At 72.4% G+C, this 114,431-nt stretch carries 103 protein-coding genes (1 of these 103 running past the window's edge); 57 read left to right on the top strand and 46 right to left on the bottom strand.

From position 1 onward, the window contains the following. Both pknB and FB453_RS29570 read left to right on the top strand, forming a co-directional pair. Positions 1-286, top strand: partial view of a Stk1 family PASTA domain-containing Ser/Thr kinase gene (pknB, locus tag FB453_RS29575; RefSeq protein WP_145795489.1) — the 3' end only. The gene continues 1,703 nt to the left of window position 1, outside the view; 286 of the gene's 1,989 nt are visible here — the last part of the coding sequence; its start codon lies beyond the left edge, outside the window; it ends in the stop codon at positions 284-286. Then, a complete protein-coding gene (locus FB453_RS29570; RefSeq protein WP_112582777.1) occupies positions 286-1,155 on the top strand; it encodes a deoxyribonuclease IV in 870 nt (289 codons plus the stop codon). Before pknB ends, FB453_RS29570 begins: the two co-directional genes overlap by 1 nt. Before the next feature lie 106 nt (positions 1,156-1,261). On the opposite strand, the gene FB453_RS29565 is transcribed toward FB453_RS29570, so the two are convergent. From FB453_RS29565 to FB453_RS29550, 4 genes are all read right to left on the bottom strand, one after another. Then, positions 1,262-2,302, bottom strand: coding sequence for a threonine aldolase family protein (locus tag FB453_RS29565; RefSeq protein ID WP_486480522.1), 1,041 nt, complete (start codon positions 2,300-2,302; stop codon positions 1,262-1,264). Between the two features lie 87 nt (positions 2,303-2,389). After that, positions 2,390-3,796: a class II 3-deoxy-7-phosphoheptulonate synthase gene (locus FB453_RS29560; RefSeq protein WP_091407607.1), complete on the bottom strand. Its 1,407-nt coding sequence runs from the start codon at positions 3,794-3,796 to the stop codon at positions 2,390-2,392. A gap of 87 nt (positions 3,797-3,883) precedes the next feature. Next, positions 3,884-4,390: a nuclear transport factor 2 family protein gene (locus FB453_RS29555; protein WP_145795484.1), complete on the bottom strand. Its 507-nt coding sequence runs from the start codon at positions 4,388-4,390 to the stop codon at positions 3,884-3,886. A gap of 181 nt (positions 4,391-4,571) precedes the next feature. After that, positions 4,572-6,197 (bottom strand): glycosyl hydrolase family 18 protein, encoded by a 1,626-nt coding sequence (locus tag FB453_RS29550; protein ID WP_112601186.1) that lies wholly within the window; start codon positions 6,195-6,197, stop codon positions 4,572-4,574. A gap of 167 nt (positions 6,198-6,364) precedes the next feature. Between FB453_RS29550 and FB453_RS29545 the strand changes: the two genes are divergently transcribed. Both FB453_RS29545 and FB453_RS29540 read left to right on the top strand, forming a co-directional pair. Then, positions 6,365-6,856, top strand: coding sequence for a glutathione peroxidase (locus FB453_RS29545; RefSeq protein ID WP_112725191.1), 492 nt, complete (start codon positions 6,365-6,367; stop codon positions 6,854-6,856). 353 nt (positions 6,857-7,209) lie between these two features. After that, the gene (locus FB453_RS29540) at positions 7,210-7,884 is read left to right on the top strand and encodes an NADPH-dependent F420 reductase (RefSeq protein ID WP_145795482.1); all 675 of its coding nucleotides are present in this window, start codon (positions 7,210-7,212) and stop codon (positions 7,882-7,884) included. A 33-nt stretch (positions 7,885-7,917) separates the two neighbouring features. Here the strand turns inward: FB453_RS29540 and FB453_RS29535 are convergent, their stop codons facing one another. Continuing rightward, on the bottom strand, positions 7,918-9,519 hold the full coding sequence (locus FB453_RS29535) for a glycosyltransferase 87 family protein (protein WP_145795480.1): 1,602 nt from the start codon (positions 9,517-9,519) through the stop codon (positions 7,918-7,920). Positions 9,520-9,760: 241 nt separating this feature from the next. On the opposite strand from FB453_RS29535, the gene FB453_RS29530 reads away from it, so the two are divergent. The 3 genes from FB453_RS29530 to FB453_RS29520 all read left to right on the top strand — a co-directional run bounded on the left by FB453_RS29530 (position 9,761) and on the right by FB453_RS29520 (position 12,084). Beyond that, positions 9,761-10,432: a methyltransferase domain-containing protein gene (locus FB453_RS29530; protein WP_145795478.1), complete on the top strand. Its 672-nt coding sequence runs from the start codon at positions 9,761-9,763 to the stop codon at positions 10,430-10,432. Between the two features lie 108 nt (positions 10,433-10,540). Beyond that, on the top strand, positions 10,541-11,410 hold the full coding sequence (locus FB453_RS29525) for a DUF4397 domain-containing protein (protein WP_145795475.1): 870 nt from the start codon (positions 10,541-10,543) through the stop codon (positions 11,408-11,410). Further along, entirely contained in the window at positions 11,407-12,084 is a 678-nt protein-coding gene (locus FB453_RS29520) for a class F sortase (RefSeq protein ID WP_486480521.1), read from the top strand. Before FB453_RS29525 ends, FB453_RS29520 begins: the two co-directional genes overlap by 4 nt. 177 nt (positions 12,085-12,261) lie before the next feature. On the opposite strand, the gene FB453_RS29515 is transcribed toward FB453_RS29520, so the two are convergent. From FB453_RS29515 to FB453_RS29495, 5 genes are all read right to left on the bottom strand, one after another. Further along, on the bottom strand, positions 12,262-12,612 hold the full coding sequence (locus FB453_RS29515; RefSeq protein ID WP_145795473.1) for a DUF2203 domain-containing protein: 351 nt from the start codon (positions 12,610-12,612) through the stop codon (positions 12,262-12,264). 46 nt (positions 12,613-12,658) lie between these two features. Beyond that, positions 12,659-13,477, bottom strand: coding sequence for a pyrroline-5-carboxylate reductase (proC, locus tag FB453_RS29510; RefSeq protein WP_145795471.1), 819 nt, complete (start codon positions 13,475-13,477; stop codon positions 12,659-12,661). A 71-nt stretch (positions 13,478-13,548) separates the two neighbouring features. Continuing rightward, on the bottom strand, positions 13,549-14,577 hold the full coding sequence (locus tag FB453_RS29505) for a 6-phosphofructokinase (protein ID WP_091408060.1): 1,029 nt from the start codon (positions 14,575-14,577) through the stop codon (positions 13,549-13,551). Positions 14,578-14,739: 162 nt separating this feature from the next. Beyond that, positions 14,740-15,243: a pyridoxamine 5'-phosphate oxidase family protein gene (locus FB453_RS29500; protein ID WP_145795469.1), complete on the bottom strand. Its 504-nt coding sequence runs from the start codon at positions 15,241-15,243 to the stop codon at positions 14,740-14,742. A gap of 78 nt (positions 15,244-15,321) precedes the next feature. After that, the gene (locus tag FB453_RS29495; RefSeq protein ID WP_091407578.1) at positions 15,322-15,819 is read right to left on the bottom strand and encodes a polyadenylate-specific 3'-exoribonuclease AS; all 498 of its coding nucleotides are present in this window, start codon (positions 15,817-15,819) and stop codon (positions 15,322-15,324) included. 269 nt (positions 15,820-16,088) lie between these two features. Here FB453_RS29495 and FB453_RS29490 point away from each other — a divergent pair, with 269 nt between their 5' ends. Continuing rightward, positions 16,089-16,781 carry a Crp/Fnr family transcriptional regulator gene (locus tag FB453_RS29490; protein WP_091407574.1) on the top strand — a complete coding sequence of 231 codons (693 nt, stop codon included), beginning with the start codon at positions 16,089-16,091 and terminating at the stop codon, positions 16,779-16,781. Positions 16,782-16,932: 151 nt separating this feature from the next. Here FB453_RS29490 and FB453_RS34485 read toward each other — a convergent pair whose 3' ends face one another. Then, the gene (locus tag FB453_RS34485; RefSeq protein WP_186718629.1) at positions 16,933-17,082 is read right to left on the bottom strand and encodes a hypothetical protein; all 150 of its coding nucleotides are present in this window, start codon (positions 17,080-17,082) and stop codon (positions 16,933-16,935) included. Positions 17,083-17,294: 212 nt separating this feature from the next. Here FB453_RS34485 and FB453_RS29480 point away from each other — a divergent pair, with 212 nt between their 5' ends. Continuing rightward, positions 17,295-18,515, top strand: a complete 1,221-nt coding sequence (locus tag FB453_RS29480; RefSeq protein WP_145795465.1) for an MFS transporter — start codon at positions 17,295-17,297, stop codon at positions 18,513-18,515. Between the two features lie 57 nt (positions 18,516-18,572). Here the strand turns inward: FB453_RS29480 and FB453_RS29475 are convergent, their stop codons facing one another. Next, positions 18,573-18,830 (bottom strand): hypothetical protein, encoded by a 258-nt coding sequence (locus FB453_RS29475; RefSeq protein ID WP_084597913.1) that lies wholly within the window; start codon positions 18,828-18,830, stop codon positions 18,573-18,575. A 118-nt stretch (positions 18,831-18,948) separates the two neighbouring features. Between FB453_RS29475 and FB453_RS29470 the strand changes: the two genes are divergently transcribed. Continuing rightward, positions 18,949-22,458: an adenylate/guanylate cyclase domain-containing protein gene (locus FB453_RS29470; protein WP_486480520.1), complete on the top strand. Its 3,510-nt coding sequence runs from the start codon at positions 18,949-18,951 to the stop codon at positions 22,456-22,458. Between the two features lie 28 nt (positions 22,459-22,486). Here the strand turns inward: FB453_RS29470 and FB453_RS29465 are convergent, their stop codons facing one another. After that, entirely contained in the window at positions 22,487-23,179 is a 693-nt protein-coding gene (locus FB453_RS29465; protein ID WP_145795462.1) for a lysophospholipid acyltransferase family protein, read from the bottom strand. Between the two features lie 322 nt (positions 23,180-23,501). Between FB453_RS29465 and FB453_RS29460 the strand changes: the two genes are divergently transcribed. After that, positions 23,502-24,353: a DUF308 domain-containing protein gene (locus FB453_RS29460; RefSeq protein WP_145795460.1), complete on the top strand. Its 852-nt coding sequence runs from the start codon at positions 23,502-23,504 to the stop codon at positions 24,351-24,353. Positions 24,354-24,512: 159 nt separating this feature from the next. Continuing rightward, a complete protein-coding gene (locus FB453_RS29455) occupies positions 24,513-26,009 on the top strand; it encodes a trehalose-6-phosphate synthase (protein WP_486480519.1) in 1,497 nt (498 codons plus the stop codon). A 19-nt stretch (positions 26,010-26,028) separates the two neighbouring features. Here the strand turns inward: FB453_RS29455 and FB453_RS29450 are convergent, their stop codons facing one another. The 6 genes from FB453_RS29450 to FB453_RS29425 form a co-directional block, all read right to left on the bottom strand. Next, a complete protein-coding gene (locus tag FB453_RS29450) occupies positions 26,029-26,823 on the bottom strand; it encodes an alpha/beta hydrolase (RefSeq protein WP_091408054.1) in 795 nt (264 codons plus the stop codon). A gap of 79 nt (positions 26,824-26,902) precedes the next feature. Beyond that, on the bottom strand, positions 26,903-28,309 hold the full coding sequence (locus FB453_RS29445) for an NAD(P)-binding domain-containing protein (protein ID WP_145795456.1): 1,407 nt from the start codon (positions 28,307-28,309) through the stop codon (positions 26,903-26,905). A gap of 116 nt (positions 28,310-28,425) precedes the next feature. Further along, positions 28,426-29,118 carry an endonuclease/exonuclease/phosphatase family protein gene (locus tag FB453_RS29440; protein ID WP_145795454.1) on the bottom strand — a complete coding sequence of 231 codons (693 nt, stop codon included), beginning with the start codon at positions 29,116-29,118 and terminating at the stop codon, positions 28,426-28,428. A gap of 11 nt (positions 29,119-29,129) precedes the next feature. After that, positions 29,130-30,077 (bottom strand): ROK family glucokinase, encoded by a 948-nt coding sequence (locus tag FB453_RS29435; protein ID WP_145795452.1) that lies wholly within the window; start codon positions 30,075-30,077, stop codon positions 29,130-29,132. Positions 30,078-30,153: 76 nt separating this feature from the next. After that, positions 30,154-30,858, bottom strand: a complete 705-nt coding sequence (locus tag FB453_RS29430; protein ID WP_145795450.1) for a hypothetical protein — start codon at positions 30,856-30,858, stop codon at positions 30,154-30,156. Between the two features lie 31 nt (positions 30,859-30,889). Further along, complete coding sequence (locus tag FB453_RS29425) at positions 30,890-31,345, bottom strand: SRPBCC family protein (RefSeq protein WP_091407559.1); 456 nt, start codon at positions 31,343-31,345, stop codon at positions 30,890-30,892. 118 nt (positions 31,346-31,463) lie between these two features. Here FB453_RS29425 and FB453_RS29420 point away from each other — a divergent pair, with 118 nt between their 5' ends. The 7 genes from FB453_RS29420 to FB453_RS29390 all read left to right on the top strand — a co-directional run bounded on the left by FB453_RS29420 (position 31,464) and on the right by FB453_RS29390 (position 39,852). Beyond that, complete coding sequence (locus FB453_RS29420; protein ID WP_145795448.1) at positions 31,464-33,278, top strand: long-chain fatty acid--CoA ligase; 1,815 nt, start codon at positions 31,464-31,466, stop codon at positions 33,276-33,278. Positions 33,279-33,292: 14 nt separating this feature from the next. After that, positions 33,293-34,984: a sensor histidine kinase gene (locus FB453_RS29415; protein WP_112582795.1), complete on the top strand. Its 1,692-nt coding sequence runs from the start codon at positions 33,293-33,295 to the stop codon at positions 34,982-34,984. A 7-nt stretch (positions 34,985-34,991) separates the two neighbouring features. After that, the gene (locus tag FB453_RS29410; RefSeq protein ID WP_030337723.1) at positions 34,992-35,660 is read left to right on the top strand and encodes a response regulator transcription factor; all 669 of its coding nucleotides are present in this window, start codon (positions 34,992-34,994) and stop codon (positions 35,658-35,660) included. A 188-nt stretch (positions 35,661-35,848) separates the two neighbouring features. Further along, positions 35,849-36,658 (top strand): SAM-dependent methyltransferase, encoded by an 810-nt coding sequence (locus tag FB453_RS29405; RefSeq protein ID WP_112582796.1) that lies wholly within the window; start codon positions 35,849-35,851, stop codon positions 36,656-36,658. 79 nt (positions 36,659-36,737) lie between these two features. After that, a complete protein-coding gene (locus FB453_RS29400; protein ID WP_225855314.1) occupies positions 36,738-38,396 on the top strand; it encodes a putative bifunctional diguanylate cyclase/phosphodiesterase in 1,659 nt (552 codons plus the stop codon). A 189-nt stretch (positions 38,397-38,585) separates the two neighbouring features. Further along, positions 38,586-39,170: a TetR/AcrR family transcriptional regulator gene (locus tag FB453_RS29395; RefSeq protein ID WP_091407547.1), complete on the top strand. Its 585-nt coding sequence runs from the start codon at positions 38,586-38,588 to the stop codon at positions 39,168-39,170. Positions 39,171-39,189: 19 nt separating this feature from the next. Then, complete coding sequence (locus tag FB453_RS29390) at positions 39,190-39,852, top strand: lysophospholipid acyltransferase family protein (RefSeq protein ID WP_145795446.1); 663 nt, start codon at positions 39,190-39,192, stop codon at positions 39,850-39,852. Between the two features lie 13 nt (positions 39,853-39,865). Here FB453_RS29390 and FB453_RS29385 read toward each other — a convergent pair whose 3' ends face one another. From FB453_RS29385 to FB453_RS29365, 5 genes are all read right to left on the bottom strand, one after another. Beyond that, positions 39,866-40,990 carry a glycosyltransferase family 4 protein gene (locus tag FB453_RS29385; protein WP_145795444.1) on the bottom strand — a complete coding sequence of 375 codons (1,125 nt, stop codon included), beginning with the start codon at positions 40,988-40,990 and terminating at the stop codon, positions 39,866-39,868. Continuing rightward, positions 40,987-42,246, bottom strand: coding sequence for a M48 family metallopeptidase (locus tag FB453_RS29380; RefSeq protein ID WP_145795441.1), 1,260 nt, complete (start codon positions 42,244-42,246; stop codon positions 40,987-40,989). Before FB453_RS29380 ends, FB453_RS29385 begins: the two co-directional genes overlap by 4 nt. 99 nt (positions 42,247-42,345) lie before the next feature. Further along, positions 42,346-42,564 carry a hypothetical protein gene (locus FB453_RS29375; RefSeq protein ID WP_091407537.1) on the bottom strand — a complete coding sequence of 73 codons (219 nt, stop codon included), beginning with the start codon at positions 42,562-42,564 and terminating at the stop codon, positions 42,346-42,348. Between the two features lie 625 nt (positions 42,565-43,189). Further along, positions 43,190-43,909 (bottom strand): DinB family protein, encoded by a 720-nt coding sequence (locus FB453_RS29370; RefSeq protein WP_145795439.1) that lies wholly within the window; start codon positions 43,907-43,909, stop codon positions 43,190-43,192. Positions 43,910-44,050: 141 nt separating this feature from the next. Next, positions 44,051-45,505, bottom strand: coding sequence for an NYN domain-containing protein (locus FB453_RS29365; RefSeq protein ID WP_145795437.1), 1,455 nt, complete (start codon positions 45,503-45,505; stop codon positions 44,051-44,053). 127 nt (positions 45,506-45,632) lie between these two features. On the opposite strand from FB453_RS29365, the gene FB453_RS29360 reads away from it, so the two are divergent. From FB453_RS29360 to FB453_RS29340, 5 genes are all read left to right on the top strand, one after another. Then, positions 45,633-47,387 (top strand): DEDD exonuclease domain-containing protein, encoded by a 1,755-nt coding sequence (locus FB453_RS29360; protein ID WP_112582803.1) that lies wholly within the window; start codon positions 45,633-45,635, stop codon positions 47,385-47,387. A 126-nt stretch (positions 47,388-47,513) separates the two neighbouring features. Continuing rightward, the gene (locus tag FB453_RS29355; protein WP_112582834.1) at positions 47,514-49,307 is read left to right on the top strand and encodes a RelA/SpoT family protein; all 1,794 of its coding nucleotides are present in this window, start codon (positions 47,514-47,516) and stop codon (positions 49,305-49,307) included. Positions 49,308-49,359: 52 nt separating this feature from the next. Further along, on the top strand, positions 49,360-49,902 hold the full coding sequence (locus FB453_RS29350; RefSeq protein ID WP_145795435.1) for an NUDIX domain-containing protein: 543 nt from the start codon (positions 49,360-49,362) through the stop codon (positions 49,900-49,902). Further along, positions 49,899-50,768 carry an NTP transferase domain-containing protein gene (locus FB453_RS29345; RefSeq protein ID WP_145795433.1) on the top strand — a complete coding sequence of 290 codons (870 nt, stop codon included), beginning with the start codon at positions 49,899-49,901 and terminating at the stop codon, positions 50,766-50,768. Before FB453_RS29350 ends, FB453_RS29345 begins: the two co-directional genes overlap by 4 nt. Before the next feature lie 79 nt (positions 50,769-50,847). Continuing rightward, positions 50,848-51,135 carry an Lrp/AsnC family transcriptional regulator gene (locus FB453_RS29340; RefSeq protein WP_074313163.1) on the top strand — a complete coding sequence of 96 codons (288 nt, stop codon included), beginning with the start codon at positions 50,848-50,850 and terminating at the stop codon, positions 51,133-51,135. 104 nt (positions 51,136-51,239) lie between these two features. Here FB453_RS29340 and FB453_RS29335 read toward each other — a convergent pair whose 3' ends face one another. From FB453_RS29335 to ctaE, 5 genes are all read right to left on the bottom strand, one after another. Further along, on the bottom strand, positions 51,240-51,932 hold the full coding sequence (locus FB453_RS29335; protein WP_112601744.1) for a DUF4142 domain-containing protein: 693 nt from the start codon (positions 51,930-51,932) through the stop codon (positions 51,240-51,242). 193 nt (positions 51,933-52,125) lie between these two features. Further along, on the bottom strand, positions 52,126-53,757 hold the full coding sequence (gene qcrB, locus FB453_RS29330; RefSeq protein WP_112582807.1) for a cytochrome bc1 complex cytochrome b subunit: 1,632 nt from the start codon (positions 53,755-53,757) through the stop codon (positions 52,126-52,128). Further along, a complete protein-coding gene (gene qcrA, locus FB453_RS29325; protein WP_112582808.1) occupies positions 53,754-54,842 on the bottom strand; it encodes a cytochrome bc1 complex Rieske iron-sulfur subunit in 1,089 nt (362 codons plus the stop codon). The genes qcrB and qcrA overlap by 4 nt, the downstream gene beginning before the upstream one ends. A 64-nt stretch (positions 54,843-54,906) precedes the next feature. Further along, a complete protein-coding gene (qcrC, locus tag FB453_RS29320; protein ID WP_112731729.1) occupies positions 54,907-55,743 on the bottom strand; it encodes a cytochrome bc1 complex diheme cytochrome c subunit in 837 nt (278 codons plus the stop codon). 70 nt (positions 55,744-55,813) lie between these two features. After that, the gene (gene ctaE / locus FB453_RS29315; protein WP_112582810.1) at positions 55,814-56,413 is read right to left on the bottom strand and encodes an aa3-type cytochrome oxidase subunit III; all 600 of its coding nucleotides are present in this window, start codon (positions 56,411-56,413) and stop codon (positions 55,814-55,816) included. A 108-nt stretch (positions 56,414-56,521) separates the two neighbouring features. Between ctaE and FB453_RS29310 the strand changes: the two genes are divergently transcribed. The 4 genes from FB453_RS29310 to FB453_RS29295 all read left to right on the top strand — a co-directional run bounded on the left by FB453_RS29310 (position 56,522) and on the right by FB453_RS29295 (position 59,450). Beyond that, entirely contained in the window at positions 56,522-57,442 is a 921-nt protein-coding gene (locus FB453_RS29310; RefSeq protein ID WP_372494870.1) for a cytochrome c oxidase assembly protein, read from the top strand. Positions 57,443-57,545: 103 nt separating this feature from the next. Then, a complete protein-coding gene (locus tag FB453_RS29305) occupies positions 57,546-57,941 on the top strand; it encodes a helix-turn-helix domain-containing protein (protein WP_091407513.1) in 396 nt (131 codons plus the stop codon). Between the two features lie 91 nt (positions 57,942-58,032). Beyond that, positions 58,033-59,076: an anthranilate phosphoribosyltransferase gene (gene trpD / locus FB453_RS29300; RefSeq protein WP_112582811.1), complete on the top strand. Its 1,044-nt coding sequence runs from the start codon at positions 58,033-58,035 to the stop codon at positions 59,074-59,076. A 170-nt stretch (positions 59,077-59,246) separates the two neighbouring features. Then, a complete protein-coding gene (locus FB453_RS29295) occupies positions 59,247-59,450 on the top strand; it encodes a hypothetical protein (RefSeq protein ID WP_145795430.1) in 204 nt (67 codons plus the stop codon). A gap of 114 nt (positions 59,451-59,564) precedes the next feature. Here FB453_RS29295 and FB453_RS29290 read toward each other — a convergent pair whose 3' ends face one another. Further along, positions 59,565-59,990: a cytochrome c oxidase subunit 4 gene (locus tag FB453_RS29290; protein ID WP_112582813.1), complete on the bottom strand. Its 426-nt coding sequence runs from the start codon at positions 59,988-59,990 to the stop codon at positions 59,565-59,567. A gap of 9 nt (positions 59,991-59,999) precedes the next feature. Further along, a complete protein-coding gene (gene ctaC / locus FB453_RS29285) occupies positions 60,000-60,971 on the bottom strand; it encodes an aa3-type cytochrome oxidase subunit II (protein WP_112582814.1) in 972 nt (323 codons plus the stop codon). 230 nt (positions 60,972-61,201) lie between these two features. On the opposite strand from ctaC, the gene FB453_RS29280 reads away from it, so the two are divergent. After that, on the top strand, positions 61,202-62,353 hold the full coding sequence (locus FB453_RS29280; RefSeq protein ID WP_145795428.1) for an aminotransferase class V-fold PLP-dependent enzyme: 1,152 nt from the start codon (positions 61,202-61,204) through the stop codon (positions 62,351-62,353). Further along, positions 62,350-62,583, top strand: coding sequence for a sulfurtransferase TusA family protein (locus FB453_RS29275; RefSeq protein WP_091407500.1), 234 nt, complete (start codon positions 62,350-62,352; stop codon positions 62,581-62,583). Before FB453_RS29280 ends, FB453_RS29275 begins: the two co-directional genes overlap by 4 nt. 112 nt (positions 62,584-62,695) lie before the next feature. Here FB453_RS29275 and FB453_RS29270 read toward each other — a convergent pair whose 3' ends face one another. The 3 genes from FB453_RS29270 to FB453_RS29260 all read right to left on the bottom strand — a co-directional run bounded on the left by FB453_RS29270 (position 62,696) and on the right by FB453_RS29260 (position 65,564). Then, entirely contained in the window at positions 62,696-63,676 is a 981-nt protein-coding gene (locus tag FB453_RS29270) for a carbohydrate kinase family protein (protein ID WP_145795426.1), read from the bottom strand. A gap of 198 nt (positions 63,677-63,874) precedes the next feature. Then, positions 63,875-64,243, bottom strand: coding sequence for an iron-sulfur cluster insertion protein ErpA (erpA, locus tag FB453_RS29265; RefSeq protein ID WP_091407494.1), 369 nt, complete (start codon positions 64,241-64,243; stop codon positions 63,875-63,877). A 181-nt stretch (positions 64,244-64,424) separates the two neighbouring features. Continuing rightward, the gene (locus FB453_RS29260) at positions 64,425-65,564 is read right to left on the bottom strand and encodes a glycerate kinase family protein (RefSeq protein ID WP_145795525.1); all 1,140 of its coding nucleotides are present in this window, start codon (positions 65,562-65,564) and stop codon (positions 64,425-64,427) included. A 68-nt stretch (positions 65,565-65,632) separates the two neighbouring features. Between FB453_RS29260 and nadA the strand changes: the two genes are divergently transcribed. The 6 genes from nadA to FB453_RS29230 all read left to right on the top strand — a co-directional run bounded on the left by nadA (position 65,633) and on the right by FB453_RS29230 (position 76,064). After that, positions 65,633-66,832, top strand: a complete 1,200-nt coding sequence (gene nadA, locus FB453_RS29255; RefSeq protein WP_145795424.1) for a quinolinate synthase NadA — start codon at positions 65,633-65,635, stop codon at positions 66,830-66,832. Between the two features lie 212 nt (positions 66,833-67,044). Next, a complete protein-coding gene (murA, locus tag FB453_RS29250) occupies positions 67,045-68,400 on the top strand; it encodes a UDP-N-acetylglucosamine 1-carboxyvinyltransferase (protein WP_030337972.1) in 1,356 nt (451 codons plus the stop codon). A 114-nt stretch (positions 68,401-68,514) separates the two neighbouring features. Further along, positions 68,515-69,108: a DUF3043 domain-containing protein gene (locus FB453_RS29245; protein ID WP_112582817.1), complete on the top strand. Its 594-nt coding sequence runs from the start codon at positions 68,515-68,517 to the stop codon at positions 69,106-69,108. Positions 69,109-69,301: 193 nt separating this feature from the next. Beyond that, positions 69,302-69,862 (top strand): XRE family transcriptional regulator, encoded by a 561-nt coding sequence (locus FB453_RS29240; RefSeq protein WP_145795422.1) that lies wholly within the window; start codon positions 69,302-69,304, stop codon positions 69,860-69,862. A gap of 383 nt (positions 69,863-70,245) precedes the next feature. After that, positions 70,246-75,021 (top strand): WG repeat-containing protein, encoded by a 4,776-nt coding sequence (locus tag FB453_RS35170; RefSeq protein ID WP_486480518.1) that lies wholly within the window; start codon positions 70,246-70,248, stop codon positions 75,019-75,021. 44 nt (positions 75,022-75,065) lie between these two features. Continuing rightward, positions 75,066-76,064 (top strand): aldo/keto reductase family protein, encoded by a 999-nt coding sequence (locus tag FB453_RS29230; protein ID WP_112589150.1) that lies wholly within the window; start codon positions 75,066-75,068, stop codon positions 76,062-76,064. A 75-nt stretch (positions 76,065-76,139) separates the two neighbouring features. Here the strand turns inward: FB453_RS29230 and FB453_RS29225 are convergent, their stop codons facing one another. Both FB453_RS29225 and FB453_RS29220 read right to left on the bottom strand, forming a co-directional pair. Further along, positions 76,140-76,934, bottom strand: a complete 795-nt coding sequence (locus tag FB453_RS29225; RefSeq protein WP_145795420.1) for a site-2 protease family protein — start codon at positions 76,932-76,934, stop codon at positions 76,140-76,142. Then, complete coding sequence (locus FB453_RS29220) at positions 76,934-77,134, bottom strand: hypothetical protein (RefSeq protein WP_091407482.1); 201 nt, start codon at positions 77,132-77,134, stop codon at positions 76,934-76,936. The genes FB453_RS29225 and FB453_RS29220 overlap by 1 nt, the downstream gene beginning before the upstream one ends. Before the next feature lie 144 nt (positions 77,135-77,278). Here FB453_RS29220 and FB453_RS29215 point away from each other — a divergent pair, with 144 nt between their 5' ends. From FB453_RS29215 to FB453_RS29200, 4 genes are all read left to right on the top strand, one after another. Then, positions 77,279-79,042 (top strand): serine/threonine protein kinase, encoded by a 1,764-nt coding sequence (locus FB453_RS29215; RefSeq protein ID WP_145795418.1) that lies wholly within the window; start codon positions 77,279-77,281, stop codon positions 79,040-79,042. 49 nt (positions 79,043-79,091) lie between these two features. Then, positions 79,092-81,005: a bifunctional adenosylcobinamide kinase/adenosylcobinamide-phosphate guanylyltransferase gene (locus FB453_RS29210; RefSeq protein ID WP_145795416.1), complete on the top strand. Its 1,914-nt coding sequence runs from the start codon at positions 79,092-79,094 to the stop codon at positions 81,003-81,005. After that, positions 80,995-81,768 (top strand): adenosylcobinamide-GDP ribazoletransferase, encoded by a 774-nt coding sequence (locus tag FB453_RS29205; protein WP_145795413.1) that lies wholly within the window; start codon positions 80,995-80,997, stop codon positions 81,766-81,768. Before FB453_RS29210 ends, FB453_RS29205 begins: the two co-directional genes overlap by 11 nt. A 67-nt stretch (positions 81,769-81,835) precedes the next feature. Then, the gene (locus tag FB453_RS29200) at positions 81,836-83,131 is read left to right on the top strand and encodes a DUF2314 domain-containing protein (RefSeq protein WP_112605085.1); all 1,296 of its coding nucleotides are present in this window, start codon (positions 81,836-81,838) and stop codon (positions 83,129-83,131) included. 95 nt (positions 83,132-83,226) lie between these two features. Here the strand turns inward: FB453_RS29200 and gcvT are convergent, their stop codons facing one another. Next, on the bottom strand, positions 83,227-84,357 hold the full coding sequence (gene gcvT / locus FB453_RS29195) for a glycine cleavage system aminomethyltransferase GcvT (RefSeq protein WP_112700256.1): 1,131 nt from the start codon (positions 84,355-84,357) through the stop codon (positions 83,227-83,229). A gap of 162 nt (positions 84,358-84,519) precedes the next feature. Between gcvT and FB453_RS29190 the strand changes: the two genes are divergently transcribed. Continuing rightward, on the top strand, positions 84,520-86,094 hold the full coding sequence (locus tag FB453_RS29190) for a leucyl aminopeptidase (protein ID WP_145795411.1): 1,575 nt from the start codon (positions 84,520-84,522) through the stop codon (positions 86,092-86,094). Positions 86,095-86,144: 50 nt separating this feature from the next. Here FB453_RS29190 and FB453_RS29185 read toward each other — a convergent pair whose 3' ends face one another. After that, positions 86,145-86,474 carry a hypothetical protein gene (locus tag FB453_RS29185; RefSeq protein WP_145795409.1) on the bottom strand — a complete coding sequence of 110 codons (330 nt, stop codon included), beginning with the start codon at positions 86,472-86,474 and terminating at the stop codon, positions 86,145-86,147. A 178-nt stretch (positions 86,475-86,652) separates the two neighbouring features. On the opposite strand from FB453_RS29185, the gene lpdA reads away from it, so the two are divergent. Further along, entirely contained in the window at positions 86,653-88,044 is a 1,392-nt protein-coding gene (lpdA, locus tag FB453_RS29180) for a dihydrolipoyl dehydrogenase (RefSeq protein ID WP_145795407.1), read from the top strand. A gap of 66 nt (positions 88,045-88,110) precedes the next feature. Then, the gene (sucB, locus tag FB453_RS29175) at positions 88,111-89,949 is read left to right on the top strand and encodes a 2-oxoglutarate dehydrogenase, E2 component, dihydrolipoamide succinyltransferase (protein ID WP_145795405.1); all 1,839 of its coding nucleotides are present in this window, start codon (positions 88,111-88,113) and stop codon (positions 89,947-89,949) included. A gap of 63 nt (positions 89,950-90,012) precedes the next feature. Here sucB and FB453_RS29170 read toward each other — a convergent pair whose 3' ends face one another. Beyond that, the gene (locus tag FB453_RS29170) at positions 90,013-90,948 is read right to left on the bottom strand and encodes an SDR family NAD(P)-dependent oxidoreductase (RefSeq protein ID WP_145795403.1); all 936 of its coding nucleotides are present in this window, start codon (positions 90,946-90,948) and stop codon (positions 90,013-90,015) included. A gap of 152 nt (positions 90,949-91,100) precedes the next feature. Between FB453_RS29170 and FB453_RS29165 the strand changes: the two genes are divergently transcribed. Both FB453_RS29165 and FB453_RS29160 read left to right on the top strand, forming a co-directional pair. Then, positions 91,101-92,438 (top strand): low temperature requirement protein A, encoded by a 1,338-nt coding sequence (locus FB453_RS29165; RefSeq protein ID WP_145795399.1) that lies wholly within the window; start codon positions 91,101-91,103, stop codon positions 92,436-92,438. Positions 92,439-92,540: 102 nt separating this feature from the next. Further along, entirely contained in the window at positions 92,541-93,077 is a 537-nt protein-coding gene (locus tag FB453_RS29160; protein WP_145795397.1) for a hemerythrin domain-containing protein, read from the top strand. Here the strand turns inward: FB453_RS29160 and FB453_RS29155 are convergent. Next, on the bottom strand, positions 93,032-93,418 hold the full coding sequence (locus tag FB453_RS29155) for a MerR family transcriptional regulator (protein ID WP_145795395.1): 387 nt from the start codon (positions 93,416-93,418) through the stop codon (positions 93,032-93,034). The two genes, FB453_RS29160 and FB453_RS29155, sit on opposite strands and share 46 nt — an antisense overlap. A gap of 56 nt (positions 93,419-93,474) precedes the next feature. Here FB453_RS29155 and FB453_RS29150 point away from each other — a divergent pair, with 56 nt between their 5' ends. After that, the gene (locus FB453_RS29150; RefSeq protein ID WP_145795393.1) at positions 93,475-94,473 is read left to right on the top strand and encodes an aldo/keto reductase; all 999 of its coding nucleotides are present in this window, start codon (positions 93,475-93,477) and stop codon (positions 94,471-94,473) included. Between the two features lie 30 nt (positions 94,474-94,503). On the opposite strand, the gene FB453_RS29145 is transcribed toward FB453_RS29150, so the two are convergent. Beyond that, positions 94,504-95,355: an NmrA family NAD(P)-binding protein gene (locus tag FB453_RS29145; RefSeq protein ID WP_145795390.1), complete on the bottom strand. Its 852-nt coding sequence runs from the start codon at positions 95,353-95,355 to the stop codon at positions 94,504-94,506. Between the two features lie 310 nt (positions 95,356-95,665). Here FB453_RS29145 and FB453_RS29140 point away from each other — a divergent pair, with 310 nt between their 5' ends. Both FB453_RS29140 and FB453_RS29135 read left to right on the top strand, forming a co-directional pair. Beyond that, positions 95,666-96,565: a TIGR01777 family oxidoreductase gene (locus FB453_RS29140; protein ID WP_145795388.1), complete on the top strand. Its 900-nt coding sequence runs from the start codon at positions 95,666-95,668 to the stop codon at positions 96,563-96,565. Between the two features lie 83 nt (positions 96,566-96,648). Continuing rightward, complete coding sequence (locus FB453_RS29135; protein WP_145795386.1) at positions 96,649-97,563, top strand: LLM class flavin-dependent oxidoreductase; 915 nt, start codon at positions 96,649-96,651, stop codon at positions 97,561-97,563. A 126-nt stretch (positions 97,564-97,689) separates the two neighbouring features. Here the strand turns inward: FB453_RS29135 and FB453_RS29130 are convergent, their stop codons facing one another. Then, positions 97,690-98,895, bottom strand: a complete 1,206-nt coding sequence (locus FB453_RS29130; RefSeq protein ID WP_145795384.1) for an extracellular catalytic domain type 1 short-chain-length polyhydroxyalkanoate depolymerase — start codon at positions 98,893-98,895, stop codon at positions 97,690-97,692. 218 nt (positions 98,896-99,113) lie between these two features. On the opposite strand from FB453_RS29130, the gene FB453_RS29125 reads away from it, so the two are divergent. The 5 genes from FB453_RS29125 to FB453_RS29105 all read left to right on the top strand — a co-directional run bounded on the left by FB453_RS29125 (position 99,114) and on the right by FB453_RS29105 (position 104,822). Then, positions 99,114-100,946 (top strand): DUF6311 domain-containing protein, encoded by a 1,833-nt coding sequence (locus FB453_RS29125; protein WP_145795380.1) that lies wholly within the window; start codon positions 99,114-99,116, stop codon positions 100,944-100,946. Between the two features lie 57 nt (positions 100,947-101,003). After that, complete coding sequence (locus tag FB453_RS29120) at positions 101,004-102,290, top strand: tolB family protein (RefSeq protein ID WP_145795378.1); 1,287 nt, start codon at positions 101,004-101,006, stop codon at positions 102,288-102,290. Between the two features lie 97 nt (positions 102,291-102,387). Beyond that, positions 102,388-103,029 (top strand): lipoyl(octanoyl) transferase LipB, encoded by a 642-nt coding sequence (gene lipB / locus FB453_RS29115; RefSeq protein WP_145795376.1) that lies wholly within the window; start codon positions 102,388-102,390, stop codon positions 103,027-103,029. Positions 103,030-103,189: 160 nt separating this feature from the next. Further along, positions 103,190-103,534, top strand: a complete 345-nt coding sequence (locus FB453_RS29110; protein ID WP_145795374.1) for a YciI family protein — start codon at positions 103,190-103,192, stop codon at positions 103,532-103,534. Between the two features lie 4 nt (positions 103,535-103,538). Then, positions 103,539-104,822, top strand: coding sequence for a sigma-70 family RNA polymerase sigma factor (locus tag FB453_RS29105; protein ID WP_145795372.1), 1,284 nt, complete (start codon positions 103,539-103,541; stop codon positions 104,820-104,822). On the opposite strand, the gene aspS is transcribed toward FB453_RS29105, so the two are convergent. Beyond that, positions 104,812-106,098, bottom strand: coding sequence for an aspartate--tRNA(Asn) ligase (gene aspS / locus FB453_RS29100; protein ID WP_145795370.1), 1,287 nt, complete (start codon positions 106,096-106,098; stop codon positions 104,812-104,814). The two genes, FB453_RS29105 and aspS, sit on opposite strands and share 11 nt — an antisense overlap. Before the next feature lie 451 nt (positions 106,099-106,549). Between aspS and lipA the strand changes: the two genes are divergently transcribed. Both lipA and FB453_RS29090 read left to right on the top strand, forming a co-directional pair. Next, entirely contained in the window at positions 106,550-107,545 is a 996-nt protein-coding gene (gene lipA, locus FB453_RS29095) for a lipoyl synthase (protein ID WP_091407425.1), read from the top strand. Between the two features lie 53 nt (positions 107,546-107,598). Continuing rightward, the gene (locus tag FB453_RS29090) at positions 107,599-109,317 is read left to right on the top strand and encodes a hypothetical protein (protein WP_145795368.1); all 1,719 of its coding nucleotides are present in this window, start codon (positions 107,599-107,601) and stop codon (positions 109,315-109,317) included. A 12-nt stretch (positions 109,318-109,329) separates the two neighbouring features. On the opposite strand, the gene FB453_RS29085 is transcribed toward FB453_RS29090, so the two are convergent. Together FB453_RS29085 and FB453_RS34480 are read right to left on the bottom strand one after the other, a co-directional pair. After that, positions 109,330-112,377, bottom strand: coding sequence for a helix-turn-helix transcriptional regulator (locus FB453_RS29085; protein WP_486480517.1), 3,048 nt, complete (start codon positions 112,375-112,377; stop codon positions 109,330-109,332). Further along, complete coding sequence (locus tag FB453_RS34480; protein WP_186718626.1) at positions 112,374-112,544, bottom strand: hypothetical protein; 171 nt, start codon at positions 112,542-112,544, stop codon at positions 112,374-112,376. The genes FB453_RS29085 and FB453_RS34480 overlap by 4 nt, the downstream gene beginning before the upstream one ends. Positions 112,545-112,754: 210 nt before the next feature. Here FB453_RS34480 and FB453_RS29080 point away from each other — a divergent pair, with 210 nt between their 5' ends. Continuing rightward, positions 112,755-113,441 carry a DUF4191 domain-containing protein gene (locus FB453_RS29080; RefSeq protein WP_091407420.1) on the top strand — a complete coding sequence of 229 codons (687 nt, stop codon included), beginning with the start codon at positions 112,755-112,757 and terminating at the stop codon, positions 113,439-113,441. A gap of 220 nt (positions 113,442-113,661) precedes the next feature. Here the strand turns inward: FB453_RS29080 and FB453_RS29075 are convergent, their stop codons facing one another. Further along, positions 113,662-114,060: an RDD family protein gene (locus FB453_RS29075; RefSeq protein ID WP_222431429.1), complete on the bottom strand. Its 399-nt coding sequence runs from the start codon at positions 114,058-114,060 to the stop codon at positions 113,662-113,664. A gap of 263 nt (positions 114,061-114,323) precedes the next feature. On the opposite strand from FB453_RS29075, the gene FB453_RS34695 reads away from it, so the two are divergent. Then, positions 114,324-114,431: glutamine synthetase (locus FB453_RS34695; RefSeq protein WP_222431430.1), on the top strand; the 108-nt coding region annotated here is incomplete at its 3' end.

The raw sequence follows: 114,431 nt of genomic DNA, 5'->3' as shown, positions 1-114,431 counted from the left end.
CAAGGACTCCGACAAGCCGAGGGACGAGATCCTCGGCCAGAGCCCGGCCGATGGCGCCGGCGTGGAGAAGGGCACCGAGGTCAAGCTGGACGTGAGCAAGGGGCCACCGCTGGTCGCCATGCCGCGGGTGATCGACCTGCCGTGCCAGCAGGCCAAGCAGGCGTTGGAGGGTCAGGGCTTCCCGGTGACGATGGCGATCAACCCGAACGCCGTGGTCCGGATCCAGCTCCCGGGCGAAAATTCGCAGGTGGCGCCCGGCACACCGGTCACACTGACGTGCTTCTGATGCCGACGATCTCTGCGCGGCCGGTGGGCACGCACACTCCGACCTCGGGTGGGCTGGCGAAGGCTGCCCTGCCGTACGCGGACGTGACCGGTGCGCAGGTGGTGCAGGTCTACGTCTCCAACTCGCGAGGCTGGGCACTGCCCAACGGCGACCCGGTGCAGGACGCCCTGTTCCGCGACGGTTGCGCCGAGCGGGGCATTCCCGCGTTCATCCACGCCGCGCTGCTGGTCAACCTCGGGTCGCCCACCCCGGCCACTGTCGAGAAGTCGGGCGAGACGCTGGCGCACGCGCTGCGTCGGGGCGTGGCGATCGGCGCGCGAGGGGTGGTGTTCCACGCGGGCAGTTCGGTGGACGAGGGGCACGCCGAGGCGGCGATGCGACAGGTCCGCGAGGTGTTGCTGCCGCTGCTCGACTGGGCTGCCGCCGCTGGCGGGCCGATGTTGCTGGTCGAGCCGAGCGCCGGCGGTGGCCGCTCACTGGCCTCCCGGGTGGAGCAGCTCGGGCCCTACCTGGACGCGGTGGACGGGCACCCCATGCTCGGGGTCTGCTTCGACACCTGCCACGCCTGGGCGGCCGGCCACGACCTGGCGGCCGAGGGCGGCATGACGGCGACCCTGGACACCCTGGTGGCCACTGTCGGCGCGGACCGGCTGCGGCTGGTCCACGCCAACGACTCGAAGGATCTGTGCGGCTCCACCCGGGATCGGCACGAGAACATCGGCAAGGGCAGCATCGGCGAGCCCGCCTTCGCCGAGCTGATGGCGCACCCGGCGACCGCCGGCGTCCCGATCGTCGTCGAAACGCCCACCGAGAAGCACGTGGGCCATGCCGCCGACATCGCCACCCTCACCCGCCTGTCCCACCCCTGACCCAACCTCGTTGATCAAGAGGTTTGCGTCACCCGGCGACCGGAATCTGACGCGAACCTCTTGATCACCGAGGTGAAGCGGAGGGTGAGGCGGGCGGGGTGGGGTTTTAGGCTGCGGCGAGGATGCGGGGTAGGGCTGCCAGGGCGCGGTCGATGTCCGCGTCGCTGAGGCCCAGGTGGGTGACCAGGCGGGCGGTACGGGGGCCGAGCACCGAGATCAGTACGCCCTCGGCCCGCGCCGCGGCGGCCAGGGCCCGCGCGTCCAGGGTGTGCTTGGTGAGGTCCAGCGCGACCAGGTTGGTACGGACCGTGGTGGCCAGCACACCGAACGGCGCGACCGCCTCGGCGAGCCGGGCCGCCTTCGCGTGGTCGTCGGCCAACCGGTCGATGTGCTGAGCGAGCGCGTACCGGCCGGCGGCGGCGAGAATGCCGGCCTGGCGCATGCCCCCGCCCATCCGCTTGCGGATCAACCGGGCACGTTCGATCTTGTCCGCGCTGCCCACCACCAGCGAACCGACCGGCGCGCCGAGGCCCTTGGAGAGGCACACCGACAGCGTGTCGAAGAGCCGGCCGTACTCGATCAGCGGCACCTGGTCGGCGACGTGCGCGTGCCAGATCCGGGCCCCGTCACAGTGCAGCGCGACGCCCGCCTCGTCAGCGACCCCGCGCAGATCCCGCAGGGTCGCCAGCGGAATCACCCCGCCGCCGCCGCGATTGTGGGTCTGCTCGACGGCGATCGCGCGGGTGGGGACGGCGAAGTAACCGTCCGGCCGGATCATCCCGGCCACCACCTCCGGGTCGATGTCCGCGCCCACCGCGGGCCAGGTCCGCGAGGAGATCCCGCCGTACGCGGCCGCGGCGCCGATCTCGTACGTGACCACGTGCGCGTCGGCGTCGCAGAGCAACTCCTCGGCGGGCGACACCAGCAGTTGCAGGGCGATCTGGTTCGCCATCGAACCACTCGGGGCGAACAGCGCCGCCTCGTGCCCGAACAACGCGGCGACCTCGGCCTCCAGCGCGTTGACGCTCGGGTCCTCGCCGTAGACGTCGTCACCGACCTCAGCGGCGGCCATCGCCTCCCGCATCCCGGCGGTGGGTCGGGTCACCGTGTCGGACCGCAGGTCCACGAACAGATCAGGCACTGTCATCCTTTCAACTGCCGACTGCGGGCTCGCAAGCTCACCCTCGCGTCAGCCATGGTCATCCTCTGACTTGCCGACTGCGGGCTCGCAAGCTCAGCCACGCAGCATTTCCGCTACGAGGAAGGCCAACTCCAACGACTGCTGAGTGTTCAGTCGCGGGTCACAGGCGGTCTCGTACCGGTCGGGCAGGTCGAGATCCTCGATCCCCTGGGCGCCGCCGAGGCACTCGGTGACGTCCTCGCCGGTCAACTCGACGTGCAGGCCGCCGGGGTGGGTGTCCAGCCCCCGGTGCACCTCGAAGTAGCCGAGCACCTCGTCGACGATGCGGTCGAAGTGCCGGGTCTTGTAGCCGTTGGACGACTCGTGCGTGTTGCCGTGCATCGGGTCGCACTGCCAGACCACCTTGGCCCCGGCGGCGGTGACCTTGGCGACGATCGGCGGCAGCGCGTCGCGTACCCGGTGGTTGCCCATCCGGCTGATCAGGGTGAGCCGACCGGGGATGTTGTCCGGGTTGAGCTTCTCGCACAACTCGATCGCCTCGTCCGGGGAGGTGGTCGGGCCGAGCTTGACCCCGATCGGGTTGGCGATCCGGGAGATGAAGTCGATGTGCGCCCCGCTGATCTGCCGGGTGCGCTCGCCGATCCAGAGGAAGTGCCCGGAGAGCCCGTACGCCCGACGGTCGGAGACCCGGGTGAGCGCCCGGTCGTACTCCAAGGCCAGGGCCTCGTGGGAGCAGTAGAGCGTGACGGTACGCAGCGCCTCGTCGTCGGTCATGCCGCAGGCCCGGATGAAGGCCAGCGCCCGGTCGATCTCCCGGGCGATCGCCTCGTAACGCTCCCCCGCCGGGGAGTTCTTCACGAAGCCCTTGTTCCAGTCGTGCACGGCGTGCAGGTCGGCGAGCCCGCCGGCGAGGTACGCCCGGAGCATGTTCATCGCCGCCGCCGAGTTCGCGTACGCGCGGATCATGCGCTGCGGGTCGGCGACCCGGGCGGCCGGGTCGGCCTCCAGCGAATTGATCATGTCGCCGCGGTACGCGGGCAGGCCGCGGGCGTCGGTCGGCAGCGAGCGGGGCTTCGTGTACTGCCCGGCGACCCGGGCGACCTTGACCACCGGCAGCGACGCGCCGTAGGTGAGCACGATCGCCATCTGGAGCAGGGTGCGGGCGTTGGCCAGCAGGTGGCTCTCGGTGTTGTCCACGAACGTCTCGGCGCAGTCACCACCCTGCAGCAGGAACGCCTTGCCCTCGCAGACCAGGGCGAGCTTCTGCCGGAGCTGGTCCACCTCGTAGGGCGCGACGACCGACGGCACGGTGTCGAGGACCTTGCAGACCGCGGCCACGGCAGCCGGGTCGGACCACGGCGGGACCTGCTCACGGGGCAGCTCCCGCCATCGGTCCAGACCGAGCGCGGCGTCCTCGGCGGAGTCGATGGTCGGTCGGCTGGTCTGCAGGCCCGGGCTGCCCACCGCGGGATGGCTCAGCTGATGCCACTCATGGCGCATGACAGAAAGCGTACGGCGATGGTCGGGGTGGCCGGGCGGCGAGGGTGACGGTTCCGGCAGATGGGAGATCAATCTGCCGGGCGCTGGTCAGGACGCGGGGGTGGGGGCGACGCCGGTCGGCGTCGGGGCGGCCGGCCCACCCGGCGCCTCGCCGGCGATGCACCAGTCGCTTCCGTCCCGGGTGACGGTGAAGACCAACGGCCGAACGACGGTGCGCTTGCCCGCGGTGACCGAGACCGAGACGCTGACCTCCTGCCCGCGCGGACCGGGCCGGATGCCCGTAATGGCGGCCTCCGGCACCTGGAAGTGGTCGGCGAAGTCACCGTTGGGGCCGGTGGCGCCCAGGTCGAAGCCGTCGTGCAGCAGAGCGCAGAGCTGGCTGCGGCCGGCGGCGACGTCCTTGGCCGCCATCGCGTCGAGGTACGCCTGCACGCGCTCCCGGGAGCGGGTGGCGGCCTCCTCGGCGGGGGCTCGGGCCGGCTTGGCGGCGGACTTCTCCTCGTCCTCGCCGCCGATCCCGCAACCGACCAGGGCAACCGGCAGCAGCATCAGCCCGGCAGCGGTCGCCGCCAGCCTGCGGTGGGTCGGGCGCATGATCACCTCCGTCGGCGGTGAGATCGAGACGTGCCGAGCCGCGAGTCTGCCACATTCGGCCGACCGAACCCAACGGCGGCGGCCCGGCCGACGCTGGGCGTCGACCGGGCCGCTGTGTCACGGGCGGGAAGGGACGGTGCGGGCCCCTTCCCGCCGTGTGGGTGGTGCGTCGGCCCTCGGCTCAGCCGAGACCGCCCTTGATGGCGCCGATGAGCTCGCCGTTGCTCGTGTCACCGGAGAGCTCCCAGAAGAACGCGCCACCGAGGCCCTGGTTGTTCGCGTACGTCATCTTGCCGTTGATGGTCGACGGGGTGTCGTAGCTCCACCAGTTGCTGCCGCACTTGGCGTACGCGGTACCGGCGATCGTGCCGGTGGCCGGGCAGGTGTTCTTGAGGACCTTGTAGTCCTCGATGCCAGCCTCGTAGGTGCCCGGCGCCGCGCCGGTGGCGCTGCCACCCGGAGCGGCCTGGGTGACACCGGTCCAGCCCCGACCGTAGAAGCCGATGCCGAGCAGCAGCTTGTTGGCCGGGACGCCCTTGCTCTTGAGCTTCTGGATCGCCGCGTCGGAGTTGAAGCCCTGCTGCGGGATGCCGGTGTACGAGGTGAGCGGGGAGTGCGGTGCCGTCGGACCCTGGGCGGCGAACGCCCCGAAGTAGTCGTAGGTCATCGGCATCAGCCAGTTGAGGTTGCCGATGGCGCCGGCGTAGTCGGTGGCGTCGATCTTGCCGCCGTTGCTGCCGTCCGCGGTGATGGCGGCGGTGACCAGTGCGCTGGACCCGAACTTCGACCGCAGCGCGCTGATCACGTTCTTGAACGCGTTCGGGCCGCTGGTGTCACAGGTCAGACCGCAGGCGTTCGGGTACTCCCAGTCGACGTCGATGCCGTCGAAGACGTCCGCCCAGCGCGGGTCCTCGACCAGGTTGTAGCAGCTCTCGGCGAACGCGGCCGGGTTCTGTGCGGCCTGGGTGAAGCCGCCGGACCAGGTCCAGCCGCCGAACGACCAGATCACCTTGAGGTGGGGGTTCATCTGCTTGAGCTTGCGCAGCTGGTTGAAGCTGCCGCGCAGCGGCTGGTCCCAGGTGTCGGCGACTCCGTCCACGCTGTCCGCCGCGGTGTACGCCTTCTCGTAGTCGGCGTAGCTGTCACCGATGGAACAGCGGCCACCGGTGGTGTTGCCGAAGGCGTACAGGATGTGGGTCAGCTTGGCGGCCGAGCCGCTCGTCTGGATGTTCTTGACGTGGTAGTTGCGTCCGTAGACGCCCCACTCGGCGAAGTAGCCGACAACCTTCTTGCCACCGGGGTTCGGCGGGTTGGTGGTCGGCGGCGGCGTGGTGGGCGGAGGCGTGGTGGGTGGCGTCGTCGTCGGTGGGGTGGTGGTCGGCGGAGTGGTGGTCGGCGGGGTCGTCCCGCCGCCGCACGCGGCACCGTTGATGGTGCAGTTCAGCGGTGCCTTGTAGGCGCCGCTGCCGTTGTAGCCCCAGCTGAACGAGGCGCCGGGGGCAATGCCGCCGGCCCAGCTCTTCTTGACCGCGACGTAGTGGTTGCCGCTGCTGGTGACGTCGGCGTCCCACGCGCTGCTGATGGTGGTGCCCGACGGCAGGTCGAACTCGATGCGCCAGGTGGTGACAGTGGCGCTGGAGCCGTTGGTGACGGTCACCCTCGTCTCGTGACCAGTCCCCCAGTCCTGCGCCTTGGTGAAGGTGGTGGTGACCGTGCCGGCGCCGAACGCGGTGGTGACCGGCACCGCTGCGACGGTCACGGCGACCACGGCACCGGCCCAGAGGGCCCGGCGGAGCGATCTTTTCATGAGGCGTCTCCCGAACTGTTAGGAAACTTTCCAAAAGAGATGGTGAGACGGTACTCACGGCGTCATCAGTTCGTCAAGATGTGCATGTTTCGATTTCTTCTGGTGCACGGAGTGCATACGCTCCGCCCACCCCGGGTCGACACCCGGCCGGCGCGTAGCCTCGGCCCATGACCGTCTTCGACATCCCGATCGACGCCCTCAACGGCGGCCCCGCCGACCTGGCCCGCCACCGCGGCAAGGCGTTGCTGGTCGTCAACGTGGCCTCCCGCTGCGGCCTCACCCCGCAGTACGCGGGCCTCCAGGCGCTCGCCGACTCCTACGCCGACCAGGGCCTCGTGGTGCTCGGCGTGCCGTGCAACCAGTTCGCCGGGCAGGAACCGGGCAGTGCCGCCGAGATCAGCGACTTCTGCCAGGTCAACTACGGGGTCACCTTCCCGCTGACCGAGAAGGTCGACGTCAACGGCCCCGACCGGCACCCGCTCTACGCCGCGCTCGTGAACACCCCGGACGCCGACGGGCACACCGGTGACGTGCGTTGGAACTTCGAGAAGTTCCTGGTGGCCCCGGACGGCTCGGTCGCCGCCCGCTTCGCCCCCACTGTCGAGCCCGGCTCCGACGACCTGCGCGCAGCCATCGAAAAGACCCTCCCCACCCCCTGACACCCCGGCGGCACTCCACGTCACCGCCTTGATCGCGCTCGAGCGTGCATGTAGTGGCCTCCCAGCCTTCGCATGCCACCACATCCCGGATCGAGCGCGATCTTGCCGGGCCGGCACTGCGGGGCAGCCGGGCGGTCCACGCGTCCACCCCGGAGAGTGGCACGTCCCCGGAGAGCCGGTCGGCGACCAGCATGGGCAGTACGTTGTGCAGGACGGGCTCGCGGCGCCAGCCAGGCACCCGCCGGGACGGCGGAGGTCGCGAGCAGCCGGATCAGCCGCCCGGCGACGGACAACCGAATAACCCACCAGCCTGGTCGGGAATGCGTCGCGGGTGGACGGAGTTGGGAACGAGCATGACAACTGTGGGACTGATCGGCAGTGGCAACATCGGCGGCACCGTGGCCCGGCTGGCGGTTGACGCCGGCTACGACGTGGTGCTGAGCAACTCGCGGGGCCCGGAGACCCTCACCGACCTGGTGGAGACCCTGGGCGAGCACGCCAGCGCCGGCACCACGCAGGACGCGGCGCAGGTCGGTGACCTGGTGGTGGTCAGTGTGCCGCTGAAGGCGTACCGCGCGGTGCCCGTGGAACCGCTGGCCGGCAAGGTCGTCATCGACACCAACAACTACTACCCGCAGCGCGACGGCACCTTCCCGGAGCTGGACTCCGGCGAGACCACCAGCAGCGAGTTGCTCCAGCGACACCTGCCGGACTCGCGCGTGGTCAAGGTCTTCAACAACATCTACTTCAAGGGCCTGGCCGCGCTCCCCCGGCCGTCCGGCGCGGCCGACCGCAGCGCCCTCGCGATCGCCGGTGACGACGCCGCCGCGAAGGCCGAGGTGACCGCCCTCCTGGACCGGATCGGCTACGACGCGGTGGACGTCGGCCCGCTGGCCGAGGGGTGGCGCTACCAGCCGGACACCCCGGCGTACGGCACGCTCTACTCCGCCAGCCCGACGGACTGGGAGCACCCGGCCCCAGGCGACGCCGCGAAGCTGCGCGCCGCCCTGGCCGCCGCCACCCGCTGAGCAACGCCAGCCCGCCGCCCTCCCCGCGACCGCCTACCGGGTGGTCGTGCGGAGGGCGGCGGCGAGTTCGTCGTCGTAGCTGGCGATCGGCTGCCCGTCCGCGGCGTACGCGACGAGCCGACCGTGGGCCATCGTCGCCGACCGGAACGAGAAGGTACGCGAACCCGGGTACGGGGCGAGCAGCGGAATGGCCCGGGGTGCCCCACCCGGGGCTGAGTAGTACTCCAGGCGGGTCACCTGCGGGGAGACCACGCCGTTGACCCGGACCTTGGTCTTCTCGGCGCGGGTGCCGAAGGTGACCGGCGCGTCGGTGGCGTACTCGGCGCATTCGGCCGGGCCACGGCAGACGAAGAAGTATCGCGGGTTGACCACGTCGTCGAGCGTGTACGCCTTGAAGGTGGGGTCGGCTCCGGCCGGCAGCGGCTGCACGGCGAAGAACGCGAGCGCCACCGAGGCCGTGACGCCCACCCGCAGCCAGGCACGGCCGGCGGCCGGTCGTCTGCTCGTGCGCTGGGCGGCGACGGCGACACCGCCGAAGCCGACGAGGCACAGGAGGCACACCCCGACGGCACGGGCGTTCTCGAAGAGGAACTGCACCCCCGGCCGCGTCGAGACCGGGCTGAGCACCGCGCCCAACGAGACGACCATGGCGGCGAGCAGCGCCGCGCCGGCGGCCCGCTGGGTGACGCCGGACGCGCCGATCAGCAGCATCGCGGCGAGCACCGGCCACACCTGGTGGTGGGTCCAGGACACCGGGGACGCTGCCACTGTGGCGCAGCCGACGAGCACGGCGGCGTGCCCAGCGCGGCCCTGCCGCGTCAGCTGCCGGGCCCGGAGCAGTGCCGCCGCGCAGATCAGTGCCACCATGCCGGCCCAGAGCACTGGCAGCGCCGTCTCGTCGACGCCGACGCGCAGCAACATTCCGTGCACTGACTGGTTGCCCAACGAGGACAGATTGCCGATGCGGGAGGTCTGTCGCACGGTCTCGGTCCAGTAGGCCCAGCTCTCCCGGGGCAGCACGACCGCGGCGAGGCCCGCACAGGCCACGAAGGTGGCCGCCGACCGGCCGGCGTCCCGGTAACGCCCGACGGCGAGGAAGTAGACAACGAACAGCAGCGGGGTGAGCTTGATGGCCGCGGCCACCCCGACCAACGTCCCGCGCACTCGGGGTGGGACGACGCCCAGCCCGTCGAGCAGGGCCATCAGCACGATGAAGATGCTGACCTGCCCGAAGCGTAGGTTGCTCTGCACCGGCGCGGAGAGCATCAGCACGGTGGCCGCCAGCGCCACGACGAGCGGGCGCCGGGACTGTCGGGTGGTCAGCGCGACACCCACCGACCCGGCGATGGCGACGACCGCCGCGCACGTCGCGACCAGCCAGATCCCCTGGAGCACGCCCTCGCCGACGGCGGTGATCGGCCACAGCGCAAGAGCGGCGAACGGCGGATAGGTGAACGGACCGCCGTTCTCCGCCACATACCCGTACAGCGGCTTGCCGGCGCGCAGATCGGACAGCGCACCGTAGTAGATGTGCAGGTCGGAGAGGCGATCCGGGCGGCGCAGAACGAGCACACAGGACACCAGCGCGACGACGACGAAGGCCGCCCACGCCAGCGCCACCCGGCGATCCCGCATCGCCCGAGAATAGGCGACCGTCTTGGTCCGTGTGAGCCCCGTAACGGCAGACCCGGGGCTTCGGCCGGCTCAGATCAGCACACGCGTGACCGCCGGAACTGGATCTCCCCTGCATCGACCTCCGCCACCCTTGCTGCCCAGTTGCCACTCGTGAGCGAACGCAAACGCCGCAGGCCAGCTCCATGTCTGCCCTCGGAAGAACGGGCGTCGCGGGACGGGTGGCGATTCGTAGCCTCAACGAATGGGGACGGCGGGCAGACCGGCGTACGACGCCTACGCGGACTGGTACGAGGGCTTCATCTCCGGCGGCGGCGACTATCTGCGGCGGGTACACGCGACGGTGGTGGACCTGCTCGGCGCGGGCGAGGGTCCCTGCCTCGACATCTGCTGCGGCACCGGCGCGCACGCCTCGGTGCCGGCGGGTCTGGGGTGGACGCCGGTGGGCGTGGACCTGTCCGGCGGGCAGTTGCGGCACGCGCGGGGGCGGTTGCCGGTGGCCAGGGGTGACGCTGTCGCCCTGCCGGTCGCCGACGCGTCGCTGCCGGCCGCGATGTGCGTGCTGGCCAGCACCGACCTGCCCGACTACCCGGCCGTGCTGCGCGAGGTCGCCCGGGTGCTGCGCCCCGGCGGGCGTTTCGTGCACGTGGGTGTGCACCCGTGTTTCGTGGGCGCGTTCGCCGACTGGGGACGGCATCCGCGTGTCGTCGTCGACGCACGGTACGCCGACCGGTCCCGCAGCTTCGACAGTTGGAACACCACCGGCGTGCGGGTACGGGTGGGTGCCTGGCACCTTCCCCTCGCCAACCTGGTCAACGCGACGGTGGCGGTCGGCCTTCGGCTGGTCCGGGTCGTCGAGGCGGGCCCAGGCGGGGTCCCCGACCTGTTCGGCCTTCTCGCCCTCCGCGACCGGTAACGACAGCCGACAAAAACATCGCTGTGGCAACTTGCGCCGCAGTCCTGTTCACGGGACCCTGTTTCTCTGGGTTGCCGCCCGCTCACCGAACGTGCCTCCGGAGGCGACATGCACACGCTCCGTACCGTGCCCCGCCGGCTGTTGGCCGGCTCCGGCGCGCTCCTGCTCGGCACCGCCCTCGCCACCGCCGCCATTCCTGTTCCGGCGAACGCCGCGACCGGCGCGGACACCGTCGGTTACGTCCGGCTCGCGCACCTCTCCCCGGACACCCCGGCGGTGGACGTCTACCTTGCCGCGCCGGGCGCGGCGAAGCCGCAGGTCTTCCCCGGGGTCGGTTACGGCGTGATCTCCGACTACCTCGAACTCGCGCCGGGCCGGTACGCGGTGGCCATGCGCGAGGCCGGCGCCCCCGCCAGCGACCCCCCGGTGCTCACCACCGAGGTCGCGGTGACCAGCGGCGACGCCTTCACGGTGGCCGGTGTCGGCCGGCACGCCGACCTCGGCCTGCGGGTGCTCAACGACGATCTCAGCGCCCCCACCGACGGCCGCGCCAAGGTGCGGGTCATCCAGGCGTCGGTGCGGACCCCGGTGCTCGACGTGGCCGCCGCCGACGGCCCGATGATCGCCGACGGGGTGCAGTTCGCCACCACGACCGACTACCAGCAGGTCGAGCCGGGCAGTTGGCGGCTGAAGCTGACGGGTGCCGGCGGGCCCAGCACCGACGCCGAGGTGCGGCTCACCGGTGGCGCGGTCTACTCGCTGCTGGTGCTCGACGCGAAGCAGGGCGGTCTCACCGCCGAACTGCGCCGCGACGCCGAGGGTGGCACCGTCGTCCCGGCCGGCGGGGTGGACACCGGCGCCGGTGGCACCGCCGGGGCCGGGCTCGACGCGTACCCCCTGGTGGCCGGCGGTCTGGCCGCGGCGGCCGGCGCGGCGGCCCTGCTGCTCTGGCGTCGGCGGCGGCGCACCACCTGGTGAGCGCCGGGCCGGACCCGTCGATCCGGCGGCACCGTGACCGCCGGATACCGCTGGCCGCGCTGGTCGCGGCCGGCGCGGCGGTCTGCCTGGCCGCCGGCACCGGCGTCGGCCTGGCCACCACCGGCCCGCCACCGCCAGCGGCGAGCTGGCACCCCGGCTGCGGCGACGACTGCCAGTCGGTGGCCGCCGCGCCCACGCCACACGGTCCACCCACGCGGGTACGCGTACCGCGCATCGACGTCGACTCACCGCTCACCGTGCTGGGTCTGGACCGCGCCGGCGTGCTGATTCCGCCGACCGACTTTCACACCGCTGGCTGGTACGGCGGCGGCCCGGCCCCGGGCGACACCGGCCCGGCCGTACTCGCCGGGCACCTGGACTCACGACGCGGCCCGGCGGTCTTCGCCCGGCTCGGCGAGCTACGGCCCGGCGACCTGGTGGAGGTGTGGCGCGGCGGGCAGCGGGTGCCGTTCCGGGTGACCGGGTCGCTGCGTACCCGCAAGGACCAGTTTCCGACCGCCGTGGTCTACGGCCCGACGCCCGGGGCGGAGCTGCGCCTGGTCACCTGCGGGGGCGACTTCGACCGGCGGCGGGGCCACTACGTCGACAACGTGGTGGTGTTCGCGGTGACCGAGGTCCCCGACCCGGTCCTGCCGACGTCCGCGGCAGGCTGAGTCGCGCGCTCTTGATCCACTCGGGTTCGCGGAAGTCGGGGCATCCGCCGCGCTCGGATACCGCGATTTCCATGAACCCGAGTGGATCAAGCGGGTGGGGGCGCAAGAAGGCGCGGGGCCCGGGCTGCACGGGCGGAGAGGCGCGGGGCGCGAGGCGCGGGCGCGGAGCGCGGGGGGTCAGAGGCGGCGGCGGCCGGCGAAGCCGCACTCTGCCCGGTGGTACCAGCGCACGTCGGAGTCGCCCTCCAGCCAGCACCAGAGCACGGCGCGGCCGGCCCGCTCGCCGGGGAAGTCGAGCAGCACCGGGGCGATGCCCTTGACCTGGATGTCGTGCTGGTGCAGCTCGTCGACGACGGCGTGCAGCCGGGCCTCGAGCGCCTTGACCTCGGCCAGCCCGCCGAGCGCGCTCACGCCGTGGTCGGCCAGGTCGGCGCGCAACTCGGCCAGGTCGGCCCGGACCCGGATCAACTCGTCGACGCGCGGTTGCAGGGTGGCCACCAGGTGCCGGGCCTGGGCAAGTGTGAACACCGGGCCAGTATGCGGCACGCACGGCCCCGCGACGCGCCCCGACCGCTCAGTCGGCCTGTGCCGCCAGCTCGCGGGCGCGATCCCGGGCGGCCTCCAGCGCGGCGAGCAGCGCCGCGCGTACGCCGTGCTTCTCCAGCTCACGAATCGCGGAGATGGTGGTGCCGGCTGGCGAGGTGACCGCCTCGCGCAGCTTGACCGGGTGCTCGCCGGAGTCGCGCAGCATCACCGCCGACCCGATCGCGGTCTGCACGATCAACTCGTGCGCCACCTGACGGGGCAGCCCGAGCAGGATCCCCGCGTCGATCATGGCTTCGACCAGAAGGTAGAAGTAGGCCGGGCCGGAGCCGGAGAGCGCGGTGACCGCGTCCTGCTGCGACTCGGGCACCCGGATCGTCTGGCCGAGCGGCTTGAACATCTCCTCGGCCAGCGTGAGGTGCGCCCCGGTGGCGTGCTCGCCCGCGGAGATCGCGGTCATCGCCTCGTCGACCAGCGCCGGGGTGTTGGTCATCACCCGCACCACCGGGGTGCCCTCGGGCAACCGGCGGCTGAAGAAGCTGGTGGGCAGACCGGCGCAGAGCGAGATGACGAGCTTGTCGGCCGGCACCTTGGGGCCGATCTCGTCGAGGAGCGCGGCGGCGTCCTGCGGCTTGACCGAGACCGCGAGCACCGCGGCCTCGTCCACCGCGGTCAGGTTGTCGACCATCCGTACGCCGTACCGGGCGGTCAACTCCTCGGCGCGAGCGGGTCGGCGGGCGGTGGCCAGCAGCCGGTCCGCCGGCCACCCCGAGCGCAGCAGCCCGGAGAGCATCAGCTCACCGATCTTGCCCGCGCCGATCACCGCGACCGTGTGCACTCCGGCGGACATGTCGGCCCGTACCCCCTCGAATTGGTCGCGGCGCGGCGGACCCGCAGGCCCGCCGCGCCGCCGACGATCGATCAGCTGCCGAAGAAGACCTCGGCCTCGGCGTACCGCTCCAGCGGCACGGTCTTCAGCTCGCGGGTGGCCTCAGCCAGGGGCACCCGGACGATGTCCGTGCTCTGCATCGCGACCATCTTGCCCCAGTCGCCGTCGTTGACGGCGTCGATGGCCTGCAGGCCCAGGCGGGTGGCGAGCACCCGGTCGAAGGCGGTCGGGGTGCCACCGCGCTGGATGTGGCCCAGCACCACGGTGCGGGCCTCCTTGCCGGTCTTGGCCTCCAGTTGCTCGGCGAGCCACTGGCCGATGCCACCGAGGCGGACGTGGCCGAACGAGTCGAGCTCCTGGTTGGCGAGGACCATCTGGCCGTCGAGCGGCTGGGCGCCCTCGGCGACCACGACGATCGGGGCGTACTGGTGCTGGAAGCGCTTCTCGACGTAGCCGGCCACCTGGTCGACGTCGAACTGACGCTCGGGCAGCAGGATCACGTTGGCGCCGCCGGCCAGACCGGCGTGCAGGGCGATCCAGCCGGCGTGCCGGCCCATCACCTCGACGACCAGGGTGCGGTGGTGGCTCTCCGCGGTGGTGTGCAGCCGGTCGATGGCCTCCATCGCGATGTTGACCGCGGTGTCGAAGCCGAAGGTGTAGTCGGTGGCACCGAGGTCGTTGTCGATCGTCTTCGGCACGCCGACGACGTGCACGCCCAGCTCGTAGAGCTTGGTGGCCACGCCGAGGGTGTCCTCGCCGCCGATCGCGATCAGCGCGTCCACGCCCTGGGCGGCAAGGTTGTCCTTGATCCGCTCGACGCCGTTCTCGATCTTGAACGGGTTGGTACGGGACGAGCCGAGGATGGTGCCGCCGCGGGGCAGGATGCCGCGAACGTCGGCGATGTCCAGCGGGCGGGACAGACCCTCAAGCGGGCCCTTCCAGCCGTCCCGGAAGCCCACGAACTCGTGACCGTAAGTGGCGACGCCCTTGCGGACCACCGCCCGGATGACCGCGTTGAGACCGGGGCAGTCGCCGCCGCCGGTGAGCACGCCGATACGCATGATCCGCTCATCCTCCTGGAGCATCAGGTAAAGCCCGATATGCCCCAGGGTATGTGTCAGGTCAGACCATCGGCGCCGTTGCCGGCCCGGGGCGGGCCGTCACTGCGAACTGTAGTCGGCCCGCCGGTACGACGACAGCGCGCCCCGGGCACCCACCCCCGGTCAGTAGGTCACCTCGTGGTTCTCGCCGGCCGTCGGTGGCCGGCCGGTGACCGCGGCCCTCGCGTAGTCGAGCAGGTTCACCACAGTGCTGTTCGGCGAGTCCCAGTACTCGGCCGAGCTGGCGTGCACCTTGATCAGCGTGAGACCGGAGGTGTCCAGCCCGTCGGGGAACCACGCCTTGAGCAGCGGGTTCCACAACTGCTCGGCCCGGGCCCGGTCGAACCCCTCGGTGGCGGTGCCGGAGATCGACACCCACGCGTTGTGCTTCTGATCGGAGAAGGCGACATTGACCTCCGGGTTCACCCGGATCTGGCGGATCTTGGCCGAGTCGGCGTAGGCGAAGAACCACAGCTCGCCGTCGAACTCGGCCTCCTGGAGCCCCATCGGTCGACTCACCTGCCGACCGTCCAGGGCAGTCGTGGTGAGCATGCAGATCCGCGCGGCCCGGGCCAGGCCGGTGACCCGGGCGCGTGCCTCCGCGGCGCTGCTCGGCTGGTCGCTCATGGCAATCTCCCTCGGCTCGGCTGGTCGAACCGTTGCCCGGGACAGAACCGGTCAAACCTACGGCGGCGCGGCCACCACTCAGCGGGCGGTCATCGCCCGCCAGCGGGCCAGATTGTGCCGGGCATCGACCAGAGCGTCGTGCCGGGCCGCGTCCGCGTCGGGCAGGGGCGGCCGGCCCCGGTCGTCCCAGAGCTGCCGCAGCTCCTTGGTGTAGCGGGGAATCTCCCGGGGCAGCGCCGGCATCGCACCCCAGAGCTGGGCGAGCACCACGTGGTCGTACGCGGCGAACCAGGCCCACAATTCCAACTGCTCCCCCGGCCGGTCCCGAATCGGCTCCATCAGGAAGTCGTACAGGTCGTCGCGGATGCGCTCACGCGAGCGCCAGGCCCGGTCCGCCGGGGAGGGGAGCTTGTCCAGCACGTTGCGTCGGACCCAGGGCACGGCGCGGGAGTCGTCGAACTCGGTGGAGACCGCGTAGAACTCGCGGCCGTACTCGTCGACGACACCGATCGAGACGAGGTCGACGGTCGTGCCGTCCTCGATGAACTCGCAGTCGTAGAAGTAGCGGTAGACCATTCCGGGCATCCTCGCCCACCGCCGTAGGGCCGCGCCCGGCGGGGCCCGTCCGGAGGCCCGTCGAGCCACGGCGACACCTCGTGAACGACGCGTCGCAGCTCGTGACGGTCACGGAAGTGCTTCGAGGGGTGTACAGCAAGCGACCGGACCGTCATGATCTGATGTGTACCGCTACCGGACGCCGAATCGGTGTCAGTTCACCTTGTCGGGGCCCATCAGGTTCGCCCGGTGAGCGAGTTGTGGTCCATGACCGGGGGAGGGGTTGGGCCGTGGAGGTTCGCCTGCCGGAGCCGGGTGACGCGCTCACGGGTGTCGAGATGTTCGCCGGGCTGGAGCCCGAGGTGCGGCAGCGTGTCATCGCCGCCGCCGTTCCGCGCACCTATCGCAAGGGCCAACTGCTCTTCGTGGAGAACGACCCCGGCGAGTCCCTGATCGTGCTGCGCCGCGGCGCGGTGGCGGTCTTTCGCACCGCACCCACCGGCGAGCGGGCCGTGCTGTCGGTTATCCGTCCACCGGACGTGCTCGGTGAGGTCTCCCTGCTCGACGCGTCCACCAGGTCCGCCTCGGCGGAGGCCATCGAGGACTGCGCGGCGCTCGCGCTCTCTCGGGGCGCGTTCATGGAGTTGGTGCACTCCAACCCCCGCATCCTGGACGCGGTGATGCGCTCACTGGGCGGGCTGATCCGCCGACTCACCGAGCAGAACGCCGACCACGTCTTCCTCGACCTGCCCGGTCGGGTGGCCAAGACGCTGGTGCGGTTGGCCGGCGAGAGCCAGGCACCGATGATCACGATCGAGCTCAACCAGAGCCAACTGGCCGAGATGGCCGGTGGTTCCCGGCAGAGCGTCAACCAGGCGATCGGCTCGTTCGCCAGCCGTGGCTGGCTGCGCACCGAGGGCCGCCGCATCGTGGTGACCGACGTGGCCGCGCTGCGCCGCCGCGCCGGCATGGCCGACCGCTGACCGACCGGCCCGCCCCGGTTTCGTCGGCGGCCGAGCGTTCGATCTGGACGGCCGTCACCCGTCGCCGACCAACTCCCCCACCCGTACGCACGGCTGCGCCGGCTGCCAGTGGCAGCCGGCGTCACCGTGCACGCGGTTCAGCGCGCGGGGCTCAGCGGGTCGCGCCCGGCCAACGGGCCGCGGTCGACTGGTAGCCCGGTCCGGCCCAGAAACCCGGTCCGGCCCAGAAACCCGGTCCGGCCCAGATGCCCGGTCCGGCCCAGCCGCTCGCGGTGGTGGTGGTCGTCGTCGTGGTCGCCATGTCGTCCCCCTGGTCGATTGTGTGGTGCCTGTCGTGCCTGTCTTGCCGAGGACGCTACGGCGTAGAGCGGTGGGACGAAATAGGACAAATCGACATGAATCACTGGCTGAAGAGCGGTTGTTGGCCTCCACACCGCGCTGACAAGGTTGCCGCGCCCGCCCCTGTTCCAGGGCCCGTGCCGACATACCCGCAGCAGTGAGGAGCCACCGGTCATGTCATTACTCCGCGGCAATGTCGCATTTCGTCGGTACTGGTCGGCGCGCCTGGTGTCGTACACCGGTGATCAGCTGGCCCGGACGGCGCTGCTGATCGCTGTCTACGACCGGCACGGCGGCGGCGCGGTCGCCCTGCTGCTGCTGGCATCGACGGTGCCCCGGCTGCTCGGACCGTTGCTCGGTGCCCTGGCCGACCGGTTCGACCAGCGCCGGCTGATGATCGGTTGCGACACCGCCCAGGCGTTGACGTACCTCGCCGTCGCGCTGCTCGCGCCGCCCCTGCCCGTCCTGTTGGCGCTGATCACCGCGGCTACTACGGCCGCCACCGCGTTCACTCCCGCCGGACGCAGCCTGCTCCCCCGCCTGGTCGATCGCGAGCAACTGCCGGCGGCGAACGCGCAACTCGCGACGGGCGTCAACATCGGGCTCGCTGCCGGGCCGGCCGTCGGCGGCCTCCTGCTGGCGACCCTCGGGCTGACCGTCACGCTGCTCGTGGACGCGGCGACCTTCGTTCTCTCCGCGTTGCTGATCGGCGGAGTCCGGACGCTCTCGACGACCGTCGCGACCCGCCGGTCCGAGCCACTGCACACGGTGCTGCGCGAAGGGCTGGGGGTGGTCCGAGGGCACAGCGTCGTCCGTGCGGTCTCGGTCGGGTTCCTGGTGATGGTGATGTTCGCCGCGCTGGACAACCTCGCCATCGTCCCTCTCGGACGCGCCGAACTGGGCGCCACCGAGGTCACTATCGGTTTGCTGGGCACCGCCTACGGCGTCGGCATGGTGCTCGGTCCCATGTGCCTGGCGAGAACCGGCGTACGCATCCGGATGGACCTGGTCCTTTACGGCGCGTTGCTCGCGCTCGGCGCCGGAACGCTGGTCACCGGCCTCAGCCCGGTGATCGCGCTCGCCATAGCCGGTCAGGCGGTGGCCGGTGTCGGCGCGGGCTGGCACAACGTCGCCGTCGACACCCTCATCCAGCAGAACGTGCCGGTCGAACGGCTCGGCGTGGTGTTCGGCACCGTCTACATGTTCCCGTACGCGGCGGAGGCACTGGCCTACGCCGTCGGCGCACCGTTGTTGGCGGTGGTCGGGCCACGATGGGTGCTGGTCGTCTCGGGGTTGGGTGTGCTGGCCACCCTGGGGCTGATCGCTCCCCTGCTCACCCGGGCCCTGGGGCTACGTCTGCCGACGCCGGGCAGGTTCGCAGCGGCCAACGGGTGAGACCGGACAGACGGGTGCGGCCGGTGGACCGATGGCCCGCCGACCGCACCCGGACGATCAGTTCTCCGTGCTGTCGGCCGGCGGCGCACCCGGCCCCGGCCCGATCTTCTTCGGATCGGTCGGCTTACCAGCCGTGGACGTGCTCGACGAGGTGGTCGTGGTCTCCCCCGACCCGCCCGACTGACCCTCAGGCTCTTCCACCATGCCCTGCTCCTCCAGTTCGGCGAGAGTGACCGCATCGACGTCGATCGTGTCGCCCGGCGCCCACAGCGTGCCACCCGGATCGGTCCACGAGGCGGACAGTCGTACCTGCACGGCACTCTCCCTGACATGAAACTTCCTGGTACGGAACACTAACCCCGACCGATCGATGCCGTTGCCCGTCCGCACGTCGGGTAGCCGACTGGCCGACCGGCCGCGATACTGACCTCTCTTGCCCACGGAGCTGAACATCGACCTCAAGTGTGGACACTGCGCACGCGCGGCCGGGCCGGACGACCGCTTCTGCGGCGGGTGTGGCCAGCCGCTCGGGGTCAACTGTGCGCACTGCGGGCATGCCAACAGCACCGAGGTCAACTTCTGCACCAGCTGCGGTCAACCGCTGCGGGACCACGCCGTCGCGGTGCAGGAGGACCGGCGTCAGGTCAGCGTGCTCTTCGTCGACATCGTGGACTTCACCAGCTACGCGGAGCGGGCCGACCCGGAGCAGGCCCACGGTCTGCAGCAGACCTACTTCGCCACGGTGCGCCGGATCGTGCACCAGTACGGCGGGGTGGTCGAGAAGTACATCGGCGACGCGGCGATGGCGCTGTTCGGCGCGCCGGTGGCCACCGACAACGACGCGTTGCGGTGTGTCCGCGCCGGCCTGGAGCTGCAACGGAACCTGGCTCGCCAGCCCGCCGGTCCGCAGCCGCCGCTGAGCTTCCGGGTCGGCATCGCGACCGGCGAGGCCCTGGTCGACCTCTCCGCCACCCGCGACGGTGGGCAGGCCTTCGTGACCGGAGATGTGGTCAACACGGCCTCCCGCCTACAGGGGTTCGCCCCTCCGGGCGGTGTCGTCGTCGACGAGAGCACCTGGTCGGCCACCCGACACGAGATGGAGTACGCCGACCAGCCACCGGTCACCCTGCGCGGCCGGTCCGCGGTGAGCCGGATCTGGCTGGCCGTCCAGGTGCGACCACACCGGGACCCGCGCGGCGCCGAACTGACCCCGATGGTGGACCGGGAACACGAGCGCGGCCTGCTGGTCAACGCGCTGCACAGGATGGTGACCGAGCGGACCTCCCAGTTGGTGACGGTGTTCGGCCCGGCCGGTGTGGGCAAGAGCCGGCTGCTGCGCGAACTGGCCCGGCACGCCGGCAGCATGCCCGGCCCGCCGATCACCTGGCTCGTCGGGCAGTGCCCGCCGTTCGGTGAGAACGTCACCTGGGCCGCGCTGTCGGACATCGTGAAGACCTGGGTGGGCGTGCCGGAGGTCGACGACCCACTTGCGCTGCGCGAACGGCTGCGGGCCCGGCTGGGGCAGCTCGCCGACCCGCACGCGACCCGGTTGGCCGAGGCGCTCGGGCCGCTGATCGGCGTACCCGGTGAACGGCTCACCCCCGGCGAGACCGAGGCCGCCTGGCGGCGGTTCCTGCTCGCCCTGGCGGCCACCGGCCCGACCGTGCTGGTCTTCGAGGACATGCACTGGGCGGACCAGGCGATGCTCGCCTTCGTCGAGCAGTTGGGCGCGTCAGCACGCGGCGTACCGCTGCTGGTCGTCGCGACCGCCCGGCCGGAGCTGCGGGAACGGAACCCGGCCTGGACCGGCACGATCAGCGGCGCGATGTCCATCTCGGTGCCGCCGATGCACGACACCGACATCGACACGCTGTACTCGCTGCTCCTTGGCCAGGCGACGCTGCCGTCCAGCTCGCGTACCCCGCTGATCGAGTTCGCCGACGGCAACCCGCTCTACGCCCAGGAGTACGCCCGGATGCTGCTGGACGGCGGCCTGCTCGACGCGGTCGGTCCGACACCCCGCCTCGACCTCGACGGCGGCGCGGAGATGCCCCGCACCGTGCAGGCGGTCATCGCCAACCGGCTCGACCTGCTGGACCCGGCCGACCGGGCGGTGCTCCAGGCCGCCGCCGTGGTCGGCGTGGTGTTCTGGGCCGCGCCGGTGGCGATGGCGCTGGGGCGTCCGGTGGAGTGGGTGGAGCGCGCGCTGGACCGCCTGCAACGTCGCGACCTGGTGTACGAGCAGAGCACGTCGACGATGCCCGGCCAGCCCGAGTACCGGTTCCGGCACATCCTGGTGCGCGACGTCTGCTACCAGCGGCTGCCCAGGGCCGAGCGGGTGCTGCGCCACCAACGCACCGCCGACTGGATGGCGCAGCTCACCGACGGCCGGCAGTACGACCTGGCCGAGGTGCTGGCCAACCATCGCTGGGCGGCACACGAGATCGCCAGGACCGTCGGGTTGGACACCGCCCCCTACGCCCCGCCGGCGCGGGCCGCGCTGCACCGGGCGGCCCGCCGGGCGTACGAGCTGCACGCGCTGGACACCGCCGCCGCGCTGGTCGGCCGGGCGCTGGCCCTGGACGTCGGGCCGGACCCGGCGCTGGAGCTGTTCGACGCCGAGCTGGCGTTCTATCGGGACGGGGACGCCTTCCTGGTGGCGGGGGGCACGGACACCCTGACCCGGCTGGCCGAGCGGCTCACCACCAGCGGCGACCGGACGGGGGCGGCCCGCGCCTGGACGCTGCTCGCCACCGCCGCGTGGAGTCGCGCCGACCGCTCGACGACCCTGCACTTCCTGGACCAGGCGATCGGCATCTACAGCGACCTACCGGACAGTCAGGAGAAGGCGAGCGCCCTGCTGGAGTTGGCCCGGGTGCACATGCTGAACGCGGAGACCGAACCGGCGTGCACCGCGGCGCGGGCGGCGGAGTCCCTCGCCGAGCGGCTCCAGCTGCGCGAGGTCCAGGCCAACGCGCGGATCACCCTGGCCGTGGCGCGCTACCTGGCCGGCTCCGCCGAGGCGTTCCCGGAGCTGGCGGAGGTGACCGAGCACTGCCGGGTGGAGCGACTCACCAGTCGGCGCCGGGCGGTGCAGAACCTCGCCTGGGCGTTGCAGGAGGAGGGCGACCTGGCCGGCTCGGCCCGGTTGGTCGACGAGCAGCTCACCCTCGACCTGGGCGGCGAGCACAGCCTGGCCACCAGCTTCGCCGACCAGTGGGCGCGGTCGTACTACGCGGGTGACTGGACGGCGGCGCTGGCGATGGCGGCGGAGTCGACCCGACGGCCGACCGCCGAGTGGGACCTGCACATCGTGGCGGTCTCGGGTTGGATGCGCGGGCTGGCCGGAGCCGAGCTGGTCGGACCCGACGGGCCCGACGAAACTGCGGGGCCGGCCGCAACGGGTGGGGATCTGGTCGAGCAGGCGCTAGTCGCGGCGCGGCGCACCGGTTTCCACCGGGTGCTGCGCTCCACCCTGGCGCACGCCGCCCTCTGCCGGGCGGTGCAGGGCCGCCGCGACGAGGCGATGGCGCTGCTCACCGAGCTGGACGACGACTGGCAACGGACCCGGATGATTCCGTTCGCGGAGTGGGTGCCGGCCGTCGGGCACGTCGCCGGGGTGCTCGGCGCGGACGCGGCCCGGCTGGTCCGGCAACTGCTCGACCGGGCGCCCCGGATGACTCCGTGGGCTCACGCGGCCGGTCAGGTCGCCGACGCCACGTTGGCCCGGCACGCCGGGGACGCCTCGACCGCGGCGAACCTGCTGCGCTCGGCGGCGGCGAGCTACGCCCGGATGACCGACGTGACCGACGAGATCATCACGCTGGCGCTGGCCATCGGCCCGCTGGCCGAGACCGACCCACCCGCCGCTGCGGCGACCCGCGCCCGCCTGCACGACTTCGCCACCCGTCACCGCGCGCCCGCCCTGCTCCACCTGCCCTGACCGCCGACCGGGCCGGCCCGGCGGTGGCTCAGGCGGCCAGCGGCGTCGGGACGGGCTGCTTGAGCTTCTGGGCGTAGACGTCCACGTACTCCCGACCGGAGAGCTCCATCAACTCGTACATGATCTCGTCGGTGACCGCGCGCTCGACGAACCGGTCGCCGGCCAGCCCGGCGTAGCGGGAGAAGTCCAGCGGCGTCCCGAACCGGATCCTCACCCGGTCGATCTTGGGGATGAGCTTGCCCGGCGGCTGGATCTCGTCGGCGTTGAGCATGGCCACGGGCACCACCACCGCGCCGCTCTCCAGGGCGAGCCGGGCCACCCCGGTCTTGCCCCGATAGAGCCGCCCGTCCGGGGAGCGGGTGCCCTCGGGGTAGATGCCGGCCACTCCCCCGGCCCGCAGCACCTGCAACTGGGTGTCCAGGGCGGCGCGCGCGGCCCGGCCACCGGAGCGGTCCACCGGAATCGTGCCGGTGCCGACGAAGAACATCTTGGTCAGCCAGCCCTTGATCCCCTTGCCGGTGAAGTACTCGGCCTTGGCGACGAAGGTGACCTTCCGGGCGGTGATCAACGGTGTGAAGATCGAGTCGGAGAAGGAAAGGTGGTTGCTCGCCAGGATCACCGGGCCGGTCGCCGGCACGTTGCGCAGGCCCTCCACCTGCGGGCGGAAGATCAGTTTGAGCAGCGGACCGAGGATGACGTACTTCAGCAGCCAGTAGAGCACCGGCGTCCTTTCCCGTGGTGTGCCCGCGACAGCGCCAGCCGTCGTCGCCGACGAGCCTACGAAGCGAGCGCTCTCACCACAACGGACGACGTTCGGGGGCCGAGGTATCGCCGGCCGCGATCACCGAGATCGCACTTGTCGCGCAAGAACGGACAAAGGAGCCGCGCCGCGACCTGCGGGAGCAGCCGTGACTTTGGAAGACGCGACACAACGCACTCCCGGAACCATGCCCTGACGTGTCACGATTCAGAGCACGGCGTGCGGACGGGCGCCGAAGGGCAGCGGTGGCCGCGCCGGAAGGCGCGTTAAGGGGGATGTCCGGGTGTCAGCGGGTGGGGCCCGCCGGGGACGGCGGGACAACGGGCTCGACGCGAACGAGTATGCCGTCGTCGGCGACGTCGATCCGCGCGTCGGTGAACACCTGCTCGACGTGCTGGCCGCCGGCGGGATTGCCGCCTACCTCCAGCCCTCCGCCGACCTCAACCCGGTCACCCGCACCACCACCGTGCCGGCCCGGCCGGTCGACCGGCTCTACGTCGACCGCTCGCACCTGACCACCGCCCGGGACTACCTGACCCAGCTCGCCGACGAGACCGCTCCGGAGCAGCCACCGGCTCGCGACGAGCCGGACATCGACGCCGAGTGGGCGCGGATCGTGGCGGGCTTCCACACCACCTCCACGCCCGGTGACCACCCGTGGCCAGCCTCGGAGGACGTGGACGAGCGGGACAACCGGGACGAGTCGACCTCCGGGCCGCTGACCCGCTCCGGCACCGACGAGCCCGGTCCGACCGCCACCGACGTTCGCCGGCTGCCGTCCGCGACGGACATCTCCGGGATCTCAGTGGGGCGCGGCACCCGACCGGACGAGCCGTCGCTGCTGGACGGGTTGGACACCTTCGGCGCCGACCTGCCCGACGACGAGGACGACGAGGGTTACCATCCGCCGCCACCACCACCGCTGCCGCGGGTCAGCAAGTACGCGGTGATCGGCGTGCTCGGGGTGGTCGTCGGGTTCGTGCTGTTCCTCTTCCCGTGGCTGCTCCCGATCGACCGCTCCGCGGTGACGCTGTTCGGGTTCACCGGCATCCTGGCCGGTTTCGTCACGCTGATCTGGCGGCTGCGCCCCGGCGACGATGACGAGGACGACCCGGACAACGGCGCCGTCGTCTGAGGGTCGGCCCGCATCCCGGGACAGCAGCGCCCCGCCATGGGCGTAACAGTGGTGTAACTTACTGTCAGTAGGAATACCGCTGTACGTCACTTCCCCCGCTGACTGACCGGTTTTTCCTTGCTCGCGGCGGTCAGTCCTCTGCTGATCGGAATGCCCGAGATGCGACAGAGTTCTCTCGTGGTGGTGGCCAACCGCCTCCCCATCGACGACAATCAGGCCCCCGACGGGGCCTGCGAGTGGCGGCGCAGCCCGGGCGGGTTGGTCAGCGCACTGCACCCGCTCCTACGGCACACACCGGCGACCTGGGTCGGCTGGGCCGGTGGCATCGGTCCGGCCCCCGCCCTGCCGGACGTGGACGGCGTGCGGATGCACACCGTCGCGCTCAGCCCGGAAGACCTGCGCGACCACTACGAGGGGTTCGCCAACGCCACCCTCTGGCCGCTCTACCACGACTCCGTGGAGCAGCCGCAACACCACCGCCGCTGGTGGGAGGCGTACCAGCGGGTCAACCAGCGCTTCGCCGAGGCGACCGCGGAGGTGGCCGAGCCGGGCGGGGTGGTCTGGGTACAGGATTACCACCTGCAACTGGTCCCCGGCCTGCTGCGCGCGCTCCGCCCGGACCTGCGCATCGGGTTCTTCCTGCATGTGCCGTTCCCGCCGCCGGAGCTGTTCATGCAACTGCCCCGCCGGGCCGAGTTGTTGCGCGGCATGCTCGGCGCCGACCTGGTCGGCTTCCAGCGGGTGCAGGCGGCGCACAACTTCGCCCAGTTGGTGACCCGGGTGCTGGAGCTGCCGGCCACCGACCGGCGGATCGGCATCGACGACCGGGTCGTCCGCATCGGCGCCTTCCCGGTCTCCATCGACACCGCCGAGATGGCCGCGCTCGCCGACCGTCCGGACGTGGCCGCCCGGGCCCACCGGCTCCGTCAGGACCTCGGCGATCCCCGGCAGGTCGTCCTCAGCGTGGACCGGATGGACTACACCAAGGGGATCGAGCAGCGCCTCAAGGCGTACAGCGAGTTGCTCGCCAGCGGCGACGTCAAGGTCCGCGACACGGTGCTGGTGCAGGTCGCCATGCCGAGCCGGGAACGCGTCGGCCAGTACCAGATCCTGCGCGAGCGCATCGAACGCGAAGTCGGCCGGATCAACGGCGAGTTCGGCCGGGTCGGTGAGCCAGCGATCCACTACCTCACCCAGCCCTTCGACCGGGCCGAACTGGCAGCGCTCTACCGGGTCGCCGACGTGATGGCGGTGACCCCGTTGCGCGACGGAATGAACCTGGTCGCCAAGGAGTACGTGGCTGCGCGGGTCGACGACACGGGCGCACTGCTGCTCAGCGAGTTCGCCGGCACCGCCGCCGAGCTGTCCCAGGCGTACCTGGTCAACCCGCACGACCTGGAAGGGCTCAAGCAGGGCCTGCGTGAGGCGCTGCGGGCCGACCCGGCCGACACCACCCAGCGGATGCGGGCCATGCGCGCCCACCTGCACCAGCACGACATCCGGGCCTGGGCCCGCTCCTATCTGCGCGCCCTGGACGACGGCGGCGGCCTGATCAGTCGCCTGACCAGCACCGACACCGTCTCCGACGGCGCCGCTCGGGTGCCCCGGCCGGCCACCCCGGCCGGCAGCCCGGCCGTCCACCAGGCCGGCGGCTGACCGCCGGCGGCCTGGCCGCTCAGTGCGCCACCGGCTCCTTCTCCAGCCAGTCCAGGATCGCGTCGATCGGCTCCGCCCACCGCGCGTCCAGCATCAGGTCGTGGCCCATCCCGGGAAAGAGCAGCGGGGCCGACCCGTACCGGCGGGCGACCCGGGTCAACGTCGACGCCGGCACCACCCGGTCGTCCGGGCTGCCCAGCACCAACACCGGGGGCGCGCCCACGGCCGGCTCGGCCTCCGGCTCACCCAGCAGCGCCCACTGCGCCCGCCGACCCGCCCGTCCGAGGCGTCCGACATACCGCCGGGCCTCCTCGTCGGGCAACTCGCGGCTGAACAACTGCCCCCGGTTGAGCCGCAACGGCCCGCCGAACACCGCCGGCAACGTGCCCGCGGGGTTGCGGCGCAACGCCGCGCCCAGCACTCCCCAGCCGCCGAAGACCGGCGCCACCAGCACCGCGCCCCGCGCCGGGTAGCGGGCCAACGCGTGTGCCACCACCAGGGCCCCGGCGCCGTGCCCCACCAGCACCGCCTGCCGCGGCAGGCTCGCGGCCACCTGGACCACGTCGTGGGCGTACGCCCGCAGCGTCGCCTCCGGCGCCGGCTCGCTGCCACCGTGCCCACGCAGGCTCACCGCGTACGCCGGGAACCCCCGCGACGCCACGTGACCCAACCAGTGCTCGGCGAACGCCCACGCGCCGTGCCCGAACCCGGGTACGAACAGCAGCGGCGGACGCCCCTCCTCCAGCTCGGGGACCGCGCTGAGCACCTCCCGCCGGGCCGGCCGGACCGGCCGGGACCACTCCCGACCCCGCATGATCCGCAGCTCACTACTCGCGCTCACCGTGCCAGCCTTTCGTTCGCGACTGCGGGGCTCGCAAGCTCACTCCTCGCGCTCACTTGCCCTCCAGCTCGACCAGGGCGCGTTGGATGGCGCGCAGATAGTCGGCGTGCCCGACCTCGAACCAGTGCCGGCTGCTGTCCTTGACCGGCCCGGAGTACCGCTCCCCCGCCCGGTCCCGCACGCGCTGCGCGAACGCCGTGGCCCGTTCCGGCCGGTCCCGACGGGCCTGGAGCAGCCGGGCGAAGAGCACAGTCTGCCAGTGCGACAGGGTGAACAGCCCGGAGTCCGGTTGCAGCAGGCCGGCGACGGCCAGGGTCGGATGCCCCGGGGTGAACGCGTTGAGCCACAGCGTGGGCCGGCCGGCGCCCGCGCTGTCGCCGAACACCGACGCGTCGAGGAACTCGAAGCGCGGCAGGTAACCGGTGGCGAAGACGACCACCTCGGGGTCGATCTCGCGGCCGTCGGCCAACTCCACGGCGTACGGGTGGAACCGGGCGACGTCCGGCACCGGGCCGATCGCCCCGTGGCCCACGTAGTAGACGAGCTGACTGTTCGCGATCGGGTGCGTCTCGTACACCCGGTGGTCGGGCTTGGGCAGCCCGAAGCGGGTCAGGTCGCCGACGGTCAGCCGCAGCGTCCAGTGGTAGAGCCACTGCCGCACCCGTAGCGGCACCCGCAGCGCCAACAGGCTGTCGTTGACCTGGTCGGCGGGGCGGCCGAGCACGTACTTCGGCGCGTACCAGTAGCCCCGGCGGGTGGAGTGCCAGCAGCGCGACGCCTGCTGGGCGGCCTCGACGGCGATGTCGCAGCCGGTGTTGCCGGCACCGACCACCAGCACCCGCTTGCCGCGCAGCTGCGCCGGGTCCTTGTAGGACGAGGCGTGCATGATCTCGCCGCGGAACTGCTCAAGGCCCTCGTAGCGGGGCAGCTTCGGCGACCAGTTGTGGCCGTTGGCGATCACCACGGCGGCGTACCGGGCGGTGCGTTCGGGGCCGTACCCGCCGGTGGAGCGGGTGGTCACGTCCCACCGGTCCCCCTCGACGGGCTCGACCCGGATCACCTCGGTGCCGAACCAGATGTGCGAACGCAGGTCGAAGTGGTCGGCGTACCGCTCGAAGTAGGACAGCAGCTGACCGTGGTGCGGGTAGTCCGGCCAGGAGTCCGGCATCGGGAAGTCGGGGAACTGGGTGAACGGCTTCGACGAGATCAGGTGGGTGCTGGCGTACACCGGGCTGCGGTCGTGCCGCCAGTTCCAGGCGCCGCCGACGCCCGTCTCCCGCTCGTAGCAGTCCACGCCGAACCCGTGCTCACGCAGGTTCTTGATGGCCGTCAGGCCGCTGGCCCCGGCCCCGATGACGCAGACGGTGTCGCCCCGGTCGGAGACCGGGCGGCCGTCGCTGTTCGCCGTGGGCGAGGTCGCCTCCGGGTCGGGCCGGCCGTGGTCGGTGGAGGTGGACACCGGGGACATCTCCTTTGGTACGGCAGGCGTGCCGGTCGCCGCGAAATCCTCTCTACAACCGGGCCGGATGTCCAGTCCTGGACCGGATGCGCCGACGGTCGTGCCGGGGTCGGGGGTCAGTCGGTGGCGGGCAGCAGCAGGTCGACCAGGACCGGGAAGTGGTCGCTGGCCCGGCGGGTCTGCGGGGTGTCCACCACGTCGTAGTCGACCACTGTGATCCGCGAGTCGACGAAGAGCGCGTCGATGCGTCGGCGCGGGTCGGCGCAGGAGTAGGTGAGCCGCTCGGCCCGGTCGGCCGCCACCGCCGCGTCGGTCAACCCCCGCGACACTGTGGCCCAGGCAGGGCCGTCCGGACCCTCGTTGAGGTCCGCCCCGGCCAGCACCGGGCTGGTCGCCGCGTCCAGGCCACGTTTGAACTCGGTGGCCTGGGAGGGCCGCTCGGCCGGGTCGGTGGACAGGTGCGAGCCGGCGAGGGTGAACCGGGCGTCACCGACCCGGCAGTCGGCGTACGCGGCGCCGCGCAGGTGCCGGCCGGGGGTCAGCGGAAAGCGCTGGCAGCGGGTGCCGAGCACCTGGACCCGCAGGCTGGTCAGGAGCAGGTTGCCCAGGGCGGGCAGCCCACCGGCGGCCACCACCAGACCGAACGACTCGGCCAACGTGGCGGACTTCTGCCGCCACCGGAACCGGCGCGGCCCCTCCTGCACGATCACCACGTCCGGCGTCGCGGCACGAACCACCGCCGCCAGCGCGGCGGTGTCGTCGCGCTGGCTGTGGATGTTGTACGACACCACGCGCAGCGGCACACCCATCCCGGACCGCCTCAGATCCGCCGGGCCAGGTCAGCGGCGCCGATCACCCCGGCGCTGTTGCCCAGCTCCGCTGGGAGCACCTCGGCCACCGGCAGGCGACCGCGCTGGGCGAGCGCGTCGAGGTACGAGCGGCGGGTGGGACCGAGCAGCAGGTCACCGGCGTCGATCACGCCGCCGCCGACCACCAGGGTCTGCGGGTCGAGGATCTGCGCCATGTCGGCGAGGCTGGTGCCCAGCCACCGACCGATCTGGGCGAACGCCTCGGCGGAGACCGGGTCGCCACCCTGCGCGGCGGCGGTCACCATCGGGCCGGTGATCGCCTCGGCCTCACCGCCGGCCAGCTTCAGCAGGGCGGTGGCCCGGTTGGGCTCCTGCCGGGCGCCGGCCCGGGCGAACCGGACCAGGGCGCTGCCGCTGGCGTACTGCTCGATGCAGCCCAGCCGGCCGCAGCCGCACTGGTGCCCGTCCGGCACGGCCAGCATGTGGCCCAGCTCCGCGGCGATGCCGTGCGCGCCGCGCATCAGGTCGCCACCGAGGACGATGCCGCCGCCCACACCGGTGCCGATGGTGAACATGATCATCGAGTCGTCGGCGTCGCGGGCCGCGCCGTAGCGGAACTCGGCCCACGCGGCGACGTTCCCGTCGTTCTCCACGATCACCGGCAGCCCGACTGCCTCGCTGACGTACTCGCGCAGCGGTTCGTCACGCCAGGCCAGGTTGGGAGCGAAGAGCACAGTCGAACGGCCGGCGTCGATCCACCCGGCCGCGCCGATGCCGACGGCCTCGATGGTCCGCCCGGTAGCCAGCTCGCCGACCAACTCGATGATGACGTCGCGGGTCTTGGCCACGTCATCGGCGGGAGTGTCCCGTCGGGTCTGCACGAGGACCGTGCCGGTGTCGTCCACGACACCGCCGGCCACCTTCGTGCCACCGACGTCGACTCCGATGGTCAGCGTCACCGCTACCGCCCCCCTCTGCTGTGCTGTCCGGCCCAGGTTCCGGCCCAGTGCCGGTCCGGGTCGGAAGGTCCCGCGCTCAGGCGCCGTCGCCCGATGCTTCCGCGTCGGCGTCATCGGGCACCCGCGAGGCGGGCACCACGGAACGGGTGGTCGGTGCCGGTACGGTCGCCGTCCCGGCCTCGTCGACGGGTGGTACGGCGGCCGGGGCGAGTGGGTCCGCCGTCCGGGTGGCGACCGACCAGACATCCCGCTCCGGCGCCGGCTGAGAATCATGCCCGGTACGGGTGGCATCGCGCCACACGTGGTCGTCGACGGTCGCGGTGGGCGGGGCGCTCGGGGGTGGCTCGGGGGGCACGTCGTCGGTGCTCGCGGCGGGTGCCGGCGCGGGCGGGGTGGTCGGCTCGGCGGCCGGCGCGGTGGGGCTCGGCGTGGACGGTTCCGGCGGGGAGAACGCGCGGAGCAGGCTGGCGACGCCCGCGGCGAGGTCACCGGCGCCGGTCGCGAGCCGTTCGGCGAATTCCGGACTCGGATCCCGCAACGCGGCGATGCCCCGACAGACCGGGCAGACGCAGCATTCGGCCGAACCGGTGGCGAAAGCACCACCGGCGCCGGAGCGGGCGTCCGGGCCCGCGCTGTGACCGAGGACACCGGACAGCATCCCGCCCAACGAGCCGAACGCGCCGCCCGCCGAGCCGGCGGAGGCCAGTCGCGCCCCTGCCAGCAGGGTGGCGACCAGCCGCTCCGCCTCTTCCCGGGCCGAACCCGGATCCGTTCCGCCCACCGTCGGCTCCTCTACCGTGCCACCGGACACGTCACTGCGCCGCACCGGTTGCTTCTACCCGGCGCTTGAGCTGCTTCAACGCGGTGTCCATGATCATCTTCTCGGCTTTGCGCCGAAACATCCCGAGCATGCCGACCGACAGGTCGACCTCCAGCGTGTAGGTCACCGTCGTGCTGCCGTCCGGGTTACCCACCAGGTCGTACGAACCACGCTGGGCCTTCTGCATCTTCGAGGGGGCGACCAGGTGCCACTCGATCCGGGACAGATCCTCGGCGTACTCGTAGGCGAGCACGTACTCGTCGGCCATCACCCCGGCGTCGATGGTGAAATGCACCTGACTGGCGTAGCCGTCCTCGTACTCCTCGACGACCTCGGCGCGACGCACCGCGTCGGTCCACTCCGGGTAGCGCGCGAAGTCGCAGATGACCGCCGTCACCCGATCCGGTGCGGCGCCGATAATGATCGACTGGGTGGAGGAGTCCGCCATGGGGGGAGGCTACCTGCCTCCTGGTTGTCTCACCCCGACCGCCCGCCGGGTAGGTTTCGACACATGCCGACGCCACGGCGGCGGCCGGCCCAACCAGTGCGAGCACGAAGGAGTGCAGGTGCGCGAGTTCTCCGTCCCGCCGATCGTCACCGTTGGCGACGCGGCCAACCTCACCGATCCGGTCTGGGACAACGCCGAAGTCGCGCCCGACACCGTCCAGTTCGCCCGACCCACCCCACGCGCCGACGGCACCGTCACCGAATGGACCGAGGTGACCTGCCTCCAGTTCCGCGACGAGGTGGCCGCCGTGGCCCGCGGGCTGATCGCCGCCGGCATCGAGCCCGGTGCCCGGGTCGGGCTGATGAGCCGCACCCGCTACGAGTGGACGCTGCTCGACTACGCCATCTGGGCCGTCGGCGCGGTGACCGTGCCGATCTACGAGACGTCCAGCGCCGAGCAGGCCGCGTGGATCCTCGAGGACTCCAACGCGGTCGCCGTCGTGGTGGAGAGCGAGGCGCACGCCGCCCTGATCGCCGGCGTCCGGCACCGGCTGCCCGAGCTGGGCCAGGTCTGGCAGATCGACCTCGGCGGGGTCGACGAGCTGGTCACCACCGGCGCCACGGTCGAGCTGGCCGAGGTTGAGCGGCGACGCAAGGCCGTCCGCGCCGGCGACCTGGCCACGATCATCTACACCAGCGGTACCACCGGCCGCCCCAAGGGCTGCGTGCTCACCCACCGCAACATGTACGCCGACATCGCCAACGCGGTGCCGGTGCTGCCGAACCTGTTCAACGCCGGCGCGAGCACCCTGCTCTTCCTCCCGCTGGCGCACGCCTTCGCCCGACTCATCCAGATCGGCGTCGTGCAGGCGCGAGCCACCATGGCGCACTGCGCCGACACCAAGAACCTGGTCGCCGAGCTACAAGCGTTCCGGCCGACCTTCGTGCTCTCCGTACCCCGGGTGTTCGAGAAGGTCTACAACGCCGCCAAGCAGAAGGCCGAGGCGGACGGCAAGGGCGGCATCTTCGCCCGCGCCGAGCAAGTCGCCATCGCGTACAGCGAGGCGCTGGAGACCCCGGGCGGCGCGGGCCTGGCGCTTCGCGCCCAGCACGTGGTCTTCGACCGGCTGGTCTACCGCAAGCTGCGCGCCGCGCTCGGCGGACGGTGCCGGGACGCGATCTCCGGCGGCGCGCCACTCGGCGCCCGGCTCGGCCACTTCTTCCGGGGCATCGGCGTGACGGTCCTGGAGGGCTACGGCCTCACCGAGACCTCGCCCGCCGCCGCCGCGAACCTGCCCAGCGGCACCCGGATGGGCACCGTCGGCCGCCCGCTGCCCGGCGTGACAGTGCGGATCGAGGACGACGGCGAGATCCTGATCTCCGGCGAGCTGATCTTCCAGGGTTACTGGCGCAACGAGACCGCGACGGCCGAGACGATCAGCGCCGACGGCTGGTTCCGCACCGGCGACCTGGGCCAGCTCGACTCCGACGGCTACCTGAGCATCACCGGCCGCAAGAAGGAGCTGATCGTCACCGCCGGCGGCAAGAACGTCGCCCCGGCGGTGCTCGAGGACCTGGTCCGGGCGCACCCGTTGATCAGCCAGTGTGTCGTGGTCGGTGACCGGAAGCCGTTCATCGCGGCGCTGGTCACCGTCGACGAGGAGGCGCTGCCGACCTGGCTGGAGAACGCAGGGATGCCCCTCGACACCCCTGTCGAGCAGTTGCGCGAGCACGAGGGCCTCCGCAAGGAGATCCAGGCGGCGGTCGACGCCGCGAACCAGGCCGTGTCGAAGGCGGAGGCGATCAAGGTGTTCCGGGTCCTGCCCCACGACTTCACCGAGGCGACCGGCGAGCTGACCCCGTCGCTCAAGGTCAAGCGCCAGGTTGTCCACAAGACGTACGCGGCGGAGATCGCCGATATCTACCGAGGCTGACTACCATCCGTCACGTGCCCGCATCCACAGCCACCGCCCCGCACCCGCATCCCCTCGCCGCGGCCGCCCGCGTGGTGATGCTGGCGCTGATCGCCATCCTGACCCTGTTCGCCACCCGCGACGTCACCCAGCTGTGGTGGATCGCGCTGCTGGCGGTGGCCGGGCTGCCGTCGCTGCTGGCACCGCAGCACCGGCTGGTCGGCCCGCTGAGCCGGGTGGCCGAGGTGGTGGTGCTGGGGCTGGCAGCGAGCCACGTCGCCGCGGTGGCGTCCATCGGCGGCACTGTCGACGGCCTGGGCGCGTCGGCGGTGCTGCCCTATCTGGCGGTCCCGGTGACAGTCACCGCGCTGCGCCGCCGCTTCCCGGAGGGCGCCGCGCTGCTCGTGGTCACCGCCGCCACCCTGCTGCTCAGCGGCGCGTTGACCCGGGTCGACGGTGGTCTCCAGCTCGGCCAGCTGGGTTACCTCGCGGTCTGCGCGCAGTGGCTGATCCTGGCGGCGCTGGGGCTCTACGCGGCCGGCACGCTGCACCGGGTGATGGCGGTCCGCGGTGAGGGCAAACCTCAGCCGTACGCCGAGGCCACCCGGCTGCTGACCCAGCTGCGGACGGTGGCCCGGCAGCTGCCCGGGGCGACCCTGGACCCGGGCGGCATCTCCGAGCACCTGCTGGAGGAGCTGCGCACGGTGGCCCGCGCGGACCGGGGCGCGGTGCTGTCGGCCAGCGGCGGAGGTCGCCTCGTGGTGCTCGCCCAGGCCGGCGTCGACCGGGTGGACTGGGAGACGACGCTGGACGCGGACTCCGCGATCGCCGACGCCTGGGCCACCCAGCAGGCCACCACGGCCGCCCGGTCGCAGTCCCGCTCGCACCGCGGCGGCGACGTGTCCGCGCTGATCATTCCGCTGGTCGCCGGGGTGCGCACGGTGGGGCTGGTGGTGCTGGAGGCGGACGCCGCGCACGCGTACCCGCCGCCGGTGGTGTCCCGGGTGACCGCGCTGACCCGCCCGGCCGCGCTGCGGCTGGAGGCTGCGCTGCTCTTCGACGAGGTCCGCTCGCTGGCCACCAACGAGGAGCGGCAGCGGCTGGCCCGGGAGATCCACGACGGGGTGGCCCAGGAGCTGGTGATGGTCGGCTACGGCATCGACAACGCCCTGGCCACCGTCTTCGACGACGCCGACGAGACCGCCGAGGCCCTGCGTACGCTGCGCGGCGAGGTGACCCGGGTGATCCAGGAGCTGCGGCTGAGCCTCTTCGAGCTGCGCAGCGAGGTGGACCGGCAGGGTGGGTTGGCCGCGGCGATCGCCGAGTACGCGCGCACCGTGGGCGCGTCCGGAGGGCTGCGGGTGCACCTCTCGCTGGACGAGTCCACCGCCCGACTGCCGGCCGCCACCGAGGCCGAGTTGCTGCGCATCGCGCAGGAGGCGGTGACCAACGCGCGCAAGCACGCCGGGGCGTCGAATTTGTGGGTCACGTGTGAGGTCGACCCCCCGTACGCGCAAATAGAAGTGTCGGATGACGGTCAGGGGATGGCTGACCAGCGCCCGGACGGGCGGTACGGTCTTGCGATCATGGCCGAGAGGGCGGAACGTATCCGGGGCCGGTTGGAGATCAGGCCGCGGCAACCCAGCGGCACGACCGTGGCGGTGGTTCTCGGCACCTCGGCCCGGCGCGATAACGTGCGCGGCAGCGCAGCACCAGAAGGGGAGTAACCCGAGGATGACCACAAGTCCGATACCGGCCACCCGTACCAAGGTCCTCCTTGTCGACGATCATGACCTGATTCGCAAGGGTTTGCGGCACGCCTTCGAGCGCGACCGCCAGTTCGAGGTCGTCGGTGAGGCGGCCACGGCGGCGGAGGGGGTACGCCAGGCCGGCGCCTTGCAGCCGGACGTGGTGATCATGGATCTGCGGCTGCCCGACGGCAGCGGCCTGGAGGCCACCCGCGCACTGCGTAAGTCCAGCGCGTCGATGGGCATCGTGGTGCTGACCATGTACGCCGGCGACGACCAGCTCTTCGGCGCCCTGGAGGCCGGCGCGAGCGCCTTCGTGCCGAAGACCGCTCCGGCCGACGAGGTGGTGGCCGCCGCACGGCACGCCGCCTCCTCCCCCAGCGCGTTCACCGCGGCCGACCTGGCCGAGGCGATGAAGCGCCGGCTCGCCCCGTCCGGCCCGCAGTTGTCTCCGCGGGAGGGGCAGGTGCTGCGGCTGCTCGCCGACGGGATGAGCGTGGCGGGCATCGCCAAGCAGTTGTTCGTCAGCGAGTCCACGGCGAAGACGCACATCTCGAAGCTCTACGAGAAGCTCGGCGCGGCCAACCGGGCTCAGGCCCTGATGACCGCGCTCCGGCTGGGCCTGCTCGAGGCACCGGACGCACCGAAGTTCTGACCTGCCCCCGCTCGTCGAGCGGGACGACGCGACCGACGGTCCGCGCCAGCTTCGGCCGGCGCGGACCGTCGCGCATCGACCGACGTCGGCGGGCAACCTTCGGCGCGCTATGGTCTGGCGTGCGTGGCGGGTGCACAATACCCGCGCGGGCGACGATGCTCGCGTCGCAGATTCGAGGGGTGAAACGCATGCAGCGGCCGGACTGGGCACCCGACACCATCGACATCGAGCGCCCGAGCGTCGCGCGGATGTACGACTACTACCTCGGCGGCTCGCACAACTTCGCCGCCGACCGGGCCGCGGCGCAGGCGATGGTCGCCGCGGTGCCCGAGGCGCCGTTGATGGCCCAGGCCAACCGGGCGTTCCTGCGCCGGGCCGTGCACCACCTCGCCGACGCCGGGATCCGACAGTTCCTGGACATCGGTTCGGGCATCCCGACCGTCGGCAACGTGCACGAGATCGCCCAGCAGCTCGACCCGCAGTCGCGAGTGGTCTATGTGGACGTTGACCCGGTGGCGGTGGCGCACAGCCGCGAGATCCTCGCCGGCAACGAGCGGGCCGCGGTCGTGCAGGAGGACCTGCGTAACCCGGAGGCGATCCTGGCCCATCCGGACGTCCGCAAGCTGCTCGACCTGAGCCAACCGGTGGCCGTGATGGTCGTGGCCGTCCTGCACTTCGTCTCCGACGACGACCGGCCGGCGGAGCTGCTGCGGACGCTGCGGGACGCGTTGGCGCCCGGCAGCTACCTGGTGCTGTCACAGGCCAGCGACGACGGGCGCAGCGAGGACGAACGCGCCGAGGCGGAGCGGGTCTACCGGCGCACCGACAACCCGCTGTGGGTGCGCAGCCGTGCCGAGCTGACCGCGCTCTTCGACGGCTTCGAGCTGCTCGACCCCGGCGTGGTGTGGGTACCCGAGTGGCGACCGGACACTCCGGAGAGCGCGGAGGACGCCGAGCGCGCGGTCTTCATGGGCGGCGTCGGGCGCCTCGGTGACTGAGTCGCCCGGGGCGACCCCCTGCCCGGGGACGTTCGCCCGGGCCTGGGCGAAGGCGGTCTCCGGCACCAGCTATCTACCGATGACCCAGGCCCAGTTGGAGTCCCTGCTGGACCGGCTCACCGGGCAACTGGCCGGGGCGTTGCTCACTGAGCCGTTCGACCTGCGTGCCGGGCACCGGGTCGGCGCCGAGCTGGTCGCCGCGCACATCGCTTCCGCCGAAGGGCTGGGTCGTACCGTCGAGGTCATCCAGCTCCGCCTGGTGCGCGACCTGGGGTTGGTGGCCGAGGACGTCGAGGACCGGATGGCCCGGCTGCTGGCGGCGGTGGCGACCGGCTACGCCCGCGCGCTGCGCGACCGGACGCTCGACGAGCAGGAGTCGATCCGCCGCGCCGCCATGCGGGCCCGCACCCAGGCCGAGCGGGCGCTGCGGGCCAGCGAGGCCCGGTTCCGGCATCAGGCCACCCACGACCCGCTCACCGGCCTGCCCAACCGGACGCTGTTCACCGAGCGGCTCGCCGCGGCGCTCAACGAACCGGGCCGGGGCGCGCAGCGGGTCGGGGTGTGCTTCCTGGACCTGGACCGCTTCAAGGTGGTCAACGACACGCTGGGGCACCAGATCGGTGACCTGTTGCTGGCCACGGTGGCCGAGCGGCTGCGCAAGGCCATGGGTGAGCACCTGGTGGCCCGGCTCGGCGGCGACGAGTTCGTCATCCTGGTGGAACACACCGCCGGCACCGACGACATGGTGGCGGTGGCCGAGACCGCGCTCGCCGCGGTAGGCACACCGGCCCTGGTCGACGGGCACGAGCTGCAGATCTCGGCGAGCATCGGCATCGTCGAGCGCCAGGTGGCCGGGGCCAACCCCACGGACCTGATGCGGGCCGCCGACAGCACCCTGCACTGGGCGAAGTCCGCCGGTGGGGCGCGCTGGTCGCTCTACGACGCCGAACGCAACCAACGTGAACTGGCCCGCTACGCGCTCTCCGCGGCCATTCCGGCGGCGTTGGAGCGGGGCGAGTTCTACCTCGACTACCAGCCGCTGACCTCACTGCGCGACGGCAGCCTGGTCGGCGTGGAGGCGCTGGTCCGCTGGCGGCACCCCGAGTTGGGGGTGCTGCGCCCGGACAGCTTCATCGGGTTGGCCGAGGAGACCGGCCTGATCGTCCAGCTGGGCGGTTGGGTGTTGGCCGAGGCGTGCCGCGAGGCCGAGGCGTGGTCGGCCGGGGGTGCCGCCGCGCCCTTCGTCAGCGTCAACCTCGCGGTACGGCAGGTGCACCGGCCCGGGTTGGTGCAGGAGGTCCGTGCGCTGCTGCGGCAGACCGGCCTGCCACCGGAGCGGCTCCAACTGGAGATCACCGAGAGCACGATGATGAGCACCGCAGAGGAGCCGGTCCGCGCCCTGCGGGTCCTTGCCGACCTCGGGGTGCGCATCGCCATCGACGACTTCGGCACCGGCTACAGCAACCTGGCGTACCTGCGGGACCTGCCGGTGACCGAACTGAAGGTGGCCGGGGAGTTCGTGGCTGGCCTGCGCTCGCCGTCCGTCGGCCGCACCGACGAGCGGATCCTCGCCTCCCTGGTCTCGCTGGCGCACGCGCTGGACCTGACCGTCACCGCCGAAGGGGTGGAGACCGCCGGGCAGGCCGAGCGGCTGCGGGCGATCGGCTGCGACGCAGCCCAGGGCTGGCACTTCGGCCGCCCGGCTCCCGCCGATCGCATCCTGGCCCGCATCCGCTGAACCACCCCGCCCCAACCACCTCGGCTGACCGGGCCAGGGTTTCGCGGCCAGGTCGATGAAAGGCGATATACCTCAGAGGTATTTATATGACTCAGAGGTATACCGCTCACCGAGACATCGGGCACCACGGGCAGCGCCGGCGGCACCGGGAAGGTAGACATCGTCTACGGCGGCTGATAGACAGTGTCTATGGACGCGGACGAGACGGGGCTGCGGGCTCGGTTGGTGGCCGCCGGGGTGGACCTGGTGCTGCGCGAGGGCCAGTCGGCGGTGTCGCTGCGGGAGATCGCCCGGCGTGCCGGGGTCTCGCACGGCGCACCGCGCCGCTACTTCCCCACCCACGTCGACCTGCTCTCCGCCATCGCCCGGGAGGGCTTCGCCGACCTCACCGCCCGGGTCGAGCGAACGTTGCGCGACGTCGATCCGGACCCCCGTACCCGATTGACCGCGTTGGCCCGGACGTACCTGGACTTCGCGGCGGCCCACCGCGGCATGTTCGAGCTGATGTTCCGCCACGACCTGCTGGACAGCGGCCGGCTTCGGCTGCGCGAGACGAGCCTGCCGCTGTTCGCCGTGCTCGCCGACCTGGTGGCGCAGGCGCGCCGGCCCACCGACGCGCCCGCGGCGGTGCTCGCCGGCGCGCTGTGGGCGAACCTGCACGGCATCGCCCAACTCTGGGCCTGGGGCAGCCTGCCGCTGGCCACCGGCGCCACCGACGACGATGCCCTGCTGCGCGCCGCGTTGGACGCCCACCTCGGCCCGGCGCCCGCCTGAACCCGACCCCGGAGGACACGTGCCCCTGCTGTACGACGTCACCAAGCTGACCGTCGGCACCGTGCTGCGGTTTGGCTGGCAGCCCCGGGTGGAAGGGCTGGAGCATCTACCCCGACACGGCGGCGCCATCCTCGCCGGCAACCACCTGTCCGTCGCCGACGAGTTGTTTCTCGTCACCTCGACGCCCCGACACGTCACCTTCTGGGCGAAGGTCGAGTACTTCAACGGCCGGGGTCCGGGCGGCTGGCTCAACCGACGGATCGTCGCCGGCATGGGCGCCATCCCGGTCGACCGCTCCGACGGCCGGGCCGCCCTGCGCGCCCTGGACGCCGCCGTCCCGGTGCTGCGCGCCGGCGGCCTGGTCGCCGTCTACCCGGAGGGCACCCGCTCCCCGGACGGGCGGCTCTACCGGGGCCGGGTCGGGATGACCCGGCTGGCCCGCGACGCCGGGGTGCCGATCATCCCGGTCGGCGTGCTCGGCACCGCCCAGGTGCTGCCGGTCGACGCGCGGCTGCCCCGTCGACACCCGATCACCCTGCGGTTCGGCCCGCCGATCCCGGTCGCCGAGCGGATCAACGGGCCGCGTGACATCCGAACTGTCACCGACGAGGTGATGGCGGCGATCCAGCAGCTCACCGGCCAGGAGTACGTGCCGCGCTACGCGCCCGCCCGGGAGAGCTGAACGCGAGCGGCGATCAGCCGGCGAGCAGTGCCGCCATGCGTTCCGCCTGCGCCTCCCAGCGCCACTCCCGTTCCACCCACGCTCGGCCAGCCGCGCCCAGTTGCCGGGCCAGGTCCCGGTCGGCGAGCAGCCGGGCGACCCGGTCGGCGAGCTGGGCGACGTCCCGACCGCGCACGACGTAGCCGGTCTCCCCCTCCCGGACCGCGTCCGGTGCGCCTCCGGAGTCACCGGCCACCACCGGCAGGCCGGCCGCGGACGCCTCCAGGTAGACGATGCCCAGCCCTTCGACGTCGAGGCCACGGTTGCGGGTGCGGCACGGCATCGCGTAGACGTCGCCGGCCGCGTAGTGCGCCGGCAGCTCGACCGACGGCACCGTGCCGGTGAACACCACATCCCGTTCCACACCGGTCTGGCGGGCCAGCTTCTCCAGAGTCGCCCGGTACGGCCCGCCACCGACGATCAGCAGCGCCGCGTCGGGCACCCGGCGGCGGATCTCCGGCAGGGCCCGGATCAGGGTGTCCTGACCCTTGCGCGGCACCAGCCGGGACACACAGACGACCACCGGCCGGTCGGTCAACCCGAGCCGGGCCCGGACCTGCTCACCGTCCACGCTCGGGTGGTAGGTGTCCACGTCGACCCCGGGCGCGAGGCGGCGCAGCTCGGTCACCCCGTCCAGCACCCGGGCCAACCGGGTGCGGGTGTACTCGCCGAGATAGGTGGTCACGTCCACACCCCGACCGATGCGCCGCAGCGCCGGCCGGGCGGCCGGCACCGCCGCCCAACCGATCTCGTGGCCATGGGTCTGCGCCACCACCCGGCGGATGCCGGCCCGCCGCCGCAGGCCGGCCGCGAGCAGGCCCAACGGGGCCGCCGCGCCGAACCACACCGTGTCGCAGTCGTACGCGCGAGCCAACCGGGCCGCCCTGCGGGCGATCAACGGGGTGGGCAGCAACACCCGGGTACGTTCCCGGATCACCTCGAACGGCTGGTCGGCGTCGAACTTCGCGGCCCCGCGCCAGCTCGACGCGTAGACGACCACCGAGCCGGCCGGTTGACGGACCGCGAGGTTGTGCACGAACGACTGGATCCCACCCGGGCGGGGCGGAAAGTCATTGGTGATCAGCAGGGTGCGGCTCATCGGCCGACCTCCCGGGCGTACGCGCGGGCGGCGGCCATCCGCTCCACGGTGGACGGATGTGAGGCCGAATAGAGGTATTCCCAACGGGGCGGGTCGGGGTCGCCGAGGTTGACCGAGCCGAGTCGGCGCTGCATCGACTCGAAGGACTCCGGGTCGTTGGTGAGGGCGAGCGCGTGCGCGTCGGCCCGCGCCTCCACCCGTCGGGACATCAGCGCCTGCACCGGAGCGGCAACCAACCCGGCCACCGTGACCAGGGCGACCAGCAGCGGGAACGCGCGCGGTTGAGCCACCGAGTCGACACCGGCGAGCCGCAGCAGTGGCCCCCACGAGCCGAGCAGGTAGAGCGCCACCACGGCGGCCGCGGCGCCCAGCGCCCCGGTCAGCGTGCCGGCCGCCACGTCGGAGTCCTTCGCGTGCCCCAACTCGTGCGCCACGACGGCGATCACCTCGGCCGGGGTCGCCTCGCGCAGCAGCGTGTCGTAGACGACCACCCGTCGGGTCGGCCCGAGACCGGAGACGTACGCGTTGACCGCTCTGGTGCGCCGGGAGGCATCGGCGACCAGCACGTCACGCACCGGCACCCCGTCGCGGGCGGCCATGCTCATCAGCTCGGTGCGCAACGGGCCCTGTTCCATCGGGGTGAACCGGTTGAACACCGGCTCCACCAGCACCGGCAGCACGAACGACAGCAGCACCACCAGCACCGCGGCACCGGCCGCACCGAACGCCCACCACCAGCGTGGCGCGAGCCGGATGACAGCGTAGAAGCCGAACAGCGCCACGGCGCCGATCACCGCGCTGACGGCGTACGACTTGAGCAGGTCGACCGCCCAGCCGCTCCAGCCGTTGGTGCTCAAGCCGTAGCGGGTGAGCACACTCTGCCGCCAGGCGGCGAACGGGAGCGTCACCAGGTCGGCGACGAGCACCACCGCCAGCCCGCCGAGCACCGCCTGCGCTGCCCAGTGCCCACCGAACGGCCGGCCCACCAGCTCGACCAGGCGACTGCCCAGCGGGGTCAACCCGAGCGCGAGGGCGATCAGCAGCCCAACGGCGAGCGCGGTATAGCCGCCGGGACGCAGCGCGGCCCGGAACTCCCGCCCCTTTGCCACCTGCTCGGCTGGCAGGTCGCCCAGCGCGGCGAGCTGGTCGGCCCGGGGTGCCGGCGGGCGGTGCCACGGGATGAGCAGCGCGGCCAGCACGACCAGCGCGATGGTCAGCCCGGCCAGGGTCAGCAGCGCCCAGCCGCGCGGGGTCACCGCGTCACCGCCCGTTGTTCCCCGCTCATCGCGCTCCTCCCGCCGTGACCGCTCATCCTATGGGCCGCGAGAAGCCCGCTTCCGGGCGCGGTGTCGCACTCAGGCGACGCGGCGGGTGGCGCGACGGCGAGCTGCCTCCGGGCGTGCGGGCGCGGCCAGCACCTCCACGTCGAAGCCGGCCCGGGCGAGCACCTCGATGGCCTCGACCTCGGCGGCGACCAACCCGGCCGCCGGGGACGTCTCGTCGAACAGGGCGGTCAGCGGGCAGCCGGAACAGCCGTCGGCCCGCTTCGCGCACCCGTCGCAGTCGATGAGCATTACGCCTCCTGATCGGCTCGCTGTGCCCGGGCGACTCCTGTCGTCGCCGGCCGAACACCGTCGGTGACATCGACACTAACCACCGGGTACGACAGGAACCCCGTCCGACCGCCCCTTTCAGGGCTAGATCCACTCCAGATCAGCGATATCGGGGTATCCCACCCGGCCGGAACCCCCGACATCAAGGAACTCGTGTCGATCAAGCCACGGAAGGGCGTCGTTTGGCGTCGTCGTCGCGCTGACCACCAACTGGCAGCTACGCCGTCAACCTCGTCTGCCGCTGCGGTTGACCGACGAGGCGCTGCACCTGACCGGACCGAACGGGACCAGGCTCAGCATCGACTGGGTCAACATGGCCGGCGCCCGAGTCCGGGGCCGCCTGGATCCGCGGCTGGTGCTCACGCCACTCGACCCGCAGCAGACCTGGCCCCAAATGCGACCCGGACAGTGGTCGACCCCCGGACGCGGCCCCTACGAGCTGGTCGTCCGGCTCTCCTGGATGAGGCCGGGTCCCGACGCACTGCGACGTGAGCTGGCGCGGCGATACCGACCACCTGGCTGACGGCCGCCCGAGCGCCCGACCGGCCGAGCGCCGAAGCGGCCGAGCAACCGTTGGGGCGAGGTTTCAGCCCTGCGCGTCGAGGTCACGCAGGGCGAAGCGGAGGTGCTGCCACTCCTCGCCGAAGATAACGTGAAGGCAGTGCAGGACGGACACGATGTGCTCGGGCCACCAGGCGCTCGGCCGAGACTCGGCGAGCAACTCCGGCGTGACCGTCGCGAGGAAGTCGCGCACCATGGCCTGTCGCTCGGCCCGCACCTGGAGGACCGCCTCGAAGGTCGGCTGCTCGGTGGTGAAGACCGACATGTCGAAGCCGTCGGTCTCGTACTCGACGTGCGACTGACCGAGCGGGTGGAACGGCTGGGGCAGGCGCAGGATCGCTTTGCCCAACCACGCGTCGGCGGCGAACACGAGATGACGCAGCGTCTGCGCGAACGACCACTCCCCATCGACCGAGACGTCGACCGCACCCTCGGGCATGGACACAGCCCGGTCGACCGCCGCCGCCCAGGCCCGTTCGATCGCCGCCCACGCCACGCGCAGGTCGTCCGGGTCCTTGGCCAGCCGGAGATCGCGCCCGGGGAACCGTCGGTTGAGCTCGGCCTCGACCAACGGCACGACATCGACGCCGTTGACCACGAGCGTGCCTTCGGCCAACCACGGCGCGTCGATGTCCAGGCCATCAACGTCGACGCCGCGCATCACCGCACCGGCCAGTGTCGAGCGGTTGAACCGCGCACCCCGCAGGTTCTCGTCGACGAAGACCGTGACGTCGTCCTGTGCCATGCGACTCCCATCCCTCGGCGGTCGCGGCGATGCTAGCGCCGGGGTGGGACAGGTTGAGGCACAGTGCGACGTGTGGCGCGCCGGCCGGGCTCGCCAACCCTCGCCGGGACCCGGCCCCGCCGACGTGTCGGCCCGCCGCGGTCAGGAGCGGGCGAGCCGCCGTAGCAGCGAGTCCGCGCCCAGCGGGTAGGCGCCGTGCCGGCGTACCCCGTCGGCGACCTCGCGGTCCGACGAGACCACGACCACCGGCCGGCCCGCCGGCTCGGCGCGGACCAGTCGCCGGATCAGCTCGTCGGCGGTCTCACCCTTGCGGGAGAAGAGCACCCGTACGCCGCGCGGCGCGGGCGGCAGCCCGTGCATCCGCTCGGCGCCGTCGAAGACCACTGTGACCTCGTCGCCGGTCTGCGCGGCGATCCCGCCCAGCCCGGTGATCAGGCGTTTGCGCTGCTGCTCCAGGGACATCTCGCCGAAGCCACGCTTGGTGACGTTGTAGCCGTCCACCACGAGGTGCGCCCGGGGCAGGGCCAGCAACTGGTCGAGCCGGGCCGGGTCGTCGGTGTCGCGGGCGCGGGCGGCGGGGCCGGCCGGGGCGGTGCCCGGCTGCTCGGCGAACGCCTCGGCGACGAAGTCGGCGGGGAGTTTGTCCACCGGGTCGAGCGCCAGCTCCCGGCGCAGCCCGACGGCGGCCTGGCCGATGGTCTCCAGGAGCAGCCAGAGCCGGGCGTCGTCGACCGAGCGGGCCTCCTTGGCGCTGGCCCGGGCCACCCCGGCGGCGGCCTCGGCCTCGGCCAGCCGGGCCCGGGCGCGGCGGAGTTCGGCGTCCACGTCGGCGCTGGCGCGGGCGGCCCGGCCGCGCTCAGTGGCCAGCAGCTCGGTGGCCTTCCGCTCGCGGGCCTGGGTCTCCCGCAGGGTGCGGGCCACCTGTCGGGACTCCTCGCGGAGCTGACCCAGCTCCTCGCGGACGCGGGCCAGCTCGTCGCGGAGCTTCTCGGCCTCGACCCGGGCCACCGCGCGGTCGTGCTCGGCCCGGGTGGCCCGCTGCTCGGCCTCGCGGACCAACTCGGCGACGACGGCGCTGTCCGCCTCGGCGCGCACGGCCGCGCCGCTGGCGTCGATCAGTTCCCGCCAGCCACGGGGCCGGGCCAGGTAGGCCAGCGCGGCCACCTCGACCGGGTCGGCGGCGGCCGGTGCGGTGCCCTCGACCACTGCCGCGCCGAGGTCACCGGCGTCGGTCAGGACCCGCGCGGTGACCCGCTGCCGGAACAGCGGGTCGGCGGTGAGCTGGGCGGCGATGACCGGCGCGCCGAGCCGGGCGCGCCGGTTGGGGGCGAACTTGGCCACCCGGCGCAACGGCACCGGGACCTCGTCGGTGGGGAGGGTGGGCAGCACCGCGGCGGTCAGCGTCACGATCCGCTGCCGGACCGGCTCGGGCAGGGTCGGCTCCGGCTCGACAGCGGGGCCGTCGCCCGTCGTCGTTGGGTCCGATGCGCCCGATGTGTCGTTGACTACGTTGTCGTCCGGGTTGCCCACAGCACCGTCGAGCGCGACCGGATCCTCCTGCGGGAGGTGGTCGTCGTACGGCTCGGTGAGGGGCATGTGGCAAGTCTCCCACCGCGACCGGGCCCACCGCCCGGTGAGTGAGCCGATCTCTCATCCTAGCCCCATGGTGACGGATGGGACGGCTGCGACGGGAGTGTCGGACCGGGACGCTAGCGTGCCGCCGATGGCACAGGCGGAGTACGTCCAGGAGTCACTGGCCGGTCTCGACCCGGCGGTGGGCGGGGTGGACCCGGCGCTGCCGCTCTACGCGACGACGTTCGTGGTGGTCGACCTTGAGACCACCGGCGGCGCGCCGGACGGCGGCGGCATCACCGAGATCGGCGCGGTCAAGGTGCGCGGTGGCGAGCAGTTGGGGGTGCTGGCGACCCTGGTCAACCCGGGCCAGCCGATTCCACCGTTCATCACAGTGCTGACCGGCATCACCCAGGCCATGCTGGTGCCGGCGCCGCCGATCGAGCAGGTGCTGCCGAGCTTCCTGGAGTTCATCGACGACGCGGTGCTGGTGGCCCACAACGCCCCGTACGACGTCGGCTTCCTCAAGGCCGCCTGCGCCAAGCACGGCTACCGCTGGCCCAACCCCCGTGTCCTGGACACGGCGGCGCTCGCCCGCCGGGTGCTGACCCGCGACGAGGTGCCCAACCGCAAGCTGGGCACCCTGGCCGCCTACTTCCGCACCGCCACCCAGCCCACCCACCGGGCGTTGGACGACGCGAAGGCCACCGTCGACGTGCTGCACGGGCTGATCGGTCGGCTCGGCGGGCACCGGGTGGACACGATCGGCGACGCCATCGAGTTCGCCCGTGCGGTCACCCCGACCCAGCGCCGCAAACGACACCTGGCCGAGGGGTTGCCCAAGGTTCCGGGGGTCTACATCTTCCGGGCCGCCGACGACCGGCCGCTCTACGTGGGCACGTCGGTCGACATCGCCACCAGGGTGCGCAGCTACTTCACCGCTGGCGAGAAGCGCGCCCGGATCTCCGAGATGCTGGGCGCGGCCGAGCGGGTCGAGGCGGTGGAGTGCGCCCATTCGTTGGAGGCGGAGGTCCGTGAGCTGCGGTTGATCGCCGCGCACGCCCCGCCGTACAACCGCCGGTCCAAATACCCGGAACGAATGGTCTGGCTCAAGCTGACCGACGGCCCGTACCCTCGGCTGTCAATCGTCCGCGACCTCTCCCCCACCGACACCGCGTACCTAGGGCCGTTCACCTCCCGGCGGGCCGCCGAGCTGGCCGCCGCCGGTTTCCACGACGCGGTGCCACTGCGCCAGTGCACGCACCGGCTCTCGCTGCGCACCGTCACGCCGGCCTGCGCGCTGGCCGAGCTGGGTCGCTGCCCGGCGCCCTGCGAACACAAGATCACCCCCGAGGAGTACGACGACAGCGCCGCCGCGCCCTTCCGTACCGCGACGGCCAGCGACCCCCAGCCGGTGGTGGACGCGCTGCTCGCGCGGATCGACGTGCTCTCCCGCGACCAGCGCTACGAGGAGGCCGCCGTGGTGCGGTCCCGGCTGGCCGCCGTGCTGCGGGCCACAGTGCGGATGCAGCGGCTGGCCGCGCTGACCGGGATCGTCGAGTTGGCCGCGGCCCGGCCGGCGGCCCGGGGCGGCTGGGAGTTGGCGCTGGTCCGGCACGGCCGACTGGCCGGCGCTGGGGTGTCCCCGCCGGGCGTGCACCCGCGTCCCACGTTGACCACGATCCGGGCCACCGCCGAGACGGTGTCGGGCGGGCACGGTCCGGTGCCGGCCGCCACCGCCGAGGAGTCCGAGCGGATCCTGTCCTGGTTGGAGCGACCGGAGACCCGACTCGTCGAGATGTCCTCCGGTTGGTCCTCTCCGGCGAGTGGCGCGGGCCGGTTCCGTGACCTGCTGGCGAAGGCCGAGGGCGGCGCGTCCCACCAACTCTCGACCGAACGCTCATGACCAACTGACCGATCGGACTACGTCGACTCGCTTAGGCTGTTAGAGAAGTGCAGTCCTGCCCGATTCGTGGGCCTGCTCCCCCGCCGGGTTCCGGCGATGCGGAGCCGGGGTGAGGAGGTGTCCCTCGTGGACGTCGACGCCGGACACGGCGCCGCCCTGGGGGGCGCCCTGCCGACACAGCCGGGTGAGCTGCCGCTCGCCCGCCGGCTGCGGTCGCTGCTCAGCTGGCCGACCACCGACTCGGACCCGGTCACCCAGCTGGTCCGCACCCACCGGGGCATCCACGCCGGCACCGACCCCGCGGTGCTGCGGCGTGCCTACACGATCGCGGAGAACATGCACCGCGGGCAGTTCCGCAAGAGCGGGGAACCGTACATCACCCATCCCCTCGCGGTGGCGCAGATCTGCGCCGAGCTGGGGATGGACACCACCACCCTGGTCGCGGCGCTGTTGCACGACACCGTGGAGGACACCCGCTACACCCTCCAGGCGCTCTCCGAGGACTTCGGCGGCGAGGTGGCCCACCTGGTCGACGGGGTGACCAAGTTCGACAAGGCGTTCTACGGCAAGGCCGCCGAGGCGGAGACGGTCCGCAAGATGATCGTCGCGGCCGCCAAGGACGTCCGAGTGCTGATCATCAAGCTGGCCGACCGGCTGCACAACATGCGGACGCTCGGGGTGCGCTCCGCGTCGTCGCGGGAACGGATCGCCCGCAAGACCCAGGAGGTGCTGGTCCCGCTCTGTGACCGGCTGGGCATCCAGACCCTCAAACGCGAGCTGGACGACGTGGTGCTGCTGCACCTTGAGCCCGACGAGCACGCCCGGCTGGCCCGGCACGTGCACGATCGGCCGGGCTGGGATTCGTACCTCGACTCGGTGGTCACCCGGGCCCGGGTGGCGTTGCGCCGCAGCCGGGTCGACGCCGAGGTGAGCCCCCGTCCCCGGCACCTCTACTCGATCTGGAAGGACACCATCGCCGGCGGCCACACCGCCCCGTACGACCTGCCCCGCATCGTGGTGGTGGTCGATGGCCCGGCCACCGACTGTTACGCCGCGCTGGGCGCGATCCACGGCACCTGGCGACCGGTGCCCGGCCGTTTCAAGGACTTCATCGCCTCACCGAAGAACAACCTCTACCGTTCGCTGCACACCAGCGTCTGCGGCCCCCAGGACCGCACAGTGGAGGTGCTGATCCGCACCGAGGAGATGCACCGCTCGGCCGAGTACGGCATCGCCGCCGACTTCCGTTTCCCCCGCTCCGGCAGCAGCACCGCCGCGGCCCGTGCCGAGCAGCTGGACTGGCTGCGCCGGGTGCTCGACTGGGAGCCGGACGCCGCCGACCCGGCACAGTTCTACGAGTCGCTGCGCTGCGACCTGGCCGAGGGGCAGATCCAGGTCTTCGCCGACGGACGACAGGTAGTGCTGCCGGCCGGTGCCACGCCTGTCGACCTCGCGTACGAGCTGGGCAACGACCGGGGCGACCACTGCCTCGCCGCCCGCATCAACGGTCGGCTGGCCCCGCTCAGTTCGGAGCTGGACGAGGGCGACGTGGTGGAGATCTTCACCGAGAACGACGGCGACAACGGCTTCGAGGCCGGTGTGGCGCCGCGGGGCCCGCGGCGGGAGTGGCTGACCTTCGTCAAGTCGCCGCACGCGCAGATGCAGATCAACCGGTGGTTCGCCGAGCACACCGAGCCGGGCATCACGATCAGCGACAAGGTGCGCCTCGGTCGGGCCACCATCGGGCTCGCCCTGCGCCAGCACAACCGGGGCCTCGCCAGTGACCTGCCGCTGCTCCGCCTCTCCGAGGAGTTGGGCTATCCCGACCTGGAGACCCTGCTGGTCGCGGTCTTCGACCGGGTGATCGAACCGGACACCGTGGTCCGCCAGCTCATCGACCTGGTCGACCATCGACAGTGACCCGGCGGCCCCAGCGCGTCCGAAGAACATTCGTGACCACTAGCCTGGAGTCATGATCCCCCGCTCCCGCGCCACCGGTCGGGCTCTTTTCTACCAGGCCTTCTACCGGCTGCCCCTGCCGGTGCGTCGGCGCCTGGTCCGGCTGGCCGTGCCCAAGTACATCGTCGGCGCGGTGACCCTGGTCCAGGACACCGAGGCGACGGGCGCGGGTCGGTTGCTCATGCTGCGCCAGCCGCCCGGCAAGGGTTGGTCACTCCCCGCCGGCCTGCTCAACCGGGGCGAGGCCCCGGTGGTGGGCGCGGCCCGTGAGCTGTTCGAGGAGTCCGGCGTCCGGCTCCCACCGTCCCGGCTGCGCCCGGCAGTGCCGAACGCAATCGTGCACGCCAAGGGCTGGGTGGACATGGTCTTCGAGGCCGAGGTGCCGGCGTCCAGCACCGAGCTGACCGTCGACGGCGCGGAGGTCTTCGAGGCCGCCTGGCACCCCCTGGACGACCTGCCCAAGCTGACCTGGCCGACGGCCCGGCTGCTCGCCTACTACGACATCGGGCCGCTGGCCGGGCAGTTCCCGCCGCCGGTTCCCGACGACACCCCGTGACCGTCGCGACCGGTGTACCGGCGAACCTGTGCGCGGTGGTGCTGGCCGCCGGCGAGGGCACGCGGCTGCGCCCGCTCACCGAACGGGTGCCCAAGGCGCTCTGCCCGGTGGGCAACGTCCCGCTGCTGGATCGGGCGTTGGCGCGGCTGGCCGGCCTGGGCCTGACCGGTCCCGATCGGGTCGCGGTCAACGCCTGCTACCTCGGCGACCAGGTGGTGGCGTACGTCGGCGACCGCGCACACCTGTCGGTGGAGCCGGGCGACCCACTGGGCACCGCGGGTGGGGTCGCCAACCTGCGGGACTGGATCGACGGGCGGCCGGTGCTGGTCGGCAACGCCGACGCGTACCTCGCCGACCCGGCTGCTCCCCCGGGCCCGGACGTCGCCGCCCTGCTCGACGGCTGGGACGGGCACACCGTACGCCTGCTCGGCCAGCCCGCCGCGGACCCGGCGGCGCCGGGCACCTTCGCCGGGCACTGCTTCACCGGCTTCTCGCTGCTGCCCTGGCGGCTGGTCCGGGACCTGCCGGTCGTCTTCTCGGACCTGGTTCGCGCCGTGTGGCGTCCGGCCGAGGCGGCGGGCGCCCTGGCGGTGGTGCCCTACCCGGGCACCTTCTTCGACACCGGCACCCCGGCCGACTACCTGGCGGCCAACCTGCACGCCGCGGCCGGCGGCGTTCTCGTCGAGGAGACCGCGACGGTGACCGGCCACTGCGTGGAGTCGGTCGTCGGCGCGGGCGCGCGGGTGGACGGCGACGTGTCCCGCACTGTGGTGTGGCCGGGCGCGACCGTACGGGCCGGTGAGCGGCTGCGGAACGTGATCCGGGCCGGGAGCGACCTGACCGTGCCCTGCCGCGCCCAGGGCTGAGCCCCGGCGGCTCCCGCCTCCGGTCTCGGGCCGGAACATCTAGCATGGGCGACGACGCCGACGAACGGAGAAATGCCCCGTGATCACCGCGATCGTGCTGATCGACTGCGCCACCGATGCGATCCCCGAGGTGGCGGAGAACCTGGCCAACCTTCCCGGTGTCAGCGAGGTCTACTCGGTGGCCGGGCACGTCGACCTCATCGCCATCGTCCGGGTCCGCGAGTTCGACCAGATCGCCCAGGTCATCGCGGGCAGCATCTCCAAGGTCCCGGGCGTGCTCAACACCGAGTCGCACATCGCCTTCCGGGCGTACTCGCAGCACGACCTGGAGGAGGCGTTCGCGATCGGTCTGGCCAGCGCCGACTGACCCGCTCGCCGTTTCTGGGGCCGTGCCGGCCGCACGGCGGCGCGTAGCGCGCACAGGGCGGCCGGCCCACCGCGAGGGTGGACCGGCCGTCTGCTGTGGCTACGTCAGCTCTCGCTGGGAGCCGGTACCTCGGTGCTGCCGCCGCCCGGAGCCGGCGACTCGGTGCCGGTGCCGCCCGGAGCCGGCGACTCGGTGACAGTGCCGCCCGGAGCCGGCGACTCAGTGCCGGTGCCGCCCGGGCTGGGCGTACCGCTGGCGCTGGTCTGCGGAACCGGGATGCCCAGCTTGTTGGCGAGCGCCACCAACTCGTCGTAGTGCGTCTGCAGCGTCGGCAGTGCCGTCTGCGCCAACTGGACCACCGACTGCTCGGAGCCCTGCGAGATCTCCGTCTGGGTGGCCTGGATGGCCTGGACGTGGCCGGCCAGCTCACTGGTCACCCAGAGCCGGTCGAACTCCGCACCGCTTGCGTTGTTCAGCCTGTCGATGACCGCCTGCTGATCGGCGCTGGGCTCGTTCGGCAGTTCCACCCCGAGCTGCGACGCGGTCTGCTGCACCGTCTGGTCCAGCTGGGTGTGGTCGGTCTTCAGCATCGCGCCCAGGTCCTTGACCCCCTGGTCCTGACCCTTCTGCTGAGCCAGGTCACCAGCGGTGATCTCGAACAGGTTGACCTGGTGTACCGCCTGCAGGTACTGGGTGTCCTGCGTTGACGGCTGTGCCGCGGCCTGCGCGGCCGCAGCCGGCGCGACACCGACCAGTACCAGCGCGGCCAACAGGCCGAGGCGTTTGATACCCAACATGCTTCCCCCCCTTGAGACGTTGGACCGCACGGATACCCGGCTCACCGGGGTTATTCCTGCGATCGCCCGTCGCGCGGGGTCGACCGGTCCCGTCAGGGCCGTCCGACTCCTGGTCGGATGGGTCGGGGGGTGTGGATACGACGGAGCGCCCGCCGGAATCCGGCGGGCGCCCCGTAACGGTGCGACTGGGCGGTCAGCGGCGGCTTTCGCCGCTGCCGATCTCCTCGCGCTCAGGTCGGGCCTCGACCGGCGGGTGTCCCGGCGAGACCGGTGCCTCGACCGGCTTCTCGATCGGGTAGAAGAAGCCCCGGATGGCCGGGCCGAGGGCCCCCAGCCGGTTCATCTTCTTGGGCACGACCCAGCCGACGTAGTCGAGCTGGCCGTGACCGTCCGCGTGCCCGTTGGACGCGCTGAGCGGCTGGTGCACCTCGACGAACCGGCCGTCCGGCATGCGCCGGATGATGCCGGTCTCCACGCCGTGCGCGAGCACCTCCCGGTCGTGCTGCTGCAGACCCAGGCAGAGCCGGTAGGTGACGTAGTACGCCAGCGGCGGGACCACCAGCAGGCCGATCCGGCCCGCCCAGGTCATCGCGTTCAGGCTGATCTGGAACTTGTCCGCGATCACGTCGTTGGCGCCGGAGAGCGTCAACACGATGTAGAACGAGACGGCCATGGCGCCGACGGCGGTCCGGGCCGGAGCATCCCGGGGACGCTCGAGCAGGTTGTGGCTCTTGCGGTCCTTGAGGTGCCGGGCTTCCAGGAACGGGTACATCGTCGACAGGCCAACCAGGATGCCGGGCAGCACGACCGTCGGCCAGAACAGCGGCGGGATGACGTACCCGTCGCCGATCGGGATGGGGATCTCCCAGGCCGGCATGAGTCGGGTCGACCCGTCGAGGAACATGACGTACCAGTCGGGCTGGCTGGCGGCCGAGACCACCCACGCCTCGTAGGGGCCGAACAGCCAGATCGGGTTGATCTGGAACAGACCGCCCATCAGCGCGATGACGCCGAAGACGACCATGAAGAAGCCGCCCTGCTTCAGCGCGTACCGCGGGAACATCCGTTCGCCGACCACGTTGTTGTTGGTCCGGCCAGGGCCGGGCCACTGGGTGTGCTTCTGCTTGAAGACCAGGCCCAGGTGGACGCTGATCAGCGCGACCAGCAGACCCGGGATGAGCAGCACGTGGGCGATGAAGAACCGGCTGATGATGATCGTGCCGGGGAACTCGCCGCCGAAGACCGACGAGGTGACCCAGGAGCCGATCACCGGGATGGACAGCATGATCGCCGAGGCGATCCGCAGGCCGGTGCCGGACAGGCCGTCGTCCGGCAGCGAGTAGCCGGTGAAGCCGGCCAGGAAGCCGACCCAGAACAGCAGCGAACCGATGATCCAGTTGGTCTCGCGCGGCTTGCGGAAGGCGCCGGTGAAGAACACCCGCAGCATGTGCACGACGATCGCGGCCATGAACAGCAGCGCCGCCCAGTGGTGCATCTGCCGCATCACCAGACCGCCGCGGACGTCGAACGAGATGTCCAGGCTGGAGGCGTACGCGGCGGACATCGGGGTGCCCTGCAACGGCGCGTAGCTGCCGTCGTAGACCACCTCGGTCATCGCCGGCTCGAAGAAGAAGGTGAGGAACACACCGGTCAGCAGCAGCACGACGAACGAGAACAGCGCGATCTCGCCGAGCAGGAAGGACCAGTGGTCCGGGAAGACCTTGTTCAGCAGCTTGCGCAGCGGGGTGGCCACCGCGAAGCGGTCGTCCACTCCCACCGCGGCCTTGCCCGGCGTCGCCGCAAGGTCAAACTTTCGACGCTTCATGGCCGCTCCCAGAAATCAGGCCCGACGGTCTCGGTGTAGTCGGACTTCGCCACGAAGAAGCCCTCGGAGTCCACCTCGATCGGCAGCTGCGGCAGCCGCCGGCTGGCGGGGCCGAAGACTGGCCGGGCGTTGTCGGTGATCAGGAACTGGGACTGGTGGCACGGGCAGAGCAGCCGGTTGGTCTGCTGCTCGTACAGGCTGGCCGGGCATCCCGCGTGCGTGCAGATCTTGGAGAACGCCGCGTAGTTGCCCCACATGTAGTCACCGTGGCCGACCTTCTCGTTGGCCCGGCGCGACTCCTGCGCGTCGGAGTCGCGGAGGTGGATCAGCAGCGTCGGCGAGTCGGCGTGCCTGTTGCTCACGCCGTGGTCGATGCCGGGGAAGACGGTCAGCTGCCCACCGCTGCTGATGTCCGCCGGGCGGATCGGCCGGCCGTCCTCGCGGACCAGACGGATCCGCTGGCCGCCCTCGGCCGCTGCGAACCCGGTGGTGAACATCTGGTTGTTCTTGTGCGGCTGCGAGATCAGGCCGCCGACCAGCGGCGCCGCGGCGACCGCGGCGACCGGCGCGAGACCGGCCAGCAGCGAGATGCCGAGCAGGGGGCGACGCTTCACACCCAGTTCGTCAGCCATGTAGAGCATGGTCTGGCCGGTGATGGTGCGGCCTTCGGAGTCCACCTGGCCCTCGTGCCGGTCCTGGATCGAGACCTCCTTGGGCAGCAACTTCTTGCCCCAGGTCAGGATGCCGAAGCCGACGGCGAGCAGCGCCACGCCGAGGGTGAAGCCGAGCAGCGGGGTGTAGAACTTGTCGCCGCCCCGGCCCGCCTCGTACTGCCACGGCCACCAGATGTAGATGGCCAGGAAGGCGGTCGCGGCCAGGCCGGTGATCAGGAAGAAGCCGGCGACCACCCGGGTCAGCCGACGCTCCGCCTTGGTGCCCGGCAGCACCTGCGGCTCGTAGTGGACGATCTCGATGTCGTCCCGGCGCGCGCCCTCACGAACGATGTCGAAACGGGTCAGCTTGGGGTCGTTCACGTCGAGCGGCTCCGGGCCCTGTGAGGCCTGGTGCTCGGTGTGGGTGCTCATGCCGTCACCTCGCTACGGGTGGCGCCGAGCGGCACCACGGCACTGAATCGGATGGCCTGCTCGATCACGACTTACCCGCAATCCACAGGCTAGCGAAGACGAGCGCCACGATGCCAACCAGGAAGATCGCCAGGCCCTCGGTGGACGGGCCGTACCGCCCGAGGTTGAACCCGCCCGGGTCCTGGTCGTGCTTCAGCGTCTCCTGGATGTAGGCGATGATGTCGGCCTTCTGCTCCGGCCGGAGCTGGTTGTCGCCGAACACCGGCATGTTCTGCGGGCCGCTCAGCATCGCCGCGTAGATCTGGCGGTCGGTCGCGGGGTGCAGGCTCGGGGCGAACTTGCCCGAGGAGAGCGCACCGCCGCCGCCACCAAAGGCGTGGCACTGCGAGCAGTTGATCCGGAACAGCTCACCGCCGGCGGCGATGTTGCCGTCCTCGCGGAGGTCGTCGCCCTCGGGCACGACCGGGCCGCCGCCAAGCTCCTGGATGTACTGGGCCAGCTGACGGGTCTGCTCGTCGTTGAAGACCGGGGGCTTGCGGTGCGCCTGGGCCTCCTGGCGGGCCAGCGGCATCCGCCCGGAGCTGACCTGGAACTCGACAGATGCCGCGCCGACGCCGATCAGGCTCGGCCCGCGGCCCTCGACGCCCTGGGCGTTGCGGCCGTGGCAGGTCACGCAGCTCACGTCGAACAGCGCCTTGCCCTCGGCGGCGGCGCCGGTCAGCTGCGGGTTGTCCTGCGCCTGGGCGCCCGGGGCGAAGACGGTGTACGCGCCACCGGCGAGCATCAGCGCGGCGATCAGCCGGACCGCGGCGCCCAGCCGGCGGCGGCCCCTGCTGCGCACGGCGGGCCGCTCACGCAACCGCGCGAGCAGACCGCGTCGGCGGTCGTTGTCAGAAGTCATGAGCGGTGTCCTTAACCGGTTGGACCTGTCTCAGGGGACGGAGCAGCAGCGCGGAATGTGACGCGCAAGATCACTGGAGCCAGTAGATCATGGCGTACAGCCCGATCCACACGACGTCGACGAAGTGCCAGTAGTACGACACGACGATCGCCGACGTCGCCTGCGCCGGAGTGAACCGGCCCATGGTCGTACGGACCATGAAGATGATGAAGGCGATCAGACCACCGGTCACGTGCAGGCCGTGGAAGCCGGTGGTCAGGTAGAACACCGACCCGTACCCGTCTTCGTTGATCTTGATGCCGTCGGCGACCAGGTGCCGGTACTCGTTCAGCTGGCCGAGGACGAAGATCAGGCCCATCACGAAGGTGACGGTGAACCAACGCCGCAGCGCGTGCACGTCACCCTTCTCCGCCGCGAAGACGCCGAGCTGGCACGTCACCGAGGACAGCACCAGGATCACCGTGAAGGTGGTCGCGTACGGGATGTTCAGCGCCTCGGTGTGCTTCTCCCACTGCTCCGGCGCAGCCGCGCGGATGGAGAAGTACATCGCGAACAGCGCCGCGAAGAACATGAGTTCGCTTGAGAGCCACACGATCGTCCCGACGCTGACCATGTTCGGTCGGGTCAGAGAGTGGATCCGGCTCTTGTCAATGGCTGGGGCCGCAGTCACGCCGTCATTATTGCCCCTGACCGGGGCAGCCGATCAGCGGGGTGGCAAACCTGCGCCTTCCGTGGCCCGAGCGTCAGGGTCCGGTTCGCCTGGCCTAGCCTGAAAAGCGTGCTGCACGTCGATCCGATCTTCGCCGCCACCTCGGCCCCGCCGCCGTTCACCGTCGGCGCGGTGCTGACCGAGACCCGGCTGGACAGCTGGCTGGCCCTCGGCCTGGTGCTCGCCGCCGGCCTGTACCTCTACGGGGTCTACCGGCTACGCCTGCGCGGCGACCGCTGGCCGATCGCCCGTACCGTGTTCTTCCTCGGCCCCGGCCTGGGCGGCATTGCGCTCGTCACGGTCAGCGGGCTGCACGCGTACGACACCGCGCTGCTGTCCGTACACATGATCCAGCACATGGTGCTCTCCATGGTGGCGCCGATCTTCCTGGCGCTGGGCGCACCGATGACCCTGGCCCTGCGGACCCTGCCGGTCGGCCCGCGCAAGCGCCTGCTCGCGATCGTGCACAGCCGCGTCGCCCGGGTCTACAGCTTCCCGCTGGTGGCGTTCGCCATCTTCGTGGTCAACCCGTTCGTGCTGTACTTCAGTGATCTGTACCGCTACACGCTCGAACACGCCTGGGCGCACGAGCTGGTGCACGCGCACTTCATCATGACCGGCTGCGTGTTCTTCTGGCCGCTGCTCGGCCTCGACCCGCTGCCCGGCCGGTGGCCGTACCCGGCGCGTGCGCTGCTGATGCTGCTCTCCGTGCCGTTCCACACAGTGCTCGGCCTCACCATCATGCAGAGCAGCACGCTCTTCGGCGGCGACTGGTACCCGTCGCTGAACCTCGGTTGGGTCGACCCGTGGCAGGACCAGGTGGTCGCCGGCGGCATCCTGTGGGCCGGTGGCGAGTTCGTCAGTGTGACCATGCTCGCGGTGCTGGTGGTGCAGTGGGTCAAGCAGTCCGAGCGGGAGGCCCGCCGGGTGGACCGCGAGCTGGACCGCCAGGAGGCCCGCGAACGCGCAGCCGACGCCGCGCCCGCCTGAGCTGCCCGGACGGTACGCCCCGACGCGCGACGCCGGGCGGGATGTCGGCTACGTCACGCCGACCGGTACGATCTGCGGGCAGCTACGAGGTGGGAGTTCCGGCATGACCGATCGTCTTTGCACCGTGTTGCTCTACAGCGACGACCCGCAGGTCCGTGATCGGATGCGGATGGCTGTCGGCACCCGGCCAGCTCCCGGTCTGCAGATCGAGTTCGTCGAGGCGTCGACCTACGCGGAGACCATCCGGCTGGTCGACGACTACGAGATCGACCTGCTTCTGCTCGACGGTGAGGCGAGCCCGGGCGGCGGCATCGGCATCGCCCGGCAGGTCAAGGACGACCGGGACGACGCTCCCCCGACCTGCCTGGTGATCGCCCGCGCCGCCGACCGATGGCTCGCCGCGTACGCCGAGGTCGACGCGACGCTGGTGCACCCGCTCGACCCGGTGACCACCGGCGGCACGGTGGCCGAGCTGCTGCGGACGCACGCACCCGCCTGACGTCCCACGCTCCTCCGGCACCCCCACGGCGCCGGATCTCCTCGGCGCCGGTTCCAGCCCACTCGCACTTCGCATGCTCGGGAGGCCCGCCATGGGCGATCGGACCTGGCCGCACCTGCTCAACGCGCTGCTGCGCGGTGACGAACTCTCCACCGCCGACACCGCCTGGGCGATGGACGAGATCATGACCGGCTCGGCGAGCGCGGCGCAGATCGCCGCCTTCGCCGTGGCGCTGCGGGCCAAGGGCGAGACCCCTGCGGAGCTGGCCGGCCTGGTGGAGGCGATGCTCGGTCGCGCGGTCCCGGTGGAGCTGCCCGAGGAGCTGCGCCGGACCGCCCTCGACGTGGTCGGCACCGGCGGTGACCTCGCCCACACGGTGAACATCTCCACGATGACGGCGCTGGTGGTCGCCGGCACGGGCGTCCGTGTCGTGAAGCACGGCAACCGGGCCGCCTCCTCCCTGTGCGGCACCGCCGACCTGCTGGAGTTCCTCGGCATCCCGCTGGATCTCGGCCCGGAGCAGGTTGCCCGCTGTGTCGAGGAGGCCGGCATCGGGTTCTGCTTCGCGGCCCGCTTCCACCCCGGGATGCGGCACGCCGGCCCGGTCCGCCGCGAGGTGGGCGTGCCCACCTTCTTCAACTTCCTCGGCCCGCTGACCAACCCGGCCCGCCCCCGGGCCGGCGCGGTCGGCTGCTTCGACCTGCGGATGGCCCCGGTGATGGCCAGTGTGTTCGCGGCCCGTGGCGACTCGGCGATCGTGATGCGCGGCGAGGACGGGCTGGACGAGTTCACCACCGCCGCGCCGACCCGGATCTGGGCGGCCCAGGGCGGCACCGTACGCGAGGCTGTGCTGGACGCGACGGACCTGGGGGTGCCCCGGTCCACCCTCGCCGACCTGCGCGGCGGTGACGCCGCGTACAACGCGGGCGTGGCCCGTCGCCTGCTGGCCGGCGAGACGGGCCCGGTGCGGGACGCGGTGCTGGTCAACGCGGCGGCGGCGCTGGCCACCCAGGGCCCGCTGGACGGCGACCTGACCGAGGCGCTCCGCGCCGGCCTGGCCCGTGCGGCCGACTCGATCGACTCCGGCGCGGCCGCCGCGACCCTGGACCGTTGGATCGAGACCGCCACCGCCTGACCTCACCACCACCCGACCCGTCGGCGCCGCGGATGGCGACCAGCGGGCGACGGTGCGCGGAGATTTGTCGGACCCGTCTGGGAAACTACAGCTGAGTAGTTCTCTGCTGCCGTCGGTGCGTCACTGTCGCATCCGGGGGCGGTCCGCCTGGTATCCGAGAGGAGACGCCCGTGTCGCACCGCGAGCTCTACTGCGACGTCTGCGAGGGCGTGGCGCTGTTCGAGGCTCCGCCCTGCGTCGACGGCCACGGCACCGACTGTCCAGAGCTGATCTGCACCGACTGCGGCGCCGCCGTCGTGGTCAGCGCGTTCGCCTTCCCGGTCACCCGGTTGGCCGCCCGCCGCCACCAGCCCGCCCGACGTCGCGCCGCCTGACCACAGCACCGCCGGCCGCCCGCGGACAGGGTGGAACATGACCGAAGGCCCGCTCCCCCACTCGGGGAACGGGCCTTCGTCGTGTCGGGTCGGTCGCGACGGCGACCGGGTGGGTCAGTGCTCGGCGGTACGCCGGGTGCCGCTGTAGTACTCGAACAGGAGCCCACAGGCGGAGAAAACGACGGCCAGCAGGCCGGCACCGATCAGCCAGTACTGCCAGAACACCAGGCCGAGCGCGGCGATCGCGGCAGCCAGCGCCAGACCGAACGGCCAGTAGCTGCCCGGGCTGAAGAAGCCGACCTCACCAGCGCCGTCGGCGATCTCGGCGTCCGGGCGGTCCTCCGGGCGCAGGTCAATGCGGCGGGAGACGAACCAGAAGAAGCCACCGCACATCGAGCAGAGCAGGAACGACAGCAGCAGGGCAACGGTGCCGACCCACTCGATGCCGCCCGACTCACCGTTCGTCCAGGCGCCGTAGAGGATGGTGGCGCCGAGGAGGAACCCGGCGATGATCAGGAAGATACGCCACTCGGTCTTCATATGGCTGCCTCAGCTTCCCGTGCGGGCCGGAACGTCGTCCGGGTTGAAGTTGCCCTGCGTCCGGCGGGTGTCGAACGGCCGCGTGGTCGTCGCGTACGGCTGCTCACCGATCGCGGACAGCGCATCCTGGGTCGACTTGCCGCTCTGCTTGGCCGCGAGGAACTGGTCGTACTTCTCCGGCGAGACCACCCGCAGCTCGAAGTTCATGAACGCGTGGTAGCTGCCGCACAGTTCGGCGCAGCGCCCGACGTAGGCACCCTCGGCGTCCAGGCTTGAGACCTCGAACACGTTGCGGATCTTGCCCGGCATGACGTCCCGCTTGAAGAGCAGCTCCGGCACCCAGAACGAGTGGATGACGTCGCGGCTGGTCTCCTCGAACCGGATGGACCGGTTGGTCGGCAGCACCAGCACCGGGATGACCTCACTGGTGCCGAGCGTCGACGCGGTGGTGCGGGCTTCCGTGCCCTGGCCGTCCCGGTAGTTGAACTGCCAGTTCCACTTGAACGCGACGACCTCGACCGTGACGTCCGGGTTCTTCGACAACTTGTCGACGTCGGTCTGCACGATCGCCGTGTAGTAGAAGAGCACGGAGACGATCAGGATCGGCGCGATGGTGTAGAGGAACTCCATCGGCATGTTGTAGCGGGTCTGCACCGGCAGCGCGTTGCCACGCTTGCGGTAGCGCACGACGCACCAGAAGATCAGGCCCCACACGAAGACGCCGACCGCGAGCGCGGCGATGCAGGAGGCGATCCACAGGTCGTACATCCGCTTGGACTCCGGCGAGATGCCGCCCTGCGGCCAGCCGAAGCCGTCGAACGTCTGACCCACGTCACAGCCCGTGAGCAGAACCAGCAACGCCACGCCACCGAGACCGAGCCCGGCCAGGCGACCAGCACCACGCCCCCGGCGTCCACCAACCCCTGGGGAAGCGCTGTGCCGTACGGCCGACGGCCGTACCTCCGAACTCCTTGCGACCACCTGGTCCTGCCTCCCTAGCGCGCCGCGGTGCGTCTTTCCTCAGCACCCGCGGCAAAGGCGTCACCGACGGTCGCAGATTACTCGACCATGACGGACTCGGCCGTGGTGGGGTCACTGTCCGACCCCCATCGGGGGGATCCTGGGCATACCGCCGCGATAGCGTCTTGGTCTGTGAGCGCGAGGAGTGAGGCGGGGTTGCGAGCCCCGCAGCCGCGAACGAAGGCAGGTCTGTGAGCGCATCCCCGGTCTACCTGGACGCGGCGACCGCCGCGCCGATGCATCCGGTCGCGCGGCAGGCTCTGCTGGCCGCGCTCGACGACGGCTGGGCCGACCCGGGCAAGCTGTACACGCAGGCCCGACGGGCCCGGCAACTGCTCGACGCCGCCCGCGAGGCCACCGCGCTGACGCTCGGCGTCCGCGCCGATGAGGTCTCCTTCACCCCCAGTGGTACGACCGCAGCCCACGGCGCGGTGCTCGGGGGCCTGGCGGGGCGGCGCCGGGTCGGGTCGACGCTGGTGCACTCGGCGATCGAGCACTCGGCGGTGCTGCACGCGGCGGAACGGCACGTCGGCGCGGGCGGGACCGCCGCCGCGGTGCCGGTCGACCGGTTGGGCCGGCTGGACCTGACCGCGTGGTCGACCGCCGTTCGGGCGCCGGGGGTGGCGCTGGCCGCGTTGATTACCGCCAGTCACGAGGTGGGGACGGTGCAGCCGGTCGCCGAGGCGGCGGCGGCCTGCGCCGACGTGGGTGTGCCGCTGTACGTGGACGCGGCGCAGTCGGTGGGCCGGGTGCCCCTGCCGGCCGGCTGGTCGGTGCTCACGGCGAGCGCCCACAAGTGGGGTGGGCCACCCGGCGTGGGGGTGCTGGCGGTCCGGAAGGGCACTCGCTGGGAGTCACCCTGGCCGTCCGACGAGCGGGAGGGCGGACGTACCCCCGGGGTGGTGAACCTGCCCGCGGTCGTGGCGGCGGCGGCGAGCCTTCGGGCGGCGGCGGCCGACGCGGCGGCCGAGGCGACCCGGCTGGCCGCCCTTGTGGACCGGGTCCGGGAGCGGGTCGCGGCGGAGGTGCCCGACGTGGAGGTGGTCGGCGACCCGGTGCTCCGGCTCCCCCACCTGGTCACCTTCTCGTGCCTGTACGTCGACGGGGAGGCGTTGCTGCACGCCCTGGACCGGCGGGGCTTCGCCGTGTCGTCCGGCTCGTCCTGCACCTCGTCCACGTTGCGTCCGTCGCACGTGCTGGAGGCGATGGGTGTGCTCTCGCACGGCAACGTGCGGGTCAGCCTGCACCGGGAGACGACCGAGGCGGACGTGGAGCGGTTCCTGACCGAGCTGCCGGCGATCGTCGCCGGTCTGCGCGCCGACGCCGGGGTGGTGGGGCTGTGACGATGCCGGACGAGGTGATCGACTGCCGGGGGCAACGCTGCCCGCTGCCGGTGATCGCGGCGGCGCGACGGATGCCCGAGGTGCCGGTCGGCACTGTGGTCCGGGTGCTGGCCGACGACCCGGCGGCGGCGGTCGACATCCCCGCCTGGTGCCGGATGCGCGGCCAGGAGTTCCTCGGCTCCGTCAACGGTCCGGACGGCCCCGCCTACGACGTACGCCGCACCCACTGACCCCCGCGCTACCCCCGCGCCCCGCGATCTTGCATTTTCTGCGCGGACAAAGCGGTACAGAAGCCGCGATACGGCGACAGAAAGTGCAAGATCGCCGGGGTGGGGGCGGGAGTTACGCCGGGACGAGGTGGGGGCGGACCTCTTCCGCCGCGGTGTCGCCGTAGGACTCGGCGAGCCGCTTGACGAACAGGTCGCGGCGGACGTCGTACTCCTGGGTGCCGACGGTCTCCAGGACCAGCGTCGCCAGCAGCGAGCCGACCTGGGCGGCGCGTTCCAGGCCGAGGCCCCAGGAGAGCGCGGTGAAGAAGCCGGCCCGGAAGCCGTCGCCGACGCCGGTCGGGTCGACCGCGCGGATCTCCCGCGCGATCGGGACGTGGATCGGGTCGATGCCGCGCCCGGCGATCTCCACGCCGTGCTTGCCCAGCGTGGTGACCCGCACCTTGACCAGGTCCAGCAGTTGGTCGTCGCTGAGCTGCGCCTTGCTCTGCAACAGCGACTTCTCGTAGTCGTTGGTCATCAGGTACTCGGCGCCCTCGATCAGCGCCACCACGTCCTCGCCGGGCATCCGGGCGAGCTGCTGGGACGGGTCGGCGGCGAAGGCGTACCCGCGGGTGCGGCACTCGGCCGAGTGGCGCAGCATCGCCTCGGGGTCGTTGGCGCCGACCAGCACCAGGTCCAGACCGCCGAGCCGGTCGGCGACCGGGGCCAGCTCGATGTTGCGGGCCTCGCTCATCGCTCCGGCGTAGAACGACGCGATCTGGCACATGTCGGTGTCGGTGGTGCAGACGAAGCGGGCGGTGTGTGCCACCTCGCTGACGTGCACCGAGTCGCAGTCCACACCGTGGCGCTCCAGCCAGGAGCGGTAGTCGGCGAAGTCGGCGCCGACCGCGCCGAGCAGCACCGGGCGCAGCCCGAGCTGACCCATCCCGAAGGAGATGTTCGCCGCCACGCCGCCGCGGCGGAGCACCAGGTCGTCCACCAGGAAGGAGAGGGACACCTTGTGCAGTTGATCGGCGATGAGCTGGTCGGCGAAGCGACCGGGGAAGCTCATCAGGTGATCGGTGGCGATCGAGCCGGTGACGGCGATCTTCATGTCAACCCTCGGGGTCGGGAGCAGGGCGCGGTCAGCCTACCGGGACGGCAACCCGATGCTCACCGCTCGGTCGGACAACGGCTACCAGCCCGCCACGACCCCCTCCGGGACCGCTCCCGGGCCGCTGCGAGCGCCCACCGGTACGGCGATGGGGCCGTCCCGAAGAACGGCCCCATCGTCGCTGGTGTGTGGTGTGACTCAGTTGAACGAGTCACCGCAGGCGCAGGAGCTGCCCGCGTTGGGGTTGTCGATGGTGAAGCCCTGGGCGTCGATCCGATCGGCGAAGTCGATCGTCGCGCCGGAAAGGTACGGGGCGCTCATCCGGTCGACGACGACCTCGACACCACCGAAGTCGGTCACGACGTCACCGTCGAGCGAACGCTCGTCGAAGAAGAGCTGGTACCGCAGGCCGGAGCAGCCGCCCGGCTGCACGGCGACGCGGAGCCGCAGGTCGTCGCGGCCCTCCTGCTCGATCAGGGCCTTGACCTTCTGCGCCGCGACGTCGGTGAGGACGACGGAAGTAGGGGCCTTGGCCTCGGTCGACTCGGTCTGCGCTGGCGTGGTCACGTGGAAGTCTCCCTGCGCGGTTTGGGTCCGGACGCACTGGCCAACGTCGCGCGTCGTCCAGTGATTCCCGGTTGTGGTCCTCAGCCGATCGTACGCCGCCTTGGCCGGGCTCACCCGCGTGGCGTGACCCCCGCCGCAGGTCGGCCCTCGGTCGGGGCGGGGGCACGGGCGGTCGGGACGCTCAGCGGCTCCACTGCCGGGCCAGCCGGGCGCCCAGTTCGCGCAACCCCTCCGCGGGCCGGCTCAGCGCCGCGTCGAGCCCGCCACCCTCCTCGCCGCCGAAGTGCTCCACCAGGCTGTACGCGTCGGTCACCCCGGCCGAGGCGGCTTCCCGCCGGCCGGTGCTCACCTGCCCGGCCACCACCACGCAGGGCACTCCCCGGTCGCGGGCGGCGCCGGCCACCCCGGCGACGACCTTGCCGCGCAACGACTGGTGGTCGAACGACCCCTCACCCGTGATCACCAGGTCGGCGGTGTCCAGCGCGGTGTCGAGTCGGGTGGCCCGGGTGACCAGGCCGATCCCCGACTCACAGTCGCCGCCCAGGGCGAGGAGCGCCGCGCCGATGCCACCGGCGGCCCCGCCCCCGGGCAGCGCGCCGAGCCCCTCCGGGCAACCGGCCAGGTCCCGTTCCAGCACCGCCGCGAAACGCTCCAGGGCCGCGTCGAGCAGCAGCACGTCGGCGCGGTCGGCGCCCTTCTGCGGGCCGAACACGTTGCTCGCGCCGTGCAGGCCGAGCAGGGGGTTGTCCACGTCGGTGGCCGCGACCAGCCGGACGCCGCGCAGCCGGGGCGCGCCGTCCAGCGCGTCCACCGCGGCGAGCGCCGCCCCGCCGTACGGCAGCGCGGCGCCGCCCTGGTCGAGGGGGGTCACGCCCAGCGCGGCGAGCATTCCGGCGCCGGCGTCGTTGGTGCCGGAGCCGCCCAGCCCGATCACCACAGTGCGGGCACCGCTCTCCACCGCAGCGGACACCAACAGACCCAGCCCGTACGAGGTGGTGGCCTTCGGGTCGCGCTCGGCTGCGGAGAGCAGGTGCAGGCCGCACGCCTGCGCGCTCTCCAGGTAGGCGGTCGAGCCGTCGGCGGTGAGCAGGATCTCACCGGCCGCCGGCCGGCCCAGCGGGTCGACCGTCGACACCGGCACGCGCCGGCCGCCGAGGGCTTCGGCGAGCACCTCCACGAAGCCCGGTCCGCCGTCGGCGAGGGGCCGGATCAGCAGCTCGTCTCCGTCGGTGACGGTGCGCCAACCGTCGGCGACGGCGGCAGCCACCTCCGGTGCGGACAGGGTGCCGGCGAACTTGTCCGGGCAGAGCAGCACGCGCATGCCGAGCAGTGTGGCAGCCCACACCGAGCGAGGCTGCGTCGCGCTCGCGCTGTGGGACCATGGGCTACGTGACTTCGACCTGGGTGGAACCCTCCAACACGGCGACAGCTCTGCTGCTGCTCGGCCGGGGCAGCGACCCCGACACCGAGCGCGGCGTGGAGTGTCCGGGCGACCTGCCGGCGCCCAGCGATCCGGATCTGGTGGCCCGTGCCACCGCCGCGAAGGCGAAGCTGGGCAGCAAGGTCTTCGTGCTGGGGCACCACTACCAGCGCGACGAGGTGATCCAGTTCGCCGACGTGACCGGCGACTCGTTCAAGCTGGCCCGGGAGGCCGCGGCCCGCCCGGACGCGGAGTACATCGTCTTCTGCGGCGTGCACTTCATGGCCGAGAGCGCCGACATCCTCACCACCGACAGCCAGCGGGTGATCCTGCCCGACCTCGCGGCGGGTTGCTCGATGGCGGACATGGCGGTGCTGGGCCAGGTCGAGGCCGCGTGGGACACGCTGACCGAGCTGGGCATCGCCGGCAACACCGTGCCGGTGACGTACATGAACTCCTCGGCCGACATCAAGGGTTTCGTGGGCCGCAACGGCGGCGTGGTCTGCACCTCGTCCAACGCCAAGCGCGCCCTGGACTGGGCCTTCGAGCAGGGGTCGAAGGTGCTCTTCCTACCGGATCAGCACCTGGGCCGTAACACCGCGGTGCTGGAGATGGGCCTGTCGTTGGACGACTGTGTGCTCTACGACCCGCACAAGCCCGGTGGTGGGCTCACCCCGGAGCAGCTGCGCGACGCCAAGATGATCCTGTGGCGGGGGCACTGCTCGGTGCACGGCCGGTTCACCCTGGAGAGCGTCAACGACGTACGGGAGCGGGTGCCCGGGGTCAACGTCCTGGTCCACCCGGAGTGCCGGCACGAGGTGGTCACGGCCTCCGACTACGTCGGGTCCACCGAATACATCATCAAGACGATCGAGGCGGCTCCGGCCGGCTCGGCGTGGGCGCTCGGCACCGAGCTGAACCTGGTCCGCCGGCTCGCACTGGCGCACCCGGACAAGCAGATCATGTTCCTGGACAAGGCCGTCTGCTACTGCTCGACGATGAACCGGATCGATCTGCCGCACCTGGTCTGGGCTCTGGAGGAGCTGGTCGCGGGCCGGGTCGTCAACCAGATCACGGTGGACGCCGACACCGCGCACCACGCCCGGGTCGCGCTTGATCAGATGCTCGCGCTGCCCGGCGCTGACACTCCGCCGCCGACGGCGTCCTGATCACGATCCGTAGCGCTCTTGGTACGCAAAAGTGCCGGATCACCGATTAATGCCACACACGCCGATGTGACCGAGTCCTTTTTCGTCACCGAGGGCTATGCTGCCCAAGCGACGACACACGCGGGCCGTTTCGACATGGCCGCATCCGGGGTAGCGACAAGGTTCAGGCGCCCCACCATCAACACGGCAGCACCGACGCGCTGGAGGTTGCGTTGACCGACGACGTCCTGGTTGTGCACGGAGGTACTCCGCTCGAAGGGCGGATCCGCGTGCGCGGCGCGAAGAACCTGGTATCGAAGGCGATGGTCGCCGCGTTGCTCGGCGACAGCCCGAGCCGGCTGTTCGACGTGCCCAAGATCCGCGATGTCGAGGTGGTGCGAGGTCTGCTCGGCCTGCACGGCGTCAAGGTCACCGACGGCACCGAGGATGGCGAGCTCGTCTTCGACCCGGCGAACGTGGAGAGCGCCAGCACCGACCAGATCAACGTGCACGCCGGTTCCAGTCGGATCCCGATCCTGTTCTGCGGCCCGCTGCTGCACCGCCTCGGGCACGCGTTCATCCCGGATCTGGGCGGCTGCCACATCGGCCCGCGCCCGATCGACTTCCACCTGCAGGCGCTGCGGGAGTTCGGTGCCACTGTCGACAAGCGGCCCGAGGGGTTGCACCTGTCCGCGCCGAACGGGCTGCACGGCACCAAGTTCGCCCTGCCGTACCCGAGCGTCGGCGCCACCGAGCAGGTGCTGCTGACCGCCGTGATGGCCGAGGGTGTCACCGAGCTGCGCAACGCCGCGGTGGAGCCGGAGATCATCGACCTGATCTGCATCCTGCAGAAGATGGGCGCGATCATCAAGGTCCACACCGACCGGGTGATCGAGATTCAGGGCGTGCCCAAGCTGCACGGCTACACCCACCGGCCGATCCCGGACCGGATCGAGGCGGCGAGCTGGGCGGCCGCCGCCCTGGCGACCCGTGGTCACGTCGAGGTGCTGGGCGCGCAGCAGGCCGACATGATGACCTTCCTGAACATCTTCCGCTCGGTCGGCGGCGAGTACGAGGTCACCGACGCCCGCGCGCCGAAGCTGGGCGACCCCGGCCAGGAGGGCGGCATCCGCTTCTGGCACCCGGGTGGCGAGCTGAACGCGGTGGCGTTGGAGACCGACGTGCACCCCGGCTTCATGACCGACTGGCAGCAGCCGCTGGTCGTGGCGCTGACCCAGGCCCGCGGCCTGTCGATCGTCCACGAGACGGTCTACGAGCAGCGGCTGGGCTACACCGAGGCCCTCAACTCGATGGGCGCCAACATCCAGGTCTACCGGGACTGCCTCGGCGGCACCCCGTGCCGCTTCGGCCGGCGTAACTTCAAGCACTCCGCGGTGATCGCCGGGCCGAGCAAGCTGCACGCCGCCGACCTGGTCATCCCGGACCTACGGGCCGGGTTCAGCCACCTGATCGCGGCGCTCGCGGCCGAGGGCACCTCCCGGGTGTACGGCGTGGACCTGATCAACCGGGGCTACGAGGACTTCGAGGCGAAGCTCGCCGACCTGGGCGCGCACGCCGAGCGTCCGTAACCTCGGTCACCCCATCGTTCGACTACGACGGCTCCAGGTCGCGCTGCGACCTGGAGCCGTTGGCCGTTGTACCGCGATGTGCACCGGGCGCGGACCGTTGGCTACCCTTGCCGCGTGCCGTCGCTCTTTCGCCGCAAGTCCACCGACCTCGTCGACGAGGCCGTCACCTCGGTGACCCCCGAGGAGACCGCTGAGCGTCCACGGGGTTACACCCCGGCCAAGGGTCGGGAGACGCCCAAGCGGCCGACCGCCGGCCGTCGCCCGGCCGGCCCCACTCGCCCCCTCACCAAGGAGGAGGAGCGGGAGCGTCGCCGTCAACTGCGCGCCGAGGCAGCGTCGGAGTTCCGCCGCGAGGGTGGGCCCCGCGACCGTGGCCCGGAGCGGCTGCTGGCCCGCAACGTGGTCGACTCCCGTCGTACCGTCGGCACCTGGTTCTTCGGCGGCGCGCTGATCGTGCTGGTCGGGTCGAACGCGGCCATGCCGCCGCTGGTCCGGCTGATCTCCAACGTGCTCTGGGGCGCGCTGGCGCTGGGTGTGGTCGTCGACTCGGTGCTGATCTGCCGCAAGATCAGCAAGCTGGTCCGGGAGCGCTTCCCGAAGACCGACCAGCGGATGGGCTCGCTCTTCCTCTACGCGGTCATGCGGTCGATCACCTTCCGGCGGATGCGCGCTCCGGCGCCCCAGGTCAAGCTGGGCGACAAGGTCTGACCCCCGGGCTCCCACGCCCGCACCCTGGCGTCCCGCGCCCGCAAGATCCGCACGACTTCAGCGAAACTGCTGCCTCAGACATCTCCGAGGCAGCAGTTTCGCCGTATCTGCGCGGATCTTGCCGCGCGTTCATCATGCTGAACGGGTTGCCGTTGTTCGCCACGCCGAACGTTCGACCCAATGGAGCGAAGGCATGCCTTCGGAACCGGCTGCCCCGCTGGCCACCATCGCCGCTGCCCTGCGCCGGGAGCGGGAACGGGTCGGCATCTCGCTGACCGAGCTGGCCCGCCGGGCGGGGGTGGCCAAGTCCACCCTCTCCCAACTGGAGTCGGGCAGCGGCAACCCGAGCGTGGAGACGCTCTGGGCGCTGGGCGTCGCCCTCGGTGTGCCGTTCAGCCGGCTGGTGGAGCCCGTCGACGACGATGTACGGGTCATCCGGGCCGGGGACGGGCCGCACGTCCGCTCGGAGCAGGCCGACTTCAGCGGAACGCTGCTCAGCGCCGGTGCGGCGCACCTGCGCCGGGACGTCTACCTGATCAGCCTGGAACCGGGTGCGGTCCGAGCCGGGCAGGGCCACACCCCGCGCAGTATCGAGCACGTGGTGGTCGCTGCCGGCCGGCTGCGGGTGGGGCCCGAGGGGGCACCGGTCGAACTCGAACCCGGCGACTACGCCACGTTCCCCGGCGACGCCCCGCACCGTTACGAGGCGCTCGCTCCCGGTACGTTCGCCGTCCTCATCATGGAGCACCCCTGAACGAGGACGGCGATCCCGCCGCAGCCGGGTGGCCTTCGAGTGCGGTATGGTCGGACGCCAGATTCGCTTATAGGACCAAATGTCCGAAACCAATGGGATAACGTTTGCGCCGGTGGGCCGCACCACAGTGGCGGTGAGCGAGCCCACGCCGTTACCCTCCATCCGCAGCCACGGCCTGCCGGAGCAGCGATCTGACCGGCACGTGCGGCCCCAGCGCGACAATTTGCAACGAGGTGACAACGCGTGAGCGAGCGGACGCGAGCCGGCCACCGGGGCGTGGCAGGCGGCGACCGGACGCCCAGCGGTCACCCGACGGCGGCTGCGGACACCTCACCCCCGGCGAGAATCGGCCCAGCGGCCGGGTGTGGCGACGGGCTCGACGGATGAACGGCCGCTACAACGACCGGTGGTCAGACCCGAACGAACCGTCCTGGGTGGTCGAGCCGACCACCGAGTGGCACCCCCAGTTCCCCGGCCAGCGTTACGCCGGCGACATCGGCAGGCCGCACCAGCCGCCACCGCGTGGCCGCGCGACGGTGTCCGGTCGCGCCGAGGTGCCACCGCTGGCGCCCACCCGCCCGGACGGCACCTACCTCGGCCGGTCCTGGTCCGACGAACCACCGGAGGAACAGGCACCTCACGGCCGTTCCTGGGTGGACGACGAGCCGGGCGAGACACCGGCCTACGGCCGACTCCGCGGCGACGAGCGCTCGGCGGACACCTCCGCCTACGGCCGGCCCGACAGCGCCGACTCCCGCCACTACGACCACGAGCCGTACCGTCGTCCGCTGCCCGAGCCACCCCGCCGCGACGACCGTCGCTCGCCCGAGTCGGACCGACGTACCGCCTGGTCCGACCGACGCCCCGCCGACGAGCGGGGGCCCGCGCGGGAAGCCGCCTGGCACCGGGACCAGCCCACCCCCGATCGGTACGACAGCCGCCGTCCCCGGCAGGAGCCCACCGAGCGGGATCGGGGTTACCGGGGCTCTCCGCCGGTCTCCCCCGCGCCCCGGCCCGAACCCGGCTGGGTGCCCGAGCCCAACGACACACCACGTCGGCGCGGCACACCGGAACGACCGGCCGCTGGTTACGAACGGCACACCGGCGAGGCGTACGGCGGCCGACCCACCCGCGACCACGACGGCCGCATCGCCGACGGGGTCGACCCATGGGCCCCCGTGGACGGCCGCACGCGATACAGCGCCGACGGGTACCCGGACCGGGCCGCCGACGACCTGCACCGCCCGGACTCGCGCTACCGGGCGGACGAGGGCATCGGCACAGCGCCCTCACCCAACGGTGGACGACGGCGTCGCCCCGAGGCGGACCTGCCCGACCAGCCCCGCCTCGACGACGACCGGCGGCGGCCCGACACCGACCCGCACCGGCAGCAGCCCCGTGAGGCGGCGGCCCGCACCGACGCGTACCCGGACCGGCGACCCCGCGAACAGGCCCGCCCGGACGGGTATCGCGACAACGGCTACCGCGAGGACGCGCCTCGTGAGGACGCGTACCGCGAGCCCCGGCCACAGCCGGGCCAACGGTCGGACGGCAGTCTGCCCTGGCCAGCACCGGGTCCGGTGCGCCAGGACCGCACCTCGGACCGTACCCGGGAGCCCGGCCACCGCACCGACCCACACCGCAGCGACCCACACGGCAGCCCGGACCCGCACCGCACCACAGACCCGCACCGCAGCCCCGACCCGCACCGCACCGCGGACCCGTACCGCAGCGCCGAGCCGGGCATCGCGCCGCGGCCGGCCGCCCGGCCCGACCGGCCGGCGGCCACCCCGTCCCGGCCTGACGAGCGCCCGGCGGCCGCTCCGGCACGGTACGACGAGCGACAGGCACGCCCGGCCGCGACGGCGCCGCCCGCCTCCGGCCGTGCCATGCCGGTCCCACCGGTCTCCCCGGAGCGACCGGTGTCGCCAGCGCCCGTCTCCCCCGCTTGGGACCGACCGGTATCAGCCGCCCCGGCCTTCCCGGAACGACCGGTGTCGCCAGCACCCGACTCCCCCGGCGCCCGCGGCTGGGACCGGCCGGTGTCGGCCGCCCCCGTCTCCCCCGCCGCGACCGGTTGGGACCGGCCGGTTTCGGCCGTTCCGGTCTCGCCCGCCTCCGACCGGCCCGTCTCGGGGCCACCCGCCGCGCGTCTGCGACTGGAGTACCTGCCCGCGCCGGTGGACCCGCCCACCGCCGACGAGCGCTCGGATGCCCCGCCAGCATCGGGACGCCAGCCGCTGGCCGAACCGCCACCGGCATCCGGGGCGCATCCCGCCCCGCCGCCGCGTTACCCCGGCCCGGACACCGGGGACCGCCCGGCGGACCAGCGGCGCGGCGAGGAGCCGGGCCCGGACCGCCGTCCGGTCGGCGACCCGCTGACCGGCACCCCACCGACCGACCGCCGCCCGACCGCCCCGGACCGCTCGCCCCCGGCGGAGCGGCCGCACCCCGCCGATCGCCCGGCGGTGCCGCAGCGTCCGTACTCGCCGGAGCGACTGGCCCCGACGGCGGACGCACGCCCGTCGCTTGCCCCGCCACCCACCTGGCAGGCACCGCCGCCACCGGCGACCCGCCCCGACCCGACCCCGGCCGACCCGACCCGGGCGGTTCCGGCTCCGGCGGCCTCGCAGCCACTGGCGGCGGAGGTCGCGCCGGTGCTCCCGCCGGCCCCCGGTACGCCGCGCCGCTACGTACCCCCGCCGCCCTCGGAAGAGCCGGTGGCGGCCGTTCACGAGCCGGACGACGTCCCGGGCACCCGCGGGCCGGAAGCGTGGTTCAGCCCCGCTCAGTCCGCCGAGTCCGACCAGGCCGAGCCGGCGACGGACCAGCGGTCGTTCGACCCGGTCGACGACGAGTCGACGTCCGGCGACCCCGACCTCACCGCGACACCGGTCGCACCGGACGCACAGACGTCGGCGGCGGCGGCCGACACCCACCTCGACGTGGCCGACGAGCACGCCAGCGGGTCGACGCCAGACGACGCCTTCGACCCGGTCTCCGCGCCGCCCGCCCACCCGGTCTCCGGTGCCCCTCGGCTCTGGCCGGAGGACCTGGACGACGACCCGCAGCCCGATTTCGACACGGGAACGGTGGACGGCGACGAGCCCGTCTCCGGCGCACCTGTCGCGATGCCCCGCCAGCGGACCGAAGCCGACCTCGAAGCCGAGGGCGAGGCCGACCAGCAGGCATTCGCCGCTTCGCCCAGCGAGGACAGCGATCCGGTCGAGCACGACCCGACGGACGAACTAGCGCCACCGGACGAGCCGACGGACGCGATCGACGATCCGAGCGCGAGCCCGGCGGATGGCTCGCGGGGCGACGAGTGGCGGGGCGACGCGACGCTGCACGTCACGGCTGTGGACGACACGAGCCCGCCCGTCTCCGCACCGCCCGTCTCCGCACCACCGGTCTCCGCACCGCCGTTCTCGGCACCGCCCGCCTCGGTCACGCCGGTCTACGCTCCTCCGGCACCGCCGGTATCGGCCCCGCCCGCGGCACCCGTCTCCGCGCCACCAGCGCCGACCGCAGCGCCCGTCTCCGCGCCGCCCCTCTCCACCGCGCCCGTCTCGGCGCCGCCCGCACCGACACAGCCGCACTCCGTAGCGCCAGTCTCCGCGCCGCCAGCGCCCACAACAGCGCCCGTCTCCGCGCCGCCGGCGGCCACGCCCATGACCGCGCCACCGGCCTCGACACCACCGCCCTCCGCGGCACCCGTCTCCGGGCCGCCAGCGTCGGTGGTGCCGGCGTCCGGGCCGCCCGCCTCGGCCGTACCCGGCCCGAGGATCGGCTCGGACGGGGAGAACGAGCCGGTGTCCGCGCCACCCGACCACGCACCGCCGGTGGTGACCCGCCCGTCGCTGGCCGACCCGGGCGACCCGGAGCAGGTGCTGGCCGCGTACCGGTGGCGGTTGGACCCGGTCACCCTGCGCGAGGAGCTGACGGAGCCGGACGACCTGCGGGCCATCCGGCGGCGGCTGACCGAGAAGTTGGGTTCGGCGGTCGACAACCGTGCCCGGGCCCGGCTGCTCAGCCTGCGGGCTGTGGCCTCGCGGATTCTCGGCGACCTGGACGACGCGCTGGCCGACGGTCGGCTCGCCCTCACCTACGCCGAGGCCACCGGCGAGCTGCGCCGGACCGCGCTGGCCCAGGCCCGGCTGGCCCACGTGCTGCGCTGGCGCGGCGACTTCGCCGAGGCCGACCAGCTCTTCGCCCAGGCCAACTCGGTCGAGTTGCCCGACCGGTTGCGGGCCGCATTGCACGAGCACGCCGGGCGGTCGTGTTACGACCAGGGGCGGCTCATGGAGGCCTGCGAGCACTTCGAGAAGGCGCTCGACCTGCGCGGCGCGGGCGACGCCGAACTGCTGGACCGGGTCCGGGTGGCCCTCGACGCGGTCACCGTCCGGGCCGAGGCGGGTGGCTTCGGGGCGTACCCCCGGAGTCGGGACGAGGTGCTCGACCGGGACCGACCCCCGTTGCCAGACCGCGACGGGCAGCTGTGGGGTTACACCAGCCAGGACGGCGACATGGTCGTGCCCGCCCGGTACGCCGAGGCGCAGCCCTTCCACGACGGGCTGGCCTGGGTCCGCCGGCCGGACACCGACCGCTGGTCGCTGATCAACCTGCTCGGTACGACGGTGATCCCGCCGTCCTTCCGGGCCGCGCAGCCGTTCAGCGACGGCCTGGCCTGGGTGGTCGGCGAGGGTGGTTGGACGGCGATCGACGCGACCGGGGCGGTGCAGGTCCCGCCCAACTTCGCCGAGGTACGACCGTTCCGGCGTGGGCTGGCCGCGGTCCGGCGCGAGGGGTGGGGGGCGGTCGACCGGACCGGTCGGGTCATCGTGCCCACCCGCTACCACGGCTTCGTCACCGAGTTGGCCGACGGCCAGCAGATCGACGGTTTCACCGACGAGGGGCTCGCCGTGGTCGACGTGGCGGGTCGAAGGGGCGTGGTGGACCGCACCGGCACGGTGCTGGTCCCGCCGGCGCACCCCATGCTGGTCATCCACCCGGTGGCGTTCCTGATCGAGAGCGACAACGGGCGGTGGGGCGCGCTGGACCGGCGCGGCGTGCCGCTCATCGATCCGGTGCACCGCGATCGCGCCGAGGTGCTGGAGGAGATCGACCGGCTACTCACCGACGCCAACCCGGTGCTCTGAGTCACCGGTCGTCAGTGTTGATCCACTGGAGCTAGGGTCGGTACATGGAATTCCGACACCTGGGCCGTTCCGGCCTGATGGTCAGCGAGATCTCGTACGGCAACTGGATCACCCACGGTTCGCAGGTCGAGGAGGACGCCGCGTTCGCCTGCGTCCGGGCCGCCCTCGATGCGGGGATCACGACCTTCGACACCGCCGACGTGTACGCCGGCACGCGCGCCGAGGACGTGCTCGGCCGGGCGCTGCAGAACGAGCGCCGCGAGGGCCTGGAGATCTTCACCAAGGTCTACTGGCCGACCGGGCCCGGCCGCAACGACCGTGGCCTGTCCCGCAAGCACATCATGGAGTCGATCAACGGCTCGCTGCGCCGGCTGCGTACCGACTACGTGGACCTCTACCAGGCCCACCGCTACGACTACAGCACGCCGCTGGAAGAGACGATGGAGGCGTTCGCCGATGTCGTCCACTCCGGCAAGGCGCACTACATCGGGGTCTCCGAGTGGACCGCCGAGCAGCTGCGCGCCGCGCATCCGCTCGCCCGGGAGCTGCACATCCCGCTGGTCTCCAACCAACCTCAGTATTCGATGCTCTGGCGGGTCATCGAGACCGAGGTCGTACCGGCCAGCGAGGAGCTGGGCATCGGGCAGATCGTCTGGTCGCCGATGGCCCAGGGTGTGCTCTCCGGCAAGTACCTGCCGGGCCAGCCGCCGCCGGCCGGTTCCCGGGCCACGGACGAGAAGTCGGGCGCGGGCTTCATCTCCCGGTTCATGAACGACGACGTGCTCACCCGGGTCCAGCAGCTCAAGCCCCTCGCGGAGCAGGCCGGGCTCACCATGGCCCAGCTCGCCGTGGCGTGGGTGTTGCAGAACCCGAACGTCTCGTCGGCGATCATCGGCGCGTCCCGCCCCGAGCAGGTGCACGACAACGTGAAGGCGGCCGGGGTGAAGCTCGACGCCGAACTGCTCAAGGCGATCGACGACATCATCGAGCCGATCACCGAGCGGGACGCGGCAAAGACCGAGTCCCCCGCGCAGCGTCCCTGACGCCGTTCCGGCCCGGTCGGCGCGACACCCTCGCGCCGACCGGGCCGGGTCAGGTCAACTCTGCCCGGTCACCGGTCACCGCCAGAAGCGGATCAGCTCCAGGCCGGCGGCGTAGAGCCCCGACGGCAGACCGAGCAGGTCACCGACCGCGAAGACCGCGTCGAAGAACCAACCGCCGATGCGCGGGTTCCACAGCAGCGCGAAGAGCAGGATGAAGCCGTACGGCGCGAACAGGTCGTACATCTTGCGCCACTGCGGGTTGAGCCACGGCTGGATCATGTTGCCGCCGTCCAGGCCGGGCACCGGCAGCAGGTTCAGCACACTGGCGGTGAGCTGGAGGAAGGCGAGCAGCGCCACCCCGGCCCAGAACTCCACCGGACCTTCCGACTGGGTGCCGAGCCGCACCGCCGCCACCAACACCAGCGTGAACAGCACGTTGGTCGCCGGGCCGGCGAGGCTGACCAGGGTGTGCCGCAGCCGACCCGGGATGGCGTGCCGGTCCACCCAGACCGCGCCACCCGGCAGGCCGATGCCGCCGAGCAGCACCACCACCACCGGCAGCACGATCGACAGCAACGGGTGGGTGTACTTCAACGGGTTGAGCGTCAGGTAACCGCGATGGGCGATGTCCCGGTCGCCGGCCCGGTAGGCCACCACCGCGTGGGCGTACTCGTGCAGGCAGAGCGACACCAGCCAGCCGGACACCACGAAGAGGAACACGTTGAACCGGACGCTGCCGTACCCGTTCCAGGTCAGCACCCCGCTGACCGCGAAGAGCGCGACCAGGCCGAGGAAGACCGGGCTGGGCCGGAACGCCGCCTTGGGGACGCCGAGGACCAGCCCGTCACCGCCCGGGCGGTCGTAGGCCATCACTCGGCCGTGGGCAACAGGCTCATCCGGTACTCCACCCGGTCGTCCTCCACGAGCGCGACCGAGGTGACGCCGGACGCCGCGAGCTCCCGCCAGGCCTGACCGATCCAGGATTCGGCGTCGGCCTGGCTGCCGAACGACTCCGCCGGTCCCTCGACCGTCTGGCCGTCCGTGCCCTCGTACCGCCAGCTCCACGCCATGCCGCGTCTCCCCTCGCCGCTGAAGTCCCCGTGGGACGAACCCTCGCCAGCGTAGTCGGCCCGGCGCGCAACGGCCGCTCGCTCGCCCCGGCGGGACCGACGGGGTGGATCAATTCGATCGACGCCGGCCGGTACGGTGGCTCGGTGCTGACACGGGGAGTGCTGCTCGGCGACCGGTACCGGCTGGGCGAGCGGGTGGCGACGGGTGGGATGGGCGCGGTCTGGCGCGGCACGGACGTGCTGCTGGAACGCGAGGTCGCCGTGAAGGTGCTGCTGCCGTCGCTGGTCGCCGATCCGGAGTTCACCGCTCGCTTCCGGGCCGAGGCGCGGATGCTGGCCGCGCTGCGGCACCCCGGGGTGGTGCCGGTGCACGACGTGGGGCAGGCCGCGCTCGACGACGGCAGCCAGGTCGACTACCTGGTGATGGAGTACGTCGAGGGCGAGCCGTTGTCCGCCCGGGTGCGCGCGGTGGGGCGGCTGGATCCGGCCACCACCATGTCGGTGCTGGCCCAGGCGGCCGACGCGCTGCACACCGCCCACTTCGCCGGCATCGTGCACCGCGACGTGAAGCCGGGCAACCTGCTGGTCAAGGGCGACGGCACTGTGGTGCTCGTCGACTTCGGCATCGCCCGGTCCCGCAACATGGCCGGGCTCACGGCCGCGAACATGGTGCTCGGCACCGCCTCGTACATGTCTCCCGAGCAGGCCACCGGGCAGCCGGTCTCGGCCGCCACCGACATCTACGCGCTCGGCGCGGTGGCGTACTTCTGCCTTGCCGGGCAGCCGCCCTTCCACGGTGACAACCCCCTCGCGGTGGCGCTGCGGCACGCCCAGGAGGACCCAGCGGCGCTACCGGCGGACACCCCACCGGCGGTTGCCGCCGTGGTGACCCGCGCGCTGGCCAAGCGTCCGGAGGACCGGTTTGGCAGCGCGGCCGAGTTGGCCGCTGCCGCCGCCGAGGCCCGCGACGCGACCCTGGCGAGCATTCCGGTCTCGGCCCGCCCACCGTGGGCGCTGGCCGCTCCCACCCCGGGCCTCGCGGCCCCCGCAGCTCCCCCCACGCCGCCAGCCGGCCCGGCTGCGGCGCCGCCGTCCGCCACGCCGGTGTCGGCAGGGCCCGCCGCGCCGCGCCCACCGGCGAGCGCCGCGACCGAACCGACGACCGAGCCGAAGCCGACCCGGGAGGACGCGCTCGGAAGCGCACCGTCGAGCCGACGCCGTGCACTGCTGGTCGGGGCCGGTGCGGTCGTCCTCGTCGCGGTGGCCGTGGTGGCCGTGGTCGCGCTGCGACCGGGAGCCAACCCGGGTACGGCGGACCAGCCACCCGCGCTGGCCGGCGAGTCGGCGGCGGTCGCCGACGCTCCGCTGCCGCCCGGAGACGCGACCACCACCGGACCCCGGCCCAGCGCGACGCCGGGTGCCAGCCGCACCGCGACGGCCGAACCGACCGGGTCCCCCGCCGACGCGACGACCAGCAGCGACCCCGACCGCACCGGGGCACCGGGCGGCACGCCGACCGGTACGGCCAGCAGCCGACCGACGCCCAGCCGCACCCCGTCGAGCCGACCCAACCCGTACACGGCGGCACAGGCGTGCGGCAGCGGCTACCAGGTGATCGACTCGGCGACGCTGACCGGCGGGGACGGGCAGCGCAAGGGCCGGGTCTTCCTGCTGTACCACGGGGGCACCGGCACCAACTGCGTGGTGACCCTCAAGGACACCGCGGTCGGCACGAAGTCGGCGGCCTCGGCGTACCTGGAGGTGCAGGGGCGGGCGCGCAGCACCGACAGCGGGTCCTTCGACTACTACGCCGGGCCGGTGCGGGCCAGCGCGGCCGGGACATGCGTCAAGTGGGGCGGCTCCACCGGCGGGGTCAGCTACGGCAGCGGGTTCGAGCACTGCGACTGAACGACGGGCCGGCAGGCACCGCGACCCTGGGCGGCCTTAAGGTACGGGCATGTCCGTAGACGGGTGGAACACGGTCCTGGTGCTCGGCGGTATCCGGTCCGGCAAGTCCGAGTTCGCCGAGTCCCTGGTCACCGACGCGCCGGTGGTCCGCTACGTCGCCACCGCGCCCGAGGGCGACCCGGAGGACACCGAGTGGGCGACCCGGCTGGCGGCACACCGCGCCCGACGGCCGGGCAGCTGGACCACCGAGGAGACCACCGAGGACCCGCGCCGGCTGGCCGACGTGCTCGAGTCCGCCGAGCCCAACGAGATGCTGCTCGTCGACGACCTGGGCGGCTGGGTGACGGTGCTGCTCGACCCGGACCACCAGCCCGCCGACGACGTGGCGACCATCGCCGAGCTGGCCGAGGCGATCCGCGGGTGTGCCGCCCGAGTGGTGCTGGTGAGCCCCGAGGTGGGGCTGTCGCTGGTGCCGACCACCCCGCTGGGCCGGGCGTTCACCGACGCGTTGGGCGCGGCCAACCGCGCGGTCGCCGACGCCTGCGACGCGGTCGTACTGGTCGTCGCCGGTCAGCCGGTCTGGCTCAAGTCGGTCGCCACCGCGACCGAACCGCCCGCTCCCGCCGCCGTGACCGCGCCGACGGCTGCCGCCACCGCACCGGTCGTGGCGAGCCTCGCCGACACCGAGCCGACCCCCGAGGTGCAGCTGCCCGACGTGCTGACCCCCACGCCGCCGGCCGCCCCGATGGCGGAGCCGGGCAACCCGTGGGCCGCGCCGACCATGGCGCTGCCGATGGTGTCCACCGGGCTGGTCATCCAGCCCGGCATGGAGCTGCCGATGCCCGACGAGTACGCCGGCCCGCAGGCGGTCGACCGGCTGGCCACGCTGGACGTACCGGGCGCCGGGCTGGGCGTGCTGGACCGGGTGGTGGGCTTCGCCGCCGCCACCCAGGGCACCTCGACCCCCGCCGCCTGGGGCTCGGTGCGGGTGCTGCTGCTGCACGGCGACCACGCCGGCGGGGCGGCGGCCGGCACCGTCGCCGGTGAGTCGGCGCGCCGCGCCGCACAGGCCCGCGCCGGCCAGGGCGCGTTGGCACGGCTGGCCGCCGAGAGCGGCGCGAGTCTCCAGGTGGTGGACACCCCGGCCTCCGCGCCGATCGAGGACCAGCCGGCCCTCGCGCCGGAGCAGGTGGAGTCCGCGCTGCGCTACGGCTGGCGGTTGGCCGAGCAGGCCGCCGACGCCGGCGTACAACTGCTGGTGCTCGGCGCGTGCGGCGCCGGCACCGAGGCGGCGGCCGCTGCGGTGCTCGCGGCGACCGCGGGCGCGGAGCCGCCCGCCGTACTGGGCCGGGTGATCACCGACTCCGGTGAGATCGACGACGCGGCGTGGATGATCCGCTGCGCGGCGGTGCGTGACGCCCTGCACCGCACCCGACGCTCGTCGCGCGGCGCCAAGGACATCCTGGCCGAGCTGGGCGGCGGCGACGTGGCGGTGGCCACCGGCGTGCTGCTCGGCGCCACCGCCCGCCGGGTGCCGGTGCTGCTCGACGGGCCGGTCGGGTTGGCCGCCGGCATGGTGAGCCGCGACCTGGCCGGGCAGGCCCGGCACTGGTGCCTGCTGGCCGACCACGGCGGGCACCCTGCCGTGCGGCTCGCCGCCGACGTGCTGGGCCTCACTCCGCTGCTCGACCTGCGGATGGATCTCGGCGAGGGCGCGAACGCGCTTGTCGCGCTGCCGCTGCTGCGCTCGGTGCTGGCGCTGTCCGCCACGCTGCCGGTGCACCCGTCGCTGGCCGGCACGGACGACACCGACCCGGCCGTCGACGAGCCGGAGTCCACCGACCCGAGCTACGCCGACCCGGATCTCACCGAGCCCGACTTCGCCGAGCCGGAGCCGGCCGGGCCGGGCCCGGCCAGCACCGGGGCGGACGAGCAGCCGGCGACGGGCTGGCGTGCCGGCTGAGCCACGGCTGCTCGCGGGGGCCCGGCTGGCGGTCACCACCTTCACCACGCTGCCGGTGCGGGCCGGGCGCATCGACCGCCCGGTCGCCGGCACGGCGATGGCCCTCGCCCCGGTGGTCGGCGCACTGCTCGGCGCCCTACTGGCCGGTGTGCTGCTGCTGACCGGGACGCTCGCCCCACCGCTGGTGGCGGCCGGTGTGACAGTCGGCGTCGCCGCGCTGCTCACCCGGGGGCTGCACCTGGACGGGCTGGCCGACACCGTGGACGCGCTCGGCTCGTACCGGCGGGGCACGGCCGCCCTGGAGATCATGAAGAAGCCGGACGTCGGTCCGTTCGGGGTGGTCGCCCTGGTGGTCGTACTCCTGGTGCAGGCGGCTGCGCTCGCCGACCTCGCCGGTCGGTCCTGGCCGGCGTGCCTCGCGGCGGTGGTCGCGGCGACCGCGGCCGGGCGGCTCGGCGTCACGGTGGCCTGCCGGCGGGGAGTGCCGGCGGCCCGGCCCGACGGGCTGGGCGCGCTGGTCGCCGGCACGGTAGGCCCGGTGGCAGTTGCCGCCGGGGCGGTCGCCGTCATGCTGCTGGCGGTGCCCGCGGTGCCGGGCCGTCCGTGGCAGGGGCCGCTGACCGTCGTCGCCGCGATCGCCGTCGCGCTACCGCTGCTCAACCACGTGGTACGCCGTCTCGGCGGGATCACCGGCGACGTCCTGGGCGCGACCGTCGAGGTGGTCACCACGCTGGTCTACCTGGGTCTGGTGCTGTCCGGCTGAACCGGGCCCGGCGGGCCGGGTAGCGTTCGGCTCGACAACACCGGCGCGGCCACCGGGGGATCCCACAATGCTCATCACGGACGACTTCCTGCCCGTTCCGGTGCCGGAGTCGCTCAGCGCGACCTACCTGGTGCCGATGGCGGGGCTACCGAAGGTCAGTGCGAAGACCGCGGTGGCGGCCCTGACCGGGCGGCTGGCCGAGCCGGTGCACGGGCTGGCCCGGCAGATGCTCGACAGCCCGCTGATGAGCGTCGACACCCGGCCGATCGCCGAGTTCCCCGAGCTGCCACCGGACCTGCTCACCGCGTTCGGTGCGACAAAGGAGCAGCTGGACCGGCTGGCGGCGGCGACGCACCTGGTGGTCGTACAGGCCGAGTACCGGCCCGGTTGGCCACCCGCGCACGAGTGGGCCGCCCGGGCGGTCGCTGCCGCCGTGGCGGAATCCGTCGACAGCGACGTGGTGGACGTCTTCGGCCTCCAGTTCCTCGACCCGGCGACCGCGCTGCGCTCCCTCCCCGACGAGCAGGGCCGCATCCGCCTTGTCGACTGGGTGCTGGTGCCGTACTCCTCGGACACCGAGGGCCTGTGGTTCACCACCAAGGGGCTGCGCCGCTTCGGTCTGCTGGAGTTGCAGACCCAGGGGGTGCCCGACCACCTCACCCGCGCCTGGGGTGCGGTGATGACCGGGGCGGCCCGCCGACTGCTGCGGGACTGGACCGACGGGCTCACCGGCGAGGAGGTGCCGGCGTTCGTGCAACTGCCGGTACTCGCCACGGTCACCGGCCACGACATCGCGGTGGCGTACGGCAACCCGGAGCAGCACGGCGCCACCGCCCCGGTGCTGCTCCGCCTCGAACTGGACCCGGCGACCGACCCGGAGGCCGACTCGTTCCTCAGCCTGCGCCCGCCGGCCGGGCACCCCGGCCCGGACGGGCGCTACTACGCCGCCGCCTGCGCGACCCTGTTCTCCGGGATCCAACCGGACGTGCGCTACGCCCGCTCGGGTGACGCGATGAGCCGCGCGGTCGCCACCGCCAGGGCCGCGCTGGACGACGCGCGGGCCCGATTCGTCGCCGGCCAGTTCCCCACCGAGTCGCAACTGGTGGTGAAGTACGGCCTGCCCGGAGACGACGGCCCGGAGTACGTCTGGGCGGGCGTCACCTCGTGGGAGACCCCGGAACGCATCGTCGGCGTGAGCGCCAGCGACGCCAACACCGACCAGAGCGTGCGCATCGGCACCCCCGTGGTAGTGGAGACGTCCGACGTGGTCGACTGGGCCGTCCTGGACGCCACAGGCGTCATAGAAGGCGGCTGGACCCAAGCAGTCCTGGACTCAGGCGAACCCCCAACCCCCTCACGCTAACCCCGCTCTCCGGCCTAGTTGATCAAGAGGTTTGCGTCAGAATCTCGTCCGAACATGACGCAAACCTCTTGATCACCGGGGGCAAGGCGGTGGGGTTACTTCACTGAGGGGGTTACGAAAGGGGGCTTGGTCAGCTTCAGGGGGGCTCGGCGGCCTCGGATGTCGATCTCGACCTCGTCGCCGTCGGTCAGGTTGGCGTCGGTGTTCAGTAGGGCCAGCGCGATGCCCTGTTTGCGGGTTGGGGAGAAGGTGCCGCTGGTCACGATGCCGACCTGGGTGTCGCCCACGTGCAGGGTCATGCCGGGCCGCGGGATGGCCCGGTCGACGGCCACCAGGCCGCGCAGCGTACGCCGGGGGCCGGCGGCCTTCTCGGCGAGCAGCGCGTCGCGGCCCCAGAAGGCCGGCTTGTCCCAGCCGACCGCCCAGCCGGAGCGGGCCTGCACCGGGCTGATGTCCAGGGAGAGGTCCTGCCCGTGCAGCGGGTAACCCATCTCGGTCCGCAGCGTGTCCCGGGCGGCCAGTCCGCAGGCGCGCAGCTCGAACGCCGCGCCGGCGGCGAAGAGCGCATCCCAGACGGCGACAGCGTGCTCCGCCGGCACCACCAGCTCGTAGCCCAGCTCACCCGTGTAGCCGGTACGGCAGACGGTCAGCTCCACCCCGGCCAGGCTCGCGGCGGAGAAGCTCATGTAGCCGTGTTCGGTGGGCAGGTCCAGGGCGGCCAGCAACTCGGCCGAGCGGGGGCCCTGCACGGCCAGCACCGCGTACGCCTCGTGCTCGTCGGTGACTGTCACCTGCGCGGGAGCGGCGGCGCGCAACCGGCGCACCACCTCGGCGGTGTTCGCCGCGTTCGGGATGAGGAAGACGTGGTCGTCGGCGTAGAGGTAGGCGATGATGTCGTCCACCACGCCGCCGGTGGCGTCGTCGCAGCAGAGCGTGTACTGCGCCCGGCCCGGGCCGATCCGGCCCAGGTCGTTGCTGAGGCAGGAGTTGACGAAGTCGGCCGCGCCGGGGCCGCTCACCCGAGCCTTGCCCAGGTGTGACACGTCGAAGACCCCGACCGCCGTACGCACCGCGGTGTGCTCCTTGAGCACTCCGCCGCCGGCGTACTCCAGGGGCATCTCCCAGCCCCCGAAGGGGGCGAACTTGGCTCCGGCGGCGGTGTGCCGCTCGTGCAGCGGGGAACGGCGCAGCCGGGTCGCGGCGGCGTCGGAGGTCACGTCGGTCATGGGTGGCAACTTACCGGGGGCAACGTCGCTGGTTAGCATCGGCGGGAGCCCGCTGGCGCTGTCGGCGGGACAGCCATGACGTCCGGCGGGTAGGTTCCGCCGGAGACCTTCACCGCTGGTACGCGACGTCGCGACCGGCCCGGCCCGCCCGGAGTAGCTTCAGTGACTTCACCCCGCACCACCAACCTGAGCCTGGTCGACACCGACCCGGCCGAGCTCGCCGTCGACGCGATCGTGATCGGCGTGCACAGCCAGACCGGAGAGCAGGGCGCCACCAGCGGCCTCGCCGGCACCCTGCTGCTCGCCAGCGGCGCGGAGAGCATCGCGGCCGCGTTCGACGGCAAGCTGACCGAGACCCTCGCGCTGCTCGGCGCGACCGGCGGGCCGGGTGAGGTCATCAAGCTGGCCACGCTGGGCACCGTGACCGCCCCGCTGGTCACCGCGGTCGGGCTCGGCCCGGAGCCGTCGGGTGCCGCCCCGGCCCCGGAGACGCTGCGCCGGGCCGCCGGTGCGGCGATCCGGGCACTGGCGGGCGCACCCCGGGTCGCGCTGGCCCTGCCGCTGCCGGACGACGCGAACGCGTCGGCCGAGCTGCGCGCGGTCGCCGAGGGCGCGTTGCTGGGTGGGTACCGGTTCGCCGGTTACAAGACCCGACCCCAGCCGACCCGGCGGGAGCCGGTGGCCGAGGTGCTCATCGCGGTGCCGGACGCCAGCGACGCGGGCGCCCAGTCGGAGGTCGCCCGGGCGCAGGCCGTGGCGGGCGCGGTCCGGCTCAGCCGGGACTGGGTGAACACCGCGCCGAACGAGCTGCGTCCGCCGTCGTTCGCCGACGCGGTCGCCAGCGCGGCACGCGAGGCGGGCCTCGGCGTCGAGGTGCTCGACGAGGCGGCGCTGGCCGCCGGCGGGTACGGCGGCATCGTCGCGGTCGGGCAGGGCTCGGAGGCCCCGCCGCGGCTGGTGAAGCTGACCTACACCCCGCAGGACGGCGGCAACGGCAAGCGGGTCGCACTGGTCGGCAAGGGCATCACCTTCGACACCGGCGGCATCTCGATCAAGCCGGCGCAGGGCATGTGGGAGATGAAGTCCGACATGGCGGGCGCCGCCGCGGTGGGCGCGGCCATGCTGGCGATCGCCGCGCTGAAGCCGACGGTGGCGGTCAGCGCGTACCTGCCGATGGCGGAGAACATGCCGTCGGGCACCAGCTACCGGCCGGGTGACGTGATCACCATGTTCAACGGCAAGCGGGTCGAGGTGCTCAACACCGACGCCGAGGGCCGGATGATCCTGGGCGATGCCATCGCCCGCGCTTGCGCGGACGGCACCGACTACCTGTTCGAGACCTCCACGCTGACCGGCGGCCAGGTCATCGCGCTGGGTAAGCGGATGGCCGGCGTGATGGGCACCCCGCAGCTGTGCGACCGGGTGAAGGTGGCCGGCGACGCCGTCGGCGAGCCGGCCTGGCCGATGCCGCTGCCCGACGACGTCCGTAAGGGCATGGAGTCGGATGTGGCGGACATCTCGCAGGTCAACGCCGGGATGGACCGGGCCGGTCACATGCTGCAGGGCGGCGTGTTCCTGCGCGAGTTCGTGACCGACGACGTGGCCTGGGCGCACATCGACATCGCCGGGCCGGGCTACCACTCGGGTGAGCCGACCGGCTACTGGACCAAGGGCGGCACCGGTGTTCCGGTCCGCACGCTGGTGCAGCTCGTCGAGGATGTCGCCACCAACGGCTGACGGGACACGCGAAAGGGGCCCCCTGCTCAAGGGGGCCCCTTTCGCTTGGCTCAGTACAGCTCGGGGCGACGCTTGCGGCGCTCGTTGAAGTCGCGCATCCGCTGCGGGTAGCCCATCAGTCGGACGTCGTACACCGGGATGCCCATCCGGTACGCGAAGCGCCGGGCTCCGTCCGGGCCGTCGATGCGCCGGCGGGTCCACTCCCCGTCGTCGGCGATCAGGATGACAGTGGTCTCCGTTACGGTCGTCCGGGGTTCGATGTACGCCTCGACGCCGCGCCGACTCCGGATGAAGTTCTCCAAATGGTCCAGATCGCCGCGACTCGCGGCACGGTCACGGCTCGGCACAGCCGCCTGTTTGCGGCGCCGGAACAAGCCCACCGAATCTCTCCCCCACGTTGCGTCATCGACGACGGTGCCAAGGGTACGTGTCGATGACGTGTCGTTGGGCACCTCAGTACGCACCCTGTGCCCAGTGGTGACAAGATGACCGAGGTGGGGTGTGTCCGTGTTACATCCCCGTGACCCCCGATGCAGCGACGCGACCTGGGAGTTGGACGTGAGCGAGCCGAACGAAGCGACCTTCGACATTGTCATTCTCGGAGGTGGCAGCGGCGGCTACGCGACCGCGCTGCGCGCCGCCCAGCTCGACCTCAAGGTCGCGCTGGTCGAGAAGGGCAAGCTCGGGGGCACCTGCCTGCACAACGGCTGCATCCCGACGAAGGCGCTGCTGCACGCGGCCGAGATCGCCGACCAGGCCCGCGAGTCGGAGCAGTTCGGCGTGAAGGCCGAGCTGATCGGCATCGACATGGCCGGGGTCAACTCGTACAAGGACGGTGTGATCTCCCGCCTGTACAAGGGCCTGCAGGGCCTGGTGGGCGGCTCGAAGAACATCACAGTCGTCGAGGGCGCCGGCAAGCTGGTCGGCAAGAACGTGGTTGAGGTGGACGGCAAGCGCTACACCGGCCGCAACATCGTCCTGGCCTCCGGCTCGTACGCGAAGAGCCTGCCCGGCCTGGAGGTCGACGGCGAGCGGATCATCACCAGCGACCACGCCCTCACGATGGACCGGGTGCCGTCGTCGGTGATCGTGCTCGGTGGCGGCGTGATCGGCGTCGAGTTCGCCAGCGTGTGGAAGTCCTTCGGTGTGGACGTGACGATCGTCGAGGCGCTGCCCCGACTGGTCGCCGCCGAGGACGAGGAGTCCTCGAAGGCGCTGGAGCGGGCGTTCCGCAAGCGGAAGATCAACTTCAAGGTCGGCAAGCCGTTCGAGAAGGTCGAGAAGACCGAGAACGGCGTCAAGCTGACCATCCAGGGCGGCGAGACCGTCGAGGCCGAGCTGCTGCTGGTCGCCGTCGGTCGCGGCCCGAACACCGCCAACCTCGGGTACGAGGAGCAGGGCGTCAAGATGGACCGCGGCTACGTGCTGACCGACGAGCGGCTGCGCACCAACGTGCCGAACGTCTACGCCGTCGGCGACATCGTCCCGGGCCTCCAGCTCGCGCACCGGGGCTTCCAGCAGGGCATCTTCGTGGCCGAGGACATCGCCGGGCAGACCCCCGCCGTGATCGACGAGGTCGGCATCCCCCGCGTCACCTACTGCGACCCGGAGCTGGCGTCGGTGGGTCTCACCGAGGCCAAGGCCAAGGAGCAGTACGGCGCCGACAAGGTCAAGACGTACAACTACAACCTGGGTGGCAACGGCAAGAGCCAGATCCTCAAGACCACCGGCTTCGTGAAGCTGGTCCGGGTCGAGGACGGCCCGGTGGTCGGCGTGCACATGATCGGCGCCCGGGTCGGTGAGCTGATCGGTGAGGCGCAGCTCATCTACAACTGGGAGGCGTACCCGGCCGAGGTCGCCCAGCTCGTGCACGCCCACCCGACCCAGAACGAGGCCCTGGGCGAGGCGCACCTGGCCCTCGCCGGCAAGCCGCTGCACTCGCACGCCTGATCATCCAAACCGCGGCGTCCGGCGACGGGCGAAGATCCCACCAGGGGAATGAAGGAGTCTCAGAAAATGCCGGTATCGGTCACCATGCCCCGGCTCGGCGAGAGCGTCACCGAGGGCACCGTCACTCGCTGGCTCAAGCAGGAGGGCGACACGGTCGAGGTTGACGAGCCCCTGCTCGAGGTCTCGACCGACAAGGTCGACACCGAGATCCCGTCGCCCGCTGCGGGCGTGCTGAGCCGGATCGTGGTCGGCGAGGACGAGACCGCCGAGGTCGGCAGCGAGCTGGCCGTCATCGCCGGTGAGGGCGAGTCGACCGGCGGCGGCGAGGCCGCCCCGCAGGAGCAGGCCCCGGCCGAGGCGGTCGAGCCGGCCGCCGAGCCGACGGCCGCCGCCGAGGGCACCGCCGACGAGGTGGCCCAGGACGAGGCCCCGGCCGAGGCGCCGGCTCCGACCGCCGCCTCGTCGGGCGAGGGCACCGCGGTGAAGATGCCCGCCCTGGGCGAGAGCGTCACCGAGGGTACTGTCACCCGCTGGCTGAAGCAGGTCGGCGAGACCATCGAGGTCGACGAGCCGCTGCTGGAGGTCTCCACCGACAAGGTGGACACCGAGATCCCGTCGCCGGTCGCCGGCACGGTGCTGGAGATCAAGGTCGCCGAGGACGAGACCGCCGCGGTCGGCGCCGACCTGGCGATCATCGGCGTTGCCGGTGCGGCCCCCGCCCCGGCGCAGCCCGAGCCGAAGCCCGAGCCGAAGGCGGAGGCCAAGCCGGAGCCGAAGGCCGAGCCGAAGCCGGAGCCGAAGGTCGAGGAGCCGACCCCCGGCATGTCGTACAACGAGCCGGCCGCGGAGACCGAGAGCTCGGCGCAGCCGGCGAAGACCGAGCAGGCCGCGCAGCCCGCCGCGTCGACCTCGGCGCAGGCACGCCCGTCCGCCCCGGCACCGGGTGCCGGCGAGGAGGCCGCCGGGTACGTGACCCCGCTGGTGCGCAAGCTGGCCAGTGAGCACGGCGTCGACCTGGCCGCGCTCAACGGCACCGGCGTGGGTGGTCGGATCCGCAAGCAGGACGTGCTGGAGGCCGCTGAGAAGGCGAAGGCCGCCAAGGCCGCTCCGGCTCCGGCGGCCGCTCCTGCCGCCGCCGCGCCCTCGGCCAAGCCGGCCGCGAAGCCGCAGCCGAGCACCAAGCGGGGCACCACGGAGAAGCTGCCGCGGATCCGGGCGACGATCGCCAAGCGGATGCAGCAGTCGCTGCACGAGACGGCGCAGCTGACCACGGTCGTCGAGGTCGACGTCACCAAGGTCGCCAAGCTGCGGGTCCAGGCGAAGGACTCGTTCCAGGCCAAGCACGGCGTGAAGTTGTCCTTCCTGCCGTTCTTCGCCCTCGCCGCCATCGAGGCGCTGCAGACCCACCCGATCATCCAGGCCAGCATGGACCTGGACGGCGGCACGATCACCTACCCGGCCGCCGAGCACCTCGGCATCGCAGTGGACACCGAGCGCGGGCTGCTCGTGCCGGTCATCCACAACGCCGGTGACCTCAACATGGGCGGCATCGCCAAGCGGATCGCCGACCTGGCCGAACGCACCCGGGCCAACAAGATCACCCCGGACGAGATGGCCGGGGCGACCTTCACGCTGACCAACACGGGCAGCCGGGGCGCGCTCTTCGACACCCCGATCGTGCCGTCGCCGCAGTCGGCGATGCTCGGCACGGGTGCCGTGGTGAAGCGGCCGGTCGTGGTCAACGACCCGGAGCTGGGCGAGGTCATCGCGGTCCGGTCGATGGTCTACCTGGCCATGTCCTACGACCACCGGCTGATCGACGGCGCCGACGCGGCCCGCTTCCTGACCGCGGTCAAGGAGCGGCTGGAGGCCGGCAACTTCGACTCGGAGCTGGGCCTGGCCTGATCCACCCGCAACGCCGAAAGGGCGCCCCGGTCGTCGACCGGGGCGCCCTTTCGTCTGCGGTCCTCAGCTCTTGAGCAGCGCGGTCGAGACCTGCCAGAGCCGCTCGGCGGCCTCCGGGTCCAGCGCGTAGTCGGCGACGCCCGTCCGTCCACCGGGCTGGGCTGGGGCGGCCTGCTGACAGTCCTCGAAGTAGCGCCCGCCCACGCCGTCGAGCAGCGGCGAGGCGGCGACCAGCACGGAGGTGGCGGCACCCTGTTCGACGGTCTTCCAGGCCGCCGCGTTGCCCGCACGCAGCCGGGCCAGTTCCTCCTCGCTCACGTAACGCTGAAGGTTGGTCCGGATCGCGCCGGGCATCAGCGAGTTGGTGAGGATGCCGTCGTCGGCCCAGCGCCGGGTGGCCTCCACTGCGAACAGCACGTTGGCCGTCTTGGACTGCCCGTACGCCTGCCACGGCTCGTACTCCCGCTTGTCGTACTGGATGTCCTCGAAGACCACCGGTGAGCGCAGGTGGGCGGCGGAGCTGACCGAGACGATCCTGGCCCCGTCCGCGGCGGCGAGTGCCGGGCGCAGCCCGGTGGCGAGCGCGAAGTGCCCCAGGTGGTTGGTGGCGAACTGCATCTCCCAGCCCTGCGGGGTGCGGGACAGCGGTGCGGCCATGATGCCGGCGTTGTTGACCAGGATGTGCAGCGGGCCGTCCCAGTTGGCCACGAAGTCGGCGATCGAACCCTGGTCGGCGAGGTCGAGCGGGGCAACCAGGACGCGGTCGTTGCCGGTGGTGCCGGTGATGTCGTTGGCGGCTTGCTGACCCGCGTCGGGGTTGCGGACGGCCAGTGTGACCTCCGCGCCGGCGCTGGCCAGGGCGCGGGCGGTCTCCACGCCGATCCCGGAGGACCCGCCGGTGACGATCGCCCGCCGCCCGACGAGGTCCACGCCCCGGATCACGTCCATGGCGGTGGAGTGATGGGTGAACGAAGTGGTGATCGGGTTGTTGGTCGTCATTGTCCATCCTTGTCCGGGGTGGGCGGACCGACCGGCCCGCTGCGAGAGGCCGTGGCCCCGGTGTTTCCCCGACCCGGGCCGGAGGTAACGCCGGACCCGCCGCCATCGCCGTTCGGGCCTCCGACCAGCCCGGACGCTGCCAGAGTGGGATCGTGGGCGGCTACCGGCGGGGTGGACAGCTGGGACCGGCCGTCCCGATCGCCCCGGGCGCCCGGGTGGACAAGTTCGAGGTCTTCTTCGACCTGGTCTTCGTCTTCTCGTTCTTCATCATCACCCGGGCCACCGCCGCGAACATCTCCAGCCGGCAACTGCTGCACGCCGGCCTGGTGCTCGCCGTGCTCTGGTGGATCTGGGTGGTACACAGCCTCGTCGCCACCCGGGTCCGGCTCGGCGAGGGCTACGTCCCGGTGCTCATGGTGATCGCGATGGTCGCCCTGTTCGCGTTCGCGCTGGCACTGCCACAGGCGTTCACCGACCCGAAGGGGAGCGCTGCCGGCCCGATGCTGGTGGCGATCAGTTACGTCGTGGTCCGCGGTATCCACTGGATCCTCTATCAGCACGTGGTGCGGGACAGCCCGCAGGAGCGGCGGCAACTGCGGCGGTTCGCCCCGGAGCTGGCGGTGAGCATCGTGCTGCTGCTGGCCGCCGCGCTCATCCCGCCGCAGATTGCCGACCCCGACCAGGCCGCCATGGTCCGCGACGGCCTGTGGATCGCCGTGGTGGTGGTGCAGTACGCCACCGGCTTCATCGTCGGGACCTGGGGCTGGGGGGTGACCAGCGCCGAGCACTGGACCGAGCGCTACGACCTCATCCTGATCATCGCGCTGGGCGAGTCGATCATCTCGACGGGCGTCGGCGGCAACCTGCTCGGCAAGCCGGTCACCTGGCCGGCGGTGGCCGCCGCCGCGCTCGGCATCGTGGTCACCGCCGCCCTCTGGTGGGCGCACTTCGACTTCATCGGGCCGGCCGCCCGGATCGCCCTGCACGCGGCCGAGGGCGCTCCCCGGGTGGCGATGGCCCGCGACGCGTACGCGTACCTCTACCTGCCGATGATCGCCGGCGTGATCCTCTTCTCGATCGGCAACGAGGAGGTCCTGCACAAGATCACCGACCCGGCCGGCGGGATCGCCGAGAAGGTCGAGGGACCGGCGGTGCCAATGCTCTTCGGCGGGTTGATCTGCTATTTCGCCGTCAACCTGCTCTTCCAGTTGCGCACCCTGCACACCGTCACCTGGACCCGCGTCGGCGTCATCGTGGCGCTCATCGCGGCCCTCCCGATCGGCCAGCACCTGCCGGCGCTGGGCGCGCTCACCCTCGCGACAGTGATCTGCGTGGCGCTGGTGGCCGTGGAGGTGATGGTGATGGCGCAGTCCCGGCACGCGTTGCGGTCCGCCGTCTTCCAGGAGCGGACCACCCACGAGGCCCACGAGGCCGAGTGGCGCGCGCGCTGGCACGACGTCCGGGAGACCGACGAGCCGACCACGCCGTGATTCCCGGGTTTGGGGGTGTGACCGGCCGGCCCTAGACTTCGGCGCAGCGTCGCGGTGCACCCGGCCCGAAGGCCGCCGTGGGCATGGAGGCGCGGGGACAGCATGGGAAGAAACGTGCACCCAACAGGTTCACCGGCCGGCCGGCTCGCCGCCGTCGGCAATCAGATGATCGAGATCCACCTCTGGCTCAGTGCGGAACTGGCCCGGCTGCAGACAAGCCTCGACACCCCGTCCCGGGACCTGCGGGCGCACTGCCTGACCTTCTGCGCCGCGCTGGGCCGACACCACACCGGTGAGGACGCGGGCGCGTTCCGGCTGCTGGCCGAGGAGGCTCCCGAGCTGCGCCCGGTCATCGACAACCTGATCACCGATCACGAGGTGGTGGCGGGGATCCTGGAACGGATAGAGGCACTGCTGGGCGGCGACGCGAAGGTGCCGGTCGCCCAGGTGCGCGCCGAGTTGGGCGGGTTGGCCGCCCTGCTGGAGTCGCACTTCCGCTACGAGGAGAAGCGGCTGGTCAGCGCCCTGAACGCGCTCACCGGTCGAACCGGAACGACCGAGGAACTGCTCGGCCTGACCGCGCCCGGTTCCCTTCAGTCGGGCTCCGACCCCGGTGCGGTGCCGGGCAGTCGCTCGTAGAAGCGGATCTTCTCCCGCAGGTGGTCGTACTGGCGCTGGAGCAGGCGCATCTGCTCCTCCACCCGCGCCGCGTGGTGGCACAGCAACTCGTGCCGCTCGTCGGTTGTGTGCTCGCCGTCGCGGGCCAGTTGCGCGTAGCGGCGCATCTGCGCGATCGGCATCCCGGTGTCGCGCAGGCAGCGGAACAGCACCAGCCAGCCGAGGTCGTCGTCGGTGAAGACCCGCTGCCCGCCTGCCGTCCGCTCCACGTCCGCGAGGAGACCGATCTTCTCGTAGTACCGCAGAGTGTCGAGGCTGAAGCCGCTGCGGCGGGCGGCCTCCGAGGGGGCGTAACCGCTCATGTCGCGAGATGGTAGTGCTTGACCTGGAGCGCGCTCCAGGTTGGAGGCTGGTGACCATGACGACGACACGGACGCTGGGACGCAGCGGCATCACGGTGAGCGCGATCGGAATGGGGTGCTGGGCCATCGGCGGCCCGCTCTGGGGTGACGACGGGCAGCCGTTCGGCTGGGGTGAGGTGGACGACGACGAGTCGATCCGCACCATCCACCGGGCGCTCGATCTCGGGGTGACCCTGTTCGACACCGCCAGCAACTACGGTGCCGGGCACAGCGAGCGGATCCTCGGTCGAGCCCTGGCCGGGCGACGGGACAGCGTGGTGATCGCCACCAAATTCGGCAACGTCAGCGAGGAGAGCACCCGGCGGGCGCTCGGCACCGACGCCAGCCCGGCCTTCGCGGTGCGCAGCCTGGAAGACTCGCTCCGCCGGCTCGGCACCGACCACGTCGACCTCTACCAACTGCACATCAACGCACTGCCGGTGCCCGCCGCGCTCGATCTGGTCGACACCCTGGAGGCCCTGGTCGACCAGGGCAAGATCCGGGCGTACGGCTGGAGCACCGACGACCCGGCCTCGGCCGAGGCGTTCGCGGCCGCCGGCCCGCACTGCGCCGCGATCCAGCACGACGAGTCGGTGCTGCGCGACAACGCGGCGGTGCTGGCGGTCTGCGACAAGCACGACCTGGCCAGCCTCAACCGTGGGCCGTTGGCGATGGGGCTGCTCACCGGGTCGACCCGGGCGGTCGGGGCGGACGATGTGCGCGGACGGGCACCGGAGTGGCTGGAGTGGTTCACCGACGGCCGTCCGACGCCACGCTGGGCGGCCCGGGTCGACCAGGCCCGCGCGGCGCTCACCGCCGACGGGCGCACCCTCGCACAGGGCGCGCTCGGCTGGCTGCTGGCGCGCAGCCCCCGTACCGTGCCGATTCCCGGCCTGCGCACTGTGGCCCAGGCCGACGAGAACCTGGCCACCCTTGAGCTGGGCCCGCTGAGTGCCGAGTCGTACGCCGAGGTGGAGCGACTGCTCGCCGACCTGCGCCCGGCCCACGCGGCCTGACCGCCGGGCCGGTCCACGCCCCGGGCGCCGTCACCGGAAGTCGTCCGCGTGATCGGCGGCCCACTGCCGGAACGTACGCCCGGGGCGTCCGGTCACCTGCTCGACGTCCGGGGCGACCCAGGCATTGCCGTCGAGATACCGGCCCATCTCCAGAAACCACTCGATGACCTCGGCGGGATAGGTGTCCTTCCAGTACTCGCGGGCCTGCTCCGGGGTCAGTTCGTCGAAGCGCACCGGACGGCCGATCGCCTCGCCGATCGTCCGGACCGCGTCCCGGCGGCGGACCGGCTCCGGGCCGGTCGGTTGGTACACCCGGCCGTCATGACCGTCCTCGGTCAGCGCGGCCACGATGACCGCGGCGATGTCCGCCTCGTGGACCAGCGCGCTGTTCCAGTCCCCGAACGGCGCCCGCACCACCCCCTCGGTGCGGATGCCGGTCGCCCACTCGCGGGTGTTCGCCATGAACTCGCCCGGGAAGACGTGCGTCCACTCCAGGCCCGAGTTCTCGACAGCCCGGTGCAGCGGCCGATGGGGCGCCTCAAGCGGATCATCGTCGGCCCGGCTCGGATCGTTGTGGCCGAGGTGGGTGACCCGGCGGACGCCGGCCTGACGGGCCAGCTCCAGAATCTCCACACCAGTGCTCAGCGGCCCGTACCCGTCCATCGCGACCAGGTGCATCCGCGTCACGCCGCGCAGCGCCCGCGCCAGCGTGTGGGGCCTGGCGAAGTCGCCCGCCACCACCTCCACTCCGTCGGGCAGCGCGGCGGCCGCAGGCGACGCGGGATCGCGGGTCAGTGCGCGTACGTCGTGGCCGGCGCTGACCAGTTGTCGGACCACACTGCCTCCGACGGTCCCGGTCGCGCCGGTCACCAGGATCGGCATGGTTCCTCCTCAGGGATCGCCCGACGGCGGGCACGGCGAGCCGACCCGCCAAACGGGAGCGCTCTCGGATGACTCATGGTCAGCCAGATCGATGCCGCAAGCAATCGCGAACATGGCATTCATGTTTGCCCTGACCTGCGGAAACGCGCTGACCGCCGACGGCGCGCGGCAGCCATTTTCAACCCTGGGAACATTCGTTGACCTGCGCTTTCACACCGCACAAGGATTCCGCGCACATTCGTTCGCCGAAACGCCCCACCTTCGGCAACCCCACGCAGCCACCCGTGGCGTTCTGGACGAAGATGGGGGTATGCGGATCCTTCTGGCCGGCGCGTCCGGCTTCCTTGGCACCCGACTGGCCGACCTGCTTGTCCGCGACGGGCACGAGGTCACCCGCCTGATCCGTCGGGCGCCGGGCGGGCCGCAGGAGCGGCGGTGGGACCCTGCGGCCGGGCAGCTCGACCCGGCCGTGGTCGCCGAGGCCGACGCCGTGGTCAACCTGGCCGGCGCGGGCGTCGGCGACAAACGCTGGAACGACGACTACCGGCGGCTGATCCGCACCAGCAGGGTGGACAGCACCACCACGCTGGCGACCACCATCGCCGGCCTGCCCGCCCCGGACCGACCCCGGGTGCTGCTCAACTCATCGGCCGTCGGCTGGTACGGCAACACCGGCGACCGGGCGGTCGAGGAGGACGCGCCGGCCGGCGAGGGCTTCCTGGCCGACGTCTGCCGGGTGTGGGAGGCCGCGACCCGGCCGGCCGAGGACGCCGGGGTACGCGTGGTCCGGCTGCGTACCGGTCTGCCGCTGCACCGCGAGGGCGGGCTGCTCAAGCCGCAGTTGCTGCCGTTCAAGCTGGGCATCGCCGGCCGGCTGGGCAGCGGCCGGCAGTGGCTGCCGTGGATCTCGATGGCCGACTGGCTGGACGCGACCCGCTTCCTGCTCGACCACGACGACATCGCCGGCCCGGTCAACGTGGTCGGGCCGAACCCGGTTACCAACGCCGAGTTCACCCGCGAGCTGGCCCGGCAACTGCACCGCCCGGCGATCGTCCCGATCCCCGCACTGGCGCTCAAGGTGGTCCTCGGCGGCTTCTCCCACGAGGCCCTCACCAGCACCCGGGTCCTCCCCGGAGTCCTGGCCCGAGCCGCCTACCCCTACCAGCACCCCACCCTCCCCCAAGCCCTCCAGGCAGCCCTAACCCCCTGACCCCTAATCCCGGTGGTTCGGCCCTCGGCAGAATCGGCGGTCGGTGGGTCGGCGGTGGGCCGGCGTGGGCCGATGCTGGAGCAATGGCGACCTTCTCCCTCCAGGCCACCCCGACCGACGCGGCGAGCTGGGCCGAGCTGGCCCGTCGGGCCGAGAGCGTCGGCTTCGACGCTCTGCTCGCCGCGGACCACCCCGGCGACGTGACGTCACCGTTCGTGGCGCTGGCCGCCGCCGCCCCGGTCACCTCGACGATCGGGCTCGGCTCGTACGTGTCGAACCTCGGCGTACGGGAACCGATGCTGCTCGCGGCCGACGTGGCCACCCTCGATCTGATCTCCGGTGGTCGGGCCCGGCTCGGTGTCGGCGCCGGTCACACTCCGGCGGAGTGGCGCGCGGTGGGCCGGGAACGCCCCGACGTGGCCGGCCGGGTCCGCCGTTGCGTGGCCGTCGCCGAGGCGGTCCGCGCCCTACTCGACGGCGCCTCGGTCACCGTCGACTCGGCCGAGCTGACGATGCGCGAGGCGGTGCTGCGCGAACCCCGGCCGGTGCAGGACCGGATCCCGCTGACGATGGGCACGGCGAACTCGACGCTGCTGCGCTGGGCGGGCGCGCACGCCGACGTGGTCGGGCTGACCGGGTTCGGACGTACCCTCGCCGACGGCCACCAGCATGAGGCGCGCTGGCGGGCCGACCAGATCGATGCGCAGCTGGCCTGCGTGGCCGCCGGCGCAGCCGGCCGGGCCGACCCGCCGGCGCTGGAGGCGCTGGTGCAGACGGTGGTGGTCACCGACGACGCCGAGGCTGCCGCCGCGGAGCAGGCCCGGCGCAACGGCATGACGCCCGCCGAGCTGCTGGCCACCCCGTTCGTGCTGATCGGCACGGTGGGCGAGATCATCACGGCGGTCGCCGAGCACGAACGGCGCTGGGGGGTGACCCGGTTCGTGGTCCGCAGCGACGCGCTGGCTCCGCTGGAGCCGGTCCTGTCCCGCCTGACCTGACCCCCCTCCCGCCTGACCTGCCCCCCGGCCGACAGCCCTGTTGATCAAGAGGTTTGCGTCAGATTCCGGCTTCCGGATGACGCAAACCTCTTGATCAACAGGGGCAGGCGGGGCAGGCGGATGGGGTCAGCAGCCGACCACCCAGTGGTTGGGGCCGGTCTGCTTGAGGGCACTGGTGTAGAAGGTGTTGTAGAGGCCCATGCGCTGGTTGGAGCCGTTGGCGTAGGCGTAGCCGCCCGACTGGTACGCCCGACCGGCCGCCACGTGCGCGTAGTTGCTGGCCGTCACGCAGGTCGGCGGCGTGGTCGGGGTTGGCGTGGGGGTGGCCGTCGGGGTCGGGGTCGGGTTGGTCCCGCCGCCGTTCAGACCGAAGAAGAGCGCGTCACGGTACGTCGAGCAGATGGTGTCCAGGAAGTACGCGCCCGCGGTGCCGCACTGCTCGGCCGCCGAGCCCGGGTCGACCGGGGTGCCGTGGCCCATCCCGGAGATCCGGTAAAGGCGCACGTCGTCGTTGCCGTACACCTCGAGGCTGGTGTTGCCGGGCAGCGACGAGGTGCTGGTCGGGGTCTGCGACACCCCTCGCACGTTGGTCCACTGGTCGCGGGACTCGGTGCCGTTGAGCGGGGTGACAGTGGTGTCCGAGGTGCCGTGCCAGATGGCCACCCGGGGACGCGGGCCGGTGTAGCCGGAGTACGCGCCACGGACCAGGTCGCCCCAGGCGGCCGGGGTCTTGTCCGCACCCGGGTTCATGCAGCTGAACGCGTTGACCATGCTGGTGGCGCAGCGGTACGGGATCCCCGCGATGATCGATCCGGCGGCGAAGACGTCCGGGTAGGTGGCCAGCATGACCGCGCTCATCGCCCCGCCCGCGGAGAGCCCGCTGACGTAGACCCGGGAGCCGTTAACCCCGTAGTTCGTCTTGGCGTGGTCGACCATCTGCTTGATGGACAGCGCCTCACCCTGACCTCGGGTGGTGTCCCCCGCCTCGAAGAAGTTGAAGCAGGAGTTGGCGTTGTTGCCGGACGGCTGCTGGGCGACGATCAGGGCGAACTTCCATTGGTCGGCGTACTTCTGCCAGCCGGAATTGGCGAAGTAGCCGGAGGCGTTCTGCGTACACCCGTGCAGCAGGACGACGGCCGGGGAGTTGGCCGGCAGTCCGTCCGGGCGGTAGGCGTACATGGCGAGGTTGCCGGGGTTGGAGCCGAACCCGGTGACCTGGGTGAGGGTGGCGGCCTGGGCGGGTGCGGCGACGGCGACCGCGCCGGCCAGGGCCAGGGCGAGCCCGGCGAGCCCGCCGATCAGGCGGGTGATGGTGGACGAGGAGCGGCGCACGGCGGCCTCCTGAGGGGGCGGACTGTGAACTGGGTCACGGTCGAATTGCCGTGACGTTACGACGATGTGTCGTCGCTATGACATGGGGCACAGTCACACATTCACGACGGACGCTGTGTACGCGAGACCGCCGCCGTGGCGGAGGGAATCCGTCCCCAACGGTCCCGTCCTTGCAGGTCTGACCGGCCCGTCCAGGTCCGGTTGGTAACGTCCGCTGCGTGCCGTCCTCCCCGTCGCTGGCCACCGGGCCCGCACCCGTGTCACCGCCGCGCGCCGTCCGGGACCGCCGGGCCGACCTGATCGTCGTGCTGGTGGCGCTCGCGCTCGCCGTTTGGGTGACCAGTGGGCTGTGGCGGGACCCGAACGTCCGCACCATCACCGCCAACTCCAGCGACCAGGCGCTCTTCGAATGGCTGCTGGCCTTCGGCGGGCACGCGGTCACCCACTGGGACAACCCGCTCTTCACCTACCTGATCAACGTCCCGGACGGCGTGAACCTCGCGGTCAACACCTCGATCACGGTGTACGCGGTGGTCTTCGCCCCGCTCACGTACCTGATCGGGCCGCCGGCGACGTTCCTGGTGATCCTCACCCTGAACCTGCTCGCCACCGCGCTGGTCTGGTACTGGCTGCTCTCCCGACACCTGGTCCGCAGCCGGCTGGCCGCCGGGGTCGGCGCGCTGTTCATCGCCTACTCCCCCGGCATGGTGTCGCACGCCAACGCGCACCTGAACTGGACCGCCGGTTGGCTGGTGCCGCTGCTGATCTGGCGGTTGTTCGCACTGCGCCGCGCTGGGCACTGGCTGCGCGACGGGGTGATCCTCGGCGTGCTGGTCGCGGTGGCCTTCTCGATCGCCGCCGAGGGGCTCTTCTTCACCGCGCTGGCGCTGGGAGTGTTCGTCGCCATCTGGGCGCTGCACCCTGCCAACCGGGTGGAGGCACGTGCCGCGCTGCCCACCTTCCTGCGCGGGCTCGGCGTGACCGCCGTGGTCGCCGGCGTGCTGCTGTCGTATCCCCTGTGGTTGCACTTCGCCGGGCCACAACGGTTCCACGGCACCGGCTTCGACCCGGTGATCCACTCCGAGGACATCGCAGCGTTCGGTGCCTTCCCGCGCCGCTCGCTGGCCGGCGAGGCCGGGTTGGGCACCTCGCTGGCACCGAACCCGACCGAGGAGAACTCGTTCTTCGGCATCCCGCTGCTGGTGCTCACCGTGATCTGTTTCGTCATGCTCTGGCGGCGGGCCGACCCGCACCGCCGGGCCACCCTCTGGGCGCTGGGCGCCCTCGCTCTGATCTTCACAGTGCTCTCCTTCGGGCCGGTCGCCAAGGTCGACGGCCGACGCACCGACCTCCCCATGCCGTTCGACCTGGTCGGACAACTTCCGGTGGTGAACGCCGCGCTACCGGCCCGGCTGGCACTGGTGGTCGCGCCAGTGGTCGGGCTGTTGCTGGCGTACGCAATCGACCAGCTGCGCGCCGCGCCACCCCGGTACCGCCCCACGGAGCTGGCCTGGGTGCTTGGGTTCGCGGCGGCCCTGGTGCCGCTGCTGCCCACCCCGCTGCTCACCGACGAGCGGGAGCCGATCCCGCGCTTCATCACCTCCGGCACGTGGCGGGACTACGTCTCACCCGACGGGGTGCTGACCCCGGTGCCGCTGACGGTGGACATCTACCCGGACGGCCAACGCTGGCAGGCGTACGCGTTGTCGCACCGGCAGGGCGAGTTCGAGATCCCCGGCGGCTTCTTCCTCGGCCCCGGCGGGCCGGACGGGCGGGGCCGGATCGGTCCGGTGCCGCGCACGCTGAGCGCGTTGATGGACCAGGCCGGCCGCACCGGGCTGGTCCCCATCGTCACCGACGGAACGATCCGGGAGGTCCAGTCGGACCTGCGGCACTGGCGCATCGAGACGGTGCTGCTCGCCGACGAGGTGCACGGCGCGAAGTTCGAGGTCGACGAGGCGGCGCTGCTGCGTACCGGCACCGCCCTGTTCGGCGAGCCGCAACGGGTCGACGACGTCTGGCTCTGGCGCATCCCGCCGGCCGACCGGTAGACCACGACGCGACCGATCGGGGCGTCACGACCGGCCGTCGTCGCGTTCAATGGGCCGATGAGATTGATAGGTGGGCGACTTCGGCGCGCCGCAGTGGCCGGGGTGGCACTGGGGCTCGTCGCGCTCAGCGCGCCAGCCGCCGCAGCCGCGAACAGCGGCGTCGCCGGCAGCAGGGCTGGCGGGAGCACTGCCGCCGACAGCACCGCCGGCGTGGTGCCGAGCCGGGTGCGCGATCCTTGGCTGTGGCAGGCCACAGTGGGGCAACGCCCGGCAGGTCCGGCCGCGTTGGTGTTCTTCACCGACCGCACCCGCTATTTCGAGTCGACAGGGGTGCTGGTCGCCCGGGACGGCGCCTACCGGCTCATCCCGATTCGCCTCGCCGAGGGGCACGGGCTGCTCTCCCCCGACGGGCGCCACTACCTGCGGCCGCGGTTCGGCGAGTTGCTGGACCTCACCACCGGCCGACAGCGCCGCACACTGAAGCCCGGGCTGGACCCTTTCGCGTGGTCGCCGGATGGGCGACGTGTGCTCGGCACCCGCAGCAACGACGATCCGGTGATCAGCTTCGGACCGAACAACGAGCAGCTCAACGACCCGGAGAAGCCCGACGACCTGCTCGTCGTCGACCCGTACCAGGGCACCGAGCAGGTGGTCGCGGCCGGCACCTTCGCCGCACACAACGGGGCGGCCTGGTCACCCGGTGGCGACCTGGTGGCGGTCACCGGCCCACCGGACGTGCCAGCCCAGCTCGCCGAACGCCAGCGACTGGTGGTCCTCGACCCGGCCGGCGGCGGCCCTCGTTGGCAGGTCGACCTGGGCGACCGGCGGATACTGGCTGGCCCGGCCGCCTGGCATCCCGACGGCCGGCGGCTCGCGCTGCTCGCCTTCGACGGCTGCGCCGGTCCCAGGTGCACGTCCGAGCAGGCGGCGGCGCGCACCTGGCGGATCGAGTTTCTGGACACGGCCACCGGCCACGCCGTCGGTCAGGCCCTGCCAGCCGGCGCCTCGGCCAGCGGAATCATCGGCTGGCGCGGAGACGACCCCATCCTGCGTTATGTCAGCGCAACGGAGCAGGACACGGACCGGCAAGCCTTTCTCGCCGCGCTGTCGCCCGACGGCGATCGCGAGGTGCTGGTGACCACGCCGGTCGGGTCGACCGACCTCTTGGTGCCGGGCGGCCTGCTGAGCCCTGCCGCGTTCGGTGGGCCGGAACCCCGGCCGTCACCGTTCGCCGCCCCACTCTGGGTCTACCTGACGCTTGGCGTGCCGACGCTGCTCGCTGTCGCTCTCGTCGTCCGGCGGATCCGCCGCCGCCGCGCTGCGACGGGCCCTGCCTCGGCGTGACAACGAGCCGCCCAGCGGTGCCGCGACCGGCACGACGAGGTCCTCGTGAGGCGGCTCACCAGGGAAGATCGCCTCTGGCGGGACTAGGCTGGACGCCGTGACGACGACGACCCCCGGCCTGACGGCCGTCCGTGCCGGCCTGCTCGACTACCAGGCCGCCTGGGACGAGCAGCGGCGCCTGCACGAGTCGGTGGTGGCTGGCGAGCGCGGCGACACAGTGCTGCTGCTGGAGCACCCGAGCGTCTACACCGCGGGCAAGCGCACCGAACCGTGGGACCGGCCCATGGACGGCACTCCGGTCGTCGACGTGGACCGTGGCGGCAAGATCACCTGGCATGGGCCGGGGCAGCTCGTCGGTTACCCGATCCTGCGCCTGCCCGACCCGGTGGACGTGGTCGCCTACGTGCGCCGGACCGAAGAGCTGCTCATCGACGTGTGCGCCGAGGTCGGGCTGACCGCCGGTCGGGTCGAGGGGCGCAGTGGGGTCTGGGTGCCCGAGGACGACCGGGGGCCGGCCCGCAAGGTGGCGGCCATCGGCATCCGGGTGGCCCGGGGCGTGACCCTGCACGGCTTCTCGATCAACTGCGACTGCAACCTGACGTACTTCGACCGGATCGTGCCGTGCGGCATCCGGGACGCGGGCGTCACCTCCCTCACCGCCGAGCTGGGCCGCCCGGTCAGCGTCGCCGACGTGCTGCCGGTGGTCGAGCGTCGACTCTCCACCCTCGTCGAGGTCTGAGCGTCACGTCGGCGGCCCCCGGGGTCGCCGGCCAGAAATTCCGCACCGAGTGTCCCGTGGGGCGTCCGGCCGATCGTCCCTATGGTGGAGTCGGCGATCAGCGCCGGCTCGACAGCTGAGGCCGGCGGCCACCGCCCGGCCCGGGACGCGAGGAGCGGACATGCCCACCTACATCGCGCTGACCTACACGGCGGACGTCGACTGGAGCAGCCCCGAACAGGCTGACGAGATGGCGGAGTACCGGGAGTTCGGTGCGGCCGCCCGTGCGGTGATCCGGGGCGGCAGCGCGCTCTACCCGACGGCCACCGCGACGACAGTGCGGGTGTCCGGGGGCAAGGGCGGTGACGTGCTCACCACCGACGGCCCGTACGCCGAGACCAAGGAAGCCCTGACCGGCTTCTACCTGCTGGAGTGCGCGGACCTGGACGAGGCCGTGGCGACGGTCGCGACGATGCCGGCGGCCTGGAACGGCGCGGTCGAGGTCCGTCCCGTCATCCCGCTGTAACCCGATGCTGACCGGTGACGCGGAGGCCACCGCCGACGCGGAGGCGCAGCGGGCACGGGCCGCCGTCGCGGCGCAACAGGTGGTCCGGGCCGAGCGGTCCCGGATCCTCGCCACGCTGATCCGCGTCACCGGCAGTGTCGACCTGGCCGAGGACGCCGCCCAGGACGCGGTGCTGCGCGCCCTGCAGTCCTGGCCGCGCGACGGCGTACCGGACAACCCACGTGGCTGGCTGCTGGTCGTGGCGCGACGGCGTGCGGTCGACCTGATCCGCCGGGAGGCCCGCCGCGCCGGGAAGGAGGCCGAAGCCGTGGCGCTGCTCGACCCCGCGTCGGACTCACCCGAGGCGGTTCGGGACGACCTGCTCCGGCTGGTCTTCACCTGCTGCCATCCGGCGCTGTCACTGGACGCGCAGGTGGCCCTGGCGCTGCGTACCATCGCCGGGCTGGCCACCGCCGAGGTGGCGCGTGCCCTGGTGGTGCCGGAGGCGACGATGGCCAAGCGCCTCACCCGAGCCAAACAGAAGATCACCCAGGCGGGCATCCCCTACCGGGTACCGCCGGCCGAGGAGTTGCCGGGACGACTGACCGGCGTCGCCGCCACCGTCTATCTGATCTTCAACGAGGGATACACGGCCGGTGTCGGCGACGACCTGATCCGGGTCGGGCTGGCGGACGAGGGTCTTCGGCTCGCCCGGCTGCTGGTCGAGCTGATGCCAGACGAGCCGACAGCGCTCGGCCTGCTGGCCCTGCTGCTGTTGCAGGACTCCCGGCGGGCCGCGCGGGTCGATGTCGACGGTCGACCGCTGCTCCTGAGAGAGCAGGACCGCACGCGCTGGGACCGGGCCGCGATCACCGCCGGGGTCGAGCTGGTCGATGGTGGACTGCGTCGTACCCCCGACCAACCCGACCGGTACGTCGTCCAGGCCGCCATCGCGGCCTGCCACGCCCTCGCCCCGTCGTACCAGCAGACCCCGTGGGACGCGGTGATCTCCTGGTACGACGTGCTGCTCACCGTGCACGACACCCCTGTGGTGCGGCTGAACCGGGCGGCGGCGGTCGCCGAGCGGGACGGCCCCGCCGCCGGGCTGGCGCTGGTGGACGTGATCGGCGGGCTGTCCGGTTACCCGTGGTTCCACGCCACCCGGGGCGAGTTGCTGCACCGCCTCGGCCGAGCCGACGAGGCCGCCACGGCGTACCGGGCGGCGCTCGCGCTCGACCTCAACGGCCCGCAGGCGGCCCGGCTACGCGACCGGCTCGCCGAGTGTGGGCACGCCTCGTTCAGGGAGTGAGGCGGTGCAGGTCACGCGGGAACGCGGTGACCTCCCGGATGTTGGCCGCACCGACCAGCCGGGCCACGAACCGTTCCAGGCCGATGGCGAAGCCACCGTGCGGTGGCATGCCGTGCCGGAACGCGTCCAGGTAGCCGACGTACGGCTCGACCGGCTCACCCCGGGCCGCCAACGCCGCCAGGTAGTCGGCGTGCTGGTGCAGCCGCTGCCCGCCGGTGACCAGCTCCAGACCACGAAAGAGCAGGTCAAAACCGTTGGAGTACGCGGGCCGCGCCGGCTCCGGGTGGGTGTAGAAGGGTCGCTTCGCCATCGGGTAGCCGGTGACGAAGAGGAAGTCCGACCCGTGTTCGCGCAGGGCCCACTCGCCCAGCGCCCGTTCGTGGGCGGGAGCGAGGTCCGGCTCGTCGGCGGGCGCGCCGGCGATCGTCAGCGCCTCGGTGAAGTGCACCGCCGGGATCTGCGCCGGCACCTGCGGCGGTGTGACGCCGAGCGTCGTCAGGGCGGCGCCGGCCCGCCCGCTGACCGCGTCCAGCATCCCGGCCACCGTGTCGCGCAGCACCCGCATCACGTCCCGGTGGTCGGCGATGAAGCCCAGTTCCGCGTCGAGCGACGTGTACTGGGCGAGGTGCCGGACGGTGTCGTGTGGCTCGGCCCGGAAGACCGGCCCCACCTCGTAGACACGTTCGAACACGCCGACCATCAGCTGCTTGTAGAACTGCGGTGACTGGGCCAGGTACGCGGGCCGACCGAACCAGTCCAGCGCGAACACGTTCGCGCCGCTCTCGGTGCTGGAGCTGACCACCTTCGGCGTGTGGACCTCCACGAAGTCGTGGGCGTCGAGTGCGGCCCGGAACCCCGCCACCGCCGCCGCCGAGATCCGCAGCGCGGCCGACCGGGTGGGGTGCCGCAGCGCGGTGGGCGCGTTGTCCAGCTGGGTGGGCAGGCTCGCGGTGAGCGCCGGCCGGTACAGGTCGAACGGTGGCGGCACGGCGGGCGGCCCGAGTGGACGTACCGTCGGGTCGGTCAGCTCGACCCCGGCGGGCGCGGTGTCGTTCGCGGTGGCCGTCGCGGTGACCTCGACGACCGTCTCCTCGGTGAGTTTCTCCAGCTCGGCGCGGACGGCCGGGTCGGTGACCACCACCTGGGCCAGGCCTGTGGCGTCCCGCACGATCAGGAAGGCCACCGACTTGAGCAGTCGGCGGCGGTGCACCCAGCCGGCGATCCGCACTGTCGTGCCGATCCTGGCGGGCAGTTGCTGGGACAGGGTTCGTTGCATGGCGTACAGCTCCTCGGTCGATCGCCACGCCGTCGCCGCCCTGGGGTGGCGAAGCGCCGCATCAGCCCCAGGGAGGTGTGGGCGAGCGGGAACCTCGCGGTGCCACCACACCTTCACCCCCGCCGAAGCGGGGGCCTCTTTCGTCGCCTGTTGACCGGGGCCAGCCGGGCGGGCTCTACTGGGCGCGGGTGACCCGCGGCCGTTCTTCCCGCAGCTCGGGAGGGTCTTCGCGCCCCGGCGCCAGACCGCCTCTCAGCACCGGCGGCTCTCTGCACTGGCGGGTCGGGGGCTACTCGGCTCCGTCGTCGCTGTTGGCGGTGACCGTAGCACCCGAATCCCGCTCGTGTGACGCACATTTTCGACACCCCGGTGTCCGGCGTCACAACGTTCGGGGCGTGACGCCGGTCGCCTGACGCACATAGACACCTGCCGTCCGGCGTAGGCTCATTTCGTGACGATCGAGCACTCCGCGCCGACGACCGGCCAGGCAGCGCGCACCGCAACGGCGGCCCCCGAGGGGCGGCGTCTGCTGCGGATCGAGGCGCGTAACGCCGAGACGCCGATCGAGCGCAAACCGCCATGGATCAAGGTCAAGGCCAAGATGGGCCCGGAGTACACCCAGCTGCGCGGGCTCGTCTCGCGCGAAGGGCTGCACACCGTCTGCCAGGAGGCCGGCTGCCCCAACATCTATGAATGTTGGGAAGACCGGGAGGCCACCTTCCTCATCGGCGGCGACCAGTGCACACGGCGTTGCGACTTCTGCCAGATCGACACCGGCAAGCCGGCCGAGTTCGACGCCGACGAGCCGCGTCGGGTCGCCGAGTCGGTGGTCTCGATGGGGCTGCGGTACGCCACCATCACCGGTGTCGCCCGTGACGACCTGCCCGACGGCGGCGCCTGGCTGTACGCCGAGACCGTCCGACAGATCCACGCCCTGCAGCCCGGCTGCGGCGTCGAGCTGCTGATCCCGGACTTCAACGCCGTCCCCGAGCAGTTGGCCGAGGTCTTCAGCTCCCGTCCCGAGGTGCTGGCCCACAACGTGGAGACCGTGCCGCGCATCTTCAAGCGCATCCGGCCGGCGTTCCGCTACGACCGCTCGCTGGACGTGATCCGGCAGGCCCGCGCCGACGGCCTGGTCACCAAGAGCAACCTCATCCTGGGCATGGGCGAGGAGCGGGCCGAGGTCTCGCAGGCGCTGCGCGACCTGCACGAGGCCGGCTGCGAGCTGATCACCATCACCCAGTACCTGCGCCCCTCGCCCCGGCACCACCCGGTGACCCGCTGGGTCAAGCCGGAGGAGTTCGTGGAGCTGCGCGAGGAGGCCGAGGAGATCGGCTTCGCCGGGGTGATGAGCGGGCCGCTGGTGCGTTCGTCGTACCGGGCCGGCCGGCTCTACAAGCAGGCCATCGACGCCCGCGCCGCCGCCTCGGTCGCCACCGCCAGCTGACTCCGACGGCAGCGCCGCACGGCCGTTCGGCGTCCGGGTGTCATGATCCTGTGATGACCGTCGGCGTACGCGAGCAGCCGCGCGGCGCCGACTCGCCCCGCCCTCGACCCGGCGCACGTCCCGGCCTGGTCGGTTGGCTAACCGGGTTGGCAGTGCTCGCCGGGGTGGGTTACCGGCTCTGGCTGCTGCTGCACGCCGCCCCGCCGACGAACAGCGACGAGGCCACCATGGGGCTGGCCGCGCTGCACATCGCCCGGGGTGAGGGCTTCCCGGTCTGGTTCTACGGTCAGCAGTACATGGGCACGCTGGAGGCGTACCTGGCCGCGCCGGTGTTCGCCCTCGCCGGTGGGCCGTCGCTGCTCGGGCTGCGGTTGCCCACGCTGGCCCTGTACGCGCTGTTCCTGCTGCTGGCCTGGCGGTTGACGCTGCGGCTGACCGGGGACCGGTGGTTCGGGCTGCTGATGGTGGCGCTGCTGGCCCTCGGTTCCGACCGGATCGTCAAGAACCAGTTGATCGCCGGCGGCGGCTACCCCGAGATGAACGCGGCCGGGGCAGCGCTGGCCCTGCTCGCCGTGGATCTGGCCACCGGTCGACCGGGGCGGCGACCGGCCGACGCTGGGCGACCCGGCAGGCGGACGGCCGACACCGGGCGACCCGGCCGGCGGCTGGCGCGCTGGGGCGCGTGGGGGTTCCTGGCCGGGCTGATGCTCTGGGTCGACCCGCTCGTGCTGCCGTACGTCGCGGCGACCGGCGCGGTCCTTCTCGGGTTCTGCCGCCGGGAGTTGTGGGGTGCCGCCGGGGCGCTGCTCGGAGCGGCGGCCGTGCTGGGAGCGGCCCCACTGCTGCTGCACAGCCTGCTGACCGGGCGCAACCCGCTGCACGCCGTGCTCGCGGCCAGCGGTGCCAACGCCAGCGCAGGCTGGCCGGACCGGCTGCACGGCGGCCTGGTGCTCGGCCCCGGACTGGGCATGGGCTTCTGCGCTCCCGGCCAGTGCGGCACCTGGCAACTGTGGTGGGCGCTCGCCCTGCCGCTGCTGCTGGCCATCGCCGCCGCCACCGCCTGGCGGGCCCTGCGCATCCCCGACCCCGGCCCTGCTGGCTCTGCCGCCGTCGGCCCCGACGCGGTGTCGCCTCGGGTGGCGGCGGCGGCACGGCTGGCGCTCGTGCTGGCCGCGGTGGCCACCCTCGGCGCGTACGCGGTGAGCAGTTCCGCCGGGCTCACCCCCGTGGAGAGTTCCCGCTACCTGTCCTGCCTGCTCATCTCCCTGCCGGCGCTGCTCTGGCCGGTGTGGACGGTGGCCCGGCACGGGCTGCGTCCGGCGGCGACCGGCCGGCACGGCGTCGGGTCGACGCTGGCCGGGTCGGTCGCTGTGGTGTTGCTCGCCGCCACGCTGGGCACCGCCGCCCACGCCACCTGGCGGGCAGCGCAGACCGTCCCGGCGACCCAGGCCGCCGAGGCCCGCCACACCCAGCTGGTGAACACCCTGCGTCAACTGGGCGTACGGCACGTGCGCGCCGGCTACTGGACCTGCAACCGGCTCACCTTCGCCAGCGCGGAGCAGGTGGTCTGCGCGGTCGTCGACGACACCCTGCGCCCCGGTTTCGACCGCTACCCCGCGTATCGGCGGGAGGTGGACAGCGCGGCGGCACCGGCCTGGGTCGCGCCGGCCGGCTCACCCCTCGCGGAGGTGCTCGACGAGCGGCAGCGAGTCACGCCGGGCAGCCTCGACCTGGTCACGATCGAAGGCTGGCGCATCTACCTGCCGCGCTGATCCAGCCGGGTGTCAGCGCGGCGCGGTCTCGGTGAGCAGGCCGAGGCGGTGGGCCAGGGCGGCGGCCTCCACCCGGTTGGTCACTCCCAGCTTCGCGATGATCCGGGAGACGTGCACGCTTGCCGTCTTCGGCGAGATGAACAACCGCTCGGCGATCCGGCTGTTGCTGTGCCCCTCCGCGACCAGGCGCAGCACCTCCCGCTCCCGGGCGGTCAGCAGGTCGGCGCCGGCCCCGCCCCCGGCCGCACCGCGCAGGCCGACCCGCCGCGCCAGGGTGGCGGCCGCCTCGACCAGCGGGGTCGCACCCAGCCGCCGGCCGATCTCGGTCGCCTCCGTGACCGCAGCCGCCGTCTCGTCGCGTTCCCCGGCTGCGGCGGTCGCCTCGGCCAGCGCCAGCAGCGCCCTGCCCAACGGGTAGGGCTGCCCGTCGGCCCGCCACGCGTCGACCGCCGTACGCCACGCCGGCAGCGCCTGGTCGCCGACCGCGAGCAGCGCGGTGACCTGGGCGGCGTGCGCACGGGCCGCCGGGTGCCGCGCCGGCAGGTCAGTGGCGAGCGCCGCCACCGCGACCGCCAACTCCCGGTCACCCACCCGGGCCGCGGTACGCGCGGCGGCGCTGAGCACCGGCCAACCCTCCCGGGGCAGCAGCGGCAGGCTCTCGTCGGCCACCGCGACGCGGGCCGCCCGTACCGCCTCGACCTTGTCGTCCGCGGCTAGCGCCGCCTCGATCGCCAGTTCGTGGAGGGGCAGGCGGTGGTTCGGCCACAGGTACGGCCGGTTGAGGAAGGTGAGCGCCCGATCGACCAGCTCGTCGGCGCCCGGATGGGCGCGGGCCAGCCGCAGCCCGGCACCCAACTGGAGCCAGTGCAGACCGGTGACACCGGACAGGTCGATCCGGGCGGCCTCCGCACAGACCGCCTCGGCCTCGTCCCACCGGCCAAGCGCGATGAGCGCCTCGGCCCGGTTGGAGAGCAGGTACGCCCCGGTGGAGCGGCTGATCCCCACCCGTCGCGCCTCGGCCACACCGGCCTCGGCGGCCTGCGCGGACTCGGCGTAGCGGCCCAACTCGCAGAGCATGTCCGACTCGAACACCATGGCGAGCACAAGGGTCGGCGCGTCTCCCGCCGCACGGGCAGCGGCGGCCGCCTGGCCCAGCTCGGCCAGCCCGCCGGTCAGGTCCCGCTCGCCGTGGCAGAGCAGCGCGATCCGCGTGGACAGCAGGGCCACGTGTTCTCCGAGCGCCTCGGCGTCGGCCGCGGCCTCGGCGGCCACCCGGGCCGCCTTCTGCGGGTCGATCTTGACCAGGTGGGTGGCGATGTCGGCGAGCAGCCGGACCCGCTCCGCGCCGGGCGGGCCACCGGCCGCCAGCCGGTACGCCTCATCCAGCTCTCGGCTGCCGTCGCTCTTGCCGAGCAGGGCCATCAGTCGACCGCGCTGGTCCAGCAGGCGGGCGGCGCGCAGCGGCGCGGCGTCGACGTCCACCTCGGCCAGCCCGGCCCGGGTCAGGGTGATGGCCCGACTGAAGTCGCCGGCGGTGACCGCGGCGTCCAGGGTCTGCTCCAGCAACGCCAGGTGGTCCATGCCGAGCAGGTCGGCGGCGTCCGGCACCAGCTCCCACAACTCCAGCGCCCGCTCCAGCAGTCGGCGCTGCTCGGCGTACGCGTACCGGTCGGCCGCGGCGCGCGCGGCGGCTCGTGCGGCGACGAGGGCGCGCGGGTGGTCGTGCGCGGCGTGCCAGTGGTGGGCGATCTCGGCCGGGGCGCGGCCGGCGGCGACCAGATGCGGCTGGGCCTCGATGGCGGCGGCGAAGCGGGCGTGCAGCCGGGCGTGCTCACCGGGCAACAACTCGTCGTGTACGGCCTCGCGGACCAGCGCGTGTCGGAACTCGTAGTCACCGTCCCGGTCGGCCACCACCAACTGGGCGGCGACGGCGGCGCGTAACGCGTCCTCCAGCTCGGTTTCGGGCAGCCCGGCGACCTCGGCGAGCAGGTCATGGGCGAAGCGGGTGCCGCCGGCGGCCGCGATCCGTAACACCCGCTGGGCCGGCTCGGGGAGCCGGTCCACCCGGGCCAGCAGCAGGTCACGCAGCGTCTCGGGGAGCGCCGCGCAGCCGATCGGGTCACCGGCGACGGCCAACTCCTCGATGAAGAAGGGGTTGCCCTGGGTGCGGTCGTGGACATCGTCGACGGCGCGGGCGAGCGGCTCGGCGCCGAGCAGGTCGGCGAGGATCGCGGCGGTGCCTTCGCGGTCCAGGCGAGCCAGCTCGACCCGCTCCACACCCCGGGCGCGATCCAGCTCGGCGAGGAACGGACGCAGTGGGTGCCCGCGCTGCAACTCGTCAGTGCGGTAGGTGCAGACCAGCAACAGCCGGCCCGGCCTCGCCGCCCGGACAAGGAAGCCAATCAGGTCGCGGGTGGAACGGTCGGCCCAGTGCAGGTCCTCGATGATCAGGACCAGCGGGCGAGCATCGGCCAGCCGCTGGAACAGCTCGGCGACCAGGTCGAACAGGTAGCCGCGCGGGGCGTCGCTGAGCGGGACGGCGCGCGGGGTGGTCAGCGCCGCAGAGGCGCGGCCCAGCTCCGGTAGGAGCGGGGCGAACTCCGCCTCGTAGCCGGCGAAGACCTCGGGACCGTCGGCGCGGAGCACCGCCCGCAACGCGGCGGCGAACGGCGCGAACGGCAGACCCGCCTCGCCCAGCTCCAGGCACTGGCCGACGAGCACCCGTGCCGCGCCGTCGGTGGCCCAGCGGGCGAACTCCTCCAGCAGCCGGGTCTTACCCACACCCGCCTCGCCGCCGACCAGCACTGTGGTCGGCTCCCCGGCCCGCGCCCGGGACAGGGCGTCTCGCAGCGCCACGGTCTCGCGGTGGCGCCCGACGAGGACGGAGCTGGCGGCGCGTACGGTCACGTGTTCGAGCATGCCATGGCGGCCCACCCCGCCGGCCCCGCCGATCGGCCGGCGGCCGGGCGACGGGGTCGGATCGGGTCGAGCGGCCAGTCCGCCGGGTGCGGGAGACGCGGCGGCCGCGCTGGACGCGGCGGCCGCGCTGGGCGCGGTCACCGGCGGGCGTCGCCGGTGCGACCGGCCTGCCTGTGCCGGCCCAACCACCCGCGGCTGACCGGACGGGACAGCGACCGGGCGAGCCGGTCCGCGGCCGCGTCGGCGCGCAGCTCGGCGGCGTGGGTACGGTGCAGGGTGAGCAGGAAATCTGCGTCGTTGCCGAACATGTCGGGCTCCTTCGTGGGGTCGTCGTCGTCTTCTGCTGACGACTCTCCGCGCGAAGGCCCCGCCCGAGCATGGGCATGGCGCCTCATCTTCCCCGCCCACAGCCTCCTTACCCGGCCGCTCCAGGCGCGTACGGCGACGTAAGGTACTCAGCTGCCCCGGCACCCGGACGCGGATCAACCGGGCCGGCGGCGACCACTAGACTCTGCGGCATGGCAAAGCCCCAGGAGAAGGTCTCGTTCGGCCAGCGGCTGAAGCAGATCGGGATGGTGTTCCAGTTCACCGCCAAGCAGGACCGGTGGTTCGCGCCGCTGGTCGCCGCCGCGGTGCTCATCCCGCTCGCCCTCACCGTGGTCGCGGTCATCCTCTGGAGCTGGATCTGGCTGCCGATCGGCATCCTGTTCGTCCTGCTCGCGGTGCTGATCGTGCTCAACCTGCGGTCCAACAAGGCGATGATGAACGCCGCCGAGGGGCAACCCGGCGCGGCGGCGCAGATCATGGAGAACATGCGCGGCGACTGGCGGGTGACCCCGGCGGTCAGCTCGACCACCCAGATGGACATGGTCCACCTGGTGATCGGCCGCCCGGGCGTGATCCTGCTGGCCGAGGGCAACCCGCAGCGGGTGCGCGGCCTGCTCGGCCAGGAGAAGCGGCGGCTTTCCAAGGTGATCGGCTCCGCTCCCCTGCACGACTACGTGATCGGGCAGGAGGAGGGCGAGCTGCCGATCCGCAAGCTGCGGACGACGCTGCTGCGGCTGCCCCGCGCCCTCTCCGGCAAGGACGTCAACTCGCTGGACAAGCGACTCAAGGCGCTCACCGCCCGGCCACAGATGCCCAAGGGCGCGATCCCGAAGAACATGCGGCCGCCGGGCGCCTTCCGCCAGTCGCGGGGCCGCTGACCCCTCAGGTGTACGCGAAGGAGCCGGACCCGCACGGGTCCGGCTCCTTTACGTACACCCTCTTGTGCACCGGCCCTGACGCGCCGCCGCCCCCGGCCCCTCGCCATGATGTGCTCGATCCTGGATGTAGTGGCCTCGCGCGCGGAGGATGCCACTACATCCTGGATCGAGTGCGATCTTGCGGTTCGCGCGGCCCCGGACCGGCCTTGGCGGGGTTGGCTCAGCCGCGGGGGGCGTCGACGATGACCGAGCCGGCGACTCGGTCGTGCAGGCCGCGCCGGTGCTCGTCCATGATCAGTGCGGGGACGACGAGGGCCAGCAGCAGGCCACGGATCAGCCCCCGGAGCACGCCGATCCGGCCACCGTCGTGCCAGTTCACACAGCGGATCTTGGTGATGTACATGCCTGGCGTCTGGGCGAACAGGCCGAGGAAGATGCCGTACACCAGGACAAGCACCAGCACCGGGGCCCAGCCGTCGCGTACCGGGTCGGCGAAGAAGTTGGACACCAGCAGGCAGAGCACCCAGTCGATGATCAGCGCACCGAATCGCCGACCGAGGGTCGGCGCGGTGAAGGTGGGGTCGGTGGCCGGCGCTGCCGGGAGGTGCGGATTGGTCACAGCGGTCAAGGGTATCCGCGCCGGGATGAGGGCTTGCCGGGTGCCGCCGCCGCTGTGTGCCGATTCAGGCTAAAGCGATCAGATGTCATTACACTGGCACAGTCGGTACGGCGTTCCTGGCGGGCCGGAGGCGTGGACCGGGGCGTCGCTGACGCTCCGCGAGGGACGTAACACGGCAGAAACAACGGAGACACGGCTGGGCAACCCCCCGGCCCTAGCGTCGCCAGAAGCCTAGCCACCCCGTGGACGTGCCAGGAGGATGTGTGTTCGCCAATCCCGAGGAACTGCTGCGATACCTCAAGAACGAGGACGTGAAGTTCGTCGACGTTCGTTTCTGTGACCTGCCCGGCGTGATGCAGCACTTCAATCTG

It is taken from the genome of Micromonospora sp. CNZ322 (assembly GCF_007827755.1).
Note: the sequence above shows the minus strand (reverse complement) of the source record. Positions and strands in the feature narration are given on the sequence as shown.

What these genes read in the sequence shown, in the direction of transcription:
- FB453_RS29570 (WP_112582777.1), top strand. Translation starts at nt 286, where the DNA reads ATGCCGACGATCTCTGCGCGGCCGGTGGGCACGCACACTCCGACCTCG.
- FB453_RS29565 (WP_486480522.1), bottom strand. Translation starts at nt 2,302, where the DNA reads ATGACAGTGCCTGATCTGTTCGTGGACCTGCGGTCCGACACGGTGACC.
- FB453_RS29560 (WP_091407607.1), bottom strand. Translation starts at nt 3,796, where the DNA reads ATGCGCCATGAGTGGCATCAGCTGAGCCATCCCGCGGTGGGCAGCCCG.
- FB453_RS29555 (WP_145795484.1), bottom strand. Translation starts at nt 4,390, where the DNA reads ATGCGCCCGACCCACCGCAGGCTGGCGGCGACCGCTGCCGGGCTGATG.
- FB453_RS29550 (WP_112601186.1), bottom strand. Translation starts at nt 6,197, where the DNA reads ATGAAAAGATCGCTCCGCCGGGCCCTCTGGGCCGGTGCCGTGGTCGCC.
- FB453_RS29545 (WP_112725191.1), top strand. Translation starts at nt 6,365, where the DNA reads ATGACCGTCTTCGACATCCCGATCGACGCCCTCAACGGCGGCCCCGCC.
- FB453_RS29540 (WP_145795482.1), top strand. Translation starts at nt 7,210, where the DNA reads ATGACAACTGTGGGACTGATCGGCAGTGGCAACATCGGCGGCACCGTG.
- FB453_RS29535 (WP_145795480.1), bottom strand. Translation starts at nt 9,519, where the DNA reads ATGCGGGATCGCCGGGTGGCGCTGGCGTGGGCGGCCTTCGTCGTCGTC.
- FB453_RS29530 (WP_145795478.1), top strand. Translation starts at nt 9,761, where the DNA reads ATGGGGACGGCGGGCAGACCGGCGTACGACGCCTACGCGGACTGGTAC.
- FB453_RS29525 (WP_145795475.1), top strand. Translation starts at nt 10,541, where the DNA reads ATGCACACGCTCCGTACCGTGCCCCGCCGGCTGTTGGCCGGCTCCGGC.
- proC (WP_145795471.1), bottom strand. Translation starts at nt 13,477, where the DNA reads ATGTCCGCCGGAGTGCACACGGTCGCGGTGATCGGCGCGGGCAAGATC.
- FB453_RS29505 (WP_091408060.1), bottom strand. Translation starts at nt 14,577, where the DNA reads ATGCGTATCGGCGTGCTCACCGGCGGCGGCGACTGCCCCGGTCTCAAC.
- FB453_RS29500 (WP_145795469.1), bottom strand. Translation starts at nt 15,243, where the DNA reads ATGAGCGACCAGCCGAGCAGCGCCGCGGAGGCACGCGCCCGGGTCACC.
- FB453_RS29495 (WP_091407578.1), bottom strand. Translation starts at nt 15,819, where the DNA reads ATGGTCTACCGCTACTTCTACGACTGCGAGTTCATCGAGGACGGCACG.
- FB453_RS34485 (WP_186718629.1), bottom strand. Translation starts at nt 17,082, where the DNA reads ATGGCGACCACGACGACGACCACCACCACCGCGAGCGGCTGGGCCGGA.
- FB453_RS29480 (WP_145795465.1), top strand. Translation starts at nt 17,295, where the DNA reads ATGTCATTACTCCGCGGCAATGTCGCATTTCGTCGGTACTGGTCGGCG.
- FB453_RS29455 (WP_486480519.1), top strand. Translation starts at nt 24,513, where the DNA reads ATGCGACAGAGTTCTCTCGTGGTGGTGGCCAACCGCCTCCCCATCGAC.
- FB453_RS29450 (WP_091408054.1), bottom strand. Translation starts at nt 26,823, where the DNA reads ATGCGGGGTCGGGAGTGGTCCCGGCCGGTCCGGCCGGCCCGGCGGGAG.
- FB453_RS29440 (WP_145795454.1), bottom strand. Translation starts at nt 29,118, where the DNA reads ATGGGTGTGCCGCTGCGCGTGGTGTCGTACAACATCCACAGCCAGCGC.
- FB453_RS29425 (WP_091407559.1), bottom strand. Translation starts at nt 31,345, where the DNA reads ATGGCGGACTCCTCCACCCAGTCGATCATTATCGGCGCCGCACCGGAT.
- FB453_RS29410 (WP_030337723.1), top strand. Translation starts at nt 34,992, where the DNA reads ATGACCACAAGTCCGATACCGGCCACCCGTACCAAGGTCCTCCTTGTC.
- FB453_RS29405 (WP_112582796.1), top strand. Translation starts at nt 35,849, where the DNA reads ATGCAGCGGCCGGACTGGGCACCCGACACCATCGACATCGAGCGCCCG.
- FB453_RS29400 (WP_225855314.1), top strand. Translation starts at nt 36,738, where the DNA reads ATGACCCAGGCCCAGTTGGAGTCCCTGCTGGACCGGCTCACCGGGCAA.
- FB453_RS29395 (WP_091407547.1), top strand. Translation starts at nt 38,586, where the DNA reads ATGGACGCGGACGAGACGGGGCTGCGGGCTCGGTTGGTGGCCGCCGGG.
- FB453_RS29385 (WP_145795444.1), bottom strand. Translation starts at nt 40,990, where the DNA reads ATGAGCCGCACCCTGCTGATCACCAATGACTTTCCGCCCCGCCCGGGT.
- FB453_RS29375 (WP_091407537.1), bottom strand. Translation starts at nt 42,564, where the DNA reads ATGCTCATCGACTGCGACGGGTGCGCGAAGCGGGCCGACGGCTGTTCC.
- FB453_RS29370 (WP_145795439.1), bottom strand. Translation starts at nt 43,909, where the DNA reads ATGGCACAGGACGACGTCACGGTCTTCGTCGACGAGAACCTGCGGGGT.
- FB453_RS29365 (WP_145795437.1), bottom strand. Translation starts at nt 45,505, where the DNA reads ATGCCCCTCACCGAGCCGTACGACGACCACCTCCCGCAGGAGGATCCG.
- FB453_RS29360 (WP_112582803.1), top strand. Translation starts at nt 45,633, where the DNA reads ATGGCACAGGCGGAGTACGTCCAGGAGTCACTGGCCGGTCTCGACCCG.
- FB453_RS29350 (WP_145795435.1), top strand. Translation starts at nt 49,360, where the DNA reads ATGATCCCCCGCTCCCGCGCCACCGGTCGGGCTCTTTTCTACCAGGCC.
- FB453_RS29335 (WP_112601744.1), bottom strand. Translation starts at nt 51,932, where the DNA reads ATGTTGGGTATCAAACGCCTCGGCCTGTTGGCCGCGCTGGTACTGGTC.
- qcrB (WP_112582807.1), bottom strand. Translation starts at nt 53,757, where the DNA reads ATGAAGCGTCGAAAGTTTGACCTTGCGGCGACGCCGGGCAAGGCCGCG.
- qcrA (WP_112582808.1), bottom strand. Translation starts at nt 54,842, where the DNA reads ATGAGCACCCACACCGAGCACCAGGCCTCACAGGGCCCGGAGCCGCTC.
- qcrC (WP_112731729.1), bottom strand. Translation starts at nt 55,743, where the DNA reads ATGACTTCTGACAACGACCGCCGACGCGGTCTGCTCGCGCGGTTGCGT.
- FB453_RS29305 (WP_091407513.1), top strand. Translation starts at nt 57,546, where the DNA reads ATGACCGATCGTCTTTGCACCGTGTTGCTCTACAGCGACGACCCGCAG.
- trpD (WP_112582811.1), top strand. Translation starts at nt 58,033, where the DNA reads ATGGGCGATCGGACCTGGCCGCACCTGCTCAACGCGCTGCTGCGCGGT.
- FB453_RS29290 (WP_112582813.1), bottom strand. Translation starts at nt 59,990, where the DNA reads ATGAAGACCGAGTGGCGTATCTTCCTGATCATCGCCGGGTTCCTCCTC.
- FB453_RS29270 (WP_145795426.1), bottom strand. Translation starts at nt 63,676, where the DNA reads ATGAAGATCGCCGTCACCGGCTCGATCGCCACCGATCACCTGATGAGC.
- FB453_RS29260 (WP_145795525.1), bottom strand. Translation starts at nt 65,564, where the DNA reads ATGCGCGTGCTGCTCTGCCCGGACAAGTTCGCCGGCACCCTGTCCGCA.
- FB453_RS29240 (WP_145795422.1), top strand. Translation starts at nt 69,302, where the DNA reads ATGCCTTCGGAACCGGCTGCCCCGCTGGCCACCATCGCCGCTGCCCTG.
- FB453_RS35170 (WP_486480518.1), top strand. Translation starts at nt 70,246, where the DNA reads ATGAACGGCCGCTACAACGACCGGTGGTCAGACCCGAACGAACCGTCC.
- FB453_RS29230 (WP_112589150.1), top strand. Translation starts at nt 75,066, where the DNA reads ATGGAATTCCGACACCTGGGCCGTTCCGGCCTGATGGTCAGCGAGATC.
- FB453_RS29225 (WP_145795420.1), bottom strand. Translation starts at nt 76,934, where the DNA reads ATGGCCTACGACCGCCCGGGCGGTGACGGGCTGGTCCTCGGCGTCCCC.
- FB453_RS29220 (WP_091407482.1), bottom strand. Translation starts at nt 77,134, where the DNA reads ATGGCGTGGAGCTGGCGGTACGAGGGCACGGACGGCCAGACGGTCGAG.
- FB453_RS29210 (WP_145795416.1), top strand. Translation starts at nt 79,092, where the DNA reads ATGTCCGTAGACGGGTGGAACACGGTCCTGGTGCTCGGCGGTATCCGG.
- FB453_RS29200 (WP_112605085.1), top strand. Translation starts at nt 81,836, where the DNA reads ATGCTCATCACGGACGACTTCCTGCCCGTTCCGGTGCCGGAGTCGCTC.
- gcvT (WP_112700256.1), bottom strand. Translation starts at nt 84,357, where the DNA reads ATGACCGACGTGACCTCCGACGCCGCCGCGACCCGGCTGCGCCGTTCC.
- sucB (WP_145795405.1), top strand. Translation starts at nt 88,111, where the DNA reads ATGCCGGTATCGGTCACCATGCCCCGGCTCGGCGAGAGCGTCACCGAG.
- FB453_RS29170 (WP_145795403.1), bottom strand. Translation starts at nt 90,948, where the DNA reads ATGACGACCAACAACCCGATCACCACTTCGTTCACCCATCACTCCACC.
- FB453_RS29160 (WP_145795397.1), top strand. Translation starts at nt 92,541, where the DNA reads ATGGGAAGAAACGTGCACCCAACAGGTTCACCGGCCGGCCGGCTCGCC.
- FB453_RS29155 (WP_145795395.1), bottom strand. Translation starts at nt 93,418, where the DNA reads ATGAGCGGTTACGCCCCCTCGGAGGCCGCCCGCCGCAGCGGCTTCAGC.
- FB453_RS29150 (WP_145795393.1), top strand. Translation starts at nt 93,475, where the DNA reads ATGACGACGACACGGACGCTGGGACGCAGCGGCATCACGGTGAGCGCG.
- FB453_RS29145 (WP_145795390.1), bottom strand. Translation starts at nt 95,355, where the DNA reads ATGCCGATCCTGGTGACCGGCGCGACCGGGACCGTCGGAGGCAGTGTG.
- FB453_RS29140 (WP_145795388.1), top strand. Translation starts at nt 95,666, where the DNA reads ATGCGGATCCTTCTGGCCGGCGCGTCCGGCTTCCTTGGCACCCGACTG.
- FB453_RS29135 (WP_145795386.1), top strand. Translation starts at nt 96,649, where the DNA reads ATGGCGACCTTCTCCCTCCAGGCCACCCCGACCGACGCGGCGAGCTGG.
- FB453_RS29120 (WP_145795378.1), top strand. Translation starts at nt 101,004, where the DNA reads ATGAGATTGATAGGTGGGCGACTTCGGCGCGCCGCAGTGGCCGGGGTG.
- FB453_RS29110 (WP_145795374.1), top strand. Translation starts at nt 103,190, where the DNA reads ATGCCCACCTACATCGCGCTGACCTACACGGCGGACGTCGACTGGAGC.
- FB453_RS29105 (WP_145795372.1), top strand. Translation starts at nt 103,539, where the DNA reads ATGCTGACCGGTGACGCGGAGGCCACCGCCGACGCGGAGGCGCAGCGG.
- aspS (WP_145795370.1), bottom strand. Translation starts at nt 106,098, where the DNA reads ATGCAACGAACCCTGTCCCAGCAACTGCCCGCCAGGATCGGCACGACA.
- FB453_RS29090 (WP_145795368.1), top strand. Translation starts at nt 107,599, where the DNA reads ATGACCGTCGGCGTACGCGAGCAGCCGCGCGGCGCCGACTCGCCCCGC.
- FB453_RS34480 (WP_186718626.1), bottom strand. Translation starts at nt 112,544, where the DNA reads ATGTTCGGCAACGACGCAGATTTCCTGCTCACCCTGCACCGTACCCAC.
- FB453_RS29080 (WP_091407420.1), top strand. Translation starts at nt 112,755, where the DNA reads ATGGCAAAGCCCCAGGAGAAGGTCTCGTTCGGCCAGCGGCTGAAGCAG.